Annotated in this window: 89 protein-coding genes and 1 riboswitch (1 of these 90 running past the window's edge); of the genes, 73 read left to right on the top strand and 16 right to left on the bottom strand. The window is 52.7% G+C overall.

Going from position 1 to position 115,343, the window contains the following annotated elements:
* The 27 genes from M2108_RS23725 to yajC all read left to right on the top strand — a co-directional run.
* Positions 1-146 carry the final stretch of a BofC C-terminal domain-containing protein gene (locus M2108_RS23725; protein WP_277471738.1) on the top strand. Its footprint begins 607 nt before the window's first position, so only the last 146 of its 753 coding nucleotides appear in the window; its start codon lies off the left edge, out of view; the stop codon is at positions 144-146.
* 395 nt (positions 147-541) lie between these two features.
* Positions 542-1,459 carry an ABC transporter ATP-binding protein gene (locus M2108_RS23720; protein ID WP_221802539.1) on the top strand — a complete coding sequence of 306 codons (918 nt, stop codon included), beginning with the start codon at positions 542-544 and terminating at the stop codon, positions 1,457-1,459.
* A 2-nt stretch (positions 1,460-1,461) separates the two neighbouring features.
* Positions 1,462-2,613, top strand: a complete 1,152-nt coding sequence (locus M2108_RS23715) for an ABC transporter permease (RefSeq protein WP_277471739.1) — start codon at positions 1,462-1,464, stop codon at positions 2,611-2,613.
* 1 nt (position 2,614) lies between these two features.
* Positions 2,615-3,721: an ABC transporter permease gene (locus M2108_RS23710; protein ID WP_277471741.1), complete on the top strand. Its 1,107-nt coding sequence runs from the start codon at positions 2,615-2,617 to the stop codon at positions 3,719-3,721.
* A 37-nt stretch (positions 3,722-3,758) separates the two neighbouring features.
* On the top strand, positions 3,759-6,362 hold the full coding sequence (locus tag M2108_RS23705) for a condensation domain-containing protein (protein WP_277471743.1): 2,604 nt from the start codon (positions 3,759-3,761) through the stop codon (positions 6,360-6,362).
* The gene (locus M2108_RS23700; protein WP_277471744.1) at positions 6,355-7,554 is read left to right on the top strand and encodes a condensation domain-containing protein; all 1,200 of its coding nucleotides are present in this window, start codon (positions 6,355-6,357) and stop codon (positions 7,552-7,554) included. The genes M2108_RS23705 and M2108_RS23700 overlap by 8 nt, the downstream gene beginning before the upstream one ends.
* Complete coding sequence (locus M2108_RS23695) at positions 7,532-9,112, top strand: non-ribosomal peptide synthetase (RefSeq protein ID WP_277471745.1); 1,581 nt, start codon at positions 7,532-7,534, stop codon at positions 9,110-9,112. Before M2108_RS23700 ends, M2108_RS23695 begins: the two co-directional genes overlap by 23 nt.
* Complete coding sequence (locus M2108_RS23690) at positions 9,096-10,577, top strand: condensation domain-containing protein (protein ID WP_277471746.1); 1,482 nt, start codon at positions 9,096-9,098, stop codon at positions 10,575-10,577. The genes M2108_RS23695 and M2108_RS23690 overlap by 17 nt, the downstream gene beginning before the upstream one ends.
* Complete coding sequence (locus tag M2108_RS23685) at positions 10,578-11,738, top strand: ACP S-malonyltransferase (protein ID WP_277471747.1); 1,161 nt, start codon at positions 10,578-10,580, stop codon at positions 11,736-11,738.
* A gap of 39 nt (positions 11,739-11,777) precedes the next feature.
* Positions 11,778-15,545, top strand: a complete 3,768-nt coding sequence (locus M2108_RS23680; protein WP_277471748.1) for a beta-ketoacyl synthase N-terminal-like domain-containing protein — start codon at positions 11,778-11,780, stop codon at positions 15,543-15,545.
* A 37-nt stretch (positions 15,546-15,582) separates the two neighbouring features.
* On the top strand, positions 15,583-20,076 hold the full coding sequence (locus tag M2108_RS23675) for a beta-ketoacyl synthase N-terminal-like domain-containing protein (RefSeq protein WP_277471749.1): 4,494 nt from the start codon (positions 15,583-15,585) through the stop codon (positions 20,074-20,076).
* Entirely contained in the window at positions 20,069-21,304 is a 1,236-nt protein-coding gene (locus M2108_RS23670) for a beta-ketoacyl synthase N-terminal-like domain-containing protein (protein WP_277471750.1), read from the top strand. Before M2108_RS23675 ends, M2108_RS23670 begins: the two co-directional genes overlap by 8 nt.
* Entirely contained in the window at positions 21,301-22,044 is a 744-nt protein-coding gene (locus tag M2108_RS23665) for a thioesterase II family protein (RefSeq protein WP_277471751.1), read from the top strand. The genes M2108_RS23670 and M2108_RS23665 overlap by 4 nt, the downstream gene beginning before the upstream one ends.
* On the top strand, positions 22,041-23,648 hold the full coding sequence (locus M2108_RS23660; RefSeq protein WP_277471753.1) for a non-ribosomal peptide synthetase: 1,608 nt from the start codon (positions 22,041-22,043) through the stop codon (positions 23,646-23,648). Before M2108_RS23665 ends, M2108_RS23660 begins: the two co-directional genes overlap by 4 nt.
* Entirely contained in the window at positions 23,629-24,282 is a 654-nt protein-coding gene (locus M2108_RS23655) for a hypothetical protein (RefSeq protein WP_277471754.1), read from the top strand. The genes M2108_RS23660 and M2108_RS23655 overlap by 20 nt, the downstream gene beginning before the upstream one ends.
* A gap of 12 nt (positions 24,283-24,294) precedes the next feature.
* Positions 24,295-24,969 carry a 4'-phosphopantetheinyl transferase family protein gene (locus M2108_RS23650; RefSeq protein ID WP_277471755.1) on the top strand — a complete coding sequence of 225 codons (675 nt, stop codon included), beginning with the start codon at positions 24,295-24,297 and terminating at the stop codon, positions 24,967-24,969.
* Between the two features lie 244 nt (positions 24,970-25,213).
* Positions 25,214-25,852, top strand: a complete 639-nt coding sequence (locus M2108_RS23645; protein ID WP_277471756.1) for an accessory gene regulator B family protein — start codon at positions 25,214-25,216, stop codon at positions 25,850-25,852.
* Positions 25,824-25,994 carry a cyclic lactone autoinducer peptide gene (locus M2108_RS23640; protein ID WP_277471757.1) on the top strand — a complete coding sequence of 57 codons (171 nt, stop codon included), beginning with the start codon at positions 25,824-25,826 and terminating at the stop codon, positions 25,992-25,994. The genes M2108_RS23645 and M2108_RS23640 overlap by 29 nt, the downstream gene beginning before the upstream one ends.
* Before the next feature lie 193 nt (positions 25,995-26,187).
* Positions 26,188-27,483: a sensor histidine kinase gene (locus M2108_RS23635; RefSeq protein ID WP_280777211.1), complete on the top strand. Its 1,296-nt coding sequence runs from the start codon at positions 26,188-26,190 to the stop codon at positions 27,481-27,483.
* Positions 27,484-27,498: 15 nt separating this feature from the next.
* A complete protein-coding gene (locus tag M2108_RS23630) occupies positions 27,499-28,233 on the top strand; it encodes a LytR/AlgR family response regulator transcription factor (protein WP_090712524.1) in 735 nt (244 codons plus the stop codon).
* Positions 28,234-28,451: 218 nt separating this feature from the next.
* On the top strand, positions 28,452-28,955 hold the full coding sequence (gene ruvC, locus M2108_RS23625) for a crossover junction endodeoxyribonuclease RuvC (protein ID WP_221802523.1): 504 nt from the start codon (positions 28,452-28,454) through the stop codon (positions 28,953-28,955).
* Positions 28,952-29,575 (top strand): Holliday junction branch migration protein RuvA, encoded by a 624-nt coding sequence (gene ruvA / locus M2108_RS23620; RefSeq protein WP_277471759.1) that lies wholly within the window; start codon positions 28,952-28,954, stop codon positions 29,573-29,575. The genes ruvC and ruvA overlap by 4 nt, the downstream gene beginning before the upstream one ends.
* Before the next feature lie 50 nt (positions 29,576-29,625).
* The gene (gene ruvB / locus M2108_RS23615) at positions 29,626-30,633 is read left to right on the top strand and encodes a Holliday junction branch migration DNA helicase RuvB (protein ID WP_068726625.1); all 1,008 of its coding nucleotides are present in this window, start codon (positions 29,626-29,628) and stop codon (positions 30,631-30,633) included.
* A 54-nt stretch (positions 30,634-30,687) separates the two neighbouring features.
* Positions 30,688-32,766, top strand: a complete 2,079-nt coding sequence (locus M2108_RS23610) for a SpoIID/LytB domain-containing protein (protein WP_280777209.1) — start codon at positions 30,688-30,690, stop codon at positions 32,764-32,766.
* Between the two features lie 9 nt (positions 32,767-32,775).
* The gene (gene queA / locus M2108_RS23605) at positions 32,776-33,804 is read left to right on the top strand and encodes a tRNA preQ1(34) S-adenosylmethionine ribosyltransferase-isomerase QueA (RefSeq protein ID WP_277471761.1); all 1,029 of its coding nucleotides are present in this window, start codon (positions 32,776-32,778) and stop codon (positions 33,802-33,804) included.
* A gap of 21 nt (positions 33,805-33,825) precedes the next feature.
* A complete protein-coding gene (tgt, locus tag M2108_RS23600) occupies positions 33,826-34,962 on the top strand; it encodes a tRNA guanosine(34) transglycosylase Tgt (RefSeq protein ID WP_068726619.1) in 1,137 nt (378 codons plus the stop codon).
* A gap of 120 nt (positions 34,963-35,082) precedes the next feature.
* Positions 35,083-35,388, top strand: a complete 306-nt coding sequence (gene yajC, locus M2108_RS23595) for a preprotein translocase subunit YajC (RefSeq protein ID WP_277471762.1) — start codon at positions 35,083-35,085, stop codon at positions 35,386-35,388.
* A 76-nt stretch (positions 35,389-35,464) separates the two neighbouring features.
* Here the strand turns inward: yajC and M2108_RS23590 are convergent, their stop codons facing one another.
* Entirely contained in the window at positions 35,465-36,301 is an 837-nt protein-coding gene (locus M2108_RS23590) for a phosphatase PAP2 family protein (protein ID WP_277471763.1), read from the bottom strand.
* A gap of 94 nt (positions 36,302-36,395) precedes the next feature.
* The gene (locus tag M2108_RS23585; protein WP_277471764.1) at positions 36,396-36,788 is read right to left on the bottom strand and encodes a TIGR04086 family membrane protein; all 393 of its coding nucleotides are present in this window, start codon (positions 36,786-36,788) and stop codon (positions 36,396-36,398) included.
* Positions 36,789-37,060: 272 nt separating this feature from the next.
* On the opposite strand from M2108_RS23585, the gene M2108_RS23580 reads away from it, so the two are divergent.
* Entirely contained in the window at positions 37,061-37,855 is a 795-nt protein-coding gene (locus M2108_RS23580) for a YetF domain-containing protein (protein ID WP_277471765.1), read from the top strand.
* Between the two features lie 3 nt (positions 37,856-37,858).
* Here M2108_RS23580 and spoVB read toward each other — a convergent pair whose 3' ends face one another.
* Positions 37,859-39,460, bottom strand: coding sequence for a stage V sporulation protein B (spoVB, locus tag M2108_RS23575; protein WP_277471766.1), 1,602 nt, complete (start codon positions 39,458-39,460; stop codon positions 37,859-37,861).
* A 215-nt stretch (positions 39,461-39,675) separates the two neighbouring features.
* Between spoVB and M2108_RS23570 the strand changes: the two genes are divergently transcribed.
* The 6 genes from M2108_RS23570 to M2108_RS23545 all read left to right on the top strand — a co-directional run bounded on the left by M2108_RS23570 (position 39,676) and on the right by M2108_RS23545 (position 46,519).
* Positions 39,676-39,927, top strand: coding sequence for a post-transcriptional regulator (locus M2108_RS23570; protein ID WP_277471767.1), 252 nt, complete (start codon positions 39,676-39,678; stop codon positions 39,925-39,927).
* A 220-nt stretch (positions 39,928-40,147) separates the two neighbouring features.
* Complete coding sequence (gene secD / locus M2108_RS23565) at positions 40,148-41,401, top strand: protein translocase subunit SecD (RefSeq protein ID WP_277471768.1); 1,254 nt, start codon at positions 40,148-40,150, stop codon at positions 41,399-41,401.
* Positions 41,391-42,287, top strand: a complete 897-nt coding sequence (gene secF, locus M2108_RS23560) for a protein translocase subunit SecF (RefSeq protein WP_277471769.1) — start codon at positions 41,391-41,393, stop codon at positions 42,285-42,287. Before secD ends, secF begins: the two co-directional genes overlap by 11 nt.
* A 124-nt stretch (positions 42,288-42,411) precedes the next feature.
* The gene (locus M2108_RS23555) at positions 42,412-43,374 is read left to right on the top strand and encodes a cation diffusion facilitator family transporter (protein ID WP_277471770.1); all 963 of its coding nucleotides are present in this window, start codon (positions 42,412-42,414) and stop codon (positions 43,372-43,374) included.
* Positions 43,375-43,403: 29 nt separating this feature from the next.
* Positions 43,404-45,803 (top strand): single-stranded-DNA-specific exonuclease RecJ, encoded by a 2,400-nt coding sequence (gene recJ, locus M2108_RS23550; protein ID WP_277471771.1) that lies wholly within the window; start codon positions 43,404-43,406, stop codon positions 45,801-45,803.
* 197 nt (positions 45,804-46,000) lie between these two features.
* The gene (locus tag M2108_RS23545; protein WP_221802510.1) at positions 46,001-46,519 is read left to right on the top strand and encodes an adenine phosphoribosyltransferase; all 519 of its coding nucleotides are present in this window, start codon (positions 46,001-46,003) and stop codon (positions 46,517-46,519) included.
* Positions 46,520-47,090: 571 nt separating this feature from the next.
* Here M2108_RS23545 and uraA read toward each other — a convergent pair.
* A complete protein-coding gene (gene uraA, locus M2108_RS23540; protein WP_277471772.1) occupies positions 47,091-48,395 on the bottom strand; it encodes a uracil permease in 1,305 nt (434 codons plus the stop codon).
* A 401-nt stretch (positions 48,396-48,796) separates the two neighbouring features.
* Between uraA and M2108_RS23535 the strand changes: the two genes are divergently transcribed.
* The 17 genes from M2108_RS23535 to M2108_RS23455 all read left to right on the top strand — a co-directional run bounded on the left by M2108_RS23535 (position 48,797) and on the right by M2108_RS23455 (position 70,013).
* Entirely contained in the window at positions 48,797-50,977 is a 2,181-nt protein-coding gene (locus M2108_RS23535; protein WP_277471831.1) for a RelA/SpoT family protein, read from the top strand.
* Between the two features lie 22 nt (positions 50,978-50,999).
* On the top strand, positions 51,000-51,443 hold the full coding sequence (dtd, locus tag M2108_RS23530) for a D-aminoacyl-tRNA deacylase (protein ID WP_277471773.1): 444 nt from the start codon (positions 51,000-51,002) through the stop codon (positions 51,441-51,443).
* 190 nt (positions 51,444-51,633) lie between these two features.
* The gene (locus M2108_RS23525; protein WP_277506291.1) at positions 51,634-51,813 is read left to right on the top strand and encodes a hypothetical protein; all 180 of its coding nucleotides are present in this window, start codon (positions 51,634-51,636) and stop codon (positions 51,811-51,813) included.
* 135 nt (positions 51,814-51,948) lie between these two features.
* Entirely contained in the window at positions 51,949-52,455 is a 507-nt protein-coding gene (locus M2108_RS23520) for a type 1 glutamine amidotransferase domain-containing protein (RefSeq protein ID WP_221802506.1), read from the top strand.
* Positions 52,456-52,483: 28 nt separating this feature from the next.
* Positions 52,484-52,933, top strand: a complete 450-nt coding sequence (locus M2108_RS23515) for a hypothetical protein (protein WP_277471775.1) — start codon at positions 52,484-52,486, stop codon at positions 52,931-52,933.
* A gap of 931 nt (positions 52,934-53,864) precedes the next feature.
* The gene (gene hisS / locus M2108_RS23510; protein ID WP_277471776.1) at positions 53,865-55,118 is read left to right on the top strand and encodes a histidine--tRNA ligase; all 1,254 of its coding nucleotides are present in this window, start codon (positions 53,865-53,867) and stop codon (positions 55,116-55,118) included.
* 45 nt (positions 55,119-55,163) lie between these two features.
* Positions 55,164-56,942 (top strand): aspartate--tRNA ligase, encoded by a 1,779-nt coding sequence (aspS, locus tag M2108_RS23505; protein WP_277471777.1) that lies wholly within the window; start codon positions 55,164-55,166, stop codon positions 56,940-56,942.
* Positions 56,943-57,014: 72 nt separating this feature from the next.
* Entirely contained in the window at positions 57,015-57,770 is a 756-nt protein-coding gene (locus tag M2108_RS23500; RefSeq protein WP_068726588.1) for a tRNA threonylcarbamoyladenosine dehydratase, read from the top strand.
* A gap of 152 nt (positions 57,771-57,922) precedes the next feature.
* A complete protein-coding gene (locus M2108_RS23495) occupies positions 57,923-59,224 on the top strand; it encodes an NCS2 family permease (RefSeq protein WP_277471778.1) in 1,302 nt (433 codons plus the stop codon).
* Between the two features lie 154 nt (positions 59,225-59,378).
* The gene (locus M2108_RS23490) at positions 59,379-61,580 is read left to right on the top strand and encodes a HelD family protein (RefSeq protein WP_277471779.1); all 2,202 of its coding nucleotides are present in this window, start codon (positions 59,379-59,381) and stop codon (positions 61,578-61,580) included.
* Positions 61,581-62,215: 635 nt separating this feature from the next.
* Complete coding sequence (locus tag M2108_RS23485) at positions 62,216-62,497, top strand: CD3324 family protein (protein WP_039876272.1); 282 nt, start codon at positions 62,216-62,218, stop codon at positions 62,495-62,497.
* A gap of 132 nt (positions 62,498-62,629) precedes the next feature.
* Positions 62,630-63,934: a replication-associated recombination protein A gene (locus M2108_RS23480; protein ID WP_277471780.1), complete on the top strand. Its 1,305-nt coding sequence runs from the start codon at positions 62,630-62,632 to the stop codon at positions 63,932-63,934.
* 368 nt (positions 63,935-64,302) lie between these two features.
* Complete coding sequence (locus M2108_RS23475) at positions 64,303-65,319, top strand: ABC transporter ATP-binding protein (protein WP_277471781.1); 1,017 nt, start codon at positions 64,303-64,305, stop codon at positions 65,317-65,319.
* Positions 65,306-66,241 (top strand): ABC transporter ATP-binding protein, encoded by a 936-nt coding sequence (locus tag M2108_RS23470; protein ID WP_277471783.1) that lies wholly within the window; start codon positions 65,306-65,308, stop codon positions 66,239-66,241. Before M2108_RS23475 ends, M2108_RS23470 begins: the two co-directional genes overlap by 14 nt.
* 5 nt (positions 66,242-66,246) lie before the next feature.
* Complete coding sequence (opp4B, locus tag M2108_RS23465) at positions 66,247-67,209, top strand: oligopeptide ABC transporter permease (protein ID WP_277471784.1); 963 nt, start codon at positions 66,247-66,249, stop codon at positions 67,207-67,209.
* A 30-nt stretch (positions 67,210-67,239) separates the two neighbouring features.
* Positions 67,240-68,145, top strand: a complete 906-nt coding sequence (locus M2108_RS23460; RefSeq protein WP_277471785.1) for an ABC transporter permease — start codon at positions 67,240-67,242, stop codon at positions 68,143-68,145.
* A 23-nt stretch (positions 68,146-68,168) separates the two neighbouring features.
* On the top strand, positions 68,169-70,013 hold the full coding sequence (locus tag M2108_RS23455; protein WP_277471786.1) for an oligopeptide ABC transporter substrate-binding protein: 1,845 nt from the start codon (positions 68,169-68,171) through the stop codon (positions 70,011-70,013).
* A 126-nt stretch (positions 70,014-70,139) separates the two neighbouring features.
* On the opposite strand, the gene mnmA is transcribed toward M2108_RS23455, so the two are convergent.
* Positions 70,140-71,267, bottom strand: coding sequence for a tRNA 2-thiouridine(34) synthase MnmA (gene mnmA / locus M2108_RS23450; protein ID WP_277471787.1), 1,128 nt, complete (start codon positions 71,265-71,267; stop codon positions 70,140-70,142).
* 322 nt (positions 71,268-71,589) lie between these two features.
* Between mnmA and cymR the strand changes: the two genes are divergently transcribed.
* The gene (gene cymR, locus M2108_RS23445; protein WP_277471788.1) at positions 71,590-72,009 is read left to right on the top strand and encodes a cysteine metabolism transcriptional regulator CymR; all 420 of its coding nucleotides are present in this window, start codon (positions 71,590-71,592) and stop codon (positions 72,007-72,009) included.
* Between the two features lie 75 nt (positions 72,010-72,084).
* Positions 72,085-72,145, top strand: a riboswitch (Fluoride riboswitch).
* Positions 72,146-72,206: 61 nt separating this feature from the next.
* A complete protein-coding gene (locus tag M2108_RS23440; protein WP_277471789.1) occupies positions 72,207-73,532 on the top strand; it encodes a voltage-gated chloride channel family protein in 1,326 nt (441 codons plus the stop codon).
* Between the two features lie 279 nt (positions 73,533-73,811).
* Here M2108_RS23440 and M2108_RS23435 read toward each other — a convergent pair whose 3' ends face one another.
* Both M2108_RS23435 and M2108_RS23430 read right to left on the bottom strand, forming a co-directional pair.
* Positions 73,812-73,997 (bottom strand): hypothetical protein, encoded by a 186-nt coding sequence (locus M2108_RS23435; protein ID WP_277471790.1) that lies wholly within the window; start codon positions 73,995-73,997, stop codon positions 73,812-73,814.
* A gap of 250 nt (positions 73,998-74,247) precedes the next feature.
* Positions 74,248-74,916 (bottom strand): SOS response-associated peptidase, encoded by a 669-nt coding sequence (locus M2108_RS23430; RefSeq protein WP_277471791.1) that lies wholly within the window; start codon positions 74,914-74,916, stop codon positions 74,248-74,250.
* Between the two features lie 278 nt (positions 74,917-75,194).
* On the opposite strand from M2108_RS23430, the gene M2108_RS23425 reads away from it, so the two are divergent.
* The 8 genes from M2108_RS23425 to M2108_RS23390 all read left to right on the top strand — a co-directional run bounded on the left by M2108_RS23425 (position 75,195) and on the right by M2108_RS23390 (position 88,357).
* Positions 75,195-76,340, top strand: coding sequence for a cysteine desulfurase family protein (locus tag M2108_RS23425; RefSeq protein ID WP_277471793.1), 1,146 nt, complete (start codon positions 75,195-75,197; stop codon positions 76,338-76,340).
* 56 nt (positions 76,341-76,396) lie between these two features.
* On the top strand, positions 76,397-76,918 hold the full coding sequence (locus M2108_RS23420; RefSeq protein ID WP_277471794.1) for a PRC-barrel domain-containing protein: 522 nt from the start codon (positions 76,397-76,399) through the stop codon (positions 76,916-76,918).
* A gap of 14 nt (positions 76,919-76,932) precedes the next feature.
* Positions 76,933-77,142 (top strand): hypothetical protein, encoded by a 210-nt coding sequence (locus M2108_RS23415; protein ID WP_042179559.1) that lies wholly within the window; start codon positions 76,933-76,935, stop codon positions 77,140-77,142.
* 236 nt (positions 77,143-77,378) lie between these two features.
* Positions 77,379-81,914, top strand: coding sequence for a carbohydrate binding domain-containing protein (locus M2108_RS23410; protein WP_277471797.1), 4,536 nt, complete (start codon positions 77,379-77,381; stop codon positions 81,912-81,914).
* Between the two features lie 132 nt (positions 81,915-82,046).
* Entirely contained in the window at positions 82,047-83,444 is a 1,398-nt protein-coding gene (locus M2108_RS23405) for a sugar ABC transporter substrate-binding protein (RefSeq protein ID WP_277471798.1), read from the top strand.
* Between the two features lie 74 nt (positions 83,445-83,518).
* Positions 83,519-84,499: a carbohydrate ABC transporter permease gene (locus M2108_RS23400; RefSeq protein WP_277471799.1), complete on the top strand. Its 981-nt coding sequence runs from the start codon at positions 83,519-83,521 to the stop codon at positions 84,497-84,499.
* Positions 84,496-85,353 carry a carbohydrate ABC transporter permease gene (locus M2108_RS23395; protein WP_090712448.1) on the top strand — a complete coding sequence of 286 codons (858 nt, stop codon included), beginning with the start codon at positions 84,496-84,498 and terminating at the stop codon, positions 85,351-85,353. Before M2108_RS23400 ends, M2108_RS23395 begins: the two co-directional genes overlap by 4 nt.
* 31 nt (positions 85,354-85,384) lie before the next feature.
* On the top strand, positions 85,385-88,357 hold the full coding sequence (locus M2108_RS23390) for a GH36-type glycosyl hydrolase domain-containing protein (protein WP_280768018.1): 2,973 nt from the start codon (positions 85,385-85,387) through the stop codon (positions 88,355-88,357).
* A 5-nt stretch (positions 88,358-88,362) separates the two neighbouring features.
* Here M2108_RS23390 and M2108_RS23385 read toward each other — a convergent pair whose 3' ends face one another.
* Together M2108_RS23385 and M2108_RS23380 are read right to left on the bottom strand one after the other, a co-directional pair.
* Positions 88,363-89,970, bottom strand: coding sequence for a response regulator (locus tag M2108_RS23385; protein ID WP_277471802.1), 1,608 nt, complete (start codon positions 89,968-89,970; stop codon positions 88,363-88,365).
* Entirely contained in the window at positions 89,948-91,693 is a 1,746-nt protein-coding gene (locus M2108_RS23380; protein WP_277471804.1) for a sensor histidine kinase, read from the bottom strand. The genes M2108_RS23385 and M2108_RS23380 overlap by 23 nt, the downstream gene beginning before the upstream one ends.
* A 118-nt stretch (positions 91,694-91,811) precedes the next feature.
* Here M2108_RS23380 and M2108_RS23375 point away from each other — a divergent pair, with 118 nt between their 5' ends.
* Positions 91,812-93,392, top strand: a complete 1,581-nt coding sequence (locus M2108_RS23375) for an extracellular solute-binding protein (RefSeq protein WP_277471806.1) — start codon at positions 91,812-91,814, stop codon at positions 93,390-93,392.
* Between the two features lie 63 nt (positions 93,393-93,455).
* Here M2108_RS23375 and bglS (M2108_RS23370) read toward each other — a convergent pair whose 3' ends face one another.
* Both bglS (M2108_RS23370) and bglS (M2108_RS23365) read right to left on the bottom strand, forming a co-directional pair.
* Positions 93,456-94,193: a beta-glucanase gene (gene bglS / locus M2108_RS23370; RefSeq protein WP_277471832.1), complete on the bottom strand. Its 738-nt coding sequence runs from the start codon at positions 94,191-94,193 to the stop codon at positions 93,456-93,458.
* Positions 94,194-94,327: 134 nt separating this feature from the next.
* Positions 94,328-95,050: a beta-glucanase gene (bglS, locus tag M2108_RS23365; protein ID WP_277471807.1), complete on the bottom strand. Its 723-nt coding sequence runs from the start codon at positions 95,048-95,050 to the stop codon at positions 94,328-94,330.
* A 196-nt stretch (positions 95,051-95,246) separates the two neighbouring features.
* Here bglS (M2108_RS23365) and M2108_RS23360 point away from each other — a divergent pair, with 196 nt between their 5' ends.
* Complete coding sequence (locus M2108_RS23360) at positions 95,247-96,314, top strand: AI-2E family transporter (RefSeq protein ID WP_277471809.1); 1,068 nt, start codon at positions 95,247-95,249, stop codon at positions 96,312-96,314.
* A gap of 400 nt (positions 96,315-96,714) precedes the next feature.
* The gene (gene leuS / locus M2108_RS23355; protein ID WP_277471811.1) at positions 96,715-99,165 is read left to right on the top strand and encodes a leucine--tRNA ligase; all 2,451 of its coding nucleotides are present in this window, start codon (positions 96,715-96,717) and stop codon (positions 99,163-99,165) included.
* A gap of 72 nt (positions 99,166-99,237) precedes the next feature.
* On the opposite strand, the gene comER is transcribed toward leuS, so the two are convergent.
* Positions 99,238-100,089: a late competence protein ComER gene (gene comER / locus M2108_RS23350; protein ID WP_277471812.1), complete on the bottom strand. Its 852-nt coding sequence runs from the start codon at positions 100,087-100,089 to the stop codon at positions 99,238-99,240.
* 140 nt (positions 100,090-100,229) lie between these two features.
* Between comER and M2108_RS23345 the strand changes: the two genes are divergently transcribed.
* The 6 genes from M2108_RS23345 to M2108_RS23320 all read left to right on the top strand — a co-directional run bounded on the left by M2108_RS23345 (position 100,230) and on the right by M2108_RS23320 (position 106,146).
* Entirely contained in the window at positions 100,230-100,868 is a 639-nt protein-coding gene (locus M2108_RS23345) for a ComEA family DNA-binding protein (RefSeq protein WP_277471814.1), read from the top strand.
* A 90-nt stretch (positions 100,869-100,958) separates the two neighbouring features.
* Positions 100,959-101,564: a TetR/AcrR family transcriptional regulator gene (locus tag M2108_RS23340; RefSeq protein WP_277471816.1), complete on the top strand. Its 606-nt coding sequence runs from the start codon at positions 100,959-100,961 to the stop codon at positions 101,562-101,564.
* Entirely contained in the window at positions 101,545-102,048 is a 504-nt protein-coding gene (locus tag M2108_RS23335) for a flavodoxin family protein (protein ID WP_277471818.1), read from the top strand. Before M2108_RS23340 ends, M2108_RS23335 begins: the two co-directional genes overlap by 20 nt.
* On the top strand, positions 102,048-102,704 hold the full coding sequence (locus M2108_RS23330) for a flavodoxin family protein (RefSeq protein ID WP_277471819.1): 657 nt from the start codon (positions 102,048-102,050) through the stop codon (positions 102,702-102,704). Before M2108_RS23335 ends, M2108_RS23330 begins: the two co-directional genes overlap by 1 nt.
* Positions 102,705-102,786: 82 nt before the next feature.
* Positions 102,787-103,305, top strand: a complete 519-nt coding sequence (locus tag M2108_RS23325) for a deoxycytidylate deaminase (RefSeq protein ID WP_277471821.1) — start codon at positions 102,787-102,789, stop codon at positions 103,303-103,305.
* A 114-nt stretch (positions 103,306-103,419) separates the two neighbouring features.
* On the top strand, positions 103,420-106,146 hold the full coding sequence (locus M2108_RS23320; protein ID WP_277471823.1) for a ComEC/Rec2 family competence protein: 2,727 nt from the start codon (positions 103,420-103,422) through the stop codon (positions 106,144-106,146).
* 263 nt (positions 106,147-106,409) lie between these two features.
* On the opposite strand, the gene M2108_RS23310 is transcribed toward M2108_RS23320, so the two are convergent.
* From M2108_RS23310 to M2108_RS23295, 4 genes are all read right to left on the bottom strand, one after another.
* On the bottom strand, positions 106,410-106,748 hold the full coding sequence (locus tag M2108_RS23310; protein ID WP_277471824.1) for a hypothetical protein: 339 nt from the start codon (positions 106,746-106,748) through the stop codon (positions 106,410-106,412).
* Between the two features lie 475 nt (positions 106,749-107,223).
* The gene (locus tag M2108_RS23305) at positions 107,224-109,026 is read right to left on the bottom strand and encodes an ABC transporter ATP-binding protein (RefSeq protein WP_277471826.1); all 1,803 of its coding nucleotides are present in this window, start codon (positions 109,024-109,026) and stop codon (positions 107,224-107,226) included.
* Entirely contained in the window at positions 108,989-110,719 is a 1,731-nt protein-coding gene (locus M2108_RS23300; protein ID WP_277471827.1) for an ABC transporter ATP-binding protein, read from the bottom strand. The genes M2108_RS23305 and M2108_RS23300 overlap by 38 nt, the downstream gene beginning before the upstream one ends.
* 35 nt (positions 110,720-110,754) lie before the next feature.
* Entirely contained in the window at positions 110,755-111,744 is a 990-nt protein-coding gene (locus M2108_RS23295; RefSeq protein ID WP_277471828.1) for a LacI family DNA-binding transcriptional regulator, read from the bottom strand.
* A gap of 214 nt (positions 111,745-111,958) precedes the next feature.
* Between M2108_RS23295 and M2108_RS23290 the strand changes: the two genes are divergently transcribed.
* From M2108_RS23290 to M2108_RS23280, 3 genes are all read left to right on the top strand, one after another.
* Positions 111,959-112,519 (top strand): RNA polymerase sigma factor, encoded by a 561-nt coding sequence (locus tag M2108_RS23290; RefSeq protein WP_346780573.1) that lies wholly within the window; start codon positions 111,959-111,961, stop codon positions 112,517-112,519.
* Entirely contained in the window at positions 112,516-113,667 is a 1,152-nt protein-coding gene (locus M2108_RS23285; protein ID WP_277471829.1) for a hypothetical protein, read from the top strand. The genes M2108_RS23290 and M2108_RS23285 overlap by 4 nt, the downstream gene beginning before the upstream one ends.
* A gap of 117 nt (positions 113,668-113,784) precedes the next feature.
* Positions 113,785-114,801, top strand: a complete 1,017-nt coding sequence (locus M2108_RS23280) for a LacI family DNA-binding transcriptional regulator (RefSeq protein ID WP_277471830.1) — start codon at positions 113,785-113,787, stop codon at positions 114,799-114,801.
* The last annotated feature ends 542 nt before the right edge of the window (positions 114,802-115,343 follow it).

Genomic DNA, 115,343 nt, shown 5'->3' with positions numbered 1-115,343 from the left:
CGATGAAATCCTCACTTCCTGAAGAGGTGTGGAAGCAGCTGCATGAAGGCATACGCGTACAGGATATTGAGGAGTATAACAGTGTGCTTTCGACCTTCAGTGACTATGCACGGGATTCGGCAGAGCAGGTTATGCAGGCTGAATAGATACGGTACTTAACGGCTATGCGCCCAATATGGGCAGCGTGGCCGTTTTTTTTGTTAAAAAAGGGGCCCTCAAAGTACCTGAGGCAACATCGATGTAATGTAAAAAGCCCCGCTTTGCGGGGTTATTTTTATATCCAAAAAAGGCAGTTCCGGTTGCTTGTAAGCCCTATGTCCGCAGCGCCTGATATGGCTTTGACCGGTCATTTGGGTGCTGCCTGATGCGAATAAGTTCGCAGTTATTATCTAAATTACGCCTGTTATGACATAAAAGTATATCTGCACGCTCCGATGCTAAACTGTGATTGTAGGAAATAAGGTGGCAGATGCTTCCAGGGCAGTCTATTCATAAGCAGGCCCTTAAGGCGGTTGCTATAAAACATTTAGGAGGTACAGCAATGCGGACAATCTTTTCTGGCGAGGCTATAGACTTCAGTTACAACAAAAAGGAACCGGTACTGGACGGTCTTAGCATCTCTATTACGGACAGACAAATTTACGGGCTGCTTGGTCCCAACGGGGCAGGCAAATCAACATTGACCAAAGTCATGCTTGGTCTGGAAAACCCGCAAAAGGGCAAGCTGCAGTGGTTCAATGAATACCCTAACCAGAGCACGAAGAGCCGGGTGGGCTATGTGCCGCAGGATCTGGCGCTGATCTACGATCTGTCGGCCTATGAGAATGTGGAATTCTTCGGCAAGCTGTATAACCTCAAGGGTGAAAAGCTGAAGAAGCAGGTGCGTTATGCTCTGGAATTTGTAGGGCTATGGGAAGAGCGCAAGCAGAAGCCCAAGAAATTCTCGGGCGGGATGAAGCGGCGGCTGAATATTGCCTGCGGGATTGTACACAATCCCGATGTTATCATCCTTGATGAGCCGACCGTAGGGGTTGACCCCCAGTCGCGAAACCGGATTCTGGATGCCATCCTGGAGCTGAACCAGCTGGGTACAACCATCGTCTACATCTCCCATTACATGGAGGAGGTCGAAAAAATCTGCTCGCATGTCGGCATTATTGACAACGGCACGCTGCTCTGTGAAGGCAGACTGAGCGACATCCTGGAGGCATATACGGATCAGGCCATTCTGAAGCTGGAGCTTCAGCAGAAGAGCTCCGCTTACACCGCACGGCTGGCGGATTACACGGTAGTAGCTATTGAGGATAACAAAATAGAGCTGGCGGTTCCAAAGAACAACGTCGGCGTAATCAGCGAAATCAAGGACAGGCTCGGCGATGAGCTCAAGAGCTTCCAGTACATCTCGCCAAATCTTGAACAGGTGTTTTTCAAACTGACTAAGAAGAATTTGAGGGATTAGCCATGTGGACGATCTATATAACAAGCATGAAGCGGAAGATCAAAAGCCCTGTCGTCTTTGTCAATTACATTCTGCTGCCGCTGCTGCTGATTGTGATTCTGGGCAACGCCCTATCAACCATGTTCCAGCCGGAATCCAAGGAGACAGCTGCAGCGGTCAATATTACACAGACCCGTACGGTCGTGGTTAATGAGGACAGCGGCCAGTTCGGAAAAGATATCGTAGCCTTTTTGACCAGCGCTGAGAACAGTGAGCTGTATGAGGTCACGGTTGCTGCAAGTGCAGAGGAGGCACGCAAAGCCCTGGAGGCCGATGAATATGACCAGTTCATTTATCTGCCCGCCGGCTTGACCGAAGGCGTTACAGCAAACCGGGAAAGTACGGTTACGGTTTACGGCAAGGATCAGAACATTGATAAGGTGGATATCACCGCCTTGACCCTCTCCGCCTTCGGCGACGGGTACCAGGCTATGGGCGTATCCGGACGGGATAATCAGCCGCTTGTTTATCAGCATGCCTACAGCAATCTGCTGACGGCGGGAGGTGCTGCCGGAGAGAAGGGTGAAGCAGGCGGTATGTCGGGTCTGAGCTACTATGGCGTGACGATGCTGGTTCTTATCCTCTTTTACGGACTGGCCAATACGATGAATTTCATTCAGGAAGAGTACAATGAAGCGCTGGGTGACCGCTATCTGATCTCGCCGGTATCCAAAATGTCGCTGGTAGTAAGCCAATGGCTGACCGGCTGCTCGATCTCCATTCTTCAGGGGCTGGTCATCGTGGCCTGTGCCAAGCTGTTCTTCAATGTCTCTTACGGCAATAACAATCTGGTGGTCCTGTTCATCATTATTGTCGGCGCCATTTTCTTTAACGCGCTGGGTCTGTTCCTGGGCGTGCTTGGACGGCGTATGAAGGCACTGGACAGCATTGTCTCCCTGCTGATTCCGGTCATGACGTTTATCGGCGGCGGCTTTATCAAGCTGGATTTCGGTTCGCTCAGCAGGCTGAGCATTAATGAGGTGTTCCAGCAGCCGCTGTTCAACTATATCCAGCAAGGAGTAATCGACCTGATGCCTGTCTACAATGCACTGGTCCTGTCGCTAGGGTTTGTATTGATTTCCGTCTTTTCATTAACCCGGAAGGGGGTCAGATAACATGAGAATCTTTGGACTTTATTTGAAGCGGATAGTGAAAAGAAGGCTGACGCTTATTTTCATGGTACTGCTGCCCGTTCTGTTCACCTTCATGGTGGTTACGCAGTATAACGATGCGACCAAGGTAACCCTGGCCATGTATGTACCTGACCCCGCAGTTGATTCCTACGTCTCCGCCATGCTGGAGAAGCAGGATGTAACCCTGATTCATGCAAAGGATGCAGACAGCGCCATCCAGACAAGCGCGAATCTGGGAATAGTCTTTACCAGTACTGCCGGGGAGCTTTTTGACAATCCGGGTGCGGTGAAGATCGAGAGCTATGCCAAGGAGGTTAATTTCAACTCCAAATCACTTGAGGTCAAGCTGAACAGCATCTTCTCCTCACTGCAGACGCTGGCAAGCAATGCACCCGATGCCGGAGCTTTTCAGGAGAGCATGAAGCTGATGGCGGATTCTCCGGCACCGGTCACAATCGAACCTAGCATTCTGGGCAATCCGAATGCGGTCGTCCTGACCAGCACGTTTAACATGATTGTATTTATCATGCTCTTCCTGACCATGACCAACACCCTGCTGTTCCTGGGTGACAAGGTTCATTCCACGACTGAACGGGTGCTGCTGACGGCAAAAAACAAGCTCAGCTACTATTTACAGACGGTCAGTGTATTCGCAGCGATCGGTATCGTCCAGTTCCTGCTTATGATTGCCCTGATGAGCGGGGCCTTCGGAATCGACCTGGAGCTGTCCGCTTTCCATCTGCTGCTGCTGGTGCTGGCTTACGGTCTGCTTAATGTCATTGCTGCGGGCATCGGCCTGCTGCTGGTCAGCCGCACTACGAAACAGTCCACCGGACGGCTGCTGGTCACCGTTGTCTCCCTGCCGCTGGCGATGCTCGGCGGTACACTCTGGCCCAGCTCCATCATGCCCGAAGGCATGCAGCGCTTCGCCCGGATTCTGCCGACCCGGTGGATTACGGAGCTGAACACAGAATTGTTCAGCGGGTTCACGGGAAGCGGCAGCGCGGTTACGGTTCATTTTGTCAGCCTGCTGGGCTGTGCGGCGCTCATCTTTCTCCTGCTCACCCGGGTAAAAACTCAGGATATCTAGGGCAGGCCACAGGCTGTGCTGAAAGGAGGAGAAGAGCATGATGCTTAACAGTCCCGAGACCGGCATACGGCATTACGAGCTGGAGCCCTTGCAGCAGAAAATATTATATGCCGAAAAGCACGGTAAGGATTACGGTATTTATTTCACCGTTACTTATGATGACCGGTGGAGCAGGGGTGAAATAGATCAGGCTGTCAGGAAGGTAATGAACGCAGTTGAAGCCTTCAGCGGCAGAATTATCAGACAGGATTCACAGTACATGTTTGCGGTGGACAGCGGCTTCAAGGATTACCGGAGCAGCGTACCGCTCGGCGGCCAGAGACTGGCTGTCTTCGGGGGCGGACGCCTGGCCGCTTACTATCTCAGGGAGGATGAGCACTGCATCGAGTTTCTGATGCACCATCTGATTATGGACGGTGATTCCCTGTATCTGTTCCTGGACAGCCTGGAGCAGGAACTGCTTAATAAGAGCGCCCCTGCGCTTGATGAAGGCAGTTATTTCCGGAAGCCGAGTGGCCGGGCCAAGGCATTGCCGGGAATGGACGGGTATGCGGACAGAATCAGGCAATTCCAGCGTCCGGATCAGACCGGCCGCCCGTACGCCGAGTCGGTATACGGCCGCGGCCGGCTGACAGACGGGGCTTTCAGAGCGGCGGTATCGCTGTCAGGCAAACTGAAGGTCACCCGGTTCGGCGTTATCCTGCTTGCACTGGCCCTGCTGTCGCCGCAGCGGAGGAACCTGATTGGAGTAGTGGTGTCCCGCAGGGATCAAATGCAGCAGGCTGGTGTAATCGGGAATTTCACGGATGTTGCACCTGTTCTTCTGAAGATAGACGACAGCCTAAGTTATGATGGCAATGCTCGCAGCATATTCAAAGAGCTGTTCCAGTCCATTAGCGGCTCCGCCCTCCTTTCTTATGAGGAATATATGGAGCTGCTGGGGTACCACGGTTATGACTACGTATTGTCTTATACCGGAATGCCGGAGCTGGAACAGAGATCGAAGGTATTCTCCCGGCTTACGCTGGGCGGTTATCTCCACAAGTACAATAACCATCTGCAGTTCAATGAATACGGCGATCATCTGGAGTATGAATACTGCTGCGACCAGCCCATGATCCAGCACCTGTTCTCCGGACTGGAGGAGATGCTGCTTATGCTGGACCGGCTGGAGCTGTCCCAGCCTGCCGGTGATACGCATGTACCTCAGGCGGCTGTCATGGAGACTGCAGCTGCATCTGCCGGACCCGCTGCGCGGGAAGAGAGAAGCAGCAGGTGGTTGCCTGATATCGGTGAGGATGACGACCTGTTCCACTCCTCGATCTCTTCAATGGATATAGCAAGAATGATTACGGACATTTACGAGCATCTGGGTGTGCAGCTCAGCTATCAGGATATTTATACTTCGGGCACGCTCCGCGAGCTGAAGCGGCTGATTCTGGAGCGGGCCGGCCATGCCGCCTTCCCGCAACGGGATGCTGCAGAGCCGGACGGATACGAATGCCCGAACTTTATGAAGGTGTTGTTCATCGACAGCTTCCGCCTGGCGGAATCCAATATGTACGATGTGAAGTATGCTTACCGGATTTCAGAGCAGGGCACGGTTGAATTGAATGCGCTGCAGGCTGCGATTGAGCATGTTATTGCATGCAACGATGTCTTCTTCACAGAGTATATCTACGCCGATGGCGAGGTACACGGGAAGATCGGACAGAACAGGCATGTGGAAATTGAGCATATCACACTGGCTGATGCCGGTCAGCTGCAGGAGCTCAGCAGCGGGTTCCGCCTGCAGGGCGGTGGACGGCTATGGGATATCAGGCTGGTTACACTGCTCTCCACCGGAAACACCTACCTGTATCTCAATATGCACCATATGCTTATTGACCAGATAGGACTCGGTATTCTGCTCAGCCAGATCGAGGACAGCTTCAACGGCCAGCCTGTACAATTTGCCCAGTATGCGCAAATAGCCGGCAGCTATAAGGCAGCTATTGCCGGTGATGTGCAGGGCTGGCGGCCGCTTCTCCGTTACAACGCCTATCCAAGTCTGGGCAAGCCGGTTCGGGCCAAGGGAAGCTATCATTTGTATGAGTTTACCTGTCAGGCGGAAGAAGTGCCGTATCCAGAGCAGGAACACAGGCTGCTTTCTTCCCTGACGAGCCGTTTGGCACCGGCTTTCAATCATACACAGGGTTATGTGGGCGCGGTGTACCACGGAAGGGTAATCCCCGGCGCAATCCATGTTGTCCAGTCCTTCGCCAGGGTACTGCCTGTCTTCTTCGACACTGACGATGACAATGTCCTCCGGGAGAGTCTTACTACTGCACACCGGTATCAGGCGGCATCGATTTATGATCTGAACGGAGCCGGCTTCACACTGGATTTCCCGGCAATTGTATTTCAGACTCTGGTTGCCAGCAGCAGTGAAGGAGCATTGTTTGACCAGGTCCTGGAGTTCCCGGGCGTGTCGAAATTTCAGCTGCTGGTGAATTTCCAGCTGTCTGCCCGGGAGTGCCGGATCAGCTTGTATATTGACGATCTGGTTTACACGCTGGAGGAAGAAGCACGGATTGTCCAGGATGTGCGGTCAGCCCTTCAGGAGCTTGCTGTAAAGGCAGGTGAAGCCGATCATGCCTGAATATGCATATTCCCCCGAGCCCGGGGAGCAGGAGGAGATCAGCGAGCTGACCGCCATCCAGCGCAAAATGTACATCTGCAATAAACTGCCGCTGTACCGGCTGCCGCTGTTGTATCCGCTGGATGCGGATACCAGTTACGGGGCTGTAAGAGCAGCGTTGTACACCGTTATTAAGGCGCATAAGACGCTCCAGGTAAAATATGAATATGAACCTCAGCTGCGGAAGTTCTACCAGCGGTATACCCCTTTGCAGCCGGAGGATTTCAGTGTGGAACCACTGGGAATTCATGAAGCGCCTGAAGAATATATCAGGGGCTGCAGCTCCGGGATTGATCTGGCTGCACATTATCCCTGGCGCCTGACCTTTCTGGAATGGCTGGATAAGCGGTACCTGTATGTCGAGTTCCATCATATCGCCGTGGATGGCTTGGGAATCCGCCGCTTTGAACAGGATTTCATCGGCAGGCTGCTGGAAGGGCAGGAGATTATACCACAGACTTCCCTTCCGTTATCCGGCTACCGTGCAATCTGTGAGCTCCAGCGGCATAGCATCGCTGCGGCAGAGGTGAAGGACAGGCTGCTGAGGCTGCCGGCGCTGCAGCCGGGGCCTGCTCCCGGTGCCGGAAGGCTTGCCGTCAGGCTTACAGCCGCCCGCCAGGAAGCGGTCCAGCAGCTGGCCTTACGGCTGAAGGTCACGAAGAACGCCGTTTTTCAGGGGCTGCTTGAGGAGTTACTGGGCCGTATGTGCAGCGGTGATACCTACGGCACAATCGGCAACTGGCGGATGAGAATCGGGAATTTCACTGAAGCGGGCTGCTATGTGCGGATGATGCCTAAGCAGATACAAGCGGAAGAGGATGTGGAGTCGAGAATCCGGAATATTCACAGCAGCAATCTTCAGAGCTTCAGAGACACCGGCAATGACTCCCACGGAATGATTGAATATCCGATCGTGTACTCCTATGAGGAGGACATGTTCCGGCATTTCCGCTACATACCGGCGGACCGGATGTGCAAGTTTGAATTATACATCAGGGTCTACCATTACCAGCAGGAGAACGGCATAGAAGTGGAATACAGCAAGGCCAAGTATTCAGATGACCAGATTGCAGCAATTATAGGTGACTTAGGCAGCAGACTTGATTATTTGGCGGAAAAGGGGGATTTCTGTGAATTTTTCAGAAAAAATTAACAATATATTTAATTTATACCATGATAAAACGGCAATTCTGGATGACTCCCACACTTTAACCTATCGGCAGCTGGATGAGCTTACCCGCGGTGTTGCAGCCGGCCTCCGCAGCCGGGGCGTTGGTAAAGGGGATGTGGTAGCCATTGAATGCCCGGAAAGAGCAGATTCCATTGTGCTTATGATCGGTACCATCCGTGCCGGAGCTGCTTATTGTGTTATTCCGGAAGCTTATCCGGACCATCGCAAGGAAAAGATGAAGTCACTGGTCCAGGCCAAGGTTAGTCTGCATACTATCGCCGGGGCTGGTGGCGAACGGGAAGCCGCGCTGCCGGAAACGGAAAGACAGCCCGACAGCCTTCTCTATATCATTTTCACCTCAGGCTCCACCGGAGAGCCGAAAGCGGTAGCTATCGAAGATCGGTCTATCGGTAAGATCGTCAATGAACCAAGCTTCTATCGGGGTGAGATAATGGGCCAGCTTGCCCCGCTGGAATTTGATGCTTCTGTCTATGAGATTTTTGGCGGGCTGCTGAACGGAATGACGCTGAAGCTGATCAGCAAGGACGACAGCCTGGATTGTGAAACGGTACCTGCACGATTTGACGGAATCGATACGTTATTCCTGACTACAAGACTATTCAATCTCTATGTGGATGAAGCCCCTGAGCTGTTCCGTAAGGTGTCGCTGGTTCTGACCGGAGGCGAGCGCTGCTCCGTACATCATCTGCAGGAGGCTGCGCGCTACTGCACTGTCCTTCATGTCTACGGGCCAACGGAGACCACGGTCTTTGCGACTGCCCACCGGGTTGACGGTACCGAGCTGCAGATGCCGATCGGCAGACTGTTTGACCAGGGGGCGTTCATGATTGTAGACGGGGATAATCTCGCGGTTCCTGCAGGGCAGCAGGGAGAGCTGCTGATTGCAGATTCCGGCGTCATGCGCGGTTATTTCGGGAATGCGGAGGCAAGCAGCAGAGCTCTGCTGGAGCTGGACGGCAGACGCTTTTACCGGACCGGTGACACGGTGTACCTTGATGCCGAAGAAGAGATTATCTATGTGGAGCGCAAGGACAGGCAGGTCAAAATCTCCGGCTACCGCATTGAGCTGGGGGAAGTGGAGAAATGTGCCTATAGCTTCGGCCTGCAAAAGGATTGTCTGGCTCACTACGACGGACAGCGGCTGATGCTCTATGTGAAGGATCAGGTGAATCTGGAGCAGCTGCGCGGACATTTGCGGAGCAGGCTGCCTGAGTATATGGTTCCTACAGTGAAGGTGGTGGATATTATTCCTATGAATACTAACGGTAAAACGGATATCTCAGAAATCATTAATGGCAATTCTATGGCCAGTAATAACCGAAATGAAATTATGCAGGTGATGACAAATGTGCTGAAAAGTGAAATAGCAGCAGAGCAGACATTTCTGGATCTGGGCGGGGACTCCATCAAGGCGATGGAAATCATCTGGCAGCTGGGAAGCAAGGGCTATCAGCTGGACCTTGATATGCTGTTCAGCAGAACTTTAGGAGAGATTGCGGACAATGTCAGCCACGGTTAGCAGTACCGAGAAAAGAATTGTGAGCAGCTGCCTGCTCAGTCCTACCGCCTATAATATTCCGCTGTTTGTCCGGTTTGCCGAAGGACTTAATATCCCCAAAATGTATAATCTGCTGACCCGGTATGTGGAGCAGTTCGACTTGTTCCGGACCACCTACCAGATCCAGTCCGAGATTTACAAAAGAACCGGAGATGAAGCGCCGACCATTGAGGTCAGAACCTTCGGTCAGCTGGATAAGGAGCGTCTGATCAGCGAGCAGCTGATTACCGTCAGGGACCGTGCGCTGGTGCGGATTCTGATCTGCAGGGTGCTGGACGAGCCGGCTGATTATCTGTTCATCAATGCCCATCATGTGCTTCTTGACGGGTTCAGTATGAACCTGTTCCTTCAGGAATTGACTGAAGCTTATCTGTCCGGGGAAGCTGCCGAATCACAGCTGCACCCGCCTGTGCTCGAAGTTGACGGGCCGGATAGCCAGCAGCCGGCAAGTCCAATCAGCTTCGGGAGCTATGCACCGTTCAAATCCAGGCTGCTGGCCAGACAGTGCAATGAGGTTCATTACCTGAACGACCGCTTCACGCTGGATCCGGGATATGTCAGGCGGCACTCGGATTTTGCGGTAGCGCTGACCGCCTTCTCCCTCAGCCTGGCGAGCCTGCTGCACAGCGGAACGGTCTATCTGGCCTATCCTTATCTGGGCAGAGATCCCCGCAATTACCGGGCGCTTGGCAATTTCGTGCAGCTCATCCCGTTCGCGGTGCAGCTGGAGGAGGAGCTGGAGACCGCGACGGATCAGCTCATTGCCGGGATTCAGGCCAGGATATTCTCCGGCTTTGCCGGTCGTGACCATTACGGGGAGCTGATCCGTACCGAGCCTATGAGCAGCATGAACATTTTCAGGGACATTATTTTTGATTACAAGTCAGGCAGCCTGATCGCCAAAAAACTGAATGAAGCCCATGGCATTGAGCTGGAGGAAGCCGCCGGCTACCAGGATGAAAAATACGGGCTGCATTTCTCCGTCTATAAGACAGGGGAAGACTGGGAGATCAGTGTCATCTCCAGTGAATACGGGCTGGAGGATCTGCAGACTCTGCAGTCGCTGTTCCGCAGCAATCTCCGGAGCCTGTATGCGAATGCCGGCGGCGGGCTGCGTGTAGGAGATCTGGTGTCCCTGGCTTCCAGGGAAGATGAGCCTTGCGGTGCAGAAGACAGCTTGCAGGCACAGGGCGGAGAGATTTACAGCAAGATTGCCGAAATCGTATCCGCCCTGCTAGGGGAGACGGATGTGCAGGCAGATGTTAGCTTTTTCGATCTCGGTATGGACTCGCTCCTGCTTGTAAAGCTCAAGAAAAGGATCAGGGAAGCCTTCAATATCAATCTTAAAATTTCGGATTTCTTCAACTTTCATACAGCCGGCATGCTGGCCGGCAAAATAAAGGATCATCTAAAGGAGGCTAATTAAATGAATATTGCATTGCTGTTGCCCGGACAGGGGACACGGTTTACGGAGCAGGTGAAGGAGCTCTGGCTGGAATCGCCCGGGGCGCGTGCGCTGATTGAAACAGCGGAACATCTGCTGGGCTTGCCGGTTTCGGAATGGCTGACCGCGGATTTAAGCCAGGACACCCATAAAGCCCAGCTTGCCACCTATGTCGGCTCCATGTGCATGTACCAGTTATACAAGCAGAGAATCGGTCTTTATCCCGGCTTCGTGCTCGGCCACAGTCTGGGTGAAATCACTGCACTGACCATTGCCGGGGCAGTCACCTATGAAGAAGGGCTTGCGCTGGTGAATATCCGCGGCAAGGCGATGAAGGCGGCGATTGAGCGGCAGGAGAGCCTGGGGATGATGGCAGTGTTTGCAGCTCCCGGAGAAGTCGAGGCACTCGCCGCCGGCTGGGATAACGTGTATGCGGCCAACCTCAACTCGGAGCAGCAGACCGTGATCTCCGGAACCCGCCAGGCCATACAGGAATTTGTTAAGCACCACCGGCTTGAAGGGGTTATGCTCGGCGTGAACGGGGCCTTCCACACCCCGTATATGAAGGAAGCAGTGGATGAAGTTTACGCGCAGCTGGACGGAATGTCCTTCAGCCCCAGAGTTCAGACCCAGGTCATCAGCAACAAGAGTGCAGGGCCCTATGACTTCACGAATCTGAGAGGAGAAATTGCCGCCCAGATTGTCAGCCCCGTCCGCTGGCAGCCGTCCATTGATTACGCGCTTAGCCGCGGGGTGCAGCTCTTCGTGGATCTGTCCCCTAACGGAATGTTCGTCAAAATGCTCAAAAGTGTCAAAGGCATCTTTGCCTTCCATAATGAAGAAAGCATGGCGGCGCTGTGCACGGAGCTGAAGGATGATATTGAGGTCAACCGGCACTATGACATCTTCTCCCGGGCGCTCGGCATCATTGTCTCCACCAAAAATAACAGCTTGGATGCCGAGGCCTATGACAATATCGTAATAAGCGGCTATAACCGCATCAAGTCACAGATCGGCAAGACAGCCTCGGATGCTGAGATCCGTGAGACACTGTCACTGCTGGAGCTGATCCTGAGCACCAAGGCGGTTCCGGCCGATGAAATTACAGAATACTGCAACCAGTTAGCCTGGAAAGTCGGATAACAACGTGGATAATGTGTTATAGGAATGGGGTGGATGAGCTTGAGTAAGGATGATATCGCAATTATTGGTCTGGATCTGTCCATGCCTGGCTGCCGCAATCAGGAGGAGGTGTGGCGGTTTCTAAGTGCAGGGCAGGTGTCCAAAGGGCAGTTTCCCGGCCCGCGGCTGAAGCGGAGCGGGCTGTCCGGGAACGGGGAGCTTTATATGGAGGGCTCTTATTTCCCGGCCATCGATCAGTTTGACCATAAATATTATCATATTGCCCAGAAAAGCGCGGAGTACATGGACCCGAATCAGCGGCTGACACTGCTCTCGGCTACGAGGGCGCTGAATGACAGCGGCTGTCTTGAATCCATCCGGGGGACAAGGACCGGCGTCTACGGAAGTGTCAATACAACCCAGCAGTACCAGTATCAGCTGCAGCTGCAGGCTCTGGGCCTGACTCCCGATCTGCTGGGCATGCTGAATTCAACTATAGCCAGCCGGATCAATTATATCTTTGATCTGAAAGGGCCTGCGGTCATGACAGATACGGCCTGTTCCTCTTCGCTCGTATCAGTCATCCAGGCTGCGGATGAGCTGCGCCGGGGTGTCACCGATTATGCGGTGATTGTCAGCTCCAACGTGTATATCAAGCCCGGTGAAAAAGCGGACAAGCTGGTTGATATTCTGGCTGCCGATGCAACGACCAAGGCTTTTGACGAGCGGAGCACCGGCACCTCCATCGGGGAAGGTGTGTGCTCGGTGGTCCTCAAAAGACGCGGAGATGCCGAGAGGGACGGTAACTATATTTATGGGCTGATTAAAGGCTATGCGATCAACAATGACGGGCATACCGTCAATATGTCCTCCCCCAATCCGCTTGCCCAGGAGGGCCTGATTGAGGAAGCCTGGAGCCCGTTCGCAGATCAGCTGGACCGGCTGGCCTTCATTGAGTCCCACGGCACAGGCACAGCGGTCGGGGACAGCATCGAGTTCGAAAGCCTGACCCCGTTTTTTCTGGAGCATGGCGTGAGCAGGCAATCGGTGGCGCTCACGGCCTGCAAGTCGAATTTCGGCCATCTGGATGTGGCTTCCGGCCTGTTCTCGCTGATCAAGTCCGTGATGAGCCTGGAGCGTGGTATTCTGCTGCCGCATCCCAATTTCCGGATTCCGAACGGCGAGATTGATTTCGAGCAATCTGTATTCTTTATCCCGGACAAGAGCAGCCCGCTCCGCCGGTGTTCGCTTGCCGGCGTCAGCTCCTTCGGTATGACAGGAACGAATGCTCATGTCATCCTGGAGGGCTATGAGGGGGCAGGGGAGCGGAAGGTCAAGCCTTTGGAAATGCAGCTGCGGCCTTACTGGTTCCCGCTGGACCGCAACTCCTTTGCAGTCAGCCATCCTCTCCAGCGGCTGGAAACGGAGCATACGCTGTGTGTTCAATTTCCGCTTAGCATGCAGCAATGCTGGGAGATCAGAGAGCATGTTTTTGGCAGCAGTCATCTGATGGTAGGTACAGCCATCTTTGAAATTCTTGCCCAGGGCCTGCACACCACCGCTTACAGCCTGGAAGCGTTCAATATCCGCAATCTGCATATTCTTGCACCGTTCTCTACCTGTGAGGAAGCTCTGAAGATTAACGTTGTTATTGATAAATTGACTTTGCGGGGCACGGTTTCTTACTCCGCGGCGGGAGAGTTCCGGAACTGGCTTCAGTTTGAGCTGGTGCCCAGAGCCGGCCGCCAGGCTGAAGGACTTGCAGCCGGGCTTATCCAGGATATGGGGCTGGAGGAGCTGGAGGAGCTTGAGGTCACCAGCCAGGTCGGAGACGGGCAAGGCGGCGGGCTGCAGGTCTCAGGGAGATGGGAGACCGTGGACAGGCTCTGGGTCAGTGCGGAGCGGGACCGTGCGCTGGTCAAGCTGAAGGCGCCTTCCGGCTATGAGCGAGAATTTGGCTTATACAGCTTCTATCCTTCTCTCCTGGACCCGGCATTCAACGCCCTGAACCGGATGGCAGTGCCCGGTGAGATTCTGTTCCCCTGGTTGTGGAGCGAAATTGATTTCAGCACCGGTGCGCTAAGCGGCAGCGAGTTCTACTCGGATGTAAGAATCCGGGAGAAAACTTCGGATAACATAGGCAATATTATATTATCTTTGGATATTACCCTGTATGACAGCTTAGGCAGAGCGGTTATATCAGTCAGGAACTACAAGGTCAAGAATGCTCTGAATACAGGCGGGGAGCCGCGGAGCGATTATTTCAAGCAGGAGTATTATGTCGAGACGGTATTCAAGGAGCAGGAAGAGCCGCAGGTGCCGCTGCTGATTATGCACCGCTCCCTGCAGAGAAGACTTGCACCGGATGGGCCGGTTCATTACTTCGAGAATATCTCGGAGCTGCAGCAGCTGCTGCCGTCTGCAGTAACATCCCAGAGGATTTTTTTATGGGACAAGCCTTACTACGATGAAGCTACTGTAGCAGAAGAGATCTATGAAATCGGCTGCTGGCTGGTGGAGCTTAACCGCTCCAACTGCCTGAAGGAGTTTCATTACGTCGGCACCGGGTTGTTCGGCCGGGATGAGATGAATGCGCTCAGCCGCAGTGTGGCGATGGGCCTCTACTCCCTGCGTCTGGAGCTGAATTTCAGGATCAGGCTGATTGATGCCAAGCCGGTGCACGGGTCACTGGAGCTTGTCAGCAACAGCTATCACAACGAGGAGCTGATCGTGCTCAGAGACGGAAATTATCATGCCCTCCGCTTCAAAAGCCTGAAGCTGTGGGGAGGCGAATCCGGCAAGCTGGCCGGACGGACGCTCCTGATTATCGGCGGCGGTTCAGGTATCGGCAGAGAATACGCCCGTTATGTGGCTTCAGCCTATCCTGACACGGACATCATTGCAGCCGGACGCAGCCCCGGGTGGCAAGGCGGACCTCCACCCGCCAATATCCGCTATCTCACACTGGATATTACGGATGAGCAGCAGGTCCAGGCCTTTGCCGCAGGACAAGGCAGAAATGTGGAGTATGTGCTTAATTTTGCCGGGGAGCCGGCAAAGGGGCTGTTCGTCAACAAAACAAAGGCGGAATTCTGCGAACGGACCCGCAGCAAAATTCAAGGTTCTTATCTGCTCGGCAAATACTTCGGACATGCCCGGGAGATCATTCACTTTGCTTCCGTTGCCGGACTGATCGGAGCCATGGGACAGACGGAGTATTGTGCCGCGAATGCGTACCAGTCAGGACTTGCGGCAGAAGGAGGCCGTGTCCGGACTTTGAATCTGACCGGCTGGGAGGATGTCGGGATGTCGGCAGGGAAGGCAGACTATTACTTTGAGAAGCTCCACAGCCGGGAGGGAGTGAAGCTGATTGACCGGTTCGTTCATTCTGGCGTAATGCAGGCTTCTATGCTGAAGCTTAAGGCGCCGGCCGAGGATTATTCCTCCCTGTTCGGCAGACCTGAGCCTGCCGCAGATGTCTTTAGCAGGCCGTCTGCAGCATCCCGGCCGGCCGAAGCAGGCCTTCCGGCCATGCAAGGTGTAGCCGAAGCGTGGAAGCGGACGCTGGGTGAAGACCACTATGATACAGAGCTCAGCTTTTTTGAGCAGGGGGGAGACTCGATCTCCATTGTGCAGCTGTGCGATGAACTCAACCGCTTGTTTCCCGGAAGCTTTGATGTAACCACCCTGTTTTCCATTCCGACCATTAAAGGACAGGCAGAATTCATGGAACAGACCGTAGGGACACCGGTACATCAGGCGGTGCCTGAAGCTGCAGCGCCTGATGCTGCCGAACTGCTTGATTTCCTGAGATTTCAGAAGATATAGCAATACAGTTCAATAAACTTTGAAAGAGGCGAAGGCAATGAGAGCAGGCGAATATATATTTGATCAGGTAAAAAGGGGCAATCTGGACTCAGCAGCAGGCAAAGCCCTGCTGGAGGAGATCATTCCCGATGATATCGCTATCGTGGGCATCTCCTGTGAATACAGCAATGTAAAGGATACCTATGAGTTCTATCAGGCGGTCAAGCACGGTATGAGAGGGTTCAAGGAATTTCCGGAGAACCGGATTCCGTACATTCCGAAGGATCATGATTACCTGCAGAAGGGCGCCGACCATCTGAAGACGACCCCGGAGGAATTTCTGCAGCGGCTGTGCCGGGAAAAGGGTGCATACCTGGAGGATATTGATACCTTTGATCCGGAGTTCTTTGGTATCTCCCCGGAGGAAGCCAAATATATCGACCCGACACACCGTCTGGTCATGAAGCATTCCTATCTGGCGCTTGAGGATGCAGGCATCCGCCTGGATGCCGTGAAGGACAGCAAGACCGCCATCTATATCGGGAAGGATAAATCGATTACCGCCAATTACCGCTCGGAGATCGAAGAGGATTCCAATTATGTGAATTCCGGCTGCTGGGAAGGCATTCTGGCCAGCCGCCTCAACTATATCTACAACATGTCCGGCGGCTCCTTTGTCATTGATACAGCCTGCTCCTCCTCGCTGGTTGCCGCGCATCTGGCCGTCAAGACGCTGCGTGACAAGGAGATCGACACCGCGATTGTCGGCGGGATTGCGCTCGGCCTGTTCCCCCGCCAGGGCAGCGTGCTGGACCAGTACAGCAACGTAGAAACCTCCCGTTCCTTCCTGAAGGTGTTTGATGCAGAGTCCGAGGGAACGATCTTCGGCGAAGGTGTGGGCATTGTGATCCTCAAACGGCTGAAGAACGCGATTGCTGACAATGACAACATTTATTCCGTCATCCGCGGAAGCATGATCAACAGCGACGGCAAATCGAACGGGCTGACCGCGCCTAACCCGCATGCCCAGAAGGACCTGCTGCTGGATACCTATGAACGCAGCTCCATTTCGCCTGAGACTGTTGAATACATTGACGCCCACGGCACCGGCACCAAGCTCGGCGATCCGATTGAAGTCAGAGGTCTTACGGATGCCTACAGGCAGCATGCGGATAGAAAAGGCTTTTGCGCCCTCACCAGCCTTAAGGAAAATATCGGACATACCGTAGGTGCAGCAGGTGTCGGCGGACTGATCAAGATGTCGCTGGCGCTGCGCAATCAGGAGATTTTTCCGAACCAGACGTTTGAATCTCCGAATGAATATATCAAGTTTGTTGACAGCCCCTTTTATATTCCTACTAAGGTCCGCAAATGGGAAAAAGGCAAGTACCCGCGCCGCGGCGGCATCAGTTCTTTCGGATTCAGCGGCACCAACGCCCATATCGTCCTGGAGGAATATGAGCGCCAGCAGGAGACGTTCCAGACGGAGGAGCCTTACCCGTTCGTCTTCACGGCTCAGTCCCATGACCAGCTCATTGCCGTACTGAATAAATTCGTGCGCCAGGCAAGCCGGCTGGAGCGCTTGAGCCTGCACAACATCTCTTATACGCTCGTTCATAAACGGAATCATTTTAAAAATGGAATCGGCTTTGAAGCAGCTACCTTTGACGAATTCATCAGCAAGCTGCGTACAGCAGCCCGGGTTCTGGCCGGCGGCCAGCCTGCGGACGGAATCTTCCAGGGAGAGCTCCGCGAGATTACAGCTGACATGAGAAAGCTGATGCAGCACCGCCTCAAAACCGGCTACGACCAGTACCTGACAAGCGAACTGATTCAGCTGTATCTGGACGGCTACAGCCAGGCGCTGGAGCTGTATCCGTACCGCGGCGGGATTACACTCTCCCTGCCGACCTATGAGTTCAAACGGGAAGTGCTCTGGGCGAATGTTAGAAAGCATAATATTTACACCAATTCCGGCCCCAGCCTGCCTGTTGCCTCAACACTGATCCGCAAGCAGACCCTGAAGACAGGGCGCTCAGATGTCTATTCTGTACAACTGTCGCCGGACGACTGGTTTGTTGACGATCACCGGATCGGCGGCCAGCGGACCTTCTCCGGCACGACCTATACGCAGCTGGCGGCCGAGCTGGCCGTGCTTTACTTCGGTACTCCCGCATTCCAGCTGGAGAAGCTGTATTTCAAAAATCTGATCCAGCTTGAGGATACGCACCGGGAGTTTCAGATCCAGGTGGGCAAGCCGTCCTCCGGACAGCTGGAGGTTGAGGTTTTCTCCTACGAGAACCAGGACATGAACAACTATGTGACACACGCCTCCTTCACGATTAAGGCGGCAGAGCCGGGGATGGAGACGGCAGAGGCTGCGGAGATAAGCACTATGTTCGAGCAGCAGCTGCAGACTGCGAATTTCGGCTCGGAAGAAAACAGCTTTTTCAAGGGCCGCTGGGATTTTGCCAAGCAAAACTTTCGTCTGGCCCGTCCGTCCGGCTCCGAGATCCTGCTGTCCCTGACGCTTCACGAACAGTATGCAGGCGATCTGAATGCCTTCTATCTGCATCCTTCCCTGCTGGACGGGATCCTCGGCGCAATGGTATATGAGCGTGCCCAGGCCCGCGGCAAAAGCTACCTTCCGCTGTCCTACGGCAAATTTATCTACACCGGCAAACCGTTCACCAGCCGTATTTATTCGCGGACAGAGCTCCTCTACGATACTGCAGGGGACCATGAGGTTATCTCGGGCAACGTATCTGTCTATAACGAAGCCGGAGAGAGAATCGCGTATCTGGACAAATATGTGATGAAGGCTTTCGCCAATGCCTATTTCAAGCCTCATCTGCACGAAGTGGGCTGGAGCCCTTCCGCTTTCCGCCTGCCTGAGACAGCCGCAGCTGTCGCCGGCAAGTCCGTTCTGGTTATCGGCAACGGACAGGCCCTGGAGCTTGCCGCGGCTGAACAGCGGGAAGGAGTGGAGCTGCTCGACTATAGCGGGATCACTGCCTTCAAGCCTGACAGCAAGTATGACATCGTTATCTATGCCCCCTGGTATGAAGCCGATGTGCCTGACAGCGGCAGCATAGAAGAGGAGATGCTGCATTACTTCCATTTCGCCAAGCAGGTGCCTTCGCTGGTCAAGCGCGGCGGAACGGTGGTGTTCCTTGCAGATAACGGATTTGCCCTGAAGGCAGACTCCGCGCTTAATCCGCTGAACTACTCCCTGCTGAGCTCCGGGAGGGTTCCGGGACTGGAAAATACCGGCTTTAAAACGCAGATGCTGAACATGAAGGTGTTCGACCTGGGAACCATCCTGACCATCGCCGGGCAGGAGCAGCTGAACGGCCTCAAGCTGCTGTATGAAGGGAACCGGCTGTATGAGGAAGTGTTAACGGAGGTTGTCAAGCTGCCTGAGGATTCGGGGCTTCAGCTGAGTGAGGAAGACTGTGTCATTGTTACCGGAGGGTACGGCGGTATCGGGCTTGAGTATATCGATGTTCTGCTGGAGCGCCAGCCGGGGCTGCACATTGCGGTTCTGGGACGCAGGGATGCCTGGTCTGTACTGCAGGCCCAGACTTCCTTGACCGAACAGGAGTCTGACAGGCTGAACCGCATGAACCAGATACTGGGTACAGGAGCCAATGTAACCTTCCACAGCTGTGATCTGGCGGATGAGGAGCAGGTTAAGCAGGTCATCGGCGCTCTGGCAGGTACAGAGACCATCTCCGGGGTTGTTCATCTGGCAGGCTTGCCGGAGGAGGGGATGCTATTCACGAAATCGGAACAGGAGTTTCTTGCCGTAGCCTCCCCCAAGGTAACGGGAACGCTGCTGCTGCGCAAGTATCTGGCCGGGCAGCCCCTGAAGTTCTTCATTGCCAGCTCCTCCATGACGACCATCGCCGGGTCGGCCGGCCAGTTCTCCTACACCTTCGCCAATGCTTTTCTTGAAGGCTTCCGGGACGAGGCAACGACTACGGTGCAGTGGCCCGGCTGGAAAGAGACCGGAATGGCGCTCCAGTTTGGAGATCTGGCTGCAGCAGACGGTCAGCTGCTGATGAAGTCGCTCCCGTCGGCAGCCGGAAGAGAGTACATCCGGCTCTCGCTGGACAAGCGGTTTGGCAAGGTAATCGCCGGTGAATTCAACAAAGCCAAGACTGCCGAATACCTGGGCGGATACATCCGCCTGCCTGAGCAGTATGCGGGCACTGCAGCTCCCGCTCCTGCAGCGGATGCAGCAGCGGAAGAGGCTGCCGGCATTCAGATTAAGGAGTATTCCGCTTTAAAGATCACCGGCACTGAAAGCCAGGATGAAGTGGAGCAATTTATTACGGTTGTGTTCGCCTCGGTGCTGGACCGCAACGAGATTGATGTCAACAAGAGCTTCACGGATCTGGGAGGCGATTCACTCAAAGCTTTCGGCATCTATGGGCCGGTGGCAGAGCAGTTCAAGATTGATATCGAAGTTGCGGATGTGTTCATTTATCCGACCATTACCCAGCTCAGCCAATACGTCAGAGATCTGCTGGAGGAAGCCAATGGATGACCGCAGAGTCGTTATCGTCGATTATATCTATGACTACCCGAACCGCGATGAGGGAAGCCCGGAAGAGCTGATCCGGCGCAAAGACGCAGTCTGGGAGCAGCGCATGCAGGAGCTTGCACGCAGCTATAACCGGGAGCAGACAGAGGTGTCCTGCTTCGACGGTATATTCTATACCTCTGTCGAAGAACGCTTCAGGCTGGAGCATGTGCCGCAGGAGGACAGCAGATTCCTGCTGTCCAGCGAACGGATTACACTCAGCCTGATGCAGACGCTGGTTGACCGGAACAAGCTGGGCCCTAAGAACAGCCTGCTTGTCTCCGTCGGCACTGCCCAGACGGATATCCTGTCCAAATACGCCTTAATGGGCGTAGAAGGGGAAGACTTCCGGCATGCTGTGAAGCTTATTGATCCGCTGGGCTACCTGAAGCTGCTGCAGCCGGGCTGCACCCCTGCCGTCCAGCTGATCAGCGAGGCCTCCACCTCGGGAATCAGCTCCATGTACAGCGCCTACGCCAAAATCCGCAAAGGGGAGTTCGATACCGCCCTGACGGGGGGAGCGAGTGCCGTTACCTTCCCGGTCCCGTACGAGCTGTCCCAGTTCGGAACAGGGGCTGAACGCTATACGGAGCCGTTTGAAGAAGGGGCTTCGGGACGTTATTTCTCCGAAGGCGGAGCCGTCTTCCTGCTGAAGGAGCGGGAGCTGGCCCTGGCGGACGGTGATGTTATTCTGGCCGAGATCAGGAATATCTCCGCCGGAAGCATGGGCAATCCGGTGGTTAACCGGACTGCGGTGAAGAAGCTGGTGAGCCGGTCGCTGGAGAAGGCCGGGGTATCTCCTGAAGCAGAACTCTTTCTGGAGCTGTACGGCCGCGGCAATGAGATTGATGATACGGCAGAGTTCTCCTGCCTGAAGGCTCTGCAGAAATCCTACAGGAACATGAGGGGTGGCTTCCTGAAGGAGGATATCCATTATATCGTGGGCTATTACGGCTTGACCGGTGTCTGCCGTCTGCTGGATACCCGCCGCACGCACAGTAAACTGCCGGGACGGGAAATATCCAGGCCGAATGCTTATATCGGGACTATCGGCGGGGAGCAGTGGAGCAGCAGTCCCGGTGATTTCGGGCTGTTCGCGTCGGTGCTGTATTCGATGCACGGCAACTGCTACAGCCTGCTGCTCCAGCTGGAGGAAGCCGGCGCATGGTCCGGAGGAGGTGCCGGACGATGAAGCTGATCCTCCTCCCGTATGCCGGTGCCCATGTCAATGTGTTCGCCGGGCTGCAGAAGCAGCTTCAGGCGGGTTACCCGGAGCTGACGGTCCTGTCCCTGGAATATCCGGGACATGGCAGAAGATTCTCCGGCAGGCCTTTAAGCTCCATCCGGGAGATCACCGCTGATTTGCTCTCAACGCTGCGGCAGTCTCTGGAGCCCGGGGAGGAGCTGATGCTGCTGGGCTACAGCATGGGCTCCCTGATTGCATATGAGCTTGCCCATGCACTGGTGGACTCCGGCTACCCTGTAAGCAGGCTGCTGTTCATGGCAGCCACGCCGCCGCACCGGATTGAAGCGGTCGATGAGGAGGAGCCGGACGATGATGCGCTGCTTGAGCGCTGCCGGATTTACGGCCTGATCAAGGAAGGGCAGTTCGACTCCCGGCAGATGCGCCAGCTATTCCTGCCGGCTCTGCGGAGCGATATTACGGCAGTGAACCGCTATAACCTGGATAATAAGTACCGCTGCCGCAGGTTTGGGGCAGATGTCCGGATCGCCGTTTTTCAGGGGCTTGAGGACCGTTCGGTCACCGCAGTTCAGGACTGGGGCGACCTGTCCGGGCAGGAGGTTTCCTTGCATACCTATCCGGGCGGACATTTCTTTTACTACGAGTTCGAGCAGCAGGTCTACAGTCACATTATCAGCTTCATTACAGCCGGCCAGACGAGCCAATTCAAAGGGGGAAACGGGCAATGAACAATATATTAAGCAGTTTAGTGGGCAATATGCAGACTTTCAGGGATAAGACGGCTATTACGGAGAGCAGCCGTTCCATCACTTACGGCGGACTCAATACACTGTCCAATGTCTATTTGCGGCAGCTCCAGGAGCAGGGCATCCAGGCTCATGATGTGGTGGCGATTGAGCTGGAGCGCAGTATTGAGGCCATTGCGGCCATGGTCGCGGTGCTGAAGGCGGGAGCCGCCTATACCGTAATCAACAAGGACTATCCGGACAGCCGCAAGCAGACGATGCGCAGTACGATTCAGGTCAAGGCCACCATCAATGAAGTGCTGCAGCCTGATCCTCTGCTGGAAGACATGTGGGATTTTCCCGCCCGTTCTGCAGAGCAGCTCTGCTATATTGTGTTCACCTCGGGAACAACGTCAACACCCAAAGCAGTCGGCATTCCCGACCGGGGTGTCCTCCGCCTGCTGGGCGATGAACGGCTCGGACTCTCACCGGAGAAAACGATCTCCCACATCAGTCCGCTGGAATTTGATGCTTCCATTATTGAAATCTGGGGCGGGCTGCTGTCCGGGATGACCATTTCACTGTTATCCAAAACCGAAATTCTGAATATCTATCATGTGGAAAAGCGCATCAGCCAGGGAATCGACGTCATGTGGATCACCTGCTCCCTGTTTAACTTCTGGGTGGACAAGAAGCCGGAAATGTTCCGCAGCCTCTCCCGGGTCATTGTCGGCGGTGAGCAGCTGAGCCTGTCCCATGTCAATGAGGTGCTGAAGCATACCACTGTCGTCAACGGCTATGGACCTACGGAGAATACGGTGTTTACGACCCTGGATGTTATGGAGCAGGGCAGCGTGATGAAGGAGATTGCCATCGGTACGCCGGTTCATGGAACGCAGACATTCATTGTGAATGAAAGCGGGGAGAGTGCGGCCGAAGGGGAGCTGTATGCCGGGGGCCAAGGGGTAGCGATCGGTTATCTGGGCAATCCCGAGAAGACGAACGAGGCTTTTATCCGGTGGCAGGGCCGGGATGTCTATAAGACCGGAGATCTTGTCCGGCTGAACGAAGAGGGCAAAATCGTCTATCTGGGACGGAAGGATACCCAGGTGAAAATCAACGGCTACCGGATTGACCTGCAGGAGATCGAATATACCGTCCGTGCCCAGGGCATACGGAACTGCCATGCCTTTGTCCGCGAGAAAAAGATCTACCTGGCAATCACCACCCGCTCCGAGCAGCTTGGCCAGGTATTGAAGCAGCAGCTGCCGATGTACATGCTTCCATCCAGAATTGTATATGTGCAGGAGATTCCGCTGACCGCCAACGGGAAGACAGATACAAGGACGTTATATGAACAGCATTTTCTCAGCAAAAACAAAAAGCTTGCCCAGATTCTCCAGCAATACCTGCCCGGCGCGGCCCTGAATGAGCAGACGAACATCTTTGAGCAGGGAATCGATTCCGTAACAGTGTGGGAAATCGCCCGTGAGATTAACCAGAGATTCAATGCCGATATCAGCTTCTTTGATGTCTTTGAGCACCCGTCCATCGAGCAATTATCCAGTATGCTGGGAGAGGAATCTTATGCAGCGAACTATCTATGATTTTTTGTACCGTAAATACGGCTTCAGTGCCCCCGGGGAAAATAAGGCCTTCCGCAGCCTGTTCAGTGCAGGTATGAGGGCTTACTGGGGAGTGAAGCTGCTGGCGGTCGGCCTGTTTTTCTTCCTGTTCCTGCGTTTTACCGGCAAGGACCGGTTCATCCCGGAGGATACGTACTGGTTCATCGGAAGCATAGCGGCAGCGTTGATACTGGTGACGCTTTCCTATCTGAATGTGTTCGGGGCCTGGTATGCAATTGCCCTGAGCAGACACCGCAGATGGATAGATTCCCTGCTGATTCTTTCGGGACTTGTGCTCTGCATCCGGTTCCCCGTGTATGCCTTCGGCGAGGCGATGCCTGATGTCAGCAAGCTGCGGGAGACACTGATTCTGCCGGGAATTCTGATGCTGATGCTTGGCATTTACCGCAAAATCCATTACCGGAGCTCCGGAGTAGTGCCGCTCAGCGCGCTTGCCAGTCTGCTGATAACAGCGGGCATCCTGTTCAAATATCCGATCCATACCATTACAGAGAGCATCTACTTAAGCTTTATACTGTTGATCAATGCCGGATTTGTAGCGGATCTGCTGCTGTTTCATTATTGGCACCGCAAGTCAAAGGCCGGGGAACGATAAGGGGATGAGGCCATGATTAGTCCGCATCTGATCGATATGAAGGAGCAGCATGCCTTCGAGGCCAGTGAAATATTAAGCTCAACAGAGTATATAATGTACTGCAATATCTGCAGTGAGAGCCGGCGCAGGGAATTTCTGTACGGGCGTTATGCGATCAAAAAAAATCTGGCCAGCCAGTCCGCCTCCTTTAAAGGGAAGCTCAGCGGAATTACGGTTGAGTACGGAAGCCTGCGTTATCCGATTATCAAGGACCAGCCGGTCGAGGTGGGTCTCAGCCATTCCAAGCGCTATGTGCTTTCCGTTGTCTACTCCAAGGATAATATAGTAGGCATTGATATGGAGACCATCCGGCTGGAGGTGCCGATTGAAGAAATGCTGAGCACCGGGGAAAAGGAGCTGATAGCCGGATATGACTCGTCCGTCCGTTTCGCTTACATGTTCTTCAGCTGCAAGGAAGCGCTGGGGAAGGCGTTCAAGATGGGGCTGCTCGCGGATTACTCCATTTATGAAATTTCCGCAATCAGGCCGGAGATCATGTTCGGTACGGAGGTGTTCAAGGTCTGGTTCAAAAACTTCCCATTTCTGACCGGCTACTCCTTTATGAAAAACGATCAGGAGATTTGCAGCCTGGTCGTCCCGCAAAAGATTGAGGTGGGCGATGTCCTGAAGGTTCTGATCGACACTTGAAGCCTTTAATGATACCGCCTGCTCATCCGCCGCCGCTTCTTCCGGAACTTTCCCGGTTGAGCGGCGGTATTTTTTGTCTAAGCCGCTGTATTCGTTTTCACAGGTACGTGTAAAAAAGGCACATTTAGGACATCCCCCGGCATTTATGCACGCAGTTGCTACATTTGATCGGCATCCTGCGCCTGAATCATTCATCTCTCCAATAAAAGTTTAATATTAAGGACAAGAGAGGTGACCAAATAAGATGGAAGCTGAAGAAGCAGTAAAGATGGGATTTACCGAATCGCTGGCCTGCAAAATGGCCGAAAAGTTAAATAAGGGGCGTGAGGGAGAATACATTGATTATCTGAAAATGAAGCTTGGATTTGAGATGCTGCTGATTAACCTGAGTAAAATGGTTCTGGTCTACGGAGCGGCCATCCTGTTTCATCTGCTCTGGCAGACATTAATCATGCACGCTGCCTACTTCGTAATCCGCAAAACAGCGTTTGGCCTCCATGCAAGCAGCAGCTTGATATGCAGTATATCAAGTACTGCAACGTTCATAGGCATACCGTATTTATGCGAACAATACATAAGGTTCAACAACATACAGGTAGGAATCATTGGTTTACTAGCTACACTGCTGCTTTACCGGTATGCACCGGCGGATACAGATAAATTTCCGCTGCTTGGCAAAGAAAGAAGAGAAAAATTAAGAAGGGCTACAACAAGGTCTAGTCTGCTGATTGTATGTACCGCTCTGGTGATTCCAAATCCCACTGTCAAGGCTTTACTGCTCACGGGAATTCTGCTTCAAGTAATGATGATTCTGCCCATATCCTATAAACTATTGAAAAGGAGCTATAATAATTATGAAAACTATGACGCAAAGAATGTTTAACGAGGTAAAAGAAGGAATGTCCAAAACCGTTAGAAGTGCGGCAATCAAGAGCGGAGATATTGCAATGGAAACATGCTGCTCGCTGCTGTTCCATGAACCTAAAATTCCAATGGAGCTATTGAAGGCCTCAGCCAATAGATAACTACGCGCTCCAAGCGATACAGAGTAGCAGTGGAATCAATAGAACCCGAAAAGATCCCCGGTATAGGGGGATTTTTTCGGGTTATTCAGCTTTACTAGTTTATCTTGTTTGAATTACAATGAAATAGATAGGGTTAAAGTACCAATCTTGTATAAAATTACAGAATGAACTTTTGCCGAGGGGGATAGGGATTTTGAAGGAACTACTTGCAGTTGGCGCTCAAATGCTTACACTTTGTTTGAGTATTTACATTTTGAATCAGCGGAGATTCAGTCTAAAATTCAGTCTTGTAATGTTCATAGGCGCTCTTTGTATCGGATATCCTCTCTACATCTTGATCGGTGTCCCCAGTATTGCCATTATTCTGCTCTTGTGTATTGCATCGAGCTACTGGAAGTCCAGGGGAATTGTATTCAGTATCATTTTTCCGATTATAGCGATAATTATTTCAGTCATCAGCGACTACATAACAAGCGGTATATATATCAGGCTCTTTAATACCTCTCCTGAAGAGATCAACGACGGATTTTTGAACAATATGTACTACTACCCTACTTATTTCGTGATTGCCATCCTTCTCGTTTTTGCCGTCCGGTTTCTTTTCACCAGATTCCGGGCATATGATCTTTTGTTCCGCAGATACGGGATTTTGTTTGCCATCCTTTGTGTAATTACGGTAGTGATTTTTTATGCCAATATTTTGATCGGGAAGCAGCAGGGATTTACGAATGCCAATATTCAGGCGAACAGTCTGCTGTTTGCATTTTATTTCATTCTCTTAATCGGAGTTTTCATGGTGCTGACGCGCAGTGTTATGAAAGAGGCTGTAATGCAGGGCAAGCAGGAGCAGTATGAGCGTCTCCTGGAGTACACCGACAATCTGGAAATGATGTACACCGACATGCAGAAATTCCGCCATGATTATATCAACATACTGCTGTCGATGTCCGAATACATAAGATCGAAGGATATGGAAGGGCTGAGTACCTATTTTGACCACAAGATTCTTCCGATCAGCCAGGGGATGCAGAATAACAACTACAAGCTGGGGACGCTGCAAAATGTAAAGGTCCAGGAGCTGAAGGGCATTCTGTCCTCGAAGCTGATCCGGGCCCAGGAGCTGCATATCGACGCTGTTGTAGAGGCAGTAGAGCCGATTGAAGCCATCAACATGGATTCCGTCAAGCTCTGCCGGTGTCTGGGGATTATCCTCGATAATGCCATTGAGGAAGCGGTCAAATGCGAAGCCTCCAACCTGCGGGTTGCGCTGGTCAAACGGTCCGGAGGTCTGCTGATTGCCGTTGCGAACAGCTGCCAGCCGGACGGTCCTGAGCTGCACCAGATTTTTGAAAAGGGGTTCTCCACCAAAGGTATGGGACGCGGGCTCGGACTGAGCAATCTGAGGGAGATTGTCTCCCAGTGCGCCGGTGTTACGCTGGATACATACAGGAAAGACGGACAGTTTATTCAGGAACTTGAAGTGTATTAGATTGGAGGAATAGGGATGCTGGAGATATTTGTATGCGAAGATGACCCGGAACAAAGAAAGCGGCTTAACAGTTACATAGAGAACTATATTATGATGGAGAATCTGGATATGAAGCTGGTCATCTCCACAGGGCGTTCCCAGGATATCCTTGACTATCTGCAAAATAACCGGGTGACTGGGCTGTACTTTCTGGATGTTGATCTGCAGGAGGAGAAAAGCGGAATTGCACTGGGCGCAGAGATCCGCCAGTATGACAGCCTGGGAGCCATTGTCTTCGTGACCACTCACTCGGAGCTGACCTATTTAACATTCACCTACAAGGTGGAAGCAATGGATTATATAACGAAGGACAAATTTACAGATATCCGCCAGCGCGTTATTGAGTGCATTGATACCGCCAATACCCGTTATCTGCAGAACAAGTATAACAATATTAAGAAATTCCAGACCAAATCCGGCGATAAGATGATCAGCGTGGATTATAATGATATTTTATTCTTTGAGACCTCGCCGCAGCTGCACAAAATCATCCTGCATGCCAAAAACCGCCAGGTCGAGTTCTACGGCAAGCTGAAGGATATTCTGGAGATGGACTCGCGGTTCTACCGATGTCACAATTCCTTTGTCGTCAATAAGGATAATATTGCCGAGGTCGATACGAAGAACCGTGAAATCCGGATGACTAACGGGGAGATTTGTTATGCCTCCAGCCGTTTTCTCGGGGGATTGAAGGATATTATTCCGCACTGATCACAGAAACTATATTTATATTACTGAAAGAGCGGATCAGCACCGGGGCAGCCGGGCATCCGCTCTTTTGCCTTTTAATCTGCAGATACAGCAAATTTTATGCTCCCGCCAGAGGGATTTTTGTTATAATGGTTAGAAGGAATACATATGTTCGCTTTAGGGGCGGACAATGGGCCGTCATGAGGAATATCCTGCCTGTAGCAGAGGAGAGATCGGATTTGCGTATTTTGGGAATTGACCCGGGGCTGGCGATTGTCGGCTTCGGTTTTATTGATAAGACAGGAAATAAACTGACACCCGTTCAGTATGGCTCTATTCAGACAGAGGCGCATACGCCGGAGGAAGAGCGGCTTTTGCATGTCTATGAGGGCATGGTTCAGCTTATTGACCGTTATAAGCCGGACATGGTTGCTATAGAGAAGCTGTTTTTTTCCAGGAACGTAACGACAGCACTCCCGGTGGCGCAGGCCCGCGGTGTACTGATTCTGGCGGCTGTACAGAAGGGGCTCCCTGTTTCCGAATATACGCCAATGATGGTGAAGCAGGCGGTCGTCGGATACGGCAAGGCCGAGAAGAAGCAGGTGCAGGAAATGGTGAAGCTGCTGTTGAAGCTGTCTGCTGTCCCGAAGCCGGATGACGTGGCCGATGCCCTGGCGGTAGCGGTGTGCCATGCCCATTCCGTGAGTCTAAATTCCAAATTAAATGAGGTATTGCGAAAATGATAGATTTTTTGAGAGGACCTGTTGTCTATCTGGAGTCCGAATATATTGTGCTTGATATACAAGGGGTAGGCTACCGGGTATTCTGCCCGAATCCGTATGCCTTTGCCAAGACGGAAGGTCCGGTAATGGTTTATATCCACTATCAGACCCGTGAGGATGCCACGCTGCTGTTCGGGTTCCCGACCCGGGAGGAGCAGAAGCTGTTCCGCAAGCTGATCGAGGTGTCCGGCATCGGACCGCGGGTCGCGCTCGGCATTCTGACGGGGGGAACGCCGGATCAGCTGATCTCGGCTATCTACCAGGAGAATATTACCTTCCTGACCAAGCTGCCGGGCATCGGCAAGAAGACCGCCCAGCGGATGATCCTCGACCTGCGCGACAAGCTGGACGGACTGAGCTCCGTGCCGATCCAGACCGGATTGTTCGCGGTAGCGGCTGAAGCGGAGGCGAAAGCTGCCGCCCTGCCTTGGGAAGAAGCGCGGGATGCACTGAAGGCGCTGGGCTATACAGAAGCAGAGCTCGACCGTGTATGGCTGACGATGAAGAAGGAAGGCACGGATACGGGAACTGTCGATGTGCTGATGAAGAAAGCGCTGGGGCTGCTGTACACTGCCAAGTAAGCGGCTGCTTTGTAGCATGGAAACAGTGTTGAAGAACGGAGTGATAAATAATGGATGACCGGATTATTTCGGCCAATCTGATGATGGACGAGCAGGCAGTCGAATTCAGTCTGCGTCCGCGTTATTTAGGCGAGTACATCGGACAGAATCAGGTGAAGGAAAACCTGAAGATATATATTGAAGCCGCCAAGATGCGCAGTGAGGCGCTGGATCATGTACTGCTGTACGGGCCGCCGGGACTCGGCAAAACGACGCTGGCGAATATTATCGCCAACGAGCTCGGCGTAAATCTGCGGACAACCTCAGGCCCGGCGATTGAACGGCCCGGCGATCTGGCTGCCCTGCTGACCAATCTGCAGGAGGGCGATGTGCTGTTCATCGACGAGATTCACCGGCTGCACCGCACGGTGGAGGAGGTCATGTATCCGGCTATGGAGGACTTTGCCCTGGATATTATGATCGGCAAAGGGCCAAGCGCCCGTTCCGTCCGGCTGGATCTGCCGCCGTTTACGCTGATCGGGGCGACGACCCGCGCCGGTCTGCTGTCTGCGCCGCTGCGTGACCGCTTTGGTGTGGTTAGCCGTCTGGAATACTACACCATCGACGAGCTCAGCTTCATTGTCTCGCGCAGTGCCGAAATGCTCGGCATTGAGATCGTCGGAGATGCCGCAGAGGCGGTTGCCCTGCGTTCCAGAGGGACACCGCGTATCGCCAACCGCCTGCTGAAGCGGGTCCGTGACTTCGCGCAGGTGCGCGGGGACGGGATTATTACCCCGGAGATTGCCGCTGAATCACTGAAGATGCTGCAGGTTGACCCGCGCGGGCTGGACAGCATTGACCACAAAATGCTGAATGCGATGATCACCTCGTTCCGCGGCGGGCCTGTCGGGCTGGATACGATTGCTGCTACGATCGGTGAAGAGAGTCAGACGATTGAAGATGTATATGAGCCGTATCTGCTGCAGATCGGCTTTCTGCAGCGGACGCCAAGAGGCAGAATCGTAACTCCTGCTGCTTATCATCATTTGGGCCTGCCGCTTCCGCCGCAGCCGAATTAAGGATATGTCCTGAACAGTAATCTTTAGCCTACAACTAACTCCAAGGGGGATGACATGATGAAGTTTGCCAGGCAGCTAAGCCGGGTACTGCTTGCGGCAGCGCTGACCGCCGGAAGTTTGCTTGTTCCTGCAGGCGGCACTTATGCCGAATCCGCACCGATCAGGGTGGCCCTATATGCCGATATCGGCAGCAAATATAAATCGACTGTCCCGTTCGTTACACTGCAGTCTGCAGAAGCTTTCAATCTGATGGCCGGCGGAACAACGCTGCTGCCGGTTCCCGGCAATAACAAAATCCGCGCCAGTCTGGATCTCTATAAGGTTAAAGTAATGGAGACCTCCTCCTGGCAGACTGCGGCCGATGCCGCGAAGAAGCTGCAGGCCACTTCCGATAAACCGCAGCTGTTCGTGACAACACGCGCCGGCGCCAGTGTATACCAGTTGTACACTGCTCCTTATGCCAGTGAAGCTGCCGCGAAGGACGGGCTTGCCCGTGTCAATAAGGCCGGCCTGTCCATTCCGGACGGACAGGCTGCAGCCGTGAAGGGCAATAAGCATCTGCTGGCCGGTGATTTTGCTACCTCACAGGAAGCAGACACCGTGCTTGCGAGTATCACAGATGCTGGAATAGATGCCTGGAAGGTGCTGGCGGCAGGTGCTGATGGCAGCGCCCGGTTCCAGGTATGGGCCGGAGAAGCGTTGAACGACAGTGAGCTGGCTGCTCTGCAGGTACAGGCAGCGGCAGCTCTGCCGCAGCTTTCCTGGGGGACAACTGCTGTGAGCACACCGGGTTTAATCATTCGCACGGATGCCGGAATGGACTGGACGAGCCAGGGGCAAGCGTTTCATTATGTGGTCTCCGGCAGCGGAGCGAAGTTTACTGCGGCCGGCAACGCATCCGGAATCCAGATCGCCGAAAGATCCAAACGGACCTACCGTGGGGATCTGGAGCTGAGCGGACTTGCCGGATCACTGGCTGTTATTAATGTGGTTCCCATGGAGCAGTATCTGTATGCTGTAGTCGGCGGTGAAGTCTCCTCGGGCTGGCCGGCCGAAGCGCTGAAAGCCCAGGCGGTGGCCGCAAGAAGCTATGCGCGGGCCCAGGGCAACAAATTTGAAGTAGCGAATGTGGTCGATACGACACTTAGCCAGGTCTATAACGGAATCGGCGCCGAAGCGCCGGTAATCACCAAGGCTGTTGATGATACTGCCGGCGAGGTGCTGATGAGCGGCGGCAAGGTGGTCGAAGCGGTCTTTTCCTCCAATAGCGGCGGTAAGACAGCCGACCCTTCAGAGGTATGGAATAACGGAGGGAATACCTTTGTCAGCGTACTCAGCGCAGAGGATGCGGCTGCCGTGGGGACCTCGAAGAAATGGTACTATCTCCTGCTGCCTGGCGGTGTGGCCGGCTATGCCCGTGAAGATAATATCAAGCTTACCGGAAGCAAGAATGCAGCCGGACTCAGCATTGCGACGGCAACAACCAAGGATGTGAATGTGCGGCCGCTGCCGGTTATTGAGAGCAGTGCCAATCCCGTAGGCAAGCTGAATCCGGGCGACAATGCCGTTGTACTGGACCAGGTCTACGAAAATGGCAGCTACAGCTGGATCAAAGGACCGTATACTTCAGCTGAGCTGCTTAAGAGTCTGAGCGGCAAGACCAGCAATGCTCTGCCATCTTCGATTATCAGCCTGCAGGTAACCCAGCGCGGGCCTTCGGGCAGAGCAACGCAGGTGAAGGCAAACGGCGAAATCCTGCAGGTGAAATACCCGGATTTGTTCCGGTCTGCCTTGGGCGGATTGCCCAGCACCTTGTTTGATATTGTACCTTCCGGCAGTTATACTGTATTAGGCGCTGACGGCAAAACCGTTACAGTCAGCGGTTCGCAGACCGCGGACGTGTTATCCGCCACCGGCAAGGTGTCTGCCAATACCAGCGGGACGGTTGTCATGGGTGCATCTGCAGCTGCAAGAGTCGTAACCGGAACCAGCGGATTTTATTTCATCGGCTGGGGGAACGGCCATGGACTCGGCATGTCCCAATGGGGCGTCAAGGGGATGGCGGACAACGGGTATGATTATAGGCAAATATTGCAACACTATTTTAATAACGTTACTATAGTTAAGGAATGAAGACAGATTATGAATGTAGAAGACTATGACTTTCATCTGCCGGAGGAGCTGATTGCCCAGACTCCGCTGCCTGACCGCAGTGCTTCAAGACTGCTGATGGTGAACAGGGAGAACGGGCAGACTCAGCACAGGCATTTCACAGATATACTGGAGCAGTTTCAGCCGGGAGATACCCTTGTATTGAACGACACCCGGGTCATTCCGGCCAGACTGTTCGGAGTCAAGGAGGACACCGGCGCCAAAGCAGAGGTGCTGCTCCTGAAGAATCTGGGCGAAGACCGCTGGGAAGCGCTGGTGAAGCCGGGCAAGAAGCTGAAGAACGGTGCTGTAATTGTATTCAGCGATGAGCTGCGGGCTGTTATTGAAGAAGAGGCCGATATGGGCGGACGGACACTCCGCTTCATCTATAAGGGGATTTTTCAGGAAATTCTCGACAGGCTGGGTTCAATGCCGCTGCCTCCTTATATTAAGGAGACACTGGATGACCGTGAACGGTATCAGACGGTGTATGCCCGCCACGAGGGATCAGCAGCTGCACCTACGGCAGGGTTGCATTTTACGAAGGAACTGCTGGAGCAGATTGCCGCTAAAGGCGTAAATATAGCGTATATTACCCTTCATGTTGGACTGGGCACCTTCCGGCCGATGTCAGTAGATAAGGTTGAAGAGCATGTCATGCATGCCGAGTATTATATGCTGTCCCAGGAGACAGCGGACTTGCTCAATGAAGCAAGATCAAGGGGCGGACGGATTATTGCTGTCGGCACCACCTCCTGCCGGACACTTGAAACGGTCGGAAGACAGGCAGAAGGCGGACCGCTTACAGCCTGCAGCGGCTGGACGGATATTTTCATTTATCCCGGCTATCAGTTTACAGTGGTCAATGCGCTGATTACGAATTTCCACCTGCCGAAATCCACACTTGTTATGCTGGTCAGTGCTTTAGCAGGTCGTGAGCATATCCTCGCCGCTTATGAGGAGGCAATCAAAGAGCATTACCGTTTCTTCAGCTTCGGTGATGCAATGTTTATTTATTAAGCAAGAGAAAGGGTTAACTATATGGCAGCAATTACGTATGAACACATTAAGACCTGTAAGCAGTCCGGAGCCCGGCTCGGCAGAGTCCACACACCGCACGGAATCATTGAGACGCCTACCTTTATGCCGGTAGGAACACAGGCTACTGTCAAAACGATGGCCCCTGAAGAGCTCAAGCAGATGGATGCCCAGATTATTCTGAGCAACACCTATCACCTGTTTTTGCGTCCGGGCCACGATATTGTCCGCGAAGCGGGCGGACTGCATAAATTCATGAACTGGGACCGTCCGATTCTGACGGACAGCGGCGGTTTTCAGGTGTTCTCGCTCAGCGACATGCGCAAAATCACCGAGGAAGGCGTTCATTTCCGCTCTCACCTTAACGGAGACAAGAAATTCCTGTCGCCGGAAGTAGCAATGGAGGTGCAGAATGCGCTTGGTTCCGATATTATGATGGCGTTCGACGAGTGTCCGCCTTACCCGGCGGAATATGATTACGTCAAAAAATCGCTGGAGCGCACAACGCGCTGGGCGGAACGATGCCTCAAGGCTCACGCCCGCCCGGAGGATCAGGGCTTGTTCGCAATCGTGCAGGGGGGCATGTATGAAGACCTGCGCCGCCAGAGTGCCGCTGATTTGACTTCCATGGATTTCCCGGGGTATGCTATTGGGGGGCTCAGCGTCGGTGAGTCCAAGCAGATTATGTATGATGTGCTGGATTATACCGTTCCGCTCCTGCCGCAGAATAAACCGCGATATCTGATGGGCGTCGGTTCACCGGATGCGCTGCTTGAGGGGGCAATCCGCGGAGTGGACATGTTCGACTGCGTCCTGCCTACCCGTATCGCCCGCAACGGAACGACGATGACCAGCCAGGGAAGACTTGTTGTGCGCAATGCGCAGTATGCCCGTGATTTCGGGCCGCTTGATCCGGAGTGCAACTGCTATACCTGCCGGAATTATTCCCGTGCTTACTTACGTCATCTGATCAAAGCCGATGAAACCTTTGGCCTGCGTTTAACGACCTATCATAACCTGCAGTTCCTGCTGGATTTGATGCGCAAGGTGCGTGAAGCCATCAGAGAAGACCGGCTGCTTGATTTCCGCGATGAGTTTTTTGCACAATACGGATTGTATGATAATCTTAAAGGCTTCTAGTACAACTGTGTATTTACCATATGGTCTTATTGCAGCATGGACAGTTATGTTTACCATTGCAATTAAAGCGTACTAGAGAACTAGATTGTGCTTCCATGCATATTGAAAGGGGGGAGAAATATGTTTCAATTAGCATCTACAACTGGAAGCGGCAGTATTCTGGGTCTGGTAGGCCCGTTTGTGCTTATGTTCGTGGTATTCTACTTCCTGCTGATCCGTCCGCAGCAGAAGAAGACCAAGACACGTAACGCTATGCTCAAAGCGCTGAAGAAAGGCGACAAGATCGTTACGATCGGCGGCCTGCACGGAACGATTGTTGAGCTGTCCGACGATATCGTTGTTCTGCGGGTAAATGATGTAACCAAGCTGACTTTTGACCGCGGGTCAATCAGCCATGCAGTTACAATTGCGGAAGATAAAGAATAATTCCGTTTATTACGTACATAAAAGCGGCGTTCTCTCTTATGGAGGAACGCCGCTTTTTTATTGTGCAGATGAAGGATTATGAATGGGTAACCCGGCTTGGAACGGTAAGGGTTTCCTGGCCGCTGCGAAGGGTAAGCTTAGCCAGCTGGACAGCTACAGAAGTGGAGACCACGGCCAGTATAGTGCCTCCAATCATGTCGGTAAGCCAGTGAATGCCGAGATAGAAAATTCCAAATACAATCAGAGCGGCTGAAACGGTCGTAATCGCCATCCAGCGCCGGTTGCCGGAGCGGTAAGCCAGAATCGCGGTAGAAACAGAAATGGCCGTATGCAGGCTCGGGAAGCAGTTGTTCAGGCCGGAAAGCGGCCGGTATTCCTGTTCAAATCTCGGAAACACATCCAGCATCGTAAACCGGACGCCAGCCGGGGCATAGGCCCAGACCTCATTGACCGGAAAGTAGAGATAGAACGGAATCGCCACGGCATAGACCAGCATGATCGTATAGCAGGTTGCATAGAGCATGACACGGTTCTTATCCAGCAAATACACACCCAGCGAAGCGCCAAGTACAGACTGGAGCATAAAAATGTAGAAGAACACAATAACCGGTGTCAGCCAAGGTGCATAAAAGAGCTGCTGGACATGCTGGACGAAGTGCCCCTCAAGCCCGAAGATAAATGAGGTGAAGTCAGAGCCGAGATGCATTTTTTTCTCAATCTGCAGTTCATATTTATTAAAGGTTAAAACGCTGATCATACCGGCAACAATTAATAGAAACTTATAGGAGCGGAGCAGCTCCTTCCCGAGCTCTAAGAATGCTGATAAGGGATTGCGCCTGGATCCGAACCAGATTAACAGGACTACGATTACGATCGTAAACAGCACTACATGATTCATGGTTTGGTAAAGCAAAATAGTCAAAGCCTCCTCGAGCAAAAACAAATCAGATGAACCCAGTGTAACATATTTTCAATAAAAGATTTCAGGTTCTCCAAAATTATATTTTTTAGGGTTTTTGTAAATTTACGCCAAATATACCGCCGAGTGCGCCAATTGCCGCTGCTGCCAGCACCCATAAGCCGTCTATACCGGCAGGCGAGCTGTCCAGTGCAAGAAATCCGACCAGCAATACAATCACGCCGTAAAATCCCCCTGTCAGCGCGCCTTGGTACCAGCCCTTACTTGACGCTCTCCGTCCTGCGGTCAACCCTCCGAAGGCGGCGGCAATCCCGTGGACTATGTAGGTGTACATCGCGAGATCCTGTTCCTTCATTCCGCTGCCCCACAGCAAAAGCGAGAGGACGATGGCCCCCAGCAGCATCCACATAAAGGAGCGGCATAACCCCGAAAGCACAGGACTGGATATTCTCCACGAGAACAGACGCCGGATTAAATACATGATAGAACCTCCTAAAATTTTTTTAGCATACTTTCATTGATTTTGCTCCGTATAAAAATACATAGACACTGTAAAGGATGCTGTTCAGTTATTACATATTGTATGGGAGGGCTTGCCCCAATAGTACAAGTTTGGCAAAGGCAGTTCATTTACCAGTAATTTATAAGGCAGCTTCCGAATGTTCCCTTGGCAGTGAGGCCAGAATAGGGTTACATTCATCCACCCCGGCACACCGGCTGAGGGTGAGATACGGAAAGGGGAGCGGAGAGAATATGTTCCAGCATATTACTAGTCATGTCTTTCTGACCGTGCTGATGTATTTCTTCATTTTCCTGTGTATGCGGGTTATGGGGAAACGGGAGATCGGCAAGCTGTCAGTATTTGACCTGACGATTTCCATTATGATCGCGGAGATTGCCGTCTTTGTCATTGATGACATCAAGCGTCCCATCTATGACGGTATAGTTCCGATGGTAACTCTGGTTTTAATCCAGATTATTGTCGCACAGCTCAGTCTCAAAAGCAGAAAGCTGCGGCTGCTGATTGACGGCAGGCCAAGCGTGCTGATCTCAAACGGGAAGCTGAACCGGAGTGAAATGCGCAGACAGCGCTACAATATGGATGATCTGCTGCTTCAGCTGCGCGGGCAGAATATTGTCAGCCCGGCCGATGTGGAATTTGCCATTTTGGAGACGAGCGGCCAGCTGACGGTCATTGAGAAAAATAAAAATGTCTCGTCATCCAACCAGTCCGGCAACAGCAGCGATACCGCCGAGAATCAGGAACAGAGCCCGGGCGTTGGCTCAGGCAATACAGGCGAATCCGGGAAGTCAGGAAACTCGACAGGAGTAAATCTCTCCAAGAGCAAAATCAGGTATGAGGGCCTGCCGGTTCCGCTGATAATGGACGGAAAGGTACAGGATGATAATCTGGAGATGATCGGTAAAAACCGGTTCTGGCTGCGGACACAGATCCGCCAGAAGGGTGTGTCCGATTTCAGGGATGTCTTTTTATGCTCAATCGACCATACCGGCAAAATCTATGTAGACCGGCAGCGCAACCGCTAATGTCTAGCGCCGCCGTTTAAAAAAGGGTACCCGATCCAGATCCCGGACAGAGATTAGGCCGGACAGCAGGCAGATGCCCAGATACAGAGCCATACCGCTTGCGGAGGCGAACAGGAACTGCAGCCACATGGTGCCGGAGAGCGGCACGGAAGTATACACATAGGAGGTCCCGGCAGCCATGATTATCATGGCTGTAGCTGTTTTTAGCGGATCGGTGATCCGGATTGAGAATTGAATCAGCTTTACGACACTGGCCCCATGCAGCAGCGTCACCAGGATACTATTAACGATAATGGCGATAATGGCACCGTATATTCCGTACTCCGGCCGGGAGGCCAGCATGAGAATCAGCAGGATTTTAACCACTGCTCCGGCCAGTGTGTTAATGAGCGCCCGGCCGGGCCGGTCCATAGCCTGAAGGGCGGCCTGCAGCGGTGCCTGTACATACAGAAAAAGGGCGAAGGGGGCCATCAGCTTCAGCATGGGAGCGGTGTCCGCGTTGCCGTACATCAGTGTACACAGCGGTACGGCGAGCACATACATAATGGCCGCAAAGGGAGCGCCTGTAACCATAGCAAGCCTGAGAGTCTGGTGCATCCGTTTATGGATTGCCGGCAAATCGCGGCGGGCTGCCGCTTCCGACAGAGAGGGTACGAGTGAAACCGCCAGGGAAGAGCTAAGGACTCCCGGCAGCAGCAGCAGCGGAATCACCATCCCCTGGAGGGAGCCGTATTGGGCAGTGGCCGCAGCAGCCGCAATTCCGGCAAGCGCCAGACTGCGGGCAGTAATAATCGACTCCAGCAGATAAGAAAAGGAGCCGACGAGCCGGCCAGCCGTGACAGGAACGGCAATGCCGAGCATGCGGCGGAGCAGCGAACCGCCCGGCTTTTCCACTGTCTGGTTATGTTTATTTAATTGAGGCTCAGGCGCTGGACCGGGTGCCGAGCTGTCCTGTTCATCTTTTTTTACGATGAAATAGTATTGGGCCAGCAGCGCCAGCATCCCCACAATCTCCCCTACCGTTACTCCCAGCATTGCACCGGCTGCCGCATAAGCCATTCCCTTGGGCAGAAGCAGATACGAGAACCACAGCATGAAAAAGATCCGGACTACTGATTCAAGCACCGAGGAAAGCGCCGAAGGAATCATGTTCTGCCTGCCCTGGAAATATCCGCGGAATACGGCGGATACCGCCACGATCGAAATCATCGGTGTCATGCTGACAAAGGTATAATAAACCCGGCTGTCCGTCAAAATAAAGCGGGTAACCCATGAAGCGCTAAGCAGCGCTATCAGCGTAAACAGCAGGCCGAGCGCCAAGCTGAGAGTAAGTCCTGTCCGCAGAATGCGGCGTGACTGCCCGGGCTGATTGTCCCCTTCCGCCTCGGCAACCATTTTGGCAATAGCAAGCGGTAATCCCCCGGTAATAACCGTAATCAGCACGATAAAAAAAGGGTATCCGAGCTGGTATAAGCCGACGCCCTCAGCACCGATAATCCGCGGCAGTGCGATTCTGGGTATAAACCCCAGCATCCGGTTAATAATGCCTGCAGCCAGCAGAATCATCGTTCCCTGTATAAAGGTCTGTTTCCTTTGTTTCTTCAAGGGACACTCCTTCTTCCTGAAATGAAATAAATGAGACGCAGGTGAGCCGGTCCGCTGATGCTGCGGGGCTTGTATATTGATATGCTTGACCCAGGCCCATCCATGACAAGCTTTGGCTACGACATCTTTTTTGCGGGAAGAAGGATAGTCGGCCGGTAAGGTCGAATATATATCCGGTAGCCTGCTTCAGCGCAGACCTTGGGAGGTGTAACACAATGGAATCGGAACCGTGGAAGTACGAGGAGCTTAGTGATGTAATCGAAGCTATGTGCACTAGTAAAGCGGAGGAATTCCGGCTCCTGGGCTATGAATATGTAACTGGCAAGGATATCTGGGGGTGCGTTAGCAGCAAATATGCCAAGGAGGGCCAACCTCCGCTGTATAAGCTGGTAAATGATATTTATTCGCTTAAAGCTACAACGTATATGAATTACCTGATGCTCGCGGCCTACAGGGGAATTACCTGACTTGCAGGAATGAATTTCTTTTGCAAACCGCCTGGGGAAGCAGTAAAGTAAGAGAGGATAAACAGGTACTACCTATCCAAACGGAAGGCTTGCTGACCAGAGCACAGCCCGCCGTTTCTTTGTGTGATCCAAGCCCCGTCATTTTGCGCTCAATTGACGGTGATTTCGCACGTAGCTATAATAGGAATATTGAAGTAATGAAAGGGGAACTAGCAAGAGCATGAAGAGACTGTTGAGCTTTATCATTACCGTGCTCGTTTTAACCGGCGTCATGGCGTTTACTACCCCCGGTCTGCTGGACAAGGTCCGTCTGGGTCTTGACCTGAAAGGCGGCTTTGAGATTCTGTATCAGGCTTCGCCGATGGATACCGGCGGTGAACTGACCAGAGCTTCGCTGCAGCAAACCGCAAAGAGCCTGGAGAAACGCGCTAACGCACTCGGCACAAGCGAGCCGGAAGTGACAACGGAGGGAACAGACCGCATTCGTCTTAAGATTGCCGGCGTTACCGACGAGGCTGAAGTCCGCGAGAAGATGAAAGAACCTGCCGTATTGACATTCCGCAGTGCCGCCGAAGGTGATGCAGAGGGTGTATACAGCAAGATTGAGCTCGTGGGCAGTGATTTTGTTGAGAATGCTGCCGAGGTTCAGCGTAATAATCTGAACCAGCCTGAGATCAGCATCAGTATTAAGGACAAGGATAAATTCGCGGAGATCACTGAGAGGCTGCTAGGTCAACCATTGGCTATCTATCTCGATGATCGGCTGCTGGGCAACCCGCCGGTCGTTAGAGCGGTGTTGACTGACGGCAAAGCATCAATCTCCGGTAATTATACTTTAGATGAAGCACGTGAACTGGCCGATACCATTAACCTCGGCGCACTGCCGCTGAAGCTGACTGAGAAGTACTCGCAAAGCGTCGGCGCAACCCTTGGTAAACAATCTCTTGATCAGACGATCAGAGCAGGTCTTGTGGGTTCCCTGATTATTTTGATTTTCATGATTGCTATGTACCGGCTTCCCGGTGTTCTGGCCAGCTTCGCGCTGATTCTGCACACCTGGCTGCTGATTCTGGTATTTGTCGTTGCTGACTTTACCCTGACCCTTCCGGGTATCGCAGCTTTTATCCTGGGTATAGGGATGGCCGTCGATGCCAATATCATAACTAATGAACGGATACGAGAAGAAATGCGCAGTGGCAAGAGCATTATGTCCTCTGTAAAAGCGGGTAACAAAACCTCCTTCCGGACTGTTATGGACGCCAACGTGACGACCATTATCGTAGCGGCCGTTATGTTTGCATTCGGTACCGGTGCGGTTAAAGGCTTTGCCTTGATACTGATTGTAGAAATTGTACTCAGTATCGTGACCAACCTCTATTTTGCCCACTGGCTGCTTTCGGTGCTGGTCAAAGCCGGCGCCCTGAAGAAACCTAAGCAATTTGGGGTAAAGGAGAGTGACATCCGTGCGCTTTAATAAAGAGATGGATTTCGTGCATTGGAGTAAATACTTCTTTATTTTCTCTATTGTACTTACTGTACTGGGGGTAGTTTTTCTCGGGTTTCTGGGACTGAACTACAGCGTAGATTTCAGAGCGGGTTCTAACGTGGATGTATCGTTGTCCAAGAATCTTACACAGGCTGAGCTTAAGCCGGCCTTGGACAGCCTGGGAATTGCCCATGAGCCAAGCATTACCATCGGTGACCAGCGTGTAAATATCCGTTATGACGAAGAACTTGATAATGCCCAGAGTGAAGCGCTGAAGACTGCAATCAGCAAGCTCGATGATCAGGCTTCCTATGAGATCAATACGGTCGATCCGGAGATGGCGAAGGAGCTTGCGCGTAATGCGATCTACTCCGTTCTATTGTCCAGTTTAGGGATTATTATTTATGTAAGTATCCGGTTTGAATGGCGCTTTGCCCTGGCGGCAATTGTCGCACTGCTCCATGACGCCTTTATGGTGGTAGCAGTATTCTCTATCTTCCGTCTCGAAGTGGACATAACCTTCATTGTCGCGGTGCTTACGATAATCGGTTATTCCATTAATGATACAATCGTTATCTTTGACCGGATCCGTGAGAACCTGCGCTTTGGGAAACAGAAAACCTATGAGGACCTTAAGGCTCTGGTCAACAAGAGTATATCCCAGACGCTTATGCGTTCCCTTTACACAGCATTTACGGTATTTATTGCCGCGTTCTTCCTGCTTGTAATGGGCGGCGAATCCATTAAAATGTTCTCGCTGGCTATGGTTATCGGGCTGCTCTTCGGAGCCTATTCCTCCATCTTTATCGCAAGCCCACTCTGGCTGCTGCTCAAAAAGCGCCAGAAGCCTGCCGTGAAGAACAATCCGGCCTAAGTCACAGCTCTATTGCCTGAAAAGCCGCGTCAACGACGACGCGGCTTTTCGGAATCTTTGGAACTGGCTGACAGGCGTATGCTGCAACATGAGATTACTTGCTACCAGGTAAGGAGGGCTCGTTATGAATGACAAACAATCACCGCAAAGTGAGACGGTTGCCTGGAACGGGATCGTCAGTGATGCTGTACTGGCTCTGGCTAAAGGCAGTATCGGTTATTTCACGGGCAGCAAGGCATTGCTGGGCGATGCCTTATATTCCGGAGCGGACGCGGCAGCAAGGCTGGCAGAAGCTCTCCCATGGCGTTCAGAACAGGCGAAGAAGCCTAAATCCGCCGGCCGGGCAGGGAACGGTAAAAGCAGTAAGGAACCTATTATTACCATGCTTTTCTCTGCGCTGATTCTGATGGCCGGACTGCAGATCGCTTTTTCAGCCATCCGGGATTTAACCAGAGGACATTTATCGACAGTTCCGCCTGCTGCACTTGTTACGGTTCTTATTTCAATTATAGTGAAAGAGGGCATTTTTCAGTATCAATACCGTTACTTCAAAAAAATTGGCGACGGCAGCCATGCCGCATATGCGGACAGTCACCGGTTCAGCCTGTATAGCTCGATAGCTGCTTTAATCGGAATAACGTTGTCTATGGTCGGGGGATATATCGGCTGGAGTCCGCTGTTCTACATGGACCCGGTAGCAGCCCTGCTGACAAGCTGCCTGATTCTGCGTAAAGGCTATACGATGATTACCGCTTCGGTCTACGGCAAAACAAGCCAGGAGCTGCCTTCGGCGGAAGCCGCCAATTTCATTGAAACCGTCGGGCGGGTACACGGAGTCATCCGCGTCGAGCATCTTCAGGCGGTAGAACAAGGCCGGTATGTGAATCTCCAGGTCAAAATCAGCGTAAATCCGCGGATCACAGTGATGGAAGCCCAGGATATCTCGGAATGTGCCAGAAAGCTGTTACAGCACCGTTTTGTCCATGTCGGTGAGGTTCATATGGATGTTGTGCCGTACGATCCGGGTTATCCCTACAAAACCAATCACCAGCTTGCGGACAATGATATTCCGACGCTGCTACAGTAGGCCGCATGGCGAGAGAAAGGTGAGCTCAATTGCTTCATTCAAAAACAAGATGGCAATCTCCGGCAGCCGATCCCGATAAAGTGCGGGAAATGGCCCGGAGCCTTTCTGTTTCTCCGCTCCTGTCCTCCTTGCTTGTGGCCAGAGGGTTTACTGACCCGGACGAAGCATTGTTGTTCATGGACGGTGGGGCGGATGACAGCCATGATCCATTCCTGCTCAAAGGAATGGCCGAGGCTGTGCCGCGGATCAGAAAGGCACTGCAAGAAGAAGAACATATTCTGGTATACGGCGATTATGATGCTGACGGCGTATCCAGCACATCGCTGATGATCTATCTGCTGCGCTATCTGGGCGCTTCCTTTGACATCTATATCCCGCACCGCTCCAATGAAGGCTACGGGCTGCATAATCATGCGCTGGACTGGGCGGTCCAGCAGGGTGTTTCACTTGTCATTACAGTAGATACCGGTATCAGCGCCGTGCATCAGATTGCGTACGCGGCTGAGCTGGGAATTGATTTTATTGTGACGGATCATCACGAACCGCCGGAGCTTTTGCCGGAAGCGTTTGCTTTGATTAACCCCAAGCTGCCGGGCTGTCCTTATCCGTTTAAAGGGCTGGCTGGAGTAGGAGTGGCTTACAAGCTTGCTGAAGCGCTGCTTGACGGAAAGGTGCCTGAGGAGTGGAGTGAAATTGCGGCGATCGGCACGGTGGCGGATCTGATGCCGCTGCTGGGCGAGAACCGCAGCCTGGTCCGCAAAGGGCTTGCCAGCATGCGGAAATCCCCGTTTCCCGGAGTACGTGCGCTGCTCGAGGTCAGCGGTATAACGATGAATACAGTTAGTGCAGTCAATATAGCATTCGGTGTAGCTCCGCGGATCAACGCCAGCGGCCGTCTCGATCATGCAGGCAGGGCGGTTGCCCTGCTGACTACTGCAGATAGCGATGAAGCCGGACAGCTGGCCAGCGAGCTTGATCTGCTTAACAAGGAACGGCAGATGGTCGTTGAACGCATTGTGGGTGAAGCTACTGATATGCTTATCCGGCAGATCGGAGACGGACAGCCGCCGGATATTATCGTGCTGGCCGATCAGGGCTGGAATGTCGGGGTTGTCGGGATCGTCGCCTCCAAGCTGCTTGAACGGTTTTACCGTCCGGTCATTATCCTTGATATTCACCCAGAGACCGGCATGTGTAAGGGCTCAGCCCGCTCAATTCCGGGTCTGGATATTTACGAGGCGCTTACCTCCTGCGCCGGATTAATGGACCATTACGGCGGCCATCCGGCTGCTGCCGGAATGAGCCTGCACCGCGACAATCTGGATGCTTTTGCCGCTAGCCTGAATGAATATGCCGCAGCGGTGCTTACACCGGAGCATCTGATCCCGGTAACCGCTGCAGACGGGGAAATCCCGATTGCCGATTTGACGCTGCAGGCTGCGCTTGAACTGGACCGGCTGGCGCCCTTCGGCATGTCCAATCCGCTGCCCAAATTCATTGTGCGCGGAGCGGCTGTGAAGGAGACCCGCAAGATGGGCCAGGAAGGCAAGCACCTGAAGCTTGTCCTGCAGCAGGGCCGGCATACCATCGAGGCTGTAGCCTTCGGCAAAGGCGAATTGGCTGATCTGCTGCCCGGCGGAACTGTGATTGACGTCCTGGCCGAGCTGTCGGTCAATGAGTGGAACGGCTCCCGTAAGCCGCAGCTGATGCTGCAGGATCTTGCCGTGCCGGAGGCGCAGCTGTTTGATCTGCGGGGAACAGCTGATGCCGTACGGCAGGCTGCCCGCCTCAAAGAGGTGCTGCAGCCGTACAGCGGCAGCACGCCTTTTACAGCCGCGGCAGTTTTTCAGAACAGCCGCCTCTCGCCGCTCAGCGAACTGAAGGGCATGTCGCTGTGGGTCTATGATGAAGCAGGCGGGATTAACGCCCTTCATCATGGACAAGCTGAGCGAGACGGGAAAGTGTCGCTGCTGTGTCTGCTAGACATGCCGGAAACACCGGAGCAGCTGGATGCCCTGCTTGCCGCTTTCCCTCAGGCCGAGAATATTGCCCTGCTTCACGCCCGGCGTGACGGGCGTGACCGTCTGCAGGTCCCGACACGCGATCATTTTAAGGTATTATATAAATTGCTGGCTTCTATTGCCGCTACAGCAGTACCCGAGCATGAGGTGCTGCTGCGGCTTAGCCGCCAGTCTTCGCTGAGTGTAAGGATGCTGGGACGGATGCTGGATGTGTTCGAGGAGCTTGATTTTATCGAACGTACCGGGGGAATGATCTCCTTCGTGTCCCAGCCGGCAGCCACAAACCTGTCCGCTTCGCGCCATTTTGTCCGTTTAGGACAGACTGCCGAGATGGAGCAGTATTTCATGGAAAGCAGCCCCCGCGAGCTGGAGAACTGGATGCAGGCCCGCCGCCAGGGTGTGTCGTAGCTTCCGAAGTAAGTTTTGCACGAGGCAATTTAAGTGGGCCGATGCTCACAAAACTAAGCAGATGCTTCCGAAGCGAGTTTGTTCGAAGCGAATCGGTGAGGTAATCCTCACAAACTAAGCAGATGCTTCCGAAGTAAGTTTTGCACGAAGCAATTAATGTGGGCCGATGCTCACAAAACTTTCAGGAGATGATACTATTGGATTTCAAAAACAATATTCGCGTAATTGAAGATTTTCCGCAGCAGGGAATCAGCTTTAAAGATATTACTACTTTGCTTAAGGACGGGGAAGCTTACCGCGCAGCGATTGACGAGCTTAAAGCGCTGGTATCCCATCTGAACATTGATGTCATTGCCGGACCGGAAGCGCGCGGCTTTGTAGTTGGCGCTCCACTGGCTTACGCGCTGGGAGTCGGCTTTGTTCCTATCCGTAAAAGCGGCAAGCTCCCTTACGAAACGATCGAAGTTGGCTATGACCTGGAATACGGTAAAGACACACTTGCTGTTCACACCGATGCCATCAAGCCGGGGCAAAATGTGCTGATTGCTGATGACCTGCTGGCAACTGGCGGAACTATCGCTACCTCTGTCAGCCTGGTGGAACAGCTCGGTGGCAAGGTTGTCGGAGCAGCATTCCTGATTGAGCTGGTACAGCTGGCCGGCCGCAACAAGCTTTCGGACATCGAAGTTGTATCCCTGCTGACTTACGAAGACTAAACGAATTGAGAAATACTCCCGTTGAGCTTTTCCCGGGAAATAAAAAGTGGACCGTTGTCTAATTTCGACTGCCGTCCACTTTTTTGCTATTTTATGGATGTCTTCACTGGTTCATCTATAACAGGCTCTGTACCAGGTAATGCGCACAGGAGGGAATATAAATAAAATAAATTAGCTGAAAAATGGATGTTCGCTGATGAGCAGTTGTGTAATCGGGTTGAACTTAGGAGAAACCAATTAGTGCGTCTGTATAGAGTCCGAATGGGTGAATAAAGTTGGAATAAAGGGAAAAATCCCATTAAATGTGCCAATAGAGAGACCGAATGATCTAAATAAAGGGATAATTCCCATTAAATGTGCCTGCAGTGAGGTGGAAAGACTGAAATAAAGGGATAATTCCCATTAAATGTGCCACAGCGAGGCGGAATAACTCAAATGAAAGGTTAATCCCTGTTAAATAATCTCATTCCTTCCCTGTAAAGCAACAAGAGCCGCCCCGGCAGCTGTGTAATCAGCATTAGGGACAGCTCTTGTTTATTCTTATGGTTAGCATTTATGCCAAGGCAAGGACTTAATGTGCAGATTTCTCCGAATCCTGTTCATTGGACAAGCCCAGGACTTCAATCAGCTTGAAGAACAGGGACAGCACGATACCAACAATAGTAGCCAGTGCCATACCTTTGAGCTGTACGCCTGCGATGTTAAGCGAGATACCGCTGATGCCGACAACAAGCACCAGAGTGGCCAGGATCATGTTGCTTGCTTTGGAGAAATCCACCTTTTGTTCTACAAAAATACGCAGACCCGATGCGGCAATAACGCCGAACAGCAGCAGTGATACACCGCCCATTACCGGCTGCGGGATATTCGCAATAATAGAAGAGAAGGTACCGGAGAACGAGAGCAGAATAGCGATTATAGCCGCTCCGCCGATTACAAATACCGAATATACCTTGGTCAAGGCCATAACGCCGATGTTTTCACCGTAAGTGGTGTTAGGTGTGGAACCTACAAAACCGGAAAGAACGGTGGATATCCCGTTACCGAAGAGGGAACGGTCAAGTCCGGGATCCTTGGTCAGATCTTTGCCGACAATGTTGCTGGTAACCAGCAGATGGCCGATATGCTCAACAATAACAACCAGCGATACAGGAATAATGGTCAAAATAACCTGCAAATCAAAGGACGGAGTAGTGATTGTCGGATGGGATAGGAAATTAGCGTCGGCAATAGCTCCGGTATTTACTTGTCCCATAATGTAGGCCAGCACATAACCGGTAACGATACCGATGAGGATATGAATGATTTTGGGGAAGCCGCGGAACATAACGGAACCAATAACGGTGACTCCCAGCGTGACTAATGACAGCGTGATGGCTTTACCGTCCGGAGTCCAGTCCGTAACGCCTTCAGGAGCAATCAGCCCGGACATGCGTGCGGCAACAGGTACAAGCTCAAGCCCTATCGTTGCAACGATAGCACCCATGGCAGCGGGAGGGAATACTACATCAATCCAGCCGGTTCCGGCATAACGGACGATTAATGCGACAAGAATAAAGATAACACCGGTAACAATAAACGCTCCCAGTGCAAGCGAATATCCATGCTGATGATCTCCCTCATGTTTACCAAGCACACTCAGCACCGGTGAAATAAAAGCGAAGCTTGACCCAAGGTAGGCCGGGATTTTGCCGCGGCAGATCAGAATATAGAGCAATGTGCCGATACCGTTCATCAGCAGGATCATGCCGGGATCTACCCCGAACAGGTTAGGGACGAGCACGGTGCTGCCGAACATGGCGAACAGATGCTGCAGACTCAGCAGAAAGCCTGGGCCCCACGGGAGTTTCTCGTTAACTTGAATTTCGCGTTGCAATGGAGTTCACTTCTCTTTCTCTATGTAGTATTGTCTTAACCTGGCGAAAACCGCCTTTACTAGATTAAATAGTACGACGCCGTTTGACAACAACATTTTTGGAAAAAGTAAGACTTTATTTGTTTTTGTCATAAATTATTCTTCTATTCCCTGCAGGAACAGCTGAATGCCAGACAATGGGAAGTGTTGACGTAATGCATCCTAAGCGTCATAATTATAAACAACTTTAAACTGCGTGTAGTGCAGCTCAAAGGAGCTGAAGGCCTGCAAATTGGGTTTCACTTGCGGGTTTATTTTATTATGCAGGATTCGGAATTTATCTAAACGCATGGATATAACAACATTTTCGAGAAACTCCTGTCATGGAGTTTTCTTATAGAAAGGAAACGGATACGACGAGAATGGGCATAGAGCAATTAGTTGAAAAGGCCGGCGCCTATATAAAAGAAAAAGATCTTCTCCGCATCCGTGAAGCGTATGAGTTTGCCGACCAGGCTCATCACGGCCAGGTACGCAAATCGGGGGAGCCCTATATCCTGCATCCGCTGGCGGTTGCAGATATTGTCGTCAATATGCAGATGGACGTTATTTCCATTATTGCAGCACTTCTGCATGATGTCGTTGAAGATACAACGGTGTCGCTGGAGCAGATCCGCGAGAAGTTCGGCGATACCTGTGCCATGCTCGTGGATGGTCTGACCAAGCTGGAACGCATCCGCTTCCGCTCCAAGGAAGAGCAGCAGAACGAGAACTACCGCAAAATGTTTATCGCCATGGCTCAGGATATCCGGGTCATTGTGATCAAGCTGGCGGACCGGCTGCACAATATGCGGACGCTCAAGTATCAGTCTGAGGAGAGCCAGCGGCGGATTTCTTATGAGACGCTGGAGATTTTTTGTCCGATAGCCGACCGTTTGGGTATTTCGGCGATTAAATGGGAGATGGAGGATATTGCCCTCCGTTACCTGAACCCTCAGCAATACTACCGTATTGCGAACCTGATGCATAAGAAGCGGGCAGAGCGTGAGCAGTTCATCGACAGCGTTATCGGCCGCATCCGCGCCAAGCTTGATGAAATGGGGATCGAAGGAGATTTGTCCGGACGACCCAAGCATATATACAGCGTCTATAACAAAATGAGCACTAAAAACAAGCAGTTCAATGAGATTTACGATCTGCTGGCCATCCGGATTATTGTTGATAATATTAAGGACTGTTACGCTACTTTAGGGATTATTCATACTCTTTGGAAGCCGATGCCCGGCCGGTTCAAGGATTATATCGCCATGCCCAAAGCGAACATGTACCAGTCCCTGCATACAACCGTGGTAGGTCCCGGCGGAGAGCCGACTGAAGTGCAGATCCGTACCTGGGAAATGCACCGGACGGCGGAATTCGGGATTGCCGCACACTGGGCATATAAAGAAGGCACAAGCAACAGCGGAAATCCGGAGAACCGCATGCCGTTTTTCCGGGAAATTCTGGAGCTGCAGCATGAAGCCAAGGATGCCGAGGAGTTTGTGGAATCGCTTAAGATGGATTTTTTCTCTGACCTTGTATTTGTTTTTACGCCAAAAGGCGAAGTAGTGGAGCTGCCGGCGGGTTCGGTTCCGCTGGATTTTGCTTTCCGGATTCATACAGAGGTTGGTAACCGGACCATCGGCTCCAAAGTGAACGGACGGATTGTGCCGCTCGATCATAAGCTGAAGACCGGAGATATAGTAGAGATCCTCACTTCCAAGAATTCTTACGGCCCGAGCCGCGACTGGCTGAAGATTGCCCAATCTTCCCACGCGCGCAGCAAGATCAAGCAGTGGTTCAAGAAAGAGAAGCGCGAAGAAAATGTCGAAAAAGGCCGGGAAGCTGTCGAACGCGAGCTGAAGCGGCTCAACATGGAGGTTTCCGATTTCCTGACCGAGGATAAGCTGAACGATGTGGCCAAGAAGTTCGCCTTCGGCGACGTTGAAGATATGCTCTCCGCAGTCGGATTCGGAGGGATTACCGCCTCGCAGATCGCGAATAAGCTGACCGAGAAGCTCCGCAGGGAGCAGGAGGAAGCTGCCAATCATCTGGAATTGTCTACCGAGATGAAGGAGATCAAATCCAGCGGCGGCAACCGCAACCAGCCTACCAACGGTGTGCGTGTCAAAGGCATCGATAACCTCCTGGTCCGCTTCGCACGATGTTGCAACCCCGTACCGGGCGACGATATTGTCGGATATGTAACCCGCGGGCGCGGCGTGTCTGTGCACCGTGAGGACTGTCCGAATATTCCGACCGACGGTGACGGGGAAGAATCAGCACGGGTAATTGAAGTGGAGTGGGAAGGCAGCATGGAGGCCAACTACAGCGTTGATATCGAGATTACAGGCCATGACCGCAACGGTCTGCTTAATGAAGTGCTGCAGGCGGTGTCCGAGAGCAAGACGAACATTTCAGCAGTCACAGGGCGCTCCGACAAGAACAAGATGGCGATGATTCATATGACGATCCTCATCCGCAATACGGATCATCTGCAGTCGGTTGTCGACCGGGTGAAGCGTGTGAAGGATGTATATACGGTTAACCGGATTATGCAATAGGGCAAGGAGCTGAAAGACTAAGATGAGAGCAGTCGTACAGCGCTGCAAGGAAGCGAAGGTTACGGTCGAAGGGTCGGTAACGGGAGCCATTAAGGAAGGCTTGATGCTGCTGATCGGTGTGACGCACGGGGATACGGAGAAGGATGCCAAATACCTGGCTGACAAAATAGCCGGACTGCGCATCTTCGAGGATGAAGCCGGTAAAATGAACTATAGTGTTACGGATACGGGCGGAGCGATTTTGTCCGTATCGCAGTTTACGCTATACGGGGACTGCCGCAAGGGACGGCGCCCGAACTTCATGGCTGCAGCAGCTCCGGCCGAGGCCCAGCAGCTCTATGATTACTTTAATCAGGAGCTGAGAGCCGGCGGACTTCAGGTGGAGACCGGCGTGTTCGGGGCCATGATGGACGTCTCTTTTACCAACTGGGGGCCGGTCACGCTCATCCTGGACAGCCGGGACTAGAAACCGCAGACCATACAAATATTCAGTGCCGCAGGTTATTCCGTATAGGAGCAGCCTGCGGCTTTTTTTGTTACGGCAACATTTATAGGTCTTCGGGGACAGGGAGGTTGCTCTTACGCTAGGCCGGTCTCCAGCGTCTGCACGGGGATAGAGCCAGCTTGTCCAGGATAAACTAGGGAGGATTGAAATTTTGTCAGGGGCAGGTAATCCGAAGATGAGATATTCTCCAAAAGCATGGGCATGGACCAGCGTTCCGGTCTACAGGGCAGGCAGTGCTGCGGAAGCGGCGGCGGCAGCGAAAGAGGCAGGGCAGCAGGAAGATCCTGCGCTCATTAAGGGCAGAAGCCGGGGGCTGCTGCCGCGTACCTGAGAGTTGCATGGCGTATAAGCTGCAGGGATAAAATCCGCCAAGTTTTGGCCTGGAGCAGCTTTGTGTCGTTAGAAAGCCGGATAATGCGGGTAATAAGAAAGCGAGAACAAATTAGCGGAGAGGAGAACTTATCCAATGAGTAAAGTAGCATTTCTGCTCGCCAGCGGTTTTGAAGATTCCGAAATGAAAGTACCTTACGATGAAGTTATACAAGCAGGGCATCAGGCTGAAATTATAGGTCTGAAAAAGAATGAAACGCTTCTGGGCAAAAAGGGAAACGTTTCCTATGCTACCGATAAAGCAATCAGCGAGGTAAAGGCCGGTGACTATGACGCAATCGTGATTCCAGGCGGTTCGTCACCCGAAAATCTGCGGCTGGATGAAGACATTCTTGCTTTTGTGAAGGAAGCCGATGCTTCCGGTACTCCAATTGCATCTATCTGCCATGGACCGCAGATTCTGATCAGTGCAGACCTGCTTCAAGGACGCACCATCACCTCCTACCCGCCGCTCAAGGATGATGTCGTTAACGCCGGAGCGGAGTTTAAGGATGAAGAGGTCGTCGTTGACGGCAATTATATAACATCGCGCACGCCGAAGGATGAACCTGCCTTTGTGCGCGAGCTGCTTAAGGTCCTGTAATCAACCAATATTGAAGGAGGGAACAATCATGACTAGAAGAATTCAGGCTTATTTCAGAACGGAAAGTGAAGCGGAAGGCGCGAAAACGGCATTGATTCCATATAGTGTGGAGGCGCTGGAAATTTCTCCGCTGACAGATCCCCTGGATTCCGGCAGGGACCGCAGACCGAATCTTCTTTTGCCGCTAGTTCCGTACAACAATTCAGTGATTACCGGCGGGACAATGGGCGTGGCAGGAACAGCGGGAGCCTTGAGCGGAGCTGCGGTGGTTCCGGCGGTAGTCGACAACGATGATGAAGGGCTGAGACGCGCCGATGTTGACGCAGACAATGATATTCTGCGTGATACCCATGTCAACGATGATGTCGACTTGAGTGATGTGCATATTGTAATGTCCCTGAAAACTACAGAGGAGCATTATAATGAGGTTGTAGAGACATTGCGCGGCAAGCATGCTTATGTAGAGGTTTTTGAATAATATTAGTATGACTCTAGCTGTTCACCAGAACGCAGTCTACAGGCAGCCCCGGCCGGTCCTCATGGACCCGCCGGGGCTGCCTTGTGCAGCAGAGCAAAAATTCACTGGACAGCTCGGGCAGCGTAGTGTAAAGTATGTTTGTGCTAAGGCGGACAGAGAATGTCCCAGCAAATAAAACGCTTTCTTTTCTGTAATATAACTGTAATACTGCATTCATGAATCCTTAATATAGGGTGTTTATAATAGAAGCATGACCCCCTTTTTTATAATATATGATTATGGACCTGCAGCAATTATCTGCAGGTCACTTTTTTTATGTGCACCCAATCTGCAATATTTGCACGGGAATTTCATTTCCTTCCTTGACTTTAGCGCAGTGGTTCAGTAGAATCTAACAATATACGAAATGTTTATAATGCTTTGATGACGGGACCAAGTAATCCGAGATCCATGACCCCAGAGAGGAATCCCCGCAGAACCGGCTATTGCCCTTCATTAGGAGCCATATCCGTTCGGCACGGCTGTAAGGATTCTGTTGATGACCGGATGAATGACTTCCCCGAGAACGCACGGCGAACGCGAGGCAGCTTACCTGCCTGGGGTCAGTAGCCGCTGCGCGTAGGCGGGCGTTAACCGCTTTGAGCGGATTCAGTTTAGGTGAATGAGTCCGGAATGTGGGTGGTACCACGGGTGAATAATCGTTTATGATAATCCCTCGTCCCTGTTTGTTACAAACAGAGGCGAGGGATTTTTTGCTTTTTTGTGAAAGATCAGAACGTATAAGTCTAAGGACTTATACAGGTCTGATCTTTCAAGCAGAAACGGTTGCCGCCTTCCCTGAAGGACGGCAAAGCCGTTTCTGCTTGAAATTGTGCAAGCTAAGGTACAAGCAAGGTTAGGCAAGAGGGGTTATTTTCAGGAGGGATAGGCTGTGGCTAAAGAAAGATTCGAGAAACCTACAGGTACGCAGGATGTGCTTCCAGGTGCCGTAGAGAAATGGCAGTACGTTGAAGGCAAGGCCAGAGACCTCTGCCGCCGGTTCAATTACCGGGAGATCCGCACACCGATGTTTGAGCACACCGGGCTGTTCGAGCGGGGCGTCGGTGAAACAACGGATATTGTGGAGGGCGAAATGTACACCTTCAAGGACAAAGGCGACCGTGACCTGGCGCTCCGTCCGGAAGGAACAGCTGGGGTTGTGCGTGCTTATGTGCAGAACAAGCTGTACGGCGAGCCGGATGTCAGCAAGCTGTATTACATCGGTCCGATGTTCCGTTATGAACGTCCGCAGGCGGGAAGATACCGCCAGTTCCACCAGTTTGGCATTGAGGCGTTCGGTGCAGTAGATCCGGCGATTGATGCTGAGGTGATCTCGCTGGGATATCAGTTCTACAAAGATCTCGGCCTCAAGGAAGTCCGGGTTGAGCTGAACTCCGTGGGCAATGCGCCAAGCCGCGCCGCTTACCGCGAGAAGCTACTGAATTTCCTGAGACCGATGCGCGATACGCTGTGCAGTGACTGCCAGCGCCGTATGGAACGTAATCCGCTGCGGGTGCTCGACTGCAAGGTTGATCAGGATAAGTTCGGCGGTGCGCCGTCCATTCTGGACAGTCTGGATGAAGAATGTACGACCCATTTCCAAAAGGTCAAGCAGCATCTTGATACCATGGGCGTTGAGTACAGCATCAATCCCCGTCTGGTCCGCGGATTGGATTATTACACGCATACTGCGTTTGAGTATAAAGCAGCCGGTATCGGCTCCATCGATACCGTCGGCGGCGGCGGCCGCTATAACGGGCTGGTAGAGGAGATCGGCGGACCGGATCAGCCGGGCATCGGCTTCGGAATCGGGCTGGAGCGGATCCTGCTGATTCTTGAAAGCCAGGGCGTGGAGCTGGAAGCAGTGAAACCGCTGGATGTGTATTTCGTGGCGCTGGGAGAGGCTGCAGATCAGGAAATTACGAAGCAGCTGTTCCTGCTGCGCAGCCGGGGCTTCTCTGCAGAACGCGACTATCTCGGCCGCAAAATGAAGGCGCAGATGAAGTCGGCCGACCGCATGTCAGCGCGGTATACGGCGATTCTTGGCGAAGATGAGTTGAACAACGGGGTGATTGCCCTGAAATCAATGGAGACCGGTGAGCAGAAGACGGTCAAGCTGGAAGAGCTGGCGCAGGCGCTGGTCTAAAGACCGGCTAACACGTATTTTAACCATGAAAGGGTAGGATAAATTATGAGTAGAAGTCATCATTGCGGACAATTAACGCCGGAACAGATCGGCCAGACTGTAACACTGAACGGTTGGGTGCAGACGCGCCGTGACCTTGGAGGCGTCCTGTTCATTGACCTGCGCGACCGTACAGGTATTGTACAAATCGTGTTCAACCCGGATTATTCCGGTGAAGCACTGCAGATTGCCGATAAGGTGCGCAGTGAATACGTACTCTCCGTTACGGGTAAAGTGGTTAAGAGAGCTGAAGAAACGGTTAACCGCAACCTGCCTACAGGCGAGATTGAAGTGCAAATTACAGAAATTGAAGTGCTGAATGCCGCCAAAACCCCTCCATTCTTTATCGAAGACGGTGTGGAAGTGGATGAGTCCCTGCGGATGAAATACCGTTACCTCGACCTGCGCCGTCCTGAGATGCACAAGACGCTGCTGCTGCGCTCGAAAGCGGCGAAGATTTTCCGCGACTTCCTTGACGGTGAAGGCTTCATTGATGTTGAAACTCCGATCCTGACCAAAAGCTCGCCTGAGGGCGCACGTGATTATCTGGTGCCTAGCCGGGTGCATGAAGGTGAATTCTTTGCACTGCCGCAGTCGCCGCAGATTTACAAGCAGCTGCTGATGGTCGGCGGCATCGAACGTTACTACCAGATCGCCCGCTGCTTCCGTGACGAGGATCTGCGCGCTGACCGCCAGCCGGAATTCACCCAGGTCGACATCGAGACCTCTTTCCTGCCGCAGGATGAGCTGCTCGGCATGATGGAAACCTTGATGCAGCGCCTGCTGAAAGAAACGGTGGGAGTTGAGGTTGCCGTTCCGTTCCAGCGCCTGACCTACGCCGAAGCCATCGGCAAATACGGCTCCGATAAGCCGGACCTGCGCTTTGGTCTTGAGCTTGTTGAAATGAACGACATCGTTGCCAGCAGCGGCGTGAAGGTATTTGCTTCCGTGATCGAAAAAGGCGGAGAAGTGAAGTGCCTTAACGCCAAAGGCTGCGGTACATGGACCCGTAAGGAAATCGACGATCTCGGACCTTATGCTGCCCGTTACGGTGCGAAGGGCCTGGCCTGGATTCAGGTGAAGGACGGAGAATTTAAGGGCCCGATTGTCAAATTCTTCACCGAAGAAGAAATTGCTGCTGTAAAAGAACGTACCGGCGCTGAAGAAGGCGACCTTCTGCTCTTCTCCGCTGACAACAAAAAAGTGGTTGCTGATGTACTGGGTGCCCTGCGTCTGAAGATCGGCCGCCAGCTCGGCCTGATTGATGACAGTGTGTTCAAATTCGCCTGGGTTACCGAATTCCCGCTGCTCAGCTATGACGAAGACCAGAAGCGTTATGTGGCCGAGCATCATCCGTTCACCCGTCCAATGGACGAAGATCTGCACCTGTTCGATACGGACCCGGGCAAGATCCGCGCGCAGGCTTACGATATCGTACTTAACGGCTATGAAGTGGGCGGCGGCTCCCAGCGTATCTACAAACGCGATGTACAGGAGAAGATGTTCGAAGCCCTGGGCTTCACACCTGAAGTGGCTTATGAGAAGTTCGGCTATCTGATGGATGCCTTCGAATACGGCACGCCTCCGCACGGCGGAATTGCCTTCGGCTTTGACCGTCTGGTTATGCTGCTGGCCGGACGCACGAATCTGCGTGAAACGATTGCCTTCCCGAAAACGGCAAGTGCAACCGACCTGCTGATGGATGCACCGTCCCCGGTAGATGCGGCACAGCTGGAACAGCTCCATATCAAGCTGGCGCCAAAGCCGGAAAAAGTGAAAAACTAACTAAACCACATGCCTGCGGAGCGTCTCAATGGACGTCTCCCCAGGCCGCATAATAAAGGAGGCGTGAACCTTATGCTGCATCAGTTCTCGCGTACAGAGCTGGCCATCGGGCCGGAGGGTCTGGAAATTCTGAAGAACAGCACCGTAGCGGTGCTGGGAATCGGCGGCGTCGGAGCGATGTCTGTTGAAGCGCTGGCCCGCATGGGTGTCGGCCGGATTATCCTGATCGACAAGGATGCGGTGGATATCACCAATATCAACCGCCAGATTCATGCGCTCACAACCACAATCGGCCAGAAAAAGGCTGATCTGATGGTGGAGCGCGTCAAGCTGATCAACCCGGAGATCGAAGCGATCGCCCTGAACATGTTCTATACAGAGGAAACGTATGAGGAGCTGTTCAAGCTTAAGCCGGATTTTGTCATTGATGCATCCGATACGATTATTTACAAAATCCATCTGATCAAGGAATGCCTGTCCAGAGGAATCCCGATGGTATCCAGCATGGGCGCAGCCAACAAGATGGACCCGACGCGCTTTAAGGTGGCCGACATCTCCAAAACGGAGATGGACCCGATTGCCCGTGTAATCCGTCAAAAGCTGCGCAAGGACGGCATCAAAAAAGGCGTTAAGGTTGTCTTCTCGACTGAAGTTCCGGTGAAGCCGCGTGTGGATGTAACGGAACAGATTGTTCCTGCCGATGCGCCGGACCGGCGCAAGGCCAAGCAGCCGCCGGCGAGCAATTCGTTCGTACCGCCGGTTGTCGGTCTGATTATGGTAAGTGTTGCAGTTGATGATCTGCTGAAAGCCGGCGGCGCAAGCGTATAAAACCGGCCGCGGCAACAAATAAATGAATGGTGGACGAAGGGCGTAAGCAGCCGGATAGCCGGCTGCACGCCCTTTTATTGCGGTTTGCCGGTTATGATTCGTACAAACCTGGAAATAGCCGGCGGAACTAAACAATCAGTGGAGGTTTTACAATGAATTCGAATTTTTGGCGGAAGAGCGTGGGTCTGGAGCCGGGTGATAACTGGAAACGGGAATGGGCTGCAGGAATCCTGTCTTATTTTGCCTCTGTATATATTGTGATGGTCAATGCGGCTATCCTGCATGATGCAGGCATGCCGCTCAGAGCGGGGATGGTCGCTACACTGCTGACTGCGGTTACAGGCTGCCTGCTGATGGCCTTCGGCGGCAAAACGCCGATTATTGTGGTGCCGGGCATGGGAATCAATGCCTTCTTCACCTATACGCTGGTCCATTCCATGAAGCTGGACTGGCGCGAAGCACTGGCGGTGGTTGGGTTAACCGGCGTACTGTTCGCAGTCGTTGCGTTCACATCGCTGTACCGGATTCTCAGCGAAGCGATTCCGCATAACCTGCAGCATGCCATCACGGTCGGAATCGGGCTGTTCCTGACCTTTATCGGCCTGCAGAAAAGCGGAATCGTTATTGCCCACCGGACTACTTTCGTGGCTATCGGCCATTTCAGCGACCCGGCGGTTATCACATCCTGTGTAACGCTGATTCTGGCGCTGGTGCTGTTCATCCGCGGAACGCGCGGCGGATTGCTGATCAGCATGCTTGCCGGCACGGGGCTGGCCTATCTGCTGGGAGCAGCCCATAAGCCGGAAACGACAGAATCAGGCCATGTATTTACCGGCTATGGTGATGTTTTTGCCGTCATGGACTGGAGCGGAGTGATCAGCCTGGTGTTCTGGATTGCCGTGTTCCTGCTGCTTCTGATCGTCGTATTTGAGAATATCGGGCTGATCTCCTCGCAGGCGCTGATGGCCGGGCGGCCGGAACGGTTCAAGAGCAGCCTGCGGGCGCTCTCAGTCGCCAACATTGCAGCCGGCCTGTTCGGCAGCAGTCCGGTCGTTGCGGCTGCAGAATCCACCGCAGGCATCGCGGCAGGAGGCAAATCCGGCCTGACCTCGCTTGTCACTGGGCTACTGTTCGGGGCGACCTTCCTGTTTATCCCTTTGCTGGCCTATGTGCCGGACAGTGCCATCGCACCCATCCTGATTGTCATCGGCGGCCTGATGGTCCAGAGTGTGCGGGAGATGGATCTCAGCGACATGACGGAGCTGTTCCCCGCTTTTCTGGTTATGGTCATGATTCCATTCACCTACAGCATTGTGGACGGTATGGCTTTCGGCTTTATCACTTATCCGATTGTCAAGCTGGCTATGGGAAAAGGCAAGGATGTCCCTCCGGCGCTGTACGGGATTGCCGGGCTGTTTGTAGCCAATTTTGTGCTCCATGCTTTTATGGGATAACGGCGCAGGATTGCTGCGGGAAGTGCGGCGTTCAGCCGATAGATAATTCTGGATTTTGTACATCTGTTGTGCTATGATGAGAATCCTTTTTGTGTAGGTGATATCAGCTTTGCACAGATCGTTATGCACATAAACTTTTAGGAGGTAACTGAAATTGGAGGACAACTTTCAAAGTGCCTATCAAGAGGAAGAAGACAGGCTGAACAGCACACTTACCGAAATTGATTCGATTCTGACTAAACTGCGCAATACCCCGGTGTATACCGGACATGATTATACGGAGCAGGTGCTGGAGGACTCCAGGGAGCAGCGGCGCAAGGATTTGGCCAGGCTCCGGCCGGAGCCCTATTTCGGGCGGCTGGATTTCCAGGGCAGCGGCGAAACGGAGCCCAAGCCGCTGTACATCGGCAAAATCGGCGTAGACCGTGAGCAGGTAAGCGACCGTCCGCTGGTCATCGACTGGCGTGCACCGGTAGCAAGCCTGTTTTATTCTTTTACCGGAGGGACGGAACCGGCCTCTTATGAAGCTCCGGAGGGGCTGATTGAAGGGCTTGTGTATCTGAAACGCAACGTGGTGATCCGTAAGCAGATCCTGGAACGGGTCGCGGATACCTACAACCGGGACAGCGATGCACCGGCGGTATCGGACGAATTTCTCGTCTACCGGCTGGGGGAGAACAAGGATAACCGGCTCCGCGATATCGTCTCGACGATTCAGGAGGAACAGGACAAGATTATCCGTGCGGTGAAGAATACGGCGCTGATCATCCAGGGCGTAGCGGGGAGCGGGAAGACGACGGTCGCTCTGCACAGGCTGGCTTTCCTGTTATATCAATACAAGGAGCAGGTCTCGGCGGAGAAAATGATTATTTTTGCTCCGAACCGGATGTTCCTCGATTATATCTCCGATGTGCTGCCGGAGCTCGGGGTCGGTAACATTGCCCAGAGCACATTCCCGGACTGGGCGGCTAATGTGCTGGATCTGGAGCTGCCGGAGCAGAATACCACGGAGACGCTGAATCGCTGGTTCGAAGCGGAGGGCGGCATGCCGGCCATTACAGAAGAAACACCTGGGCGTTTCAAGGGCTCTACGGTGCTGATGGAGGTCATTGAGTCGGCCGTCAGGCTGCTGGAGACGGGAGCGGTTCCCGAAGGGGATTTCAGCCCGTGGGAAGGCGCAGTGCTGCGGCGTTCCATGATTCTGCGCTGGCACAACGAGGAATACGCCCCTTATCCGCCGCTGAAGCGCAAAGAGCGGGTCATGGCGCGGATTCACCGCTGGATTGAAATGGAGCTGAAGAAGAGCCCGTCCGCGGCTGCGCTGAAGGAACGGAAGAAGAAGGCGGCAGCCAAGGAGAAGACCTACGGCGGCAAATGGCCGAAGTATGATCCGCTGATGATCTACAAGCAGATCTTCCGCGCAGCCAAGGTGCCTGCGGACTGGCCGGCAGAAGCACCCGAGCTCATCCCGCAGGGAGTGCTGAAGGAAACGGCTAAGGATCTCAAAAAAGGCATCCTGCGCGAAGAAGATCTACCTCCCTTGCTCTATATCCATTATCTGCTGAGCGGCAATGAGGGCACGGAACGCTTTGACCATATCGTGATCGATGAAGCCCAGGATTTCTCGCCTTTCCAGATCGCGGTGCTGGATTTGTATGTGAAGGGCCACTCCTTCACGATCCTGGGGGATCTGTCACAGGGTATCCATGCCTATAAAGGCGTGCATGACTGGGCGGAAATGCAGACCCTGTTCGCGCCTGAGCATACAGCCTACCACGCGCTGACGCGAAGCTACCGCTCGACCATGGAGATCATCGAATTCGCCAACGGTATTCTCTCAGCGGGCGTTCAGAGCCCGCTCTTGGCCGTGCCAGTGTTCCGCAGCGGCAATCCGGTCCGGCTGATCGCTTACGGCGGCGATGCAGCTGAGGCTGCTGCAGGAGCGGATCAGCGCCTACAGGCAGTCAGAGCGGCGCTGGAGTCCCTCTCCGGGCGTGAATACCGGACAGTAGCCGTCCTGACCCGCAGCCTTCGTGAAGCGGAGGAGCTGTATGCAGCGCTGGCTGCCGGGTTCGAGGATCTCCATCTCATTGACGGCAGTATGACGCAATATCTCGGCGGATTGTCGGTACTGCCGGTCTATCTGTCCAAGGGTCTGGAGTTTGACGCAGTCATCCTGGCGGATGCTGATACCAGCCATTACGGAGCAGCCGCCTGGGATGCCAAGCTCATGTATGTCGGCTGTACCCGTGCGCTGCACGAATTGTGGCTGCTGCACAGCGGAGAACTGCCTGCTTATGTGAAGACAGCAGGGGAAGAGACTGTTTCCGGCTGGCCGGAAGCCGCTGAACATTAAACATACAGTAAAAAGGACCGCCCTGTAGTTTACAGATGCGGTCCTTTTTTACTTAGACGAGGGCTCCGGGCTCAGCACGCTGAACACGTAACCGTTTCGCATGCTACTGCATGTCTGCGGCCATACCGGACAGCGCTGCGGCCAAGGAGGTGATCTCCTCCATGGAAGCCAGTCGTCTCTTTTTCGACATTAATCGACCATATAATTGGAGTTTCGGCAAAAAACCTTGTCCGGTTCTGGTGAAGAACGATTATAACTGTTCTTGAACTTGTAACCCGGTAGCTGCTATGGCTTAATAATAAGTGTCCGGCCGGGCAAGATTACTTCTGGAAGGAGGCTGAGTGAAATGATTTCAGTATACGAGGTGATTTCCGTCTAAGACGGAAATCCTGTTTACGGGGAGGCCGCGAGGCCTCCTTACTTACAAACACCTGACAGCAGGTCCGCCCCTCAGAGGGGAGATGGAAATAAAAAATGAGAACGAATGTAGACGCTAACCATAGGGTTTTATATAATGAACTTACGGTATTTACCAAATATGAGCTGAAGAAAGGAGGCAGGTGCAATGATTATTACTTTAGATGTTGCAATTGACGGACGCAAAGGGACACACCTGTTGAAGGAGGAAACACAACGTGAGTTATGTAAATGGAAAGGATGTGCTCCCCCCGGGCCTGCTCGAAGAGCTTCAGGGATACATTCAAGGTGAATTGCTCTACATCCCGAAGAAGACGGAGCAACGGGTAAGATGGGGTGAGAACAGCGGCTCCCGGCAGGAGATTGCCAGCCGCAACAAGGAGATTTTCTGCAGTCACAGCAGCGGCTGCTCGGTGAACGAGCTGCAGAAGAGATACCACCTCTCAGAAGAAAGCATCCGCAAGATTATTTCAAAAATGCGGCTTGCGATGAACCGCTAGCCTGAAATTTGAACTAAGAGCATGGCGCCCGCTTAGCATAGCGAGGTCATGCTCTTTCTATGTTTTGTGGTATGATAAGGAGAGGTATTCAGGTGCGTTTTGCCTGAAAGTTAAGAGCAAGGAAGTGGACTTATGGATTTATTCTCACTCGGGGACAATACCGGAGGCGGCCGTCTGCTCGCAGACCGCATGCGTCCGCAGAGTCTTGATGAATATATCGGCCAGGAGCATATTGTCGGGCCGGGCAAGCTGCTGCGCAGGGCGATCGAGGCGGATCAGGTCTCCTCGATTCTGCTGTATGGCCCTCCGGGCTGCGGCAAGACAACGCTGGCCCATATTATTTCCAAACATACTCAGGGCGAATTCGTTCGGCTGAATGCGGTTGAAGCCTCTGTTAAGGATGTGCGGGAGGTTATTGACCGGGCACAGAGCAACAAGGCGCTGTACGGCACGAAGACGATTCTGTTTCTGGATGAGGTGCACCGTTTCAACAGCTCCCGGCAGGATGCGCTGCTGCCCGCCGTTGAGAAGGGCACGATTATCTTTATCGGCGCAACGACAGAGAACCCGTTCCATTATGTGAACGGGGCCCTCATGAGCCGTTCCACGCTGTTCCAGCTGGAACCCTTGACCAGCGAACACAGCATGGCCGCGATGCGCCGGGCGCTGGCCGATGAGCAGCGCGGGCTTGGCTTCATGCGGCTGCAGGCGGATGAAGCCGCGCTGCTGCACATTGCGGCGATGGCTAACGGCGACATCCGGCGGGCGCTCAACGCACTGGAGCTGGCGGCAATGACTACAGCGCCTGAGCCGGACGGCAGTGTGCATATTACGCTTGCCGTGGCGGAGGAATCGATCCGCCGGCCGATTGTCAAGGCGGACGAGTCCACCCAATACGATGTGCTGTCCGCCTTCCACAAGAGCATCCGCGGCTCCAGCGATGCAGCGCTGTTCTGGTTCCTTTATGCCGTTGAGAAGCTCGGCATGGACCCGATGACCTTCATCCGCAGGCTGATCGCCGCCTGCAGTGAAGATATCGGCCTGGCCAACCCGCAGGCCATGGTCCAGGCCGTCAGTGCGCTGGATGCCTACCGCAACAACGGCTGGCCGGAGGCGAGGCTCAATGTAACCCAGGCGATCCTGTTCGCCGTCGAAAGTCCGAAATCCGATGCGGTGGTTGTAGCAATCGCTAACGTCATGAATACCATCGAAGAGCTGAAGTCCGCAGAGGTACCGCTGCATTTGCGTGATACGCATTATAAAGGTGCAGTGAAGCTGGGGCATGAGGGATACCAGTACCCGCATAATTACCCGGGCCACTACGTGCGGCAGGAATATCTGCCCAAGCAGATTGCCGGCAAGGTATTCTATGAGGCAACCGAGCAGGGCAATGAAGCGAAGATCCGGCATAATCAGGGGCTGCGTCGGGGATTATAGTAGCCTCAAGGTAAGGGTTCCCTATAAAAATATGAGCCGCTGCGTGCAGCAGGAAGATCATTTTCCTGCTGCACGCAGCGGCTTTTTTTGATATACAGACATGAGGAAATTGTGAAATATTACGTAGAAGGTAATAAAAAATAGGCGATTATAGTCGAAAAGTGTCGTATTTGTCATGTTAATTGACACGAAAAACTTTTTTTATTGAAAAACGATTGATAATTTACCATGAGTCAATTAGAATAAACTCTAACATTCAGGGATTTCTTCCATAATAATCCTAAAATTTAAAGTTTAGTTCGTTGGTAGGGTTACTGTATATGACACGGGTACCCTTTCTAAAAAATCCTAGTGTTAGGGTGATGAATTTGAGTGAAGACTTACTGCAAATCGAGAATTTAACGACATCCTTCAAAATTGCAGGGCAGTACTACGCTGCAGTTGATGATGTGACGCTCACCGTAAAGAAAAATGAGATTCTGGCTATCGTCGGAGAATCAGGTTCAGGCAAGAGTGCGCTCGCCTTCTCCATTATGGGACTGCACACAAAAGCAAGGATAGAAGGTAAAGTGAATTACAAAGGCCAGGATATTGTCCAAATGTCCCCCGGCATGCTGAATAAGGTCCGCGGCAAAGAAATGTCGATGATTTTTCAGGATCCTTTAGCTGCACTAAATCCGCTGATGATTATAGGCAGTCAGATCGAAGAAGTACTGCTGCTTCATGATACGACCCTCTCCAAAAAACAAAGAAAAGAAAAAGTTCTTGATCTGTTGGCAAAAGTGGGCATTCCCCGCCCAGAACATACATACCATCAATATCCGTACGAATTATCCGGCGGCATGCGCCAGCGGGTTATTATTGCGATTGCCATTGCGAACGGACCCCAGCTGCTCCTTGCAGATGAACCGACGACGGCACTTGACGTGACGATTCAGCTGCAGATTCTGGAACTGCTCAGAAAACTCAAGAATGACATGCAGGCAGGCATTATTCTGATTACCCACGATCTCGGGGTTGTCAGCGAAATGGCAGATCGTGTGGCCGTTATGTATGCAGGCCAAATTGTCGAAATTGCCGATATTTACACACTGACCTCTAATCCGCAGCATCCGTACACAAGATCCTTGTTTAATTCCATTCCTACTGTAAAAGAAGTGAAGTCAAGGCTGCACGTTATTCAGGGGATTGTGCCTTCGCTCAAAAACCTGCCGCGCACCGGCTGCCGGTTTGCAGCGAGAACGCCTTGGATTGATGCCTCCGCACATGAGGAGAATCCGCAGCTTCACGAAATTGCTCCGGGCCACTTTGTCCGCTGCACCTGCTACAGACATTTTCATTTCCCGGAGAGCGTTGAGGAGGCTGGCACCGATGGCATTGCTTGAAGTTAAAGATCTGCAGGTTCACTTTCCGATCAGGGGCGGACTGTTCAGCCGCCAGGTTGGCGAGATTAGGGCGGTCGACCGTGTCAACCTTACCATAGAGGCCGGCCAGACCTACGGCCTTGTCGGCGAATCCGGTTCAGGCAAAACAACTACCGGCCGCGCTATTATCGGCCTGAATCAGATTACAGGCGGCAGCATTCTGTTCGAAGGCGTCGATTTGGCTTCCAAAGGTGCACGTAAGCAGAACAATGTCCGCCGGGACGTACAAATGATCTTCCAGGATCCGTACTCCTCACTTAATCCGAAGAAACGTGTGCTGGATATTATCGCCGAGCCGCTGCGCAATTTCGAGAAGCTGTCCTCGCAGGAGGAAATGCGGAGGGTGCAGGAGCTGCTGGAGCAGGTTGGTCTCAGTGCGGATAATGTCCTTAAATATCCGCATGAATTTTCCGGCGGCCAGCGCCAGCGTATCGGGATTGCCCGAGCGATTGCCCTGAAGCCCAAGCTGATCATTGCCGATGAGCCTGTCTCGGCGCTGGACGTATCGGTGCAGGCGCAGGTGCTGAACTTCCTGCGGGATATTCAGAAGGAACTGAATTTGACGTATTTGTTCATCAGCCATGATCTAGGTATTATCCGGCATATGTGCGACCGTATCGGCATTATGTACAAGGGGCGTCATGTTGAGGAAGGGACACCTGAGGATATTTTTGACAATCCCCGGCATATTTATACCAAGCGTCTCATCGCCGCCATTCCGGACATTGATCCTTTACAGCGTGAGGAACGGAATGTTTTCCGTCGGTCCGTAAGTGAAGAGTACGAAGACGCCTACCGGAGCCATTTTGACCAAGACGGCCTGGCTTACCCGTTACGATCCATTTCCGATACCCATATGGTGGCTATGCCCGAGAAAGGTTGAGACGTATGTGGAAGATTATTGTACGAAGATTGTTAATTATGATTCCCCAGGTATTTCTGTTGAGTATTCTCGTATTTCTGATGGCCAAAGCTATGCCGGGCGATGCACTTACCGGGATGCTTGATCCGAATATTGATCCAGCAGCGATTGAGGCAATGCGGGAAAGGCTGGGTCTGAATGATCCCTGGCATATCCAGTACTGGAACTGGATCAGCAATGCTGTCCAAGGCGATCTGGGCCAGTCCTTCAACTTCAAAATGCCGGTGACCGAGCTAATTGGCCAGCGGATGATGAACACCCTGTGGCTGTCGCTTGCTACACTGATTCTTACATATTTGATTGCCATCCCGCTTGGCATCCTCAGCGGACGCTTCAATGATACATGGGGCGACCGCCTGATTACAGGGTATACCTATATCGGATTCGCTGCTCCATTGTTTATTGTAGCTCTCCTGATGCTCTGGATGTTCGGCTTCTATTTCTCCTGGTTCCCGACCGGGGGGAGTGTATCGCCTGGTGCGGTACCGGGAACCTTCAGCTATGTGATCGACAAAATCTATCATTTGCTGCTGCCGGCCTTATCCATCGCCTTAATTACGACTGTAAGCACTGTCCAGTATCTGCGTAACGAAATTATCGATACGAAGCAGAAGGACTTCATTCTTACCGCCAGAGCAAAGGGCGCTTCAGAATCGCGGGTGTATAACCGCCACATTCTGCGCAACTCACTGCTGCCGATAGCCGCCTTTTTCGGTTATGAGCTGACAGGACTCATCGGAGGAACCATCTTTGTAGAGAGCATCTTCAGTTATCCCGGCATGGGACAGCTGTTCCTGGGCTCGATCGTCATCCGCGATTTCACCGTGGTGACGGCGATAGTACTGCTGTATGGGATTGCTACTATCATCGGTTCCCTGCTGTCTGACATCATATTAAGCATCGTTGATCCGCGCATCCGGATTAAATAAGGATCAGAACCTATACTGAGGTGAAACGAAATGGCAAAATCAAGCGCTGAGCTCCCGCTCCCGCACAATATCGAAAAAAGCCCGTCAGGCTGGAGCATTATTTGGCGGGAAATTTTTAGAGATAAGCTGGCACTGACTTCCCTGATCTTTCTGGCTCTGGTCTTTCTCGGAGTGTTCGGGACTGCCCTGTTCCTCAATCAGCAGGAGATTGTAAAGGTTGATCTGTTCTCTCTATACAAAAAGCCTTCCGCCAAGTTCTGGCTGGGTACCGATTACGGCGGCCGTGATGTATTCGGACAGCTTATTATCGGCACACGCAACTCACTGAGCATCGGTATTATGGTCACCCTGATGACCGGGGTTATCGGAATAACAGTCGGGCTGGTTTCCGGGTACTTCGGCGGCCTTATTGATAACCTGTTTATGCGTCTGGTCGACTTTTTCATGATTCTCCCGATGCTGATGATGGTCATTGCGTTTGTAACAGCCGTTCCGAAATATAACACATTAACCTTTTCGCTTATTATGACAGCATTCCTGTGGATGGGGATCGCCAGGCTGATCCGTTCCAAGACATTGCAGGAGAAAGAGCTCGAATATGTCCAGGCTTCCCGTACACTCGGCTCTTCCCATCTAAAGATTATCTTCAAGCAGGTGATGCCGAACCTCAGTTCGATCATCATCGTAACAATGACCCTGAACCTTGCGGCTAACATCGGACTTGAGTCAGGTTTATCCTTCCTTGGCTTCGGCTTTCCCGAAAGTACACCGAGTCTGGGTACGCTTGTCAGCTATGCCCGCAACCCGCAGACTCTGCAGTCCAGATGGTGGATTTGGTTACCTGCATCACTGCTGATCCTGGTGTTGATGTTGAGTATAAATAATGTCGGTCAGGCGCTGAAGCGTGCGACGGACGCAAGACAAAGAAAAGGATAAATATAAGGGAGGAAGAAACAAGTATGACAAAAAGAAAAACCGCAAAGACCATGCTGGTCAGCCTGATGCTGGTGCTGTCGCTCGCAGTAACAGCCTGCGGCTCCGGCAACAATGAGGCTGCTGAGCCTTCAGCAACCACTGCCGCTACAGATGCTGCTGCTACTGCCGCTCCTACAACTGCACCTGCATCAGAGGACGGGCTGTACAACATCGCAGATTTCAGTAATGTTAAGACGAATCAGGGTGAAGCGATTGAAGGCGGAACACTCAACTATGGCCTTGTATCTGATACTCCTTTTGAAGGAACGCTGAACTTTAACTTCTACTCCGGGAATCCGGATTCCAAGGTTCTTGAATGGTTTGATGAAGGCCTGCTGACTTGGGATAAGAACTATGTATACACCAATGACGGAGCAGCAACCTATGAAGTCTCCGAAGACGGTCGTACCTTTACCTTTACTATCCGGGACAATGTGAACTGGCATGACGGCCAGCCTGTGACCGCTGAAGACTGGCTATTTGCCCATGAAGTCATCGGTAATCCGGCTTATGACGGTCCGCGTTACGGCTCTGACTTCACCAACATTGTCGGTATGGAAGATTATCATGCCGGTAAGGCTAAGACAATTTCCGGGATCAAAGTCCTTAACGAGAAGCAGTTACAAATTACTTATGTGAAGGCTACTCCTTCCCTGCTGACAGGCAGTATCTGGTCTTATCCGCTGGCTAAACATATCTTCGGATCTATGGATGTAGCCAAAATCTCTTCTTCCCCTGAGGTCCGTCAGAAGCCAATCGGCTTCGGTCCGTTTAAAGTGGAAAGCATTGTACCGGGTGAATCAGTTGTCTATGTTAAGAATGAAGACTATTGGCGCGGTGCTCCTAAGCTGGATAAGGTTGTGTTGAAGGTTGTTCCTCCAACTACAGTTGTGCAGGAGCTTAAAGCTGGAAACATCGATCTGGTCGACAGCTTCCCGATTGACCAGTTCCCTGATAACTCGGGTCTGTCTAACGTGGAATATCTTGGCGCAGTTGACCGCGCTTATACTTACATCGGCTTCAAGCTCGGTAAATGGGATGCAACTAATAATGTAGTTGTACCTGATCCAAATGCCAAAATGGGAAATGTAGCTCTGCGTAAAGCTATGTGGCAGGCAGTTGATAATGATGCTGTCGGCAAAAACTTCTACCATGGCCTGCGCTGGAATGCAACAACACTGATTCCGCCATCCCATCCTGAATTCCATGACGACAGTAATCCTGGTATGCCTTATGATCCGGAAGCAGCAAAGCAGACACTTGAGGATGCAGGCTTCAAGATGAACGGTGAATTCCGTACCAATCCGGACGGCACTCCGCTGACTATTAATTTCATCTCCATGACAGGTTCGGATATTGCTGAGCCGCTGGCCCAATATTACGTGCAATCATGGAAAGCGATCGGTCTGAATGTTACACTGGAAATGGTTGAATTCAATACTTTCTATGACCGTGTAGGCAGCAACGGTGAAGATGACCCTTCAGTTGACGTCTATCAAGGCGCCTGGACAGTGGGTATTGACGTGGATCCGCAAGGATTGTACGGCCGCGATGCTATCTATAACTTCCCGCGTTATGCGAGTGAAGAGAGCGACCGTCTGATGAAAGAAGGCGTATCTGAAGCCGCATTTGATGTAGAGAAACGCAAAGAAATCTACAAAGAATGGCAAGCGCTGATGGTTGAAGAAATTCCTGTATTCCCAACCTTGTACCGTGCTGCACTTGTTCCGGTTAACAACCGTGTTCTGAACTATGCTATCGGTGACGGAACTGGAATCTATCTTAATGAACTTGCGGTGTCCGCAGACAAAGGAATTGCAGCGCAATAATTTCTGTACCCGTAATTTAAGATCTATATTAAGCTGAACAACAAAATCCCTTTGGCATGTGCCAAAGGGATTGTTGTGCTTTAGCCGATATCTGGCTGATGTTCCGCAATAATGCCAGGGGAGGAATTATCCCTGCGGCTGCGGCACAACCTTCTGCGCAGCTTCTATGGTTCCGCCGCCCAGGCATTGCTCGTCCTGGTAGAAGACTACGGCCTGTCCTGGTGTGATGGCCTTCTGCGGCACATCGAACAGGACATCCAGGCTGCCGTCTTCACGGGCAGTAAGCGTAACGCCCTGGTCAGGCTGACGGTAGCGGAACTTGGCGGTACATTTCAGCGGTGCATCGCCAGGCGCAAGTGTCCGGCCGTCAATCCAGTTCACGCCGGAGGCAATCAAACTGTTGGAATACAGGCTATGGTGCTTGTCCCCCTGTACAACATAGAGAATATTCTTCTCCAGATCCTTTTCGGCAACGAACCAGGGTTCACCGTTACCGGAGCCGCCGATTCCCAGACCCTGACGTTGTCCCAGCGTGTAGTACATCAGGCCGTCATGCCGGCCTTTTATTTCGCCGGTGGAAATATCAACCATATCTCCGGATTGTGCCGGCAGGTACTGGCTGAGGAATTCGCGGAAATTACGTTCGCCGATGAAGCAGACACCGGTGCTGTCTTTTTTCTTCGCAGTATACAGACCGGCTTCTTCAGCAATTCGCCGTACTTCCGGCTTCGGCAGATGGCCGATCGGGAACATGGCCTTTGACAGCTGGCTCTGGTTCAGGGCATTCAGGAAGTAGGTCTGGTCCTTATTGTTGTCCACGCCGCGCAGCAGCTTGAACACCCCGGCTTCTTCAACCACACGGGCATAATGGCCGGTGGCTACATAATCTGCACCGAGCTGCAGCGCCTTGTTCAGGAATTCCCCGAACTTGATCTCCCGGTTGCACATGACATCCGGATTAGGTGTACGGCCTGCCTTATATTCATCGAGGAAATAGGAAAAGACTTTATCAAAGTATTCCTTTTCGAAATTAACGGTATAGTAAGGAATATCAATCTGCTCACAAACGCGGCGCACATCCTCGGCGTCGGTCTCGGCAGTACACACTCCGAATTCGTCTGTATCATCCCAGTTCTTCATAAAGATACCGATGACGTCATAGCCCTGCTGTTTGAGCAGAAGCGCCGTAACGGAGGAATCAACTCCTCCGGACATGCCGACGACGACACGTGTATCCTGTTTTGCTTTTGTCATTCCAATCACCATTTTCTATGCACAAAATACCGGTTATCTGAACTGAACACCCGGCTCATTTCGTATTATAACATACCTGTCTACTGTAAACTGCCTGTGGGCTAGGGAATTTGGTACAGAAACAGCGGAGATTTTGACAATTTGTCCACCACTGGCGAACATTCCGCCAAAAAAATGACTTTGACGCTGCAAATGTGTCCGCAGATATGATAACATAAGCATAGAGCAAACATCGGAATACGTTGATATGACATTTCTCATAATGTCTACTTAGCTTATTGTGAACTACAACTGCAGCAATTAAACCGAAAGAGGTGCCCCTTTGAAAATATCAACAAAAGGACGTTACGGATTAACCATTATGATGGAGCTGGCCCTGAAGTTTGGCGAAGGCCCAACCTCCCTGAAAAGCATTGCCGAGAAGAACGGCCTGTCCGAGCATTATCTGGAGCAGCTGATTGCACCGCTCCGCAACGCCGGACTGGTAAAAAGCATCCGCGGAGCCTACGGCGGATATATCCTGTCCCGTGATTCTGCGACCATCACCGCCGGAGATATTATCCGTGTGCTGGAGGGGCCGATTTCGCCGGTCGATTTCACCGAGGAGGATGACCCGGCCAAGCGCGATCTCTGGCTGCGCATCCGCGACAGCATCGCCGATGTGCTGGACTCCACTACCTTGTCCGATCTGATTAATTATAAAGAAGAGAGTAAAGCCGATAACTACATGTTCTATATTTAAGAACCGGCCATTGACCGGAACACCTGCAGCTCTTTACCATTGACGTTTCTCCACCAAAACATTAGAATAATATACGATAATAAGGGCGATGGAGTTCGCCATTAACTGCCGAAAGGCTAATGACTCCTACCAGTGAAGCGTGTTCCTGGTAGGAGTCTATTTTTTATGTACGACTTCATATGAGGGGAAGAACGGCGATGGCACCGTGGAGGCAAAAAGGATCTGATATTATTGAAAAGTGGTGGTTTGCCGCAGCCTGGGGAACCCTGCTGAAATGGATTGTACTCGGCAGCGGAGTGGGGGTACTTGCCGGAACCGCATCCGCTTTTTTTCTGAAGAGTCTGGACTACGTGACCGGGGTAAGGGTAGCCAATCCGTGGCTGCTGTTCCTGCTTCCGCTTGGCGGGGCGCTGGTCAGCTATTTGTATTCTAAATACGGAGGCAGCAGTGCAAAGGGGAATAATCTGATTCTGGAGCAGATTCAGGCAGACAGTGAAGCTGTTCCGCTGAGAATGGCTCCGCTTGTCTTATTCGGAACACTGGTTACCCATCTGTTTGGCGGCTCTGCGGGACGTGAGGGAACGGCCGTGCAGATGGGCGGGAGCCTCGCGGACTGGTTCGGAAGAATCCTCAGAGTGAAACCTATTGACCGGCGGATTCTGCTTATATGCGGGATCAGCGGAGGGTTTGGGTCTATTTTCGGAACACCTTTGGCGGGAACGGTATTTGGTCTTGAGGTGCTTGCCATCGGGCTGATCAGCCATGAAGCGCTCATTCCCGCTTTTGTAGCCAGCTTTGTCGGTAACCTCACTGCAGCTTCTTTCTGGGGCATTACCCATGTGCATTATCCGATAGGGGAGATTCCGGCACTCACTATGCCTGTACTGCTCAAGGTTGTGCTGGCTTCAGTTCTCTTCGGGCTGACAAGTACTCTGTTCAGTGAACTGACCCATGCGCTGAAAAAAGGGTATAGCCGCCTGTTCCGTAATCCTGTGCTAAAAAGCGCCGCCGGCGGTGTGGTGATCATTATTCTGGTGTATGTGCTGGGAACGAGGGATTATCTGGGGCTGGGACTGCCGCTGATTGAGGCTTCTTTTACCGGAGATGTCGCGCCGTTTGCCTTTCTGGGCAAGCTGCTATTCACTTCGCTGACGCTGGGAGCCGGCTTTCAGGGCGGGGAGGTTACTCCGCTATTTGCCATTGGAGCCGCCTTGGGGCATGCGCTCGCAGGATGGCTACACCTATACGGCCCTTTTTTGGCCGGACTCGGGTTTATCGCCGTGTTCTGCGGTGCTGCCAATACGCCGGTGGCCTGCTTTTTGATGGGGATAGAATTATTCGGAGGAGAAGGGGCGGTGTACTTTTTTATCGCCTGTCTGGTGAGTTATTTATTTTCCGGACATAGCGGGATTTATACCTCACAGCAGATCGGCATCCCGAAGAGCCGGTTCAGAGCCTTTCCGCAGGGAACAACACTGGGCACAGCCAAGCCGCTCAAAAAGAAAAAAGACGGCACACTTTAAGTGGGCCCTCAGCATTATTTCATCAGGTGTTAAGGCGGGGTTCCTTTTTACCGGATAGAGTTTACGTTCTTCTTACCTGGGCCTGACATTACGTGAATAAACCGGTGGTAAACTTAGCCTATCCCCAAAAGTATGTAATGTTCGTTCATGTCCCTCTTGAAACCCTGCCGGTTGCCGGCGGGGTCTTTTTTTGGTCCGCTGAGGGTTGGGGAGATACCGGATTTCAGATGGAGGAGGATGATGGTTAGGGTGTGGGCGGGAGAATTGCAGAGATGCGGATTATAATCTTTTGTAACGCTTAACGGTCCAGAATGGCAGGCTTAACAAGCCTTTGTCCGTCTTGAACTCAAAGGAATCTGCCGAATAGCTTTTTTCACCTGTGCCTCTATACGTTTCACCGCTGATCAGATGGATCTCGAGCAGAGCTCCTTCAGCGATCGCTTGTTGAAGTTTTGAAGTTTGCAAAGTATAGTCTCCTCTTACTGTATGCGGTTTAAAATGCTATGTGGATTATTAAACCAACTATCTGCAGTTTACACGCAAAATATGATATTTAACAAAGTTGTAAAGTTTCGTATCAGAGCGGATTTGCGGGCCTTGGCAATGGCATATGACCAGGAAGTCATAAATCCATCTTATGTAGTGTAGGCCATAATGCGCAAAAAGGGAAACTCTCCAGAAGGGCACTATTAAAATTTTAGGTTTTTTGCGTCATTCAGGCTTCCTTAATAAGCTCCGGATAGTCATTTCTTACGTTGCCTACAGCTGCTGATACCGGATAAGCGCGCATCTGTGAGCTATCATAAGGCTGGAGCAGCCGGAGCAGAGACGGGATATCCTCGTTGCTGCGGTCGAGCCACTGTGTCTCGGCTTCAGGGGTAAGGATCACGGGCATCCGGTTATGAATGTCTGCCATCAGGCTGTTGGGCTCTGTGGTAATGATTGTGCAAGTGCTCAGCCTGTTTCCTTCCTCATCAAACCGAATATCATACAATCCGGCCAGTGAAAAAATCCGGCGTTCCGGCAGCACGATCCGCATAGGCTGCTTACCTTCCGGCCCCTGCTTCCATTCATAAAAGCCGTCTGCAGGAATGATACAGCGCCGCGAACGGATGAGCCCCTTGAAGGAGGCCTTCTCCAGCAGCGTTTCAGCGCGGGCATTGATCCTTGTGCTGCCGCCTTTGTCATCCCTTGACCAGGACGGAACCAGCCCCCAGCGCAGCTCACCCAGCCGGTTGCGGGTCCCGTCATGGATGACTGCCGGAATCTGCTGCACCGGAGCGGCATTATACTTGGGGGTGTAATTGACCAGCGGTGTACCCTCTATAAAATACCTCAGCATCAATTCGTCCAAGCTTACAGTAATCGTATATCTTCCGCACATGCCCAAAGCACCTCCTGTATTTACGCAGAAACTATTTGTTATTATAATTCATGTTGCGCACATACGTGAAGCTAAGGGAGGAAATACGTCCTATGATTCTTGTAAACTCCTGTCTGGCAGGAATGAAGGGATGCAATAGCATGAAGGATGGCTGTCCGCCTGCTGCAAATGTTACAACATTGTGTTCTTTGGCGGGTGGTAAAAGGCAGCATTCAGCAGTATAATCGAGAAGCCTTAAGAAATCCTGAATATTAATCTCAAGAAGCGGAGAATCAAATATGAAATCCATCTATTTGGACCATGCCGCCTCAACCCCGGTTCATCCGGAGGTGGCCAAGGTCATATACCATATACTGACTGAAGAATACGGCAACGCGTCCAGCGTGCATCATTCCGGACGTTCCGCCAAGAGAATTGTCAACGGCGCGCGCGATACGATCGCGGGCTTTTTGGGCTGTGCGCCGGATGAATGGGTGTTTACCAGCGGCGGCACAGAAAGCGACAACCTGGCGCTGCTAGGCGCTGCTGCCGCTACTGTGCAGAAAGGTAAGCATATCATTACTACTGCTATTGAACATCATGCGGTCCTGCATACCTGCGAGGAACTGGAGCGGCAGGGCTATTCCATCACCTATCTCCCGGCAGATTCCACAGGAAGGGTGTCGGCTTCGGATGTTGAGGCGGCCCTGAGGGAAGACACGGTACTGATCAGCGTGATGTTTGCCAATAATGAGGTTGGAACGGTTCAGCCTGTTGAGGAAATCGGCAGGCTGGCAGCTGAACGGGGAGTCCTGTTCCACGTTGATGCTGTACAAGCCCTCGGTATAGTACCGATTACGCTGCGCGAGCTGCCGGTGGATTATATGAGCTTTAGCGCACACAAAATTAACGGGCCGCAGGGCATCGGCGGACTCTATGTCCGGCGTGGTGCTCCTCTTCATCCAAGGCAGCACGGCGGCCTGCAGGAACGGGGCAGACGGGCCGGAACCGAGAGCCTGGCCGGTTCAGCCGGATTTGCCAAGGCGGTAGAGCTGGCAGCCGAGGGGCTGGAGCAGCGGCGCGATCATGCCCTGGAGCTGCGCGGCACACTGCTCGCAGAGCTTGAAAAGCGTGTGGGACAAGGCGGATATGCCGTCAACGGCAACCCGCAGCATTTTTTGCCGGGCATTCTGAACGTCAGCTTCCCCGGAGCGGATACAGATGTGATGCTGATGAATCTCGATATGGAGCGGATCGCCGCCGCCAGCGGCTCGGCCTGCACCTCTGGATCACTGGAAATCTCACATGTGCTGCAGGCTATGAAGCTTCCGCCAGAACTTTTGCGCTCAGCGATTCGTTTTAGCACTGGTTTGGGTAATACTAAGGAAGAAATGGAGCACGTTGCCCAAAAAGTTGAAACCATTCTGAAACGGCTGCGTAAATAGAACTAGGGTTTGCTTTAGTTCTACGCTGTTTTGGTACATAAGAGGAGGCCCTGGCAGTGAAACTTCAGGATTTGATCGGCCTCACTGTATATGAAGTTGAGGATGGTAACGAGGTCGGCAAGCTTGTCGATTGTGTTCTCGATTCAAACTGGAATATTACGGGTATTGAACTGGAAGGCAAAACTTTTTTTTCCAGTCATGTGAAAGTTGTGGCATGGGAAGATATTGTAGCATATGGCGAAGACGCTATCATGATTCGCAATAAAGAGTCGATTGTTAAGACCGACACTGACCATATACCCTATACTTTTCTTTCGGGAAAGAACAAACTGAAGGATCTTCAGGTGCTGACAACATCAGGAAGTAACCTGGGTCGGATATCGGATGTTTATTTTGACCAAAAGTTGGGAAACACAATAGTAGCGCTGGAAATCAGTGACGGGCTTGTAACGGATTTGATAGAAGGCCGTAAATGGCTGCCTTGTTCTGAAGAGATGTCCATTGGGGAGAATGCCGTACTGGTTCCCGCGATGAGCGAAGAACGGCTACAGAAAGCCATTAATATTGTTAACGGATAGGTGGAATGTATTATATGAAGTGTCCAAACTGCAACTCCAAGGATATCGGCAAGATCGGTTCACACCAGTTCTATTGCTGGGGCTGTTTTATTGAATTAACGGTCAACGGTGAAAAAATGTCGGTTTATCAGGTTGAAGAAGACGGCACGCTCAGCTCGCTTGACGATCTGTTCTCAGGCGAAGAAATTGCTCAGGATTTCCCGCAAATCCACGCATCCTCTTGAACATTCAGTAGTATAACGTATGTTTTGGAATAGTTGAATAGATTTACCTGACCCTATTTCCGGATGGCTTTTACGGCCGCCCGGAAATAGGGTCTTTTTGTTTTAATAAAAGTTGCAACTTTGTTATCCCCGCTAAGGAATTGGTATGTTCGGTGCAGGGAGAGGACTCTATACTGAAATCGACCGGAGGATATGCCGGAAATCAGCAAAATTCTACATCAAGGGAGGAAAATTAAATGTACCGCAAAGTATTAAACAGGGTATTGGTAGCCGTCATGCTGCTGTCAGGCATTCAGCTTCCGGGAAATACCGGCTTGGCAAATGCGGCCGTTACGGAAGAACTGCCTGTATCAGCCGCAGCCCAAATGCCGACGTTCAAGGATATGAATCAGCATTGGGCAGCGTCAGCAGCGGAGAGACTGGCAGCGGCCGGCATTCTGCAGGGGGAAGCAACAGGCAGATTTGAACCGGACCGTGCAGTCTCCCGGGCTGAGCTGGCCGTCATTCTCAGCCGGGTATTCCGTTACACTGCAGCAGGTATTGCCGGTTTCAATGATGTAAGCGCTTCTTCCTGGTATGCCAGTGAGGTAAGCAAGGCTAATGAAGCAGGTATTATCAAAGGCTACGGGAACGGGCAGTTTCAGCCGGATGCGGCTGTCCGGCGTGAGGATGCAATGACCATGCTGGCCCGCGCCTTCCGGCTGGAAAGTACTTCCCTGGATACGCTGAATGTGCAGACTGATGGGGCAGCGGTCAGCGCCTATGCACGGGAAGCGGCCAGTGCAATGCTTGCCTACGGCTATGTTCAAGGCGATCCGGCCGGAAAAATGAATCCGAAATCGCTGATGACCCGGGGCGAGCTGGCCGTTCTGCTGAGCCGGATGATCGGATGGATCAGTCCAGCCGGGGGGGACTATCCTGTAGGAGCGGTATCCGGCAACGTTATTGTGAACCGGCCGGGTGTGCACATTCAGGATGGAACGCTAAATGGAAATCTCTATGTGACCGCCGGAACAGGAGAAGGGGAAGCTTCATTCACCGGAGTGAAAGTGAAGGGCAGCACTTTTATTTCCGGAGGCGGTGAACATTCGGTGGTCTTCCGCCAATCCGCCCTGAACCGGACGGTTGTTGACAAGCCCCAAACAGCGGTACGGCTCCGGCTGCAAGACGGAAGCACGGCTGCCAGGATCGAATTGGCCAAGCAGAGTCGAGTAGAGATTGAAGCCGGATCACGGGTCGATGTCCTCATCGTTGATGCCGGAGCAGCCGGATCAACCATTATTAATCTGGGACAAATCGGCTTGCTGGAGGTAAGCGCCGGCAAGGTGCTTATGAACGGGACAGAGCTGAAAGCGGGAGAGACGCTGCGTAACCTGACCGGGAGTGGAGCCTCTGCGCAGGCCAGTGCTCCGGCAACCAAAGCAGCGGACGGAGCTGGAGGGGGAGCGGCACCAACACCATCACCATCACCATCACCATCACCTGCAGCTTCGCCCGGCCCGACACCGGCGGCTTCGTCTACCCCTGCCCCATCTGCGACAGCGACATCAACACCGTCTACGGATGAGGATCAGTGGGAAATGGTCTGGAATGACGAGTTCGAAGGATCGCACATTGACGAGTCGAAGTGGAATATCCAGGATACGGGGACTGTATACAACAATGAACTGGAATATTATCATCCGGATAACGTTTCGCTCGAAACCGAGAGCGGCAAAAGCGTACTCGCACTCGAAGCCCGAAAGGAAGCATACGGCGGGAAAGAATATACTTCCGGCAAGCTGACCTCAAAGCTGAAGGGGGACTGGACTTACGGTAAATTTACCGTGCGTGCCAAGCTGCCGATTCAGCAGGGGATGTGGCCGGCGATCTGGATGATGCCGACCGACGAAGAGAAGCAGTACGGTCCTTGGCCGGGAAGTGGCGAGATGGATATTATGGAGCTGACCGGACCGGTGGCCGGCGATACGGAAAAAGCGGATCTGTATCCGAGAACTGTACATGGTTCCCTTCATTACGACATTCCGCATATTTCCCAATCCAAGACTTATGTTTTGCCGGAAGGTAAAACATTCGCTGACGATTATCATGATTTTACCCTTGAATGGCTTCCGGGCCTTATCCGTTATTATGTGGACGGCAACCTGTATTTTGAAACGAGTGACTGGGGGACCAAGGCAGAAGGCCAGCCGGATTACTATACGTATCCCGCACCATTCGACCGTCCGTTCTACATGATTCTTAATCTGGCAGTCGGCGGCGATTGGCCGGGCGACCCGGCCGCCGACTTCCGTTCGGATAAGATGTATGTCGATTATGTACGGGTCTATAAGTATAAGAAGCTGGATCAATGGCCTGATGTAACAGGCCAGCGGCCGGAAAAACCTGAAGGTGCCGCTCCGCAGCGTCCTGTGCTTGCAGACGGCAACCAGATTTACAACGGAGATTTCAAGGGCAATGCAGCCCAGGGTCTGCCGGAATTTTGGCAAATCATTACGAATGCCGGGGGTTCGGGAACAACCGCCGTCATTGATGACAAGGAGAAGGGCAAGGCTGTAAAGGTTTCCCTGAAAGAGGCGGGAACCCAGAATTATTCCGTTCAGCTCACCCAGATTCCGCTTACTCTGGAGAAGGGCAAAGCCTATAAGGTAACCTTCGACGCCAAAGCGGATGCCGTTCGCCCGGTGATGAGCAAGCTGACTGAATTCGGCGGGGGATGGACAGCGTACTCCAAGGAGAGGAATTTCCAGCTTACCCCGGATTGGCAGTCATTCGAATACAGCTTTAACATGACGCAGGCGACTGACAACAATGTCCGGTTTGAGTTCAATCTGGGTCTGAATAATACAACGGCCTACTTTGCCAACGTCCGGGTTACGGAGACAGAGACTCTGCCTGTAGTCCGCACTCCGCTTGCCGACGGCAACCTCGTATACAATGGAGGTTTTGAGCTGGGGAAAGACCGGCTGGGCTATTGGAGCTTTACGGTTAAGCCGGAATCGGGAGCAGCGGCTGAAGCCAAGGTGACCAGCACACTGGAGCTGCCGCTTATGAAACGCATATTCCATGCGGCGGTCCAGCACCCGGGAGAATCGGCGGAGGATGTAACACTTACTCAGTCAGGGCTTCCACTGTCCGCAGGCGGAGTCTATCAGCTGAGCTTTGATGCCAGGTCTGATCAGTCTGATATCCTTGGGATAAAGCTTGAGGCCGGCGGGGGAGACAGCAGCTACCCTGACGGATCAACACTCGCACTGACGCCGGAATGGAAGCACTTCACAGCAGAAATAACACTATCCGGTTCAGCTGTCTCTGAAGGTACACTATCGTTTCTTCTTGGCAAGTCCAGCGGTCAATCGGAGATTGATAATGTGCATCTGGTCCGTATGGCTGACCCGCCTGTATTGAACGGGTATCTTCATCTCCGGGGCGACCAGTATTCCGGGGCATCTGGAATCCTCCTGCTGCCAAGCGGCGAGGGCGGGAAGGATGTCACCAGTATGGACAAAGGTGATTACGCAGAATACAAAGTGGTGCTTCCTCAGGGGGCAAGCATTGTTCCTGTAGCCCGGGTTTCCAGTGTTCAGGCGGATTCCGAACTAGAGCTGTCTGTTCTGGATGCGGACAAGCGCAGTGTGGTGACGGCAGCCGTCTACAGCACTGCAATCGGGGATACGGGCGGACTTCAAAGCTACCGCGCAGTCATCGGGGCACCGCTGGATTTGCCTGCCGGAACCTATTATTTCCGTCTCGGCGGCAGCGGCTACAATCTGGCCTGGCTGGATCTTTCCCGTGAGATGGTGGTGAATGGCGGGTTCAAGGACGATTCAACCGAAGGCTGGACACTGTTCAAGAAAGACTGGGTAGACAATGATCCAGTGAAGAATACGGCAATGACTGCCGGGAATGGCGTATTGCAGGTGGCTCTTGGCGGCAGCGGTGACGAGGAATGGAATGTACAGGTCAAACAAGGCGCAATTCCGGTGGAGAAGGGGAAAAAGTACCTGCTTCGCTTCGATGCGGAAGCTTCGGCAGCAAGGCTGATCCGGGCACTGGTCCAGCATGACGGTTCTTCGGACAACAATTGGACCGCGTATACGAATGAGACAGCCAGTCTGACTGAGACGGGCGGACACTACGAGTACTATTTCACCGCTCCGGAAAGCGATGCCGCGGCCGTGCTTCAATTCAGTCTCGGCAAGATAACGGAGCCGCTTGGAGCACATACTGTTTCACTGAGCAACATTTCTCTCCTTCAGGTAAATCCGGTAATCGCCGGTGAAGCCTATGGCGAAAATCTGATCCCGAATGGAGATTTCTCAGCTCCGATCCAGGGCTGGAGCTCCTATTCCTCTGACAGCGGAGAATTATCGATTGACAATGTGAACGGGGCGCTGCGGATGCAAGTCGGCTCTACAGGAGCGAACAGCTGGGACCGGCAGGTGTATTACGAGGGTGTGGCCTACAACGAAGGGAATCATTATACCCTCACTTTTAAAGCAAAGGCAGATGCACCGCGCAAAATGAACGTCAGTATCGGCTGGCTGGATGTCGCGGACAACTACACCTGGCACGGGTATGCAAGTAAAGTCGTTGATCTTGGTACGGACTATACGGAGTACACTCTTGAATTTGACGTTACAGGCGGCAGCACATCCATCGGCCGGATTTCATTCGAATTGGGGAATATTGCGGACGGAGGCGCGGGTCACCTTGCGGTAGAGGTTGATGATATTGTGTTGACGAACAACGGATACGCAGCTGCACCCTGAGCAAGCTTAATAATTTGTTATTCAGGCTTGGGATTTGGTATTTAGAGCGGCCAGAAACGCTCTTATAATCAGAGTATGGGGGACGGGCAGCCGTTCTCCCTGATCTTCAAATGACAATGGGGGAGATTTATTGTGAAAAAGACAGCAGTATCCATCAGTGCGCTGCTTATGGCATTTTCATTGGTCGTCAGCGGTTGCGGAGGCAATAACAATTCTTCAAATTCTTCTAACAACAGAGAAGAGCAGAAAGAATCCAGTTCGACAACAGCATCTGCGGCTCCAAGTACCAAACCGGTTACCTTGAATGCCTGGGTGATGCCGAACAGTCCCAAACCGGATGCTGACTTCCTGCAGACTCTTGATCCCTATCTGAAAGAGCATCCGAATGTCACAGTAAAAGTAACAGTCCTGGACTGGGGCTCCGCCTGGACCAAGATCACGACTGCTGCTACAAGCGGTGAAGGCCCCGATCTTCTTCAGCTTGGTTCGACCTGGGTACCGGCAATTGCCAGCATGGGCGGCATTGACAAGGTAACCGACAAAGTGGCTGATGTTGGCGGTGCCGAAGCCTTCCTGCCGGCCATCTGGAAAACAACCTCCATCGCAGGTGACAGCGAGGTATACGGCATACCTTGGTTTGTTGATGCGCGGGCCATCTACTACCGGACCGATGTGTTTAAGCAGGCCGGGGTAAATACGGAAACTGCATTCAAGGATTGGGACTCCTTCAAGAGTGCGCTGGAAGCAGTGAACGGACAAACGGTTGACGGCAAGAAGATCGCTGCACTTGGACTTCCGGGCAAAAACGACTGGAACGTTGTGCATAATATTTTCCCTTGGATCTGGGCAGCAGGAGGCGACGTTCTGTCTGAGGACAACAAGAATGTAGTTTTCAATGAAGAGAAGGGTCTGGAAGGTGTTATGTTCTATACTGGGCTTGCGAATGAAGGTCTTGTTGAAAAGTCCTCGCTTGAAAAGAACTCTTCACAGATTGAGAGTGATTTCGGCGACGGCAAGTCAGCGGTCATTATCTCTGGACCATGGCTCGCCAAAAACTTTGCCACACCAAAAGCTAACGGCGGTATGGATGACAAGAAGGCGGCGAAAAACTTTGCGGTAGCTCCGCTTCCTGCCGGTCCCGACGGACAAGCTACCTTTGTCGGCGGCAGCGAGCTGACCGTGTTCAGCGGCTCCAAGAATAAGGAAGCCACCTGGGAGGTCATTAAATACCTGACCTCGGATGAGGCGCAGAAAGCCTATGCTCAGGTATCCGGACAGCTTCCTGTCAAGATGTCTCTTCTGGAATCACCGGATCTCGATGCCAACATGAAAGCATTCTCGGAAGCAACCAAATATGGAAGAACGTATCCGGCTATTCCGCAATGGGGACCAACGGAAACGGCACTGCAGAAGCATTTTGCCAACGTTTGGGATATTGTAGCCGGCGTAAAGGGCAAATACAGCAAAGAAAGCATCAAGGAGGAGCTGGACTCCGCGGCGTCTGAAGTCAAAGCCATTATTAATCAATAACGACTTGAATTTAGAGAGGCCGCCGCGCAAATAGGGCACGGCGGTTTCTTCATTAACAAAGCGAGGGATAAGAGATGGGACTCCATACTGAAAATAAACTTCCGGCAAAAGCCCCTTCCGGCAAACGCGGGCTGTGGCGAAAGCGGGTCAAAGATAATAAGTTCGCTTATATGCTGATGGTGCCGACCATCATCTTCATGATGCTGGTGCATTTGCTCCCGATGCTGCAGGGTATCTGGATGTCATTTTTGAAGCTGAATCAATTTACGCTGGTCAAATATTTGAAAGCCCCGTTTGTGGGGATGGACAACTATATCGGCCTGCTGTTTAACTCCGATAATCCGGTCCGTCAGGGGCTGAATTTTGCAATTCGCAACACGGCCATCTATGCGGTTATTGTAACTATCGGTGTAATGATTATGGGGCTGATGATGGCCATGCTGCTGAACCGGGATTTTCCCGGCCGCGGCATTGCCCGTACCGCTATGCTGTTACCCTGGGTCGTTCCCTCTTATGTTGTCGGCGTCCTTTGGGGCTTCATGTGGCAGCAGAACGGCATTATCAACTATTTTCTGGTCGATGTTCTGCACCTCTTCAACGACAAGCCATTCTGGCTGCTGGGGCCCAATACCATCTGGGCGATTATTATTCCGACGATCTGGCGTGGCTGGCCGTTCCTGATGGTCATTTTCCTGGCCGGACTGCAGACCATTCCGGAAGATATCTATGAGGCGGCTACGATTGACGGTGCCAATAAGCTCCGCCAGTTCTGGAATATTACGCTGCCCATGCTCAAGCCGGTCATTGCGGTACAGCTCTTGTTCCAGATCATTAACAATGTCTACTCCTACAATATCGTATCCACAATGTTCGGTAACGGTGCCGGATATCCGGGAGAATGGGGGGACCTCCTGATGACCGCCTTAACCCGTCAATCCTTCGGCTATTGGGCGTTTGGTTCCGGTTCTGCCGCTTCAATGATGCTGATGTTCGTAATGCTGATGGTCGTCGGTGTATGGTACCGCGTCTTTAGATCGGAGTTGAATGCCCAATGAGTACACATAGAAAACGTTCTGTCTCTTCGTTTCTGCTGACTTCACTGACCTGGATGATTGTCATCGTGACGATCTTCCCGATCATTTGGATGATCTTTACCTCTTTGCACTCGAACGACCAGATTTTGAACGGCATCACAAGCTTCAGTCTGACGAAGCCGCAGTGGGTCAATTACATCAACATGTGGGACACCGTTAATTTTGCCATCTATTTCCGGAACAGCCTGCTGATCTGCGGCGCAACAACCCTGCTGGCCGGCACCTTTGCCGTTCTGGCCGGATATGCGCTCGCCCGGTTTGATTTTCCGGGATCGAAGGCGTTCAGTATGAGTATCATCTCCACTCAGCTTATCCCGGGTATTATGTTCCTGTTCCCGATTTATCTGATGTTCCTGTGGATTAAGAATACGTTCGGCTTACCGATGATCAACACGTACTGGGGAATGATTCTTGTCTATACGGCGTTTTATACTCCGATCAGTATCTGGATCATGCGCGGTTTCTTTGTCTCCATCCCGAGAGATCTGGAGGAGTCGGCAGCCATTGACGGCTGCTCCAAATTTCAGGCTTTTTACAAAATCATTCTGCCGCTGTCTGTACCCGGCATCATTGCGACCGGCATCTTTATCTTCCTTACGGCGTGGGATGAGCTTTTGTTCGCCTGGGTGCTTACGACCAGTTCGGATGTACAGACGATTCCGGTCGGTATCCGCTTGTTTGTCGGACAGTACAATACCCGCTATGATCTGCTGATGGCGGCTTCGACTGTCGTAACGGTACCGGTTATGGTGGTATTCTTCATGACGCAGAAGTACTTTATTAGCGGTATGACCGCGGGCGCCGTCAAGGGCTGATCCGCCAGGTATGCCAGGAAGGGTGAAATCGATGTTGTTAAAGTTGAATACCGCAAGAGAGACAAAGGCCTCGGCCGAAGATATTCTGAGACAAGTGTTTGCTGACCGGATCGGTGCCGGAGAGAACATCAGCGCACTTTTTACCGATTCAGAACGCCGCGGGGCTGTAGGAATAGCAGGCTTGCCGTTTAGGCTGCCTGCCATTCAGGAGCTGCTCAAGCTGCCGGCCATAGCTGCACTGCTGCCGGCTGAAGCCGGCGCGTCCGCTCTGTTCGCCATGAACAGCGAAGGAACCAAGCTGTCTTTATCTATCAGGGATGCGGGGAATGAGGAGCAGACCATAGCTATTCCGGAGGCTGCGGTAGCGGAGGCGTTGGAGCTGCTGCAGGCTGCATCGGGCTGGGCAGGGACGCTTAACGCCGAGGGAGAGCATGTAATCGACCTGCGTTCACCTGTGCCGGGACCGCACTTTGCGGTCAATCTGCTCCTAGGCAACCGCCTCAGCTTCCCGCATCCGCTGCAGACCACCCCGAAAAGCGTTGTTGACCGCTTCGGGGGCGGGAGCTTCCGCTCACACGCCGCAACCCAGGTTCTGGCGACACGCTGGGATATGCGCCAGGAGGAGAACGGCTTCCCGGCTAACCGGCAATTTTATTTGTTCGAGGAAGGGAAGCAGATCTTTTATTCTGCTGATCCCGGAGACGAAGGCATTGAATCGGCGGTCTGCCGGCATTCGCAGAATGCAACGGTTATTACCTACCGGACCCGCTGCGGTCTGGAAATTACCCGTACCATCTTTATCCTTCCGCACTCCGAAGGTATGCCCCTGGCAACAGAAGCACAGCGGATTGAGCTTGTGAACCTCGGAGAAGCTGAACGCCGCCTGCGGATTGTCTATACCGGAATGTTTGGCTCCGCTGCTCCAGGAGCACTGTTTGAGGATGTGCTGTACAGTAATATCATTATGCAGGGCGGCGTGCTCCAGGATTCCGCCGGAGCTGTGGCGGCTGTCAGTCCCGATTATTATCCGGAAGGCGGCAGGCATGACCTGCGCTTTCACACCATGATCATTCACGGGAATGACGGGGCTGTGCTGCCGCGCGAATACTGCCTCAGCTTCAATGAATTTGTCGGTACGGGCTCTCTGCACCGCCCGGCTGGTGCCCTCAGGCTGAGCAGCATTCTGCAGCGCAAGGGACCCGGCTTCTTCGCTGTAGCAGGTGAGGTTTCTATTCCGTCAGGAGGTGCGGCAGCTGTCGACCAGTTGACCGGACTTGTCTCCGACAAGAGCGGTGCGCCCTGGAATGACACAGTGCTTGCTGACGAGGTAGGGGCGCTGATTGACCGGTTCTCTGCCCGCAGCGCGGCAGAAATGGCGCTGGCCGAATCTGCCGACTTCGTGCGTGAGTACGGAAAGTTCCTGCAGGTAGCCTCCGGTGATGAAAACTTCGATGTATTCGTCAACCGCAATCTGCCTTTCCAGGTGCTCTACCAGACCTTTGTCTCACGCTCCTTTTGCCAGACACAAAAGGGTTACAGGGAAATAGGCTTCCGTGAGATTCAGGATTTGTACGCCTCGATGTACTATTTTACCAGTATGGGAAGAAGCGGCCTGGTGAAGAGTCTCCTGAAGGAATGGACCGGTATGGTATTCGGGCTGGGTTACGCCTATCACAATTTCTTCTGGAACGGCAAGGAGCCCGGTAAATGGTCTGACGACGCGTTATGGCTTGTTCAGGCAGTCTATCGTTATGTAATGCTTACAGGAGATGTCGAATTCCTGGACGAGACCTGCCCGGTTGCGGGAGAAGAATCCAGCCGGCCGGTCTTCGAGACTTTGAAGGCGATTATTGTCTATTCGGGGCGGATTTCGGTGGGCCGGCACGGGCTTCCGCTGCTGGACTACGCCGACTGGAACGACTGTCTGAAGCTGGATGATACGTATCTAAACGGGCCGGCCAAGGAAGAGCGTTACCGGAAGCAGCTGCAGGAAGGCGGAGTTTTCGGCGATCCGCTGGACAGTGATTATTCCGAGAGTGTCATGAATGCTTTTCTGCTCAAGGTGGCTGTAGATGAGCTGTCTGTCCTGGCTGTCCGGAAGGGAGAAACGGATTATGCTGCAGAGCTTGACCGTTTCGGGGCTGAGCTGCGGGGACGCATTCAAGAGCATGCATGGAAGGGCGATTTCTTCGCGCGCGTGCTGTTCAACCGCTATGCAGACGGCAAATATACCTACTTGGGTGCCGGCGGGGACGGGCTTTCGGCTGATCCGTCCACTGGCGGCTCCTATTTCCTGAACTCCTTCACCTGGAGCATCCTGTCCGGCTGTGCGGATGAAGCGCAGATCACTGTAATGCTGAACACGATGAAGTCACAGCTTATGACCCCTTACGGCTTGAAGCTGGTGTCGCCTGTTGCACTGGGCCGGGTATCCTCCCATACAGCTTCTGACGAGTATTTTCCGGGAGACCGTGAGAACGGGGGCGTATTCAAGCATGCCTGCATGATGGCTGCTGCAGCAATGTTTAAGGGAGCAAAGGAGGTGGCGGATGCAGAACTTGCCGCTGAACTGGGACGCTTCGGGTATTGGCTGCTGGACCGGGTTCTGCCGTTTAAGACAATGGAAAATCCATTTGCAGTCTGCGGAAATCCAAGATTCTGCACGCAATACAACAACAGCGAGACCGGTGAGAACATTGGTCCGATGCTTAGCGGCACCTCGACCTGGCTCACCCTCTCGCTGATGGAGGCGTTTGGTATTGAGTATACGGCGCAGGGAATCGCACTCAATCCGATTCTGCGGGAGGGACAGACCGAGTTGGCTTACACATTGAAGCTTGGCGGCTCCTCCTACCGGATTCGGATCAGCAAACCGGAGGGCTTCAGCCGGATGCAGGAGGGCACTGCCCGTCTGACGCTCGATGGCCGTATGCTTGAGGCAGGGCTTGTGCCGGCTGCTGACGACGGTCTTGACCATGAGGTAGAGCTGCGATTTGGAGGCTAAGACGGTTACAGTGCCCGATCACGGTATTCCTGCGGGGTCATTCCGGTATATTCTTTAAAGAGCTTGATGAAATAATGGGCATTGGAATAGCCAAGCTCAGCGGAAACCTCATATATTTTGAGCGGCGTATGAATCAGCAGATACGCCGCTTTTTCCATCTTGGCCTGCCCGATATAGTCGCTGATTCGTTTGCCTGTCTCCAGCTTGTACATTTTGGACAGATAGACCGGATGCATCTGCACATGATCGGCAATGGCCTGGAGTGAGACATAGTGCAGGTTGCGGTTGATATATTCATGGACGTTTTGGATCAGCACAGTTCGGCTGTCCCGGCGTTCTGATTCAAAATGCTCTCTCAGGAGGTGGATGACGTGGAGCGCCCACTCCCGCAGCTTGTCCGGTGTCTGGAAGGGGGGCTGCTCCAGCAGCGGATTGCCTACAATTTCGCTCAACATTTTATTGTTCTTGTGGGCAAAATAATAGAATGCCGTTTCCAGATGCAGACGGGCTTCGTGGATATGCTCCAGTGAGCGGTGCGGATTGCGGGCCAGCTCTGTTGTGATGGCATTCAGCTTGTCTTCAATACCCTGCCAATTATTCGCTTCAAACATATGTGAGAGCAGCGGAGGCTCATAGAGCGGCTGGAGAATCTCAACAGACTGGGCAACGCTTGTGTCAGTGGCATCCAGATAAATGCCGGTTTCGCTGCCGATATGCTGGCGGATGGCAGAGATAGCGGACTGGTAGAGAGAATAGACCTGATCCGGGAAAGCTCCCCAGCCTGTAGTGACAACGGACAGTCCGCCTCCGATCAGCGTGCTGACATGATTCTGCAGCTGATATGCACCCTGGGCTACCTCATCGCCCGGATTGCTGCCGGAATCCATGTCCTCCCTTGGCTGAAGCAGAAATACAAGATAATCATGTACATCCTTGCAGGACCAGATGCGGAAACGGTCCTGAAACAGCTCCTGCGCAATATTAATGATCGCATATTCAAACAGCAGCATGCTGTGCATGTCCTGCCGCCGGAAGAACTCCTCAGGTCTGACGACTGCAAGGCATACCGGTTGGTTGGTGGAGAGCGGCAGATCGAACTGTGCCAGCCGTTCCTGCAGCTGCGGCCCGGAAAGCTTACGTCCCTGCAGCAGATCGCCGAGCAGGCGGTCGCGGAGCAGAGGAAGGTGCTCGCGGAAGGTCTGCATCGTCCGCTGGTAGGAGGACCATGCCTCCCATTCGCCGCGCAGCTCATTCTGGAGCTTGGTGATGACGGCAACCAGCTGGTCATTGGCAATGGGCTTAAGCAGATAAGCGCTGGCCTGCTCCTCTATCGCTTTGCGGGCATATTCGAATTCGGCATAGCCGGTCAGCATAACGACCCGGATATGCTTCCAGCGGCTGCGGATTGAAGCAATCAGTTCAATGCCTGAGATTTCCGGCATATTAATATCCGTTACTACAATATCAATCGGATAACGCTGAAGCAGCTCAAGAGCCTCGTACCCGGAGTAGGCTTTGTGAACCAGTCCGAAACCCATCTCGGTCCAGGGAAGGGAGATCGACAGATCATCGACAACATACGGCTCATCATCAACCAGTAGAATTTGGTGCATGGTGTTCCTCTTTCTTCTCCATACAGAGAGTGATTATTAGTCCCCCGTCAGGGGAGGAGGAGATCAGCAGGCCGGAGGAATTGCCATAGTGATATTTAAGGCGCTGCTGGATGTTCCAGAGGCCGCATCCTCCATCCTCGCGTGTCTGTCCGGACAGTCTGGCCTGCAATGAGGCAATGGCCTCACCGGTCATACCGGCTCCGTTGTCCTCTACAGTGACCGTAACCGCGGAAGGCGTTTGGCTGGCCGTGATCCGGATGAAGCCCTGTCCGATTTTTTTCTCAATCCCGTGAATAATGCTGTTCTCGACCAAGGGCTGAATCAGCAGCCGGGGGATCTGCATGCCCAGCAGTTCACCGGCGATATCCATCGTATAACAGATCCGCTGTTTCCTTAGATTCTGAATCTCCAGATAATTCTCCAACAGCTTCAGCTCATCCTCAAGCGTTGTAAGAGAATGGTCGACTCTGGTGATATAACGGTAATATTCTCCAAGATTAAGAGCCATGGCTTCTACCGAAGCTGTATCGCCGACAACGGCCTTGCTCTTGATAAAAAACAGGCAGTTATAGAGGAAATGCGGATTGATCTGTGATTGAAGCTGCTTCAGGTGGGCATCTTTGGCCTGGAGCTGCTCCAGATAGACCTGTTCAATCAGCGCTTGTATCTTTTCCGCCATTTCATTGAATTCTTCGTTAAGCATCGTGAACTCAGGATTGGTCCTGGCATGAATCCGGGTAGACCAGCGTCCTTCCTTCATTCTGTTGAGCGAACGCAGCAAGAGGCTTACAGGACGCTGCACCTGGCGGTAGAGCTGAAGGGAAAACAGCAGACTCATGACCAAAAGGATGACCGAACCTGTCAGAAAAGTAAAACGGCTGCTCTGGATAGGCTGTAAAATCTGCTTTAGAGGCGAATAATGAATGACCTGCCAGGTAACAGCCGAGGACGGGACTGAGCTGACGAGAAAGCTGCCTTCCTTCAGGTTGAAAATATCCGAAGTCTCATGGCCAGCCAGAGGCTCCATGGCCTTAATGATCTGCCGGGCCAATTCCCTGTCGGTATGACGGGAGAGAATGATCCCGTAGGCCGGATGGTACAGGAAGGTGTCACCTTTGTTTTGCGACTGGTACGTATCGAACATCCGCTCAATGTTGGATACGGGAAAATACATGGACATCAGCAGCTCCGCCTGCCGGGGATTTCCTTTGTCCTCGAGCGGATCGGACAGGAGCAGACGGAAGCCGGCTTCATTACTGCCCTTGCCCTCGGGAATATATTCCCATCCCGGCTGCAGCGGCTTCTGCAGAATGGAGGTATCGAATGACAGCGAGGAATCTGACCCCAGGGTCTCACCGCTGCGCGGCTTATACAGGACGATCCGGTTCTCCCACGTGCTGGAGCTGGTCTGCAGGGAAAGCTTCTCCAGCACAGTCATAACGGTCTGGGCGGGATCGATAAGGTGGCCCAGCTGCTGAATCTGCTCATAGTCCCGGATAGTCGGATCTCTTTGAAGCGCATACATGCTGCCTGCCAGCTGGTTGATATTGTTGTCCATCTGCTGGGTCAGAAACTCCAGATGATTCAAATCGGTTGTTTTGATCTGGTCTGTAATGACTCCGATATCCTTGCGGTACGACAAGCCGTAGAATAAGAGCGTTACTAACATGAGGGAGAACAGAATCGCAACCATTTTGACAAATAGATTCGCACGCCTGACCATACAATCATCCTTTTCCGAAACTTTTGCTGTAATAAAAAGAATTGTAACACACGGTGTTTAACAGGTTTGTGATACAATCTGTTCGACCCGCCGTAATTTTCGAGAAGCAGGTGTTTTCATGAAAATGAATGTATTACTGCTGGCGGCACTGCTGGCATTGTCGGGCTGTTCCTTTATCAGCTCCGGCCAGAACGTCCCTCCGGCCTCACCGGATGGCCAAGAGCCTAAATTCGACATCAAGCTCGGCAAATATGATCCTCCTGTAGATCTTTATACAGTAGGCTCCGTTAATCCCAATCTGATTTTTAAAAAGGGGGAGAGCCTTGAGCATAACGTGCATACCATCTGGACCGAGAACCGTCTGGGCATCCGCATCCGTTATTTGTGGACCATCTCAGGCACCTCAGAAACCTATGCCAATAAGCTGAGGCTTGAACTGGCAAAGGGCAATATGCCTGATGTTGTAACAACGAGGGATGCCGACATTATCCAGGAGCTGATCGATTCCGGGCAATTCATGGAGGTAGGCAGCTTATTTGAACGGTATGCCTCCGATACCTGGAAGAAGGCTGTAGCCGAAGACAGTTCGGTGTGGAATGCCTTTATGCGCAACGGCTCCAAGTATGCAATTCCCATTATGGATTATGAATATAATTCCGATCCGCTGCTCTGGATCCGGCAGGATTGGCTGGACAAGCTCCATATGGCAGCACCGCGCACACTGGAGGAACTGGAAAAGGTCATGTTTGCCTTTGTTAACCGCGATCCTGATGGTAACGGGGCAAAGGATACCTACGGTTTATCTGTAGCTTTCCGTAACGGCCCTAATACCTGGATGGGGGACAGCAGCTGGATTTTCGGTGCATTCGGTACGGTTCCGGAGCAATGGAACCGCATGAGCGACGGAACATTACAATATGGCTCTGTACAGCCCGGCGCCCAGCAAGCAGTCTCGCTGATGAAGCACTGGGTGCAGCAAGGATATTTATCCGGCGACAGTGCCTGGCTTGATGAAGAAGGCGCTGCTAATTTGTTCGTCTCCGGCAAGGCAGGAATAATAGCCGGGCCTTACTGGATGCGCGGCTGGCCCCTGTCCTCCCTGACCGATGCAGACCCCGAGGCAAGAATCCGGGCGGTCGCCATTCCTTCAGGGCCGGACGGAACCGTAATGCGAAGAGGCACCCTGCCAGTCAATGGCGCTATTCTGATCAACAAGAAAATGAAGAATCCTGAGATCTTTTTCACCTATCAGAATTATTTGTTTGATTATTACGCTACCTCAACCGGCGAGTTCGCCAACGGTCTTGCCGAGGGCTATGACTGGACCATGGTTGACGGTAAGCCGACTATAAATCCCTCTGCCCTGCCGCTGGGGGGCATCCGGGTCGCCTCCTATACGCTGACCTTCGACGGCGCGAGAATTCCTTCCGAAGTTGTTAAGGAAATTCCGGTGGATATTGCCCCTGTGCTGCTGGCCCAGAAGGAGGCCTCCCGCAAAGAGCAGTTTACAGGCCCCCCGACCAGGACCATGAAGAGCAGCGGGGAACTGCTGAAAAAGCTGGAACAAAAAAGCTTTCTAAAAATGATCTTTGCGGACAGCGGCATCGGGGAATTCGATGAATTCGTTAATAAATGGAAGGCATACGGAGGTTTGGCCGAAACCTCGGAAATCAATGCCTGGGACCGGAGCAGACCATGAGTGCCACAGGACAAGAAACCGCCTTGAACAAGGCGGTTTCTTGTCGGATAAGCACCGGATTGATTACTTATCCGACGATTTATCCGGAGTATAGCGGAACTGGTCATAGTAAGCATGGAGCGGGGTTTTGCCGTCATAAGGCTCAAGCCAGGAATCTACACCTGTTCCGTTCCAGAGATTCATCATGATCCGCCCGGGAGTAGAGGGGATATTCTCGGTTGCCGTGTGAACAGGGCGTCCGTCGATATACCAGGTGATCGCATCCTTTTTCCACTCAAAGCCGTACCAGTGAAATTCTTCTGCAGCATCAAAGTCAAGCTCAATTACCTGCTCATGCTCGCCAACACCGTTAGTGAAATAATTGAACTGTACCTGCCGCGTGTTCTTCCCCAGGAATTCAATATCAATTTCATCCCAGGGCTCATCCTCCGAGGGGCCGGTATAGGTGAAGAAGGAGGAGACGATTCCGGGGTTAACGGCCGGCTTCATCCGGATTTCATACAATCCATAACCGTACTTCTCAAGCGAACGGTACTCCGCACCATAAAATTCGCCGGATGCAGGGCTTGTGAGTGAAAGAATCATCTGACCGTCATCGCTGAAGGTGATGTTTTTTTCACTCCAGGTGCAGTTGAACATAGAGCCGTTGGAGTATCCGTCTGTTTTTTTCCAGAACTCTTCGTTAAACCTTGTGAAATCGTCCCCCACACTCCCTGCGGCGGATTTGGATGAAGATGAAGTGATGGCTTTAATGCCAACAACTAGCGATGTAAGAGCCACCACTGCTGCCAGCGTTTTCATGTACTTCCTGCGTATCAATGCGGTTCCTCCTGTATTCTTTTCTTGCTATTATCGTACTTAATGACGGGTACTGCCGCCATACCAATGTGTCAAGCTGAATAACAATTTCTAAAGGTTAAGGCTCTATTCCCTTACTAGTTACCGGTATACTTTAACCAATCATAATAGGCGTATAGCGGATTAGCCCCGTTATATGAACCCAGCCAGGAGTCTACACCTGTTCCGTTCCAGAGGTTCATCATGATTTTGCCGGCGTGTGACGGGATATTGCTGGTCGCCGTATGCTTCAGTGCTCCGTCCACATACCACTTAATGTACCCTGGCTGCCAGTCAAAAGCATAAGTATGATAGCCTTGGGATGCATCAAAGCCAAGATCTACGATTTTTTCATGGCCTCCGACCCCGTTGGTGTAATAATTGAATTGAACCTTGGTTGTATCCTTGCCCAGAAACTCGATATCAATTTCATCCCATGGATTCCCGTCGGAGGGACCGGTATAGGTGAAAAAGGATGAGACAATTCCGCTGTTTTTTGCCGGTTTCATGCTAACCTCATACTTACCGTATCCGTATTTGTATACGGACCGCAGTTCTGCGCCGTCAAACTTGTTGGTGCTGGGGCTGGTCAGTGCCAGGCGAAGCTGTCCGCCGCTTGTAAAGGAGATATTGCCGGCGCGCCAGGTGCAGTTAAACATTCCGCCATTGGAGTAGCCGTCTGCTTTCTGCCAGGTTGCGGAATTAAAGTAGGTCAGGGGCTCATCAAAGACAGTGGCTGCAGAAACGGCCGGTGACCCTGCGAGAATTCCCGTGAGCAGCAGAACGAGACAAGCAACACAACTTTTGAATAACCTGTTCATTAATACATCCCTCCTTAAAGTGAAAGCGTTTTACAATATGTATTTTAGCCAATGCCCCTTCAGGCAGCTATACCAACTTCCGGAGCGGAATAACAAAAAAACAATGTTTTGCATGGGGGACAAGAGTATTTCGCCGCTCTCCCACACATACTGATATTGCCTGCTTGCTCAGAGTGAATCGGATAGGAGGGGTAACATGGAGCAATGGTCCAAAAGTAAAGGGTTCCGCTGGATGATCGGAGTGCTGCTGACCCTGATTATTCTATACTTTGTCTGGCTGCTCCGTCCGATGCTGCAAGGGATTTTTGTGTTCTTAAAAGCCATCCTGGCGCCGTTTCTGGCTGCCATGATTATATCTTACGTTCTGAACCCGGTGGTCAGCATGCTGGCCGGCCGGAAGATGCCGCGCAGTGTGGCGGTGCTGCTGATTTATACGGTATTCCTGACCACGCTTGCTGTGATCGCCATCAACCTGATTCCGATGTTTATTGAGCAGCTTGAGGAGCTGAATGAGCATTTGCCGGAAATGACCCTGCACGCCCAGGGGCTGATGCGCAGCATGAATACCAGACTGATCCCGCCGGGGGTGGAGACAGGGATGAACAACTGGTTTTATCAGCTGGAGAACCGGCTGGCCGGGGGCATCTCCCATTTTCTCGATAATATCGGATCTACGATCGGGGTTCTGTTCAATGCGTTTATCGTGCCGTTTCTGGTGTTCTATATCCTGAAGGATTTCGATGTGTTTGAACGGACGGTGGTATCCTGTCTGCCCCGCTCCCGCCGCAGATCGATTGTCAAGCTATTGAAGGACATTGATGATGCGCTGGGCAATTACATCCGCGGACAGTTTCTCGTCTGCCTCATTATCGGCGTGCTGGCTTATATCGGCTACGTGATTGTGGGCATGCCTTACGCTTTGCTGTTTGCCTGCGTGGTGGCTGTATTTAACATCGTCCCCTACATGGGCCCGTTTCTCGGGGCTGCCCCGGCGATCGTGATGGCCACGACAATCTCAATTCGGCTTGTGCTGCTGGTGGCGGTTGTAAATACGCTGTGCCAGATGCTGGAGAGCAATGTCATCTCTCCCCAGGTTGTAGGACGGAGGCTGCATCTGCATCCGCTGCTGATTATTTTTGCCCTGCTGGTCGGCGGCGAAGTTGCCGGAATGATCGGATTAATTCTCGCAGTGCCGGTCTTTGCCGCCGGGAAAGTCGTGATTCAGCACCTGTTTACCTACTATATCCGGCGCAAGCCGATTTAGGGCGGTAAAAACGTTGACTATCGGCAAATAATTTGTATATAATATTGTGTAATATTTGCTTCACCAAATCGTTATCGATGATGAGGAGTATTAGTTCGCTGGACGTTAGCTCAGAGAGCCGGTGTACAGGTGCAAGCCGGTTAACGAAGCGGATGAACTCACCTCGGAGTAATGGCGCAAGCCGCAGGGTTCTGTAATTGATCAATTGCAGGCCAGTGTGTGAACCGCCGTCGGCTCACCCCCGATAGAGGGTGTCAAAGTGAGCGGCAGACATAGCATGTCCGGCTGCTAACTAGGGTGGTACCACGGGAATTCAGACCTCTCGTCCCTAGCGTTTATACGCTGGGGATGGGAGGTTTTTTTGTTACAGTCAGTAGGACTCCGAGGAGGAAAATGAGAAATGAGCGAAAACCAAACAAGCACAGCAGCCGGAGCCGGCTACCGTGCCCAGACCATCGAGCCGAAATGGCAGAAGTTCTGGGACGAGAACAAAACCTTCAAGACAGGTGAAGATGCGGACAGACCGAAATTTTATGCGCTGGATATGTTCCCGTATCCTTCGGGAGCAGGCCTGCATGTAGGCCATCCGGAAGGTTACACAGCGACAGATATTATCTCCCGCTACAAGCGGATGCGCGGCTACAATGTGCTTCATCCGATGGGCTGGGATGCCTTCGGCCTTCCTGCAGAGCAGTATGCGATGGATACGGGGCAGCATCCGCGTGACATTACCTTTAAGAACATCGATAACTTCCGCCGCCAGATCAAATCGCTGGGCTTCTCCTATGACTGGGACCGCGAGATCAGTACAACGGATCCGGAATATTACAAATGGACCCAGTGGATTTTTATCCAGCTGTATAACCGCGGTCTGGCTTATGTTGCCGAAGTATCGGTGAACTGGTGTGAAGCGCTGGGAACGGTACTTGCGAATGAAGAAGTTATCGACGGTAAAAGCGAACGCGGCGGCCACCCTGTTGTGCGCAGACCGATGCGCCAGTGGATTCTGAAAATTACCGAGTACGCGGAACGCCTGCTCGAGGACCTGGATGAGCTGGACTGGGAAGAGAGCATCAAGGATATGCAGCGCAACTGGATCGGCAAATCCACCGGCGCGGAAGTCCACTTTGCGATTGACGGCCATGATGCAAGCCTGGAAGTATTCACTACCCGCCCGGATACATTGTTCGGTGCGAGCTACTGTGTCCTGGCACCGGAGCACAAGCTGGTGGATGTGATTACAACGGAAGCACAGGCTGCTGCTGTAGCGGAATACCGTGACAAGGCAGCCCGCAAGAGCGATCTGGAGCGTACGGATCTGGCAAAAGAAAAAAGCGGCGTATTCACCGGGGCGTATGCCATTAATCCGGTCAACGGCGCTAAAGTGCCAATCTGGATTGCTGATTATGTACTCGCCGGCTACGGAACCGGGGCGATTATGGCAGTTCCGGGCCATGATACCCGTGACTGGGAATTCGCCAAGCAGTTCGGCCTGGACATCATTGAAGTGGTGCAGGGCGGCGATGTCGAGGAAGAGGCATACAGCGGCGACGGCCCGCATGTGAACTCTGATTTCCTGAACGGGCTGGACAACAAGGAAGCTATGGCCAAAATGATCTCCTGGCTGGAGGAGCAGGGCAGCGGCAAAGGCAAGGTGACCTACCGCCTGCGTGACTGGCTGTTCAGCCGCCAGCGCTACTGGGGTGAGCCGATTCCGATTCTGCATCTGGAAGACGGCACAATGAAGACGGTCCCAGTAGATCAGCTGCCGCTGATGCTGCCGGACGTTGACGCCATCAAGCCTTCTGGCACCGGTGAATCCCCGCTGGCAAACGTAACCGAATGGGTGGAAACCGTTGATCCGGAGACCGGTATGAAAGCCCGCCGTGAGACCAATACAATGCCGCAATGGGCCGGCAGCTGCTGGTACTACCTGCGTTATATCGATCCGCATAATGATAAAGAGCTGTGCTCGCCGGAGAAGCAGAAGCAGTGGCTGCCGGTTGACCTGTACATCGGCGGTGCCGAGCATGCGGTGCTTCACCTGCTGTATGCCCGCTTCTGGCACAAGGTACTGTACGATATCGGCGTAGTGGATACGAAGGAGCCGTTCCACAAGCTGGTTAACCAGGGGATGATCCTGGGGAATAACAACGAGAAGATGAGTAAATCGCGCGGTAATGTTATCAACCCGGACGAAATCGTGGAGGCTTACGGCGCAGATACCCTGCGTGTATATGAAATGTTCATGGGGCCGCTGGAAGCAACCAAGCCGTGGAATGAAAAAGGCGTGGAAGGCGTACACCGCTTCCTGTCCCGCGTATGGCGCCTGTTCGTGAATGAGGACGGCAGCCTGAGCAGCAAGATTACGGCTGACGGCGGAACCGACGAGTTCAAACGCACCTGGCACAAAACGCTGAAAAAGGTCGGCGAGGACTTCGAAGGCTTGCGCTTCAATACGGCAATCAGCCAGCTGATGATCTTCATCAACGATGCCTACAAGCAGGAGACCTTGTCCCAGGAAGCGGCAGAGCACTTTGTGCAGATGCTGTCGCCGCTGGCACCGCACATTGCTGAAGAGCTGTGGCAGCTGCTTGGACATGAGGGAAGCATCAGCTATGTTCCATGGCCGGCTTACGATGAAGCCTGGACAGTAGATGCTGAAGTGGAAATTGTTGTACAGGTGAACGGCAAAATTGTACAGCGCGCACTGGTGGCGGCAGATATGGGCAAGCAGGAAATGGAAGAGCATGCACTGGCCCTGCCGAACGTTAAAGCCGCTGTTGACGGCAAAACGGTCCGTAAAATCATTGCAGTACCCGGCAAGCTCGTAAATATTGTAGTGGGTTAAGCGAAGAACGCAACTCTACCCGCAGCTACGGAGAAATCCGTGCTGCGGGTTTTTTGTTAGAAAGAAGTTTGCCTAAAGGTCAAGCGGGTTCTGAACCATTCCGTCGCGGCCGAAAAAAGCATCCAGCTGCTCCACATCCTCATCATACTTGTCATGAGTGGTCGTAATCAGCCGCTCGAATACACCTTCCAGGCTGGTGCGCAGATGATTCAGTGCTTCTGCCGTGATGCCGCCGCGGACGGCGACACGTTCCTGCAGCTCCTGGGGAGTAAAGGAGCCTTCCGTCAGCAGCTTACCGGTGCCGAGCAGCATTTCACCGGCGAGCCGGCTGACCAGCGCCTCTTCAATGCCGGTTGCGGCAACGGCCGCTTCAATCCACCGTTCCAGGAAATAGCTGAGGAACGCCGGGCCGCAGCTGGAGAAATCCGATGCAATCCGGGTGTGGCTCTCCGGGATTTCAACAGGCACGCCAATGAAGGAGAACAGCTGGAGCAGTGACAGCCTGTCTTTTTTATTTAACCTGCTTCCGAAGATGCAAAGAGAACTCCCGCTCTTGACAGAGTGGGTGATGCTGGGAATAATCTTGGCAATTTTGGACGGCAGAGCGGATTCCAGGTGGTGGAGCTGGACAGGACTTGTAATGGATACGACAATCTGCTCACTGCGCAGGTAAGGAGCAATTTCATCAGTCAGCGCCTTGAACTGCAAAGGCTTGACACACAGAAAAACAATATCGCTGCCTGACGCAGTCTCAATGTTGCTTGAACACACAGTCAATCCGGGGTGAAGCTTCTGAAGTTCCAGCAGCTTGCCCGGGCTGCGGTTGCTGGCCAGTATATTGCCTGGATCAAGCGCTCCCGAACTAAGAAAGGTGTCGATGAGCAGACCGCCCATGCTGCCTGTTCCGATAAATCCCACTTTCATCCTGCGGTAACCTCCTTTCTTATGTTACTGGGCTTACAGGAATACTCTTCCTTCAATGTATGCCGGCGAGTCTTGGACAAATGACAAGTTTAACTCAAGTTTTTGAATAAAATTCCATTCAAATTAAGGAGGATTAGCTGATGAACAAAAGAACGATCGGATGTGCAATCGTTGCTGCGCTGCTGGGCGGCGGGCTGGTCTGGGCTGCGGATCACAGGACTGCGGAAGGAATTGACGGCTGGGGGACACTGAATGCGGGAATGGCGCAGGCGCTGGGAGTAGAGGAAGGAGCAGATGCGGCATCTGCAGGTAAGACGGAAGGCAATGCGGACCCGGCTGGGGCAGGCGGAAATGAAGGCGCGGCGGCAGCTGTGGTGAGCAGCGGAGCTGTGAACAGCGGGACGGCAGAAGCTGCGGGAAGTAGTGAAACGGTGAATGGCAGTGATTCGCCGGGAGCTGAACCTAATGGTGAAGCGGTAAAAGATAGTGATGCAGCGGGAACGGGTGCGCAGGGAACCGCAGGCGGTGGAGGAACAGATGCAGCAGGAATTGCAGGAGCTGCAGGGAGTACGGCCGCAGCGGCGGACGGGAGGGTTAATGTGAATACAGCTGATGCTGCTGCACTGATGAACCTGCCGGGGATCGGAGAGAAGAAGGCTCAGGCCATTATTGATTACCGCAGCAGCAAGGGGGCCTTTCGCAGCCTGGCCGATCTGGGCAAGGTAAAGGGAATCGGTCCCAAAATGCTGGAAAAGCTGGAGGGGCTGGTTACTTTTTAATTAGTAAATAGTGTAAAGTTTAATCTTGACACTGTCAGGTTATAAGGATATATTTACAGTGTAAAGTTTGAGAGAAGGGACAATAATCTTTTGAAGCAGAAACCTTACCATCATGGCGATCTACGAAACACATTGATTGAAACTGGCATTGAGCTGATTAATGAGGAAGGGTTGGGGGGGTTCTCCCTTCGCAAGGTTGCGGCCAAATGCGGGGTTAGCCACGCAGCTCCGTACAGTCATTTCAAGGATGTCCAGCAGCTGCTGGCGGCAATGGCGGATCATGTTACCGAACAGTTTACGGTTTCCCTGCAGGCTTCTGTCGAAGGACAGGAAGACCCGTTGTCAGCAATGGGGGAGCTGGGCACGGCCTATATTGCTTTTTTTGAGCAGCATCCGGCCTATCTGCCGTTTCTGTTCTTTCAGTCGGGCATTACGATTCAGGTGGACGGGGGAGATGAAGGGCTCCCGGCTTACCCGCCGTTTGCGGTATTCCGGACGACAGCCTACCGGCTGTTCCGCAGTCTGGGGCTCCCGCCTGAACGGGACGGTACAATGCTGATGGCTTACTGGTCGCTTGTCCACGGGGTAGCTTCTCTTTTGTCCAGCAGCGGCGTCCGTTATTCGGGGAATTGGCAGGAGGTATGGCAAGTCATTCTTCAATCGGGAGGAACAGAGAATGAGACTGATCGTGCATGATCTGGCGGAGCAGGATTATAACGCCTTGCTCGGCGGCTTCAGCAGGGATAACGACGAAATAATTGGGAATGTGGAAGCCATCCGCCACTGTGTAGGCTGCTTCGGCTGCTGGGTCCGCACTCCGGGCACCTGTGTGCTAAAGGATTCTTATAAGCATATGGGCGAACGGCTTGCCGCCTGTGAGGAATACGTATTCATCACCCGTAACGTGTACGGGGGCTACAGCCCGTTTGTCAGCAATGTTTTGAACCGGACGCTGCCCTATGTGCTGCCTTATTTTCTGACCAAAAACGGAGAGACCCATCATCAGCAGCGCTATCAGCGCCAGATCCGATTCACGGTTCATTTTTACGGGGAAGGCATGAGCGAGGTGGAACGCGAAACGGCAAGGTCACTGGTGCGGGCCAATGCGCTCAATCTGGATGCGTCTGGTTACAAGGTTTCTTTTTACGATACGCTTAACAGCCTCAAGGAGGTGCAGTGATGAGAATTGCGCTGGTTAACGGCAGTCCCAAGGGCGGGGCAAGCAATTCCGGAATTCTGCTGGAAAAGCTTAAGCCGCTTATCGCCGAAGGCAACGAGCTTAATGCGTACCGGGTTAACGTGAAGCCGCTGAAGCCTGAGCAATACCGGGAGCTGAACGAAGCTGACGTACTGGTGCTGGCTTTTCCGCTCTACTTTGATGCCATTCCTTCGCATTTGCTGCGGATGATGGTCGAAATGGAGAAATTCCGGCAGCAGGAGCCGGGCAATCCGGAGCTTATTGTGTATGCGCTGATCAATAACGGATTCTATGAGGGCCATCAGTGCACTATTGCTGCGGATATTGTGCGCAATTGGTGCAGTCGCTGCGGATTCCGCTTCGGAATGGCCATCGGGCACGGGGCTGGAGAAATGTTTAAATCTTTGAGCCAGGTGCCGCTGGGGAAAGGCCCGCTGAAGAATCTCGGCAAGGCGATGGATCAGCTCTCAGCTGCAATTCTCACCCGGAGCAGTGCGGTTTCGCTGTTCATTCAGCCGAATTTCCCGCGAATCGCCTGGCGCATGGCGGCCACCCATTCTTTCTGGCATGCCCAGGCAAAAAAGAATGGGCTCCGGCCAAAGGACCTGAGGAGACAGCCTTTTCAGGAGAGCAGATAAGGTAACCCGGTTAATCATATTGAAACAGTGCCACAGTATGTTACAATAGTGAACAACTATTAAGAGAAAGTGGAGATTACTGATGACTGTGGCCTACCGCAAAAACTGGGATACGTACTTCATGGACATTGCCTGTATGGTCTCCACCCGTTCGCGCTGCCCGCGCCGGCATGTCGGTGCTGTGCTGGTGCAGGGAAAAAAGCTGCTTGGAACGGCATATAACGGGGCGCCGATGGGCGTGCCGGATTGCTCGGAGGCCGGCTGCATGGTTTCTGAGCAATATGAGCGGGAGATTGTTGACGGCGCGGAGACGATGGTGATGAAGCAGCGCTGTATCCGCACCATCCATGCCGAGCAGAATCTGCTGCTGTTCACCGACCGGAGCGACCGTGAGGGCAGCACCGTCTATGTAACGGATGAGCCGTGCTGGACCTGTGCCAATATGCTGGCTAACAGCGGTATTGTCGAGATTGTCTATCTGCGGCCTTACCGCAAGGATATGAAGAAGGTAGAGGCTATGCTGGGATCAAAGGGCATTATATTCCGTCAGCTGGAGAATTACGAGCCGCCGAAGGAAACGATGATTACGGTATCAGAGTAACCGGGATGGCAACTGAATACGATGATTAACAGAGGAAGAACCTCTGCACACGCATGGATTGCGTACGCAGGGGTTCTTTTTGCTGTTGGCAGATTATGCAGGGGAGGGAAGGAAATGAACAGGAAACCGCTTTTAAGCTTCACCATCTGCTGGATTGCCGGCAGCGCCGCGGGCTGCTTGTTTGGCGGATATCAGCTGCTGGCAAGTATCGCAGTCTGTCTGCTGCTGCTTGCTCTCTGGGCGGCTGGAGGGGGAATCAGGTGGAGAACGGCCGCTGTGCTTGTGCTGGCGCTGGCCGCGGCAGCGCTGTATTGGAAGTGGACAGAGGCACGCAATGTCAGCCTGCTGCCGGAGGCGCTGGGCAAGCCGGAAGCCGGACTGAATGAGACATACATAACAGCCGAAGGCGTGGTTGCTTCCCCGGTGGAGCGGGACGGGGACCGGGTGGATTTTACGCTGAAGCTGATAGGGATTACAGGAGATGGGCAGGAAGGGCAGGATGCGGAAGCTCCGGCGGCAAAGCTGCAAGCAGCGGAGTCTATAAACGGGTCAGCGGCGGGCAAGCCGGCAGCGGAAGCTTCAACAGCAGCTGCCGATCCCGCAGGCGAACAGATCGCTGTGCAGGTCAAGCTGCAGGCGGAGAGTGAAATTCTGGTGGCGGCGCAGTGGCAGCGGGGAGACAGGGTAACCGTCACGGGAGAGCTTGCGCTGCCGCCGGTGGCGCGGAACTTTGGCGGGTTTGATTACCGTGCGTACCTGCAGACACAGCGGATTCACTGGCTGCTTAAGGGTGAGGGTGCAGCGAGTGTAACGGCTGTGCCGCCTGTATCCTGGCAGCTGTCCAATATTCTGCGCTGGAATGATGCAGCCCGTGCTGCGCTTGGCGCCGAGATGGACCGGTTATTTAAGGAGCCGCATGCCGGTTATATGAAGGGGCTCGTCATTGGCATTCAGGACGACCTTGATCCCGAGACCTTCAAGCAGTTCTCCCAGCTGGGGCTGACGCATATTTTGGCGATCTCGGGAATGCATGTGGCTGTCTATGTTGGAGTCATCCTGTTCCTGCTGCGGCGACTGCGGTTTACCCGTGAAACGTCACTGACTGTTACTTTGCTGCTGGTACCGGTTTATGTGCTGCTGTCCGGCGCCGGGCCGTCGATTCTGCGTGCCGGACTAATGAGCATGATCGCCCTGCTGGCTGCGAGGCTGGGACTGCTAAAGGATGGCATGAATATTCTCGCCGCTTCAGCACTGATGATGCTGGTCTGGAATCCTTATTTTCTGCTCAGTGTCAGCTTCCAGCTGTCTTTTCTGGTAACGGCCGGATTAATGGTGTATACACCGCTGGCAGCCCCACTGTTCGGCAGGCTCCCCAAGTGGCTGGGCAGTTCCATAACGGTAACGCTGATCGCACAGCTGGTGTCTTTTCCGCTGACGGTGTATTACTTTAACCAGTTTTCTTTGCTGTCTTTTATCGCTAATCTGCTGCTCGTTCCCTTTATTACTTTTCTGGTACTGCCGCTGGGCACCCTTGCGCTGCTGCTTGGACGAATCTGGGATGCCGGTGCTTCTGCGGTTGCAGGTGTAGCAGAGCTGCTGAACAACTGGACCTTTGCGGCTGTAGAATGGGTAAACGGGTTTACAGCAGGCGTGCTGATCTGGGCCTCTCCGTCTTTGCTGTGGATATGCCTTTATTACGCACTGCTCTACGGCCTGCTGTATGCATTGAAGCGGAGGAGGGAGGCGGGATTTATCCCGCAGTATATGGAGGATGAGACCAGGCCGCTGGCTGGGCTTGCGCAACCGGGAGCAGGGGGAGTCCGTGATACATTCCCGTATCCGTCTTATATGGAAGTTCAATCCGGACTGGGCGGCAGTGGTTATGCAGCCATACTATGCGCTGCGGCACTGGGTTTACTGCTGTACAAGGGTTACTACACGGAACAGCTGAACGGTGCGGGAACCATAAGCTACCTTGATGTAGGCCAGGGTGACAGCATTCTGATTACGACACCGGAAGGGGCTCACATTCTGGTCGACGGCGGCGGAACGGTAAGCTTCGGTAACAGAGAGGAGTGGCGCATCCGCCGCAGCCCGTTTGAGGTGGGAGCCAAAACCCTGCTGCCGCTCCTGAAGCAGAGGGGGATTCACCGGCTGGATGCGGTGATCCTGACCCATGGGGATCAGGACCATATGGGCGGACTGCAGGCTGTGCTGGAAGGAATACCGGTATCGGCGCTGCTGTTCAACGGTACGCTGGCCGGTACGGAGTCTTACGCCAAGCTGATGAACACGGCCCTTGCCAAGGGTGTCCGGCTGTATGCTGTGCAGCAGGGAATGGTGCTGGCTCCGGATAAAACGACGGAGCTGCATTTTCTCTGGCCGGAACCAATGAGGGCAGCAGAGCCGCTGCTTCCGGAAGTGGAGGAGCAGAACCATGAATCGGTGGTGTTCCGGCTGGAGATGAACGGCCGCAGCTTTCTTTTTACGGGAGATATGGATGAAGCGGCTGAGGAAGAGATTATTCAGGCTGCGCAGCAGGCTGGAATCCGGGAAGCAGGACCTATAGATGTGCTAAAAGTAGCTCATCACGGAAGCAAGACGTCTACAGGGGCAGCCTGGCTGGAGTTCTGGAAGCCAGCTTCTGCAGTAATCTCTGCCGGAGTCAACAATCTGTACGGCCACCCGAATGCCGGTGTGCTGGAACGGCTGGAGGAAGCGGGAGCGGCAATATACCGGACGGATCTGCACGGGGAGGTGCAGCTTAGGGTGGAGGAGGAGATCCGTATACGGTATAGGATAAATACAAATGAGGTTAAAAGTCATCAGAAGCCTGACTAATTAAGCATACGAGTGCCAGTAGCCTGTGAAGTGACAGGGTAGGGCTATTGAGCGCTACCTGCAAATGGAATGGGATGAACTCAAATAGAGCCGTTCTTCAAGGGAGAAAATTCCTTGAGGATAGCCTGAGCCATTATTTGCCCAGAGGTTTTTGGGGCAACCATTCCAGGTAAACCAGACGCAAGAAGCGCTTTTATACCAAGCTTTTCAGCATAAAAGAGAAGGGATACCCGATAATTCGGCGTATCCTTTCTCTTTTTTTGTTATTGTTTTAATGTTAAAGTTTCTGAATGATCATCCCAACTTATATCTATTTTTATGCTACTATCTTTAGACACTGTGCTATTCATTTTGTTTACTGGAATAGTAATTGTGCGGTTTAATAAGCCTTCTTCTTTTAATATTATACTTCCATCGTTCACGGTTACAGTATAACTACCTACATCTTTCCAATTATCGAGCTTATAATAAAGAGTTAACTTACTTGTTTCTCTTTGGCTATCTAAGGTAACTCTATAATCACCCTTCCAACTATCACTCTCTCCTTTTAATACAAAGCCATCACTTGTGCAACCAGTTAAAAGTACAAAGAGTGCAATCATTAAGATCGTGAAGAATTTGGTTTTAATCTTCTCTCGCCACCTTATGAATTTTGTATAAATTATTTTAACATAAATCCATAAATATAAAAAGATTCCAAAAGCGCATTTGAAAAATGAATGTTTTAAAATAAGTTGGTTTTGGGAGAATTGTTTGTTGCTTCTATTTTTGGTATGTTATAACACTCAATACAATGAACTAAGTTCCATTGCAGCAGAATGAAATATAAGATGTATCCTCCATTATGTAACTCTATCCGTGACATGTTTATGATGAAGCACTTAATTATTTAGAAGACTGGTATGAGCAATCTAAAAACTCTAAACCTGCTCGAATAGTTCTTAGCAGCATGGATTTGTCGTCCTTTAAGAAAACAACTCCGCAGAGAAAAAGAGCTAACTCTTAAAAAATCCCCAAGCAGGAGAACTGCATGGGGATTTTTGTGAGCATAATAAATAAAACACGCTACACAGTCTCTCAAGAACTCACCACATGCGCCCGGCTCTCCCTCAGCAGCCGGGCATAATAGCCCTCCCGCTCGAGCAGCCTGCGGGGCGGCCCGGACTCGGCAACCCGCCCGTTCTTCATCGCGATGATCAGGTCCGCTCCGGCGATGGTGGACAGCCGGTGGGCGATGATCAGTGTGGTGCGCTCGCGGGCCACGTTGTCGATGGCCTGCTGGATCAGCTTTTCCGTGCGAGTATCGATGTTCGCGGTAGCTTCATCCAGCACGAAGATCGCCGGATCATGGGCAATGGCCCTGGCGAAGGAGAGAAGCTGCCGCTGTCCGGCTGACAGTGTTCCGCCCCGCTCGGTAACCGGCTCGTTGATGCCGCCGGGGTAATCCTGCACGAACTCAATGGCGCAGGAGGCCTGCAGCGCATGCTGTACAGTTTCTTCCGCAATCTCATCGCCCAGCGTAATGTTATCGCGGATCGTGCCCGAGAACAGGAAGACATCCTGCAGCACAACGGAAATGTTCCGCCGCAGATCATCCAGCCGGATATCGTTGACGTTGATGCCGTCGATGAGGATTTCTCCCTTTTGCACCTGGTAAAAACCGTTGATCAGACTGATAATGGTCGTTTTGCCCGCACCAGTCTCGCCGATGAATGCCGCGGTCTGCCCTTTGCGGATCACAAAGCTGACGTCCTTCAGCACCCAGTCGGTATCCTTGTAGGCAAACCAGACATGGCGGAACTCAATGGTGCCGTCCAACCGCTCCACAGCGACTCCGCTCTCCGGCTGCTCCAGCCGTTCCTCCTCGCGAAGCAGCTCATCGATGCGCTCCGTAGATACCAGCGCGGATTGAATGGAGGTATATTTGTCCGCAAGATCAGAGACCGGGGCAAAAAACTGCCGGATATAGGTCGTGAACGCATAAAGTACACCGATCTGCAGCACGCCGCCGGAGATTTGGCCGACACTGAACCAGACAAGAATGGCAATCGCCAGACTCTGGAACATATCCGATGCCGGCTTCAGGATACTGTTGAGCCGCACCTGAATCAGCGTGGTCCGGAAGTAGTCCCCGTTCAGCTTCAGGAACTGCTCCTCCTTCTCTTTTTCCGCACGGAAGATCTGAATGACCCGCATCCCGGCAACGCTCTCGGCAATAAAGCCGTTGATCTGGCCGATGTAATGCTTCATGTGGAAGAAGTTCTTTTTGATTTTGTTTTTGATGAACAAGACCAGGAATACAATCACCGGAATAACGGTAAAAGAAACAAGCGTAAGCTGCGGGCTAAGCATCAGCATGGCGTATATAATGCCGATCAGCAGCAGCACATCCTTAACAAGCGAAATAATGACGTCTGTATACAGGTCGCTGACCTCAGCGGTGTCATTCGTCGCCCGGGTAATGAGCCGGCCGGACGAGGTGCGGTCGAGAAAGGACAACGGCAGCCGCTCGATAATTCCGAACACCCTGACCCGCAGATCATGGATCAGGCTCTGTCCGGCTTTGGCCACAATCAGCGCCTGCAGGTAAGAAAAGCCGGAGCCCGCCGCCGACACCAGCAGATACAGCAAGGCCAGACCAAGAATAGAATCAAGACCATGCTCTTCCGCACCGCCGATCAGAAAATGGTCAATAACCCGCTGCAGCAGCAGCGGCTGGACCAGAAAAGCGGCATTAACAATAACGACGCAGACGCAAGCCAGGAGGAGCTGGAGCTTATAAGGGGCGGATAACCGCAGCAGCAGCTTTACTGCGCCGGACCCAGACTTTTTGGGACGCGGACTAATGGCCGTCTTCATGCTGTTCCGTGTAGATATCAAAGTACAGTCCTCCTTTCGTAAGCAGCTGTTCATGCGTACCGCGTTCGGCGATAACCCCTTTGTCGAGCACGATAATCTCATCCGCTTCCTTAATGGACGAGATGCGGTGCGAGATCAGAATATTGGTTTTGCCTGCACGGACCTGCTTGAGGTTCGCCAGAATCTGCCCTTCCGTCACACTGTCCACTGCCGACAGCGCATCGTCCAGAATCAGAATGGCCGGATCACTGATTAGGGCGCGGGCAATGGCCAGCCGCTGCTTTTGTCCGCCTGACAGATTGACGCCGCGTTCCCCGAGAATCGTATCATAGCCGTCCGGAAAGCCGCTGATGCTGTCAGCGATCAGTGCGGACTCAGCCGCCTGCCGGACCTCAGACTCACTGTAGCCGTCTTTGAAAAAGGCGATATTATCCTTAACTGTAGCGGCAAAAACAAAGCTGTCCTGCGGCACATAACCCATTCCTCCGCGCAGCGCCTCAACCCTGTAATCGTTGATATCCCTGCCGTCCAGGCTGATCTGCCCCGGCTCCACATTGTAGAAGCGGAAGAGCAGCGAAGCGAGCGTGCTTTTACCGGAGCCGGTACGGCCGATGATGCCAAGGCTGTGTCCCCTGGGGAGGCAGAGCGAGATGTTGTGCAGGGCAGGCATATCCGAGCCATCGTAAAAGAAGGTCAGATTACGAAGCCGGACCTCTCCTTCAGGCTGCACCTCTGCCGCCTGCGGCGAATCCGTAATGTCAGGCTGCACCCGCAATACCTCATACAATCTGCCCAGAGAGGCTATTCCGCGCTGGATCGTAGTGACGATTTTGCCGATGGACACGATAGGGCTGATGATCAGGCTCAAATAACCGTTAAAAGCGACGAAATCACCGACACTGATGTCCCCGCGCATGACCAGCCGGCTGCCGTACACCAGATTAATGACAAAACAGACCGCAAAGCCGAATTCGATCATCGCCGGCAGCGCGGCAGAGATACGGATCAGATCCAGATTGGCCTGTTTCATCTTGCTGCTCAGCCCGCTGAAGCGCTCCATTTCCGAACGCTCCTGCACATAGGCTTTGATGACACGGATTCCTGAGATATTTTCCTGAACCTTGCCCGACACGGCGCCGAACTGCTGCTGGACCACTCTGAACCGGGTCTGAACCTTACGGCTGCTGAACAGCATAATCACAATGATAAAAGGCAATGGGGCAAGTGTAGCCAGGGTAAGACGGGGATCGACTGTAGCGAACATGAAGTAAATGGAGGAGCAGCAGATCACAATGCCGTTGAACGACATCGCCGTAGCCGGACCGAACGTCATCCGTACCGCGGAAATATCATTGATGGCATAGGCGATCAGATCGCCTGTCTTGCGGCTGTTATAAAAGGAGGGAGAGAGCTTCAGATAGTGCCGGACCAGCTCTTCCCGCAGGTAACATTCGAGGTTGCGTGCGCTTTTGATAATGATATTTCTCCATAAAAAAGTGCAGGTGAACACGCCGGCGGCAATCAGCAACATCCACAGCACCTGAAGCTGCACCTGCCGGGTGTCAAAGCCGCTGACCTTCATTAAATCCACTGCGTGGCCCAACACTTTAGGAAAAAGCGTCTGGATAAAGGAGGCGGCGAACATAAAAGAAAACCCGATCAGATAATCAGTCTTGCGGGCTTTGAAAAAACGCAGCAATATAGAGGATTTCATTGACATCCCACCTTTTGAAAATACACCTGCCAGTCTCAGATGCTCCTTACGGATTCTCTTTCCACAAAAGTGCTAAGCACAGCAATATTCTCCGCAGGCTTCTGCGGATCGGCAATCCGGTTGAGCAGTGTGGCTACCACTCTCTGGCAGGAGTAATCGATATTCAGGTCCATCGTAGTAAGTGGAGGTGTTGAAAGAGCGGATATCTCCGTGTTGCCGCTGCTGAGAATGGAAACGTCCTCCGGTACCTTGATCCCGTGCTCCTGCAAGAGACGGATCAGCTCTACGGCCGTGAAGTCATGCTCACAGATAAAAGCGGTCGGAAGTCCTCCGCCGGCAATCAGCCCGGACAGCCTGCTCCCAAGCGCCTCATCACGCTCCCAAAAAAGCGCCCCGTCAGCCGGCAGGCCATGCTCCTCCAGCGCGGAGGTGATGCCTGTTTTCTTTTCCTTGTTGCGGTAGGCGCTAAGATTACCTACAAAGCCGATTGCGCGGTGCCCGCGGCCGATCAGATATTGGCACTGCTTGTAGCCGGCGTGCAGGAAGCTGAACCACACACTGTCGTAATCATAGGCCGGTGAGTAACCCACATACAGAATCAGAGCCGGAATCTGTTTATGAATAAAGGAAATGTAGTCACTGTTAAACCGCCCGATAAAAATGACCCCGTCGAACTTGTAGCCTTTACTTAAACGGTAGGGCAAAGCCTGCCTGTTCTGGTGCTCCTTATCGACAAATTCAATGCTGTAATCCGTGTCGGCCTGCTGCAGCGCCTTTTCGATTCCCTGAACCTTATAGCTGAAGTTACTGTTGTCATGCTGATACGGCTTCTGGTGCAGTACCAGAATTTTCGGAGGAGCTGCCTTGCGGGGCCGGATATAACCCATCTCCGCTGCTTTTTGCACAATCTTGGCTTTCATTTCCTCGCTGATGCCGCCCTGATCCGCCAGCGCTCTGCTGACTGACACCGGTGACAGCCCGAGTGCATTGGCGATTTCGGTGAGCGTTACTTTTTTGCTTTTCACAATAATCCCCCGTTTTTGCTGTACAACACAGCAGCTTATGCCTGATTACTGTTATTATATTCCTGTATTACACAGGATACAACGCAAGAAAACGACAAAATGAACGTAAAAAACTATTTTTTTTAAGTTAAAAGTGCAAATTATTTTCGGCGTATAAGGATTAAGTATAATGTTTGGAAGATTGAGGGAACCAAATGCAGTCCGGAGAGTCTTATTGACCAAAGAGGTGAGTGAGAATATGCACAGTGAAGAGTTACCGTATGCCGTAGCCTATGCGCCGTCCATGACGCTGCGGGAAATGATGGAGACTTACGGGCGGGATGTGTGGAATTATGCGTATTTCCTGACCGGCAGCCGGGAGCAGGCGAATGACATCAGCCAGGAGGTATTTCTGAAGGCACACCGCAATATTGGCAAATACCGGGGCAGCGCCACCCTGAAGACCTGGCTGCTGACGATTACCCGTAACACTGCATTCAGCTGGAGACGGAACAGCTTCTGGCACCGGTTCATTCCGCTGGGAAAAGGCCAGGCTCCCGGACAAGCATGGTCTGCCGAAAAAGAAGCGCTCAGCAAGCAGTATGTTAACCGCATCTGGGAGCTGATTATGGAGCTGCCCGATAAGCACAGGGAGGTGCTGGTGCTGGAGATTCAGCAGGGATTGTCCACTGCGGAAATGGCCGCCCTGCTCGGAGTAGCCGAAGGAACCGTGAAATCCCGGCTGTCCCGGGCCAGGGAGAAGATGAGAAAAGCGCTGGAGGAGGATGAGCGATGAAGCACAGACAGGCAGAGGATGAGGCGGAAGTAAAATCAGAGAAGCCCGAATGGTACAGGGAGGCTGGACGCGGCCCGTTCGCGGAAGACGGATTCACCCCGCAGCTGATGGCCCGGATTGAGCTTGCTGCCGAGCGCCGTAACGGGGCAGGGAAGGTTATTATGCGCAGGCGCATTGGTCTTGCTGGAGTGACGGCAGTTCTGCTGCTTGGAGCGCTGCTGTGGCCGCTAGCGGGCGGGGACGGAGAGGGTTACACGGCTCAGATAAGCTCCTTTTTTGGCAAAAAGAATGCTGCAGCGGTACCGCCGTCTGCCTCCCCTTCTGCAACGACGTCCGCAGCAGCCGAGGCTTACAATCCGCCGCTGGGATCGGCCGAATTTGAGCTGGGTGGTGTAAAGTATTATATGCCGCTGCCGTCCAATGTGGCTAAGACTTATGCGCAGGTACTGGAAACACCGCTGGGGATTGTCTGGTCACCGCCGCCGCCGATGACGGATTACCTCAAGCCGAAATACACACGTAATACGGAACCCTATTCACTGTACCTGACTCCTAAGGGACATGTGGAGCTCTCGGCGGATTCCGCCAAAAGAATATATACTTTTCCTTTGTATGTAGGGAGTGCACAGACTTATTTTGGTCTGGGGCAATTTTATAGTGCAGGAGATTATCTTCTAGTGGCACACTATTCCTACAGGCTCGGGGAGGAGCGGGATTTTCGGAAGTGGAAACTTTCCAGAATAAATCTTAAAGAAGCGGCTGCAGGCAAGGTATCTGCTCCGGAGGAGATACTGAATTTAGATGCTTCGTTTACCGTTTACAGATCCTTTATGGCTATTAATCCCGACAGGGAGGAGTTATTGGCAGTTAATTATACGGAGGACGGAAAAGGCGGGTATATTCAGAAGAACAAGCTCTATGATATTGCCGGCGGAAAAAGCCAGCTCCTCAAGGAGGAAGTATTAATAGAGAATAAAGAAAAACCGACTGTCATTCTGTTTAGCCAAAATGTTTATAGTGTTCTGGAGGGTTCTGGAGTTGCCCATTATGAGCTCAATGGAAAGAAATATACTGCGGAGATCGTGCTGTTTACGGGGCAGCAATGGTATTACGACTATCAGTCTCAGGAATATAAAAAAGGCGGTTAATTCCTCTGCAGTAAACAATAAATTTAGTTCATTTTATCTGGATAATTTACTAAAAAAAAGCTATACTTTTGATAATATCAAAGGTATGGCTTTTTTATGCGGAGTGGAGCGGAAAAGATGAAAAAACTGACGATTGAGGATGTGGCCCGGAAGGCGGGAGTCTCGAAGAGCACAGTCTCACAATTTTTGAATAAACGGTTTAAATACATGAGCGAAGCGACCAAAAACCGGATTGCCGACGTAATCGAGGAGCTGAATTATCAGCCGAACGGCCTGGCCCGCAGCCTGAAGCAGAACCGCACGCATATGGTCGGGATCATTGTCGCCAATATTGACTACTCGCTTTCGATCCAGTGCATTCGTGCAATCGAGAATGAGCTGCAGCGCCGGGGCATTCAGGTCATTATCTGCAATGCCGACGAGAACGCGGATAAGGAAAATACGTATGTGGAGACGCTGGTGGCGCGCCAGGTGGACGGGCTGATTATTTTTCCGACCGGTCACCAGTCCTCGGCTTACACGCGGCTGATTGAGGCGGAGTATCCGCTGGTGTTCATGGACCGGCTGGTTGAGGGAGTAACGACCCAGAGCCTGCTGCTGGACAATGAAATGGCCGTCAAGACAGCGGTGAAGGAGCTGACCCGCAACGGCCATGAGGCCATCGCCATCCTGTCGTTGCCGCTAGGGGAGAACGCGATTACTCCGCGCAAGGAGCGGATGAGCGGCTATAAGAAGGCGATGGAGGAGGCGGGCCTGCCGCTGAATGAGCGTTATATGTGCAGCGTGCCCAGGGAGCGGATTTCCGCCGCGCTGGATGAGCTGCTAAACGGGCCGCAACCGCCGACGGCGCTGGTAGCCGCCAATGACCTTGTGCTGGGCGAAATCCTGAAATATGCGAACCGCCATTCGGTTGATATTCCCGGCCGCTTGTCCGTTATCGGCATTGACGATGCCGAGTTTGCCCTGATCTACAACCCGGCGATCACGACTATCCGCCAGCCGGCCTACGAGATGGGGATGCAGGCGGCGAAGATTATGCTCTCGCTGATCGAGGATCAGGATGCTGCGGTGCCGATTACGTACCGCTTTCCGCCTGCACTTCAGCAGGGGCAGTCTGTACGGCCCCCGGTGTAACGAAGTTGGAGTAAAACGGTTTATTCTCTTTACGCCTGCTTGGGCCTAAATTTACGAGCTGTGCTGCCTGTACCGAAGTTTGTTTTGGACAAGTTTAGAAGTTGCTTATGGAGGGGAGCACAGCTTCCCTCTTATTTGAGTTTATGTCGATTGCGATTCGGAAGTTTGCTAGATTAGAGTAGCTTGAGTGGGTTATGCGTGGGTTACATGCCTGGAGAACTTTGCGATAGTGCAGATGAGGTGGTTTAGCTGGAGTAAAGGAAAAATCCCATTAACTGAGCTGTAGAAGGTCAGTTTGCGGGTGAATAGAGGGAGAAATCCCATTAACTGAGCTGTAGAAGGTCAGTTTGCGGGCGAATAGAGGGAGAAATCCCACTAACTGAGCTGTAGATGGCCAGTTGGCGGGTGAATAAAGGGAAAAATCCCACTAACCGAGCTGTAGGAGGTTGGATTGTCAACAGTAAATCAGACAACTTTTTTAAGGGCTTCTTGACGATACTGAACAGGCGTTAGGTAACCCAATGTGCCATGAATACGATGCT

This window comes from Paenibacillus sp. PastM-3 (genome assembly GCF_029893965.1).
Taxonomy (GTDB): Bacteria; Bacillota; Bacilli; order Paenibacillales; family Paenibacillaceae; genus Paenibacillus_AQ.
Note: the sequence above shows the minus strand (reverse complement) of the source record. Positions and strands in the feature narration are given on the sequence as shown.

Coding starts and splice junctions, on each gene's coding strand:
- M2108_RS23415 (WP_042179559.1), top strand. CDS start 76,933: ATGAAGTGTCCAAACTGCAACTCCAAGGATATCGGCAAGATCGGTTCA.
- M2108_RS23400 (WP_277471799.1), top strand. CDS start 83,519: ATGGGACTCCATACTGAAAATAAACTTCCGGCAAAAGCCCCTTCCGGC.
- M2108_RS23300 (WP_277471827.1), bottom strand. CDS start 110,719: ATGAAATCCTCTATATTGCTGCGTTTTTTCAAAGCCCGCAAGACTGAT.
- M2108_RS23655 (WP_277471754.1), top strand. CDS start 23,629: ATGCAGCGAACTATCTATGATTTTTTGTACCGTAAATACGGCTTCAGT.
- M2108_RS23640 (WP_277471757.1), top strand. CDS start 25,824: ATGAAAACTATGACGCAAAGAATGTTTAACGAGGTAAAAGAAGGAATG.
- M2108_RS23580 (WP_277471765.1), top strand. CDS start 37,061: ATGTTCCAGCATATTACTAGTCATGTCTTTCTGACCGTGCTGATGTAT.
- M2108_RS23675 (WP_277471749.1), top strand. CDS start 15,583: ATGAGAGCAGGCGAATATATATTTGATCAGGTAAAAAGGGGCAATCTG.
- M2108_RS23330 (WP_277471819.1), top strand. CDS start 102,048: ATGAGAATTGCGCTGGTTAACGGCAGTCCCAAGGGCGGGGCAAGCAAT.
- leuS (WP_277471811.1), top strand. CDS start 96,715: ATGAGCGAAAACCAAACAAGCACAGCAGCCGGAGCCGGCTACCGTGCC.
- M2108_RS23660 (WP_277471753.1), top strand. CDS start 22,041: ATGAACAATATATTAAGCAGTTTAGTGGGCAATATGCAGACTTTCAGG.
- M2108_RS23320 (WP_277471823.1), top strand. CDS start 103,420: ATGAACAGGAAACCGCTTTTAAGCTTCACCATCTGCTGGATTGCCGGC.
- M2108_RS23705 (WP_277471743.1), top strand. CDS start 3,759: ATGATGCTTAACAGTCCCGAGACCGGCATACGGCATTACGAGCTGGAG.
- M2108_RS23495 (WP_277471778.1), top strand. CDS start 57,923: ATGAATTCGAATTTTTGGCGGAAGAGCGTGGGTCTGGAGCCGGGTGAT.
- M2108_RS23470 (WP_277471783.1), top strand. CDS start 65,306: ATGGCATTGCTTGAAGTTAAAGATCTGCAGGTTCACTTTCCGATCAGG.
- M2108_RS23720 (WP_221802539.1), top strand. CDS start 542: ATGCGGACAATCTTTTCTGGCGAGGCTATAGACTTCAGTTACAACAAA.
- queA (WP_277471761.1), top strand. CDS start 32,776: ATGAATGTAGAAGACTATGACTTTCATCTGCCGGAGGAGCTGATTGCC.
- ruvA (WP_277471759.1), top strand. CDS start 28,952: ATGATAGATTTTTTGAGAGGACCTGTTGTCTATCTGGAGTCCGAATAT.
- M2108_RS23285 (WP_277471829.1), top strand. CDS start 112,516: ATGAAGCACAGACAGGCAGAGGATGAGGCGGAAGTAAAATCAGAGAAG.
- M2108_RS23480 (WP_277471780.1), top strand. CDS start 62,630: ATGGATTTATTCTCACTCGGGGACAATACCGGAGGCGGCCGTCTGCTC.
- M2108_RS23555 (WP_277471770.1), top strand. CDS start 42,412: ATGAATGACAAACAATCACCGCAAAGTGAGACGGTTGCCTGGAACGGG.
- M2108_RS23500 (WP_068726588.1), top strand. CDS start 57,015: ATGCTGCATCAGTTCTCGCGTACAGAGCTGGCCATCGGGCCGGAGGGT.
- M2108_RS23535 (WP_277471831.1), top strand. CDS start 48,797: ATGGGCATAGAGCAATTAGTTGAAAAGGCCGGCGCCTATATAAAAGAA.
- M2108_RS23410 (WP_277471797.1), top strand. CDS start 77,379: ATGTACCGCAAAGTATTAAACAGGGTATTGGTAGCCGTCATGCTGCTG.
- bglS (WP_277471832.1), bottom strand. CDS start 94,193: ATGAAAACGCTGGCAGCAGTGGTGGCTCTTACATCGCTAGTTGTTGGC.
- M2108_RS23325 (WP_277471821.1), top strand. CDS start 102,787: ATGACTGTGGCCTACCGCAAAAACTGGGATACGTACTTCATGGACATT.
- M2108_RS23360 (WP_277471809.1), top strand. CDS start 95,247: ATGGAGCAATGGTCCAAAAGTAAAGGGTTCCGCTGGATGATCGGAGTG.
- M2108_RS23690 (WP_277471746.1), top strand. CDS start 9,096: ATGTCAGCCACGGTTAGCAGTACCGAGAAAAGAATTGTGAGCAGCTGC.
- M2108_RS23440 (WP_277471789.1), top strand. CDS start 72,207: ATGGCACCGTGGAGGCAAAAAGGATCTGATATTATTGAAAAGTGGTGG.
- bglS (WP_277471807.1), bottom strand. CDS start 95,050: ATGAACAGGTTATTCAAAAGTTGTGTTGCTTGTCTCGTTCTGCTGCTC.
- secD (WP_277471768.1), top strand. CDS start 40,148: ATGAAGAGACTGTTGAGCTTTATCATTACCGTGCTCGTTTTAACCGGC.
- M2108_RS23515 (WP_277471775.1), top strand. CDS start 52,484: ATGACTAGAAGAATTCAGGCTTATTTCAGAACGGAAAGTGAAGCGGAA.
- M2108_RS23685 (WP_277471747.1), top strand. CDS start 10,578: ATGAATATTGCATTGCTGTTGCCCGGACAGGGGACACGGTTTACGGAG.
- M2108_RS23645 (WP_277471756.1), top strand. CDS start 25,214: ATGGAAGCTGAAGAAGCAGTAAAGATGGGATTTACCGAATCGCTGGCC.
- M2108_RS23280 (WP_277471830.1), top strand. CDS start 113,785: ATGAAAAAACTGACGATTGAGGATGTGGCCCGGAAGGCGGGAGTCTCG.
- M2108_RS23585 (WP_277471764.1), bottom strand. CDS start 36,788: ATGTATTTAATCCGGCGTCTGTTCTCGTGGAGAATATCCAGTCCTGTG.
- M2108_RS23710 (WP_277471741.1), top strand. CDS start 2,615: ATGAGAATCTTTGGACTTTATTTGAAGCGGATAGTGAAAAGAAGGCTG.
- M2108_RS23610 (WP_280777209.1), top strand. CDS start 30,688: ATGATGAAGTTTGCCAGGCAGCTAAGCCGGGTACTGCTTGCGGCAGCG.
- comER (WP_277471812.1), bottom strand. CDS start 100,089: ATGAAAGTGGGATTTATCGGAACAGGCAGCATGGGCGGTCTGCTCATC.
- M2108_RS23455 (WP_277471786.1), top strand. CDS start 68,169: ATGACAAAAAGAAAAACCGCAAAGACCATGCTGGTCAGCCTGATGCTG.
- M2108_RS23460 (WP_277471785.1), top strand. CDS start 67,240: ATGGCAAAATCAAGCGCTGAGCTCCCGCTCCCGCACAATATCGAAAAA.
- tgt (WP_068726619.1), top strand. CDS start 33,826: ATGGCAGCAATTACGTATGAACACATTAAGACCTGTAAGCAGTCCGGA.
- M2108_RS23715 (WP_277471739.1), top strand. CDS start 1,462: ATGTGGACGATCTATATAACAAGCATGAAGCGGAAGATCAAAAGCCCT.
- M2108_RS23665 (WP_277471751.1), top strand. CDS start 21,301: ATGAAGCTGATCCTCCTCCCGTATGCCGGTGCCCATGTCAATGTGTTC.
- M2108_RS23425 (WP_277471793.1), top strand. CDS start 75,195: ATGAAATCCATCTATTTGGACCATGCCGCCTCAACCCCGGTTCATCCG.
- aspS (WP_277471777.1), top strand. CDS start 55,164: ATGAGTAGAAGTCATCATTGCGGACAATTAACGCCGGAACAGATCGGC.
- M2108_RS23375 (WP_277471806.1), top strand. CDS start 91,812: ATGAAAATGAATGTATTACTGCTGGCGGCACTGCTGGCATTGTCGGGC.
- M2108_RS23390 (WP_280768018.1), top strand. CDS start 85,385: ATGTTGTTAAAGTTGAATACCGCAAGAGAGACAAAGGCCTCGGCCGAA.
- M2108_RS23380 (WP_277471804.1), bottom strand. CDS start 91,693: ATGGTCAGGCGTGCGAATCTATTTGTCAAAATGGTTGCGATTCTGTTC.
- M2108_RS23630 (WP_090712524.1), top strand. CDS start 27,499: ATGCTGGAGATATTTGTATGCGAAGATGACCCGGAACAAAGAAAGCGG.
- opp4B (WP_277471784.1), top strand. CDS start 66,247: ATGTGGAAGATTATTGTACGAAGATTGTTAATTATGATTCCCCAGGTA.
- yajC (WP_277471762.1), top strand. CDS start 35,083: ATGTTTCAATTAGCATCTACAACTGGAAGCGGCAGTATTCTGGGTCTG.
- M2108_RS23700 (WP_277471744.1), top strand. CDS start 6,355: ATGCCTGAATATGCATATTCCCCCGAGCCCGGGGAGCAGGAGGAGATC.
- M2108_RS23385 (WP_277471802.1), bottom strand. CDS start 89,970: ATGCACCAAATTCTACTGGTTGATGATGAGCCGTATGTTGTCGATGAT.
- M2108_RS23570 (WP_277471767.1), top strand. CDS start 39,676: ATGGAATCGGAACCGTGGAAGTACGAGGAGCTTAGTGATGTAATCGAA.
- mnmA (WP_277471787.1), bottom strand. CDS start 71,267: ATGACAAAAGCAAAACAGGATACACGTGTCGTCGTCGGCATGTCCGGA.
- M2108_RS23430 (WP_277471791.1), bottom strand. CDS start 74,916: ATGTGCGGAAGATATACGATTACTGTAAGCTTGGACGAATTGATGCTG.
- M2108_RS23395 (WP_090712448.1), top strand. CDS start 84,496: ATGAGTACACATAGAAAACGTTCTGTCTCTTCGTTTCTGCTGACTTCA.
- ruvB (WP_068726625.1), top strand. CDS start 29,626: ATGGATGACCGGATTATTTCGGCCAATCTGATGATGGACGAGCAGGCA.
- M2108_RS23650 (WP_277471755.1), top strand. CDS start 24,295: ATGATTAGTCCGCATCTGATCGATATGAAGGAGCAGCATGCCTTCGAG.
- M2108_RS23520 (WP_221802506.1), top strand. CDS start 51,949: ATGAGTAAAGTAGCATTTCTGCTCGCCAGCGGTTTTGAAGATTCCGAA.
- dtd (WP_277471773.1), top strand. CDS start 51,000: ATGAGAGCAGTCGTACAGCGCTGCAAGGAAGCGAAGGTTACGGTCGAA.
- M2108_RS23670 (WP_277471750.1), top strand. CDS start 20,069: ATGGATGACCGCAGAGTCGTTATCGTCGATTATATCTATGACTACCCG.
- M2108_RS23335 (WP_277471818.1), top strand. CDS start 101,545: ATGAGACTGATCGTGCATGATCTGGCGGAGCAGGATTATAACGCCTTG.
- M2108_RS23310 (WP_277471824.1), bottom strand. CDS start 106,748: ATGATTGCACTCTTTGTACTTTTAACTGGTTGCACAAGTGATGGCTTT.
- M2108_RS23345 (WP_277471814.1), top strand. CDS start 100,230: ATGAACAAAAGAACGATCGGATGTGCAATCGTTGCTGCGCTGCTGGGC.